This window comes from Pseudomonadota bacterium (assembly GCA_016195085.1).
Taxonomy (GTDB): Bacteria; Pseudomonadota; Alphaproteobacteria; order SHVZ01; family SHVZ01; genus JACQAG01.
This window is the reverse complement of record JACQAG010000048.1, coordinates 57038-146487: the sequence shown is the minus strand read 5'-3', so window position 1 is coordinate 146487 and position 89450 is coordinate 57038. Positions and strand designations below refer to the sequence as shown.

General features: G+C 65.9%; 84 protein-coding genes, 1 tRNA gene and 1 pseudogene (1 of these 86 cut by a window edge). 43 read left to right on the top strand and 43 right to left on the bottom strand.

The genetic code is table 11. From position 1 onward, the window contains the following. The 3 genes from HY058_15380 to HY058_15370 all read left to right on the top strand — a co-directional run. The coding region (locus HY058_15380; protein ID MBI3498678.1) for a flagellar motor switch protein FliG at nucleotides 1-747 on the top strand (747 nt) is incomplete at its 5' end. A gap of 155 nt (nucleotides 748-902) precedes the next feature. Further along, a complete protein-coding gene (locus HY058_15375; GenBank protein ID MBI3498677.1) occupies nucleotides 903-1256 on the top strand; it encodes a TfoX/Sxy family protein in 354 nt (117 codons plus the stop codon). 53 nt (nucleotides 1257-1309) lie between these two features. Further along, nucleotides 1310-2170: a phenylalanine 4-monooxygenase gene (locus tag HY058_15370; protein MBI3498676.1), complete on the top strand. Its 861-nt coding sequence runs from the start codon at nucleotides 1310-1312 to the stop codon at nucleotides 2168-2170. A gap of 28 nt (nucleotides 2171-2198) precedes the next feature. Here HY058_15370 and HY058_15365 read toward each other — a convergent pair whose 3' ends face one another. The 5 genes from HY058_15365 to HY058_15345 form a co-directional block, all read right to left on the bottom strand. Next, the gene (locus HY058_15365) at nucleotides 2199-2981 is read right to left on the bottom strand and encodes an ABC transporter permease (GenBank protein MBI3498675.1); all 783 of its coding nucleotides are present in this window, start codon (nucleotides 2979-2981) and stop codon (nucleotides 2199-2201) included. Next, a complete protein-coding gene (locus tag HY058_15360) occupies nucleotides 2981-3856 on the bottom strand; it encodes an ABC transporter permease (GenBank protein ID MBI3498674.1) in 876 nt (291 codons plus the stop codon). Before HY058_15360 ends, HY058_15365 begins: the two co-directional genes overlap by 1 nt. Next, entirely contained in the window at nucleotides 3853-4914 is a 1062-nt protein-coding gene (locus HY058_15355; GenBank protein ID MBI3498673.1) for an ABC transporter ATP-binding protein, read from the bottom strand. The genes HY058_15360 and HY058_15355 overlap by 4 nt, the downstream gene beginning before the upstream one ends. A gap of 37 nt (nucleotides 4915-4951) precedes the next feature. Then, complete coding sequence (locus HY058_15350) at nucleotides 4952-5995, bottom strand: ABC transporter substrate-binding protein (GenBank protein MBI3498672.1); 1044 nt, start codon at nucleotides 5993-5995, stop codon at nucleotides 4952-4954. A gap of 81 nt (nucleotides 5996-6076) precedes the next feature. Next, entirely contained in the window at nucleotides 6077-7018 is a 942-nt protein-coding gene (locus tag HY058_15345; GenBank protein MBI3498671.1) for an oxidoreductase, read from the bottom strand. Nucleotides 7019-7190: 172 nt separating this feature from the next. On the opposite strand from HY058_15345, the gene HY058_15340 reads away from it, so the two are divergent. From HY058_15340 to HY058_15295, 10 genes are all read left to right on the top strand, one after another. Further along, a complete protein-coding gene (locus HY058_15340; protein ID MBI3498670.1) occupies nucleotides 7191-8318 on the top strand; it encodes a winged helix-turn-helix transcriptional regulator in 1128 nt (375 codons plus the stop codon). Nucleotides 8319-8320: 2 nt separating this feature from the next. Beyond that, nucleotides 8321-9259: a pseudouridine-5'-phosphate glycosidase gene (locus HY058_15335; GenBank protein ID MBI3498669.1), complete on the top strand. Its 939-nt coding sequence runs from the start codon at nucleotides 8321-8323 to the stop codon at nucleotides 9257-9259. Between the two features lie 32 nt (nucleotides 9260-9291). Then, nucleotides 9292-10182 (top strand): TauD/TfdA family dioxygenase, encoded by an 891-nt coding sequence (locus tag HY058_15330; GenBank protein MBI3498668.1) that lies wholly within the window; start codon nucleotides 9292-9294, stop codon nucleotides 10180-10182. A 99-nt stretch (nucleotides 10183-10281) separates the two neighbouring features. Further along, nucleotides 10282-11016, top strand: a complete 735-nt coding sequence (locus HY058_15325) for a DUF2181 domain-containing protein (GenBank protein ID MBI3498667.1) — start codon at nucleotides 10282-10284, stop codon at nucleotides 11014-11016. A gap of 128 nt (nucleotides 11017-11144) precedes the next feature. Next, nucleotides 11145-12509 carry a sugar ABC transporter substrate-binding protein gene (locus HY058_15320; protein ID MBI3498666.1) on the top strand — a complete coding sequence of 455 codons (1365 nt, stop codon included), beginning with the start codon at nucleotides 11145-11147 and terminating at the stop codon, nucleotides 12507-12509. Nucleotides 12510-12628: 119 nt separating this feature from the next. Then, complete coding sequence (locus HY058_15315) at nucleotides 12629-13549, top strand: sugar ABC transporter permease (GenBank protein ID MBI3498665.1); 921 nt, start codon at nucleotides 12629-12631, stop codon at nucleotides 13547-13549. Next, the gene (locus HY058_15310; GenBank protein ID MBI3498664.1) at nucleotides 13546-14625 is read left to right on the top strand and encodes a carbohydrate ABC transporter permease; all 1080 of its coding nucleotides are present in this window, start codon (nucleotides 13546-13548) and stop codon (nucleotides 14623-14625) included. The genes HY058_15315 and HY058_15310 overlap by 4 nt, the downstream gene beginning before the upstream one ends. 2 nt (nucleotides 14626-14627) lie before the next feature. Continuing rightward, nucleotides 14628-15689 carry an ABC transporter ATP-binding protein gene (locus HY058_15305; protein MBI3498663.1) on the top strand — a complete coding sequence of 354 codons (1062 nt, stop codon included), beginning with the start codon at nucleotides 14628-14630 and terminating at the stop codon, nucleotides 15687-15689. A gap of 12 nt (nucleotides 15690-15701) precedes the next feature. Continuing rightward, the gene (locus HY058_15300; protein MBI3498662.1) at nucleotides 15702-16757 is read left to right on the top strand and encodes an endonuclease/exonuclease/phosphatase family protein; all 1056 of its coding nucleotides are present in this window, start codon (nucleotides 15702-15704) and stop codon (nucleotides 16755-16757) included. Between the two features lie 47 nt (nucleotides 16758-16804). Next, entirely contained in the window at nucleotides 16805-17446 is a 642-nt protein-coding gene (locus HY058_15295; protein ID MBI3498661.1) for a chloramphenicol phosphotransferase, read from the top strand. Nucleotides 17447-17492: 46 nt separating this feature from the next. Here HY058_15295 and HY058_15290 read toward each other — a convergent pair whose 3' ends face one another. Next, the gene (locus HY058_15290; protein MBI3498660.1) at nucleotides 17493-17795 is read right to left on the bottom strand and encodes a hypothetical protein; all 303 of its coding nucleotides are present in this window, start codon (nucleotides 17793-17795) and stop codon (nucleotides 17493-17495) included. 435 nt (nucleotides 17796-18230) lie between these two features. Between HY058_15290 and HY058_15285 the strand changes: the two genes are divergently transcribed. Next, entirely contained in the window at nucleotides 18231-18746 is a 516-nt protein-coding gene (locus HY058_15285; GenBank protein ID MBI3498659.1) for an adenine phosphoribosyltransferase, read from the top strand. 125 nt (nucleotides 18747-18871) lie between these two features. On the opposite strand, the gene HY058_15280 is transcribed toward HY058_15285, so the two are convergent. Beyond that, nucleotides 18872-20107 (bottom strand): amidase, encoded by a 1236-nt coding sequence (locus HY058_15280; GenBank protein ID MBI3498658.1) that lies wholly within the window; start codon nucleotides 20105-20107, stop codon nucleotides 18872-18874. Between the two features lie 186 nt (nucleotides 20108-20293). Here HY058_15280 and HY058_15275 point away from each other — a divergent pair, with 186 nt between their 5' ends. The 3 genes from HY058_15275 to HY058_15265 all read left to right on the top strand — a co-directional run bounded on the left by HY058_15275 (nucleotide 20294) and on the right by HY058_15265 (nucleotide 23085). Beyond that, nucleotides 20294-21292: an ABC transporter substrate-binding protein gene (locus tag HY058_15275; protein MBI3498657.1), complete on the top strand. Its 999-nt coding sequence runs from the start codon at nucleotides 20294-20296 to the stop codon at nucleotides 21290-21292. Nucleotides 21293-21430: 138 nt separating this feature from the next. Then, nucleotides 21431-22240, top strand: coding sequence for an ABC transporter ATP-binding protein (locus HY058_15270; GenBank protein ID MBI3498656.1), 810 nt, complete (start codon nucleotides 21431-21433; stop codon nucleotides 22238-22240). A gap of 8 nt (nucleotides 22241-22248) precedes the next feature. Continuing rightward, nucleotides 22249-23085 carry an ABC transporter permease gene (locus HY058_15265; protein MBI3498655.1) on the top strand — a complete coding sequence of 279 codons (837 nt, stop codon included), beginning with the start codon at nucleotides 22249-22251 and terminating at the stop codon, nucleotides 23083-23085. An 11-nt stretch (nucleotides 23086-23096) separates the two neighbouring features. On the opposite strand, the gene HY058_15260 is transcribed toward HY058_15265, so the two are convergent. The 5 genes from HY058_15260 to HY058_15240 all read right to left on the bottom strand — a co-directional run bounded on the left by HY058_15260 (nucleotide 23097) and on the right by HY058_15240 (nucleotide 28997). Continuing rightward, on the bottom strand, nucleotides 23097-24305 hold the full coding sequence (locus HY058_15260; protein ID MBI3498654.1) for a pentapeptide repeat-containing protein: 1209 nt from the start codon (nucleotides 24303-24305) through the stop codon (nucleotides 23097-23099). 433 nt (nucleotides 24306-24738) lie between these two features. Further along, the gene (locus tag HY058_15255) at nucleotides 24739-25731 is read right to left on the bottom strand and encodes an oxidoreductase (GenBank protein ID MBI3498653.1); all 993 of its coding nucleotides are present in this window, start codon (nucleotides 25729-25731) and stop codon (nucleotides 24739-24741) included. A gap of 26 nt (nucleotides 25732-25757) precedes the next feature. After that, the gene (locus tag HY058_15250) at nucleotides 25758-26927 is read right to left on the bottom strand and encodes an acetyl-CoA acetyltransferase (GenBank protein ID MBI3498652.1); all 1170 of its coding nucleotides are present in this window, start codon (nucleotides 26925-26927) and stop codon (nucleotides 25758-25760) included. A 143-nt stretch (nucleotides 26928-27070) separates the two neighbouring features. Further along, the gene (locus HY058_15245; GenBank protein ID MBI3498651.1) at nucleotides 27071-28408 is read right to left on the bottom strand and encodes a dihydroorotase; all 1338 of its coding nucleotides are present in this window, start codon (nucleotides 28406-28408) and stop codon (nucleotides 27071-27073) included. A gap of 34 nt (nucleotides 28409-28442) precedes the next feature. Further along, entirely contained in the window at nucleotides 28443-28997 is a 555-nt protein-coding gene (locus HY058_15240) for a tetratricopeptide repeat protein (GenBank protein ID MBI3498650.1), read from the bottom strand. A gap of 228 nt (nucleotides 28998-29225) precedes the next feature. On the opposite strand from HY058_15240, the gene HY058_15235 reads away from it, so the two are divergent. From HY058_15235 to HY058_15225, 3 genes are all read left to right on the top strand, one after another. Then, the gene (locus tag HY058_15235) at nucleotides 29226-29957 is read left to right on the top strand and encodes a glycosyltransferase family 2 protein (GenBank protein ID MBI3498649.1); all 732 of its coding nucleotides are present in this window, start codon (nucleotides 29226-29228) and stop codon (nucleotides 29955-29957) included. 18 nt (nucleotides 29958-29975) lie between these two features. Continuing rightward, nucleotides 29976-31463, top strand: a complete 1488-nt coding sequence (locus tag HY058_15230; protein MBI3498648.1) for a glycosyltransferase family 39 protein — start codon at nucleotides 29976-29978, stop codon at nucleotides 31461-31463. A 70-nt stretch (nucleotides 31464-31533) separates the two neighbouring features. Beyond that, nucleotides 31534-32187 carry a phosphatase PAP2 family protein gene (locus HY058_15225; GenBank protein MBI3498647.1) on the top strand — a complete coding sequence of 218 codons (654 nt, stop codon included), beginning with the start codon at nucleotides 31534-31536 and terminating at the stop codon, nucleotides 32185-32187. A 59-nt stretch (nucleotides 32188-32246) separates the two neighbouring features. On the opposite strand, the gene HY058_15220 is transcribed toward HY058_15225, so the two are convergent. Further along, a complete protein-coding gene (locus HY058_15220; GenBank protein MBI3498646.1) occupies nucleotides 32247-32822 on the bottom strand; it encodes a GNAT family N-acetyltransferase in 576 nt (191 codons plus the stop codon). Nucleotides 32823-32992: 170 nt separating this feature from the next. Between HY058_15220 and HY058_15215 the strand changes: the two genes are divergently transcribed. Then, on the top strand, nucleotides 32993-34570 hold the full coding sequence (locus tag HY058_15215; protein MBI3498645.1) for an ABC transporter substrate-binding protein: 1578 nt from the start codon (nucleotides 32993-32995) through the stop codon (nucleotides 34568-34570). 77 nt (nucleotides 34571-34647) lie between these two features. Here HY058_15215 and HY058_15210 read toward each other — a convergent pair whose 3' ends face one another. The 15 genes from HY058_15210 to HY058_15140 all read right to left on the bottom strand — a co-directional run bounded on the left by HY058_15210 (nucleotide 34648) and on the right by HY058_15140 (nucleotide 49954). Next, nucleotides 34648-35715, bottom strand: coding sequence for a hypothetical protein (locus HY058_15210; GenBank protein ID MBI3498644.1), 1068 nt, complete (start codon nucleotides 35713-35715; stop codon nucleotides 34648-34650). Between the two features lie 143 nt (nucleotides 35716-35858). Then, nucleotides 35859-37145, bottom strand: a complete 1287-nt coding sequence (glcF, locus tag HY058_15205; GenBank protein ID MBI3498643.1) for a glycolate oxidase subunit GlcF — start codon at nucleotides 37143-37145, stop codon at nucleotides 35859-35861. A gap of 11 nt (nucleotides 37146-37156) precedes the next feature. Further along, entirely contained in the window at nucleotides 37157-38383 is a 1227-nt protein-coding gene (glcE, locus tag HY058_15200) for a glycolate oxidase subunit GlcE (GenBank protein ID MBI3498642.1), read from the bottom strand. Between the two features lie 7 nt (nucleotides 38384-38390). Next, the gene (locus HY058_15195) at nucleotides 38391-39878 is read right to left on the bottom strand and encodes an FAD-binding protein (protein MBI3498641.1); all 1488 of its coding nucleotides are present in this window, start codon (nucleotides 39876-39878) and stop codon (nucleotides 38391-38393) included. Nucleotides 39879-39994: 116 nt separating this feature from the next. Next, nucleotides 39995-40120, bottom strand: a complete 126-nt coding sequence (gene rpmJ / locus HY058_15190; protein ID MBI3498640.1) for a 50S ribosomal protein L36 — start codon at nucleotides 40118-40120, stop codon at nucleotides 39995-39997. A 117-nt stretch (nucleotides 40121-40237) separates the two neighbouring features. Further along, the gene (locus HY058_15185) at nucleotides 40238-40654 is read right to left on the bottom strand and encodes a helix-turn-helix domain-containing protein (GenBank protein ID MBI3498639.1); all 417 of its coding nucleotides are present in this window, start codon (nucleotides 40652-40654) and stop codon (nucleotides 40238-40240) included. Beyond that, nucleotides 40626-40901: a BrnT family toxin gene (locus HY058_15180; GenBank protein ID MBI3498638.1), complete on the bottom strand. Its 276-nt coding sequence runs from the start codon at nucleotides 40899-40901 to the stop codon at nucleotides 40626-40628. The genes HY058_15185 and HY058_15180 overlap by 29 nt, the downstream gene beginning before the upstream one ends. A 178-nt stretch (nucleotides 40902-41079) precedes the next feature. Then, complete coding sequence (locus HY058_15175; protein MBI3498637.1) at nucleotides 41080-41910, bottom strand: ATP-dependent Clp protease proteolytic subunit; 831 nt, start codon at nucleotides 41908-41910, stop codon at nucleotides 41080-41082. 49 nt (nucleotides 41911-41959) lie between these two features. Beyond that, nucleotides 41960-42595, bottom strand: a complete 636-nt coding sequence (locus HY058_15170; GenBank protein MBI3498636.1) for a protein-L-isoaspartate(D-aspartate) O-methyltransferase — start codon at nucleotides 42593-42595, stop codon at nucleotides 41960-41962. Between the two features lie 106 nt (nucleotides 42596-42701). Continuing rightward, complete coding sequence (locus HY058_15165; GenBank protein ID MBI3498635.1) at nucleotides 42702-43499, bottom strand: NAD(P)-dependent oxidoreductase; 798 nt, start codon at nucleotides 43497-43499, stop codon at nucleotides 42702-42704. 345 nt (nucleotides 43500-43844) lie between these two features. Further along, nucleotides 43845-45437: an ABC transporter substrate-binding protein gene (locus HY058_15160; protein ID MBI3498634.1), complete on the bottom strand. Its 1593-nt coding sequence runs from the start codon at nucleotides 45435-45437 to the stop codon at nucleotides 43845-43847. An 88-nt stretch (nucleotides 45438-45525) separates the two neighbouring features. Further along, nucleotides 45526-46596, bottom strand: a complete 1071-nt coding sequence (locus HY058_15155; GenBank protein ID MBI3498633.1) for a DUF2252 family protein — start codon at nucleotides 46594-46596, stop codon at nucleotides 45526-45528. A gap of 27 nt (nucleotides 46597-46623) precedes the next feature. After that, the gene (locus HY058_15150; GenBank protein ID MBI3498632.1) at nucleotides 46624-47493 is read right to left on the bottom strand and encodes a carbohydrate ABC transporter permease; all 870 of its coding nucleotides are present in this window, start codon (nucleotides 47491-47493) and stop codon (nucleotides 46624-46626) included. Beyond that, nucleotides 47486-48493: a sugar ABC transporter permease gene (locus HY058_15145; GenBank protein MBI3498631.1), complete on the bottom strand. Its 1008-nt coding sequence runs from the start codon at nucleotides 48491-48493 to the stop codon at nucleotides 47486-47488. Before HY058_15145 ends, HY058_15150 begins: the two co-directional genes overlap by 8 nt. A gap of 117 nt (nucleotides 48494-48610) precedes the next feature. Further along, nucleotides 48611-49954 (bottom strand): extracellular solute-binding protein, encoded by a 1344-nt coding sequence (locus HY058_15140; protein ID MBI3498630.1) that lies wholly within the window; start codon nucleotides 49952-49954, stop codon nucleotides 48611-48613. A gap of 265 nt (nucleotides 49955-50219) precedes the next feature. Here HY058_15140 and lepB point away from each other — a divergent pair, with 265 nt between their 5' ends. Further along, nucleotides 50220-50978 carry a signal peptidase I gene (lepB, locus tag HY058_15135; GenBank protein ID MBI3498629.1) on the top strand — a complete coding sequence of 253 codons (759 nt, stop codon included), beginning with the start codon at nucleotides 50220-50222 and terminating at the stop codon, nucleotides 50976-50978. Nucleotides 50979-51005: 27 nt separating this feature from the next. Here the strand turns inward: lepB and HY058_15130 are convergent. After that, nucleotides 51006-51080 (bottom strand) — tRNA-Val (locus HY058_15130). Nucleotides 51081-51254: 174 nt separating this feature from the next. On the opposite strand from HY058_15130, the gene HY058_15125 reads away from it, so the two are divergent. Continuing rightward, the gene (locus HY058_15125) at nucleotides 51255-52160 is read left to right on the top strand and encodes an N-formylglutamate amidohydrolase (protein ID MBI3498628.1); all 906 of its coding nucleotides are present in this window, start codon (nucleotides 51255-51257) and stop codon (nucleotides 52158-52160) included. A 293-nt stretch (nucleotides 52161-52453) separates the two neighbouring features. Here the strand turns inward: HY058_15125 and HY058_15120 are convergent, their stop codons facing one another. The 6 genes from HY058_15120 to HY058_15095 all read right to left on the bottom strand — a co-directional run bounded on the left by HY058_15120 (nucleotide 52454) and on the right by HY058_15095 (nucleotide 59502). Beyond that, nucleotides 52454-53257, bottom strand: coding sequence for a hypothetical protein (locus HY058_15120; GenBank protein MBI3498627.1), 804 nt, complete (start codon nucleotides 53255-53257; stop codon nucleotides 52454-52456). Nucleotides 53258-53470: 213 nt separating this feature from the next. After that, the gene (locus HY058_15115) at nucleotides 53471-54331 is read right to left on the bottom strand and encodes a MaoC family dehydratase N-terminal domain-containing protein (protein MBI3498626.1); all 861 of its coding nucleotides are present in this window, start codon (nucleotides 54329-54331) and stop codon (nucleotides 53471-53473) included. Between the two features lie 208 nt (nucleotides 54332-54539). Further along, nucleotides 54540-55016: a (2Fe-2S)-binding protein gene (locus tag HY058_15110; protein ID MBI3498625.1), complete on the bottom strand. Its 477-nt coding sequence runs from the start codon at nucleotides 55014-55016 to the stop codon at nucleotides 54540-54542. Nucleotides 55017-55019: 3 nt separating this feature from the next. Beyond that, nucleotides 55020-57251, bottom strand: coding sequence for a xanthine dehydrogenase family protein molybdopterin-binding subunit (locus HY058_15105; GenBank protein ID MBI3498624.1), 2232 nt, complete (start codon nucleotides 57249-57251; stop codon nucleotides 55020-55022). A 93-nt stretch (nucleotides 57252-57344) separates the two neighbouring features. Next, nucleotides 57345-57962, bottom strand: a complete 618-nt coding sequence (locus HY058_15100) for a LysE family translocator (protein MBI3498623.1) — start codon at nucleotides 57960-57962, stop codon at nucleotides 57345-57347. A 259-nt stretch (nucleotides 57963-58221) separates the two neighbouring features. Then, entirely contained in the window at nucleotides 58222-59502 is a 1281-nt protein-coding gene (locus HY058_15095) for an MFS transporter (GenBank protein MBI3498622.1), read from the bottom strand. Nucleotides 59503-59709: 207 nt separating this feature from the next. Between HY058_15095 and HY058_15090 the strand changes: the two genes are divergently transcribed. Next, nucleotides 59710-61101 (top strand): beta-lactamase family protein, encoded by a 1392-nt coding sequence (locus HY058_15090; protein ID MBI3498621.1) that lies wholly within the window; start codon nucleotides 59710-59712, stop codon nucleotides 61099-61101. A gap of 6 nt (nucleotides 61102-61107) precedes the next feature. Here the strand turns inward: HY058_15090 and HY058_15085 are convergent, their stop codons facing one another. Continuing rightward, the gene (locus HY058_15085) at nucleotides 61108-62256 is read right to left on the bottom strand and encodes an alanine racemase (protein ID MBI3498620.1); all 1149 of its coding nucleotides are present in this window, start codon (nucleotides 62254-62256) and stop codon (nucleotides 61108-61110) included. Nucleotides 62257-62411: 155 nt separating this feature from the next. Here HY058_15085 and HY058_15080 point away from each other — a divergent pair, with 155 nt between their 5' ends. Next, a complete protein-coding gene (locus tag HY058_15080; protein MBI3498619.1) occupies nucleotides 62412-63710 on the top strand; it encodes an extracellular solute-binding protein in 1299 nt (432 codons plus the stop codon). A 143-nt stretch (nucleotides 63711-63853) separates the two neighbouring features. Here HY058_15080 and HY058_15075 read toward each other — a convergent pair whose 3' ends face one another. Next, complete coding sequence (locus tag HY058_15075; GenBank protein ID MBI3498618.1) at nucleotides 63854-64759, bottom strand: LysR family transcriptional regulator; 906 nt, start codon at nucleotides 64757-64759, stop codon at nucleotides 63854-63856. Nucleotides 64760-64862: 103 nt separating this feature from the next. Here HY058_15075 and HY058_15070 point away from each other — a divergent pair. The 11 genes and pseudogenes from HY058_15070 to HY058_15020 all read left to right on the top strand — a co-directional run bounded on the left by HY058_15070 (nucleotide 64863) and on the right by HY058_15020 (nucleotide 75913). Next, a pseudogene (locus HY058_15070) lies at nucleotides 64863-65813 on the top strand (sugar ABC transporter permease). Between the two features lie 116 nt (nucleotides 65814-65929). Beyond that, nucleotides 65930-66661 (top strand): carbohydrate ABC transporter permease, encoded by a 732-nt coding sequence (locus tag HY058_15065; protein MBI3498617.1) that lies wholly within the window; start codon nucleotides 65930-65932, stop codon nucleotides 66659-66661. Continuing rightward, nucleotides 66662-67792: a sn-glycerol-3-phosphate ABC transporter ATP-binding protein UgpC gene (ugpC, locus tag HY058_15060; protein ID MBI3498616.1), complete on the top strand. Its 1131-nt coding sequence runs from the start codon at nucleotides 66662-66664 to the stop codon at nucleotides 67790-67792. Continuing rightward, nucleotides 67789-68622, top strand: coding sequence for an amidohydrolase family protein (locus tag HY058_15055; protein MBI3498615.1), 834 nt, complete (start codon nucleotides 67789-67791; stop codon nucleotides 68620-68622). Before ugpC ends, HY058_15055 begins: the two co-directional genes overlap by 4 nt. 3 nt (nucleotides 68623-68625) lie before the next feature. Next, nucleotides 68626-69669, top strand: a complete 1044-nt coding sequence (locus tag HY058_15050; protein MBI3498614.1) for a Gfo/Idh/MocA family oxidoreductase — start codon at nucleotides 68626-68628, stop codon at nucleotides 69667-69669. Nucleotides 69670-69896: 227 nt separating this feature from the next. Continuing rightward, a complete protein-coding gene (gene oxlT / locus HY058_15045; protein ID MBI3498613.1) occupies nucleotides 69897-71204 on the top strand; it encodes an oxalate/formate MFS antiporter in 1308 nt (435 codons plus the stop codon). A 413-nt stretch (nucleotides 71205-71617) separates the two neighbouring features. Continuing rightward, the gene (gene chrA, locus HY058_15040; GenBank protein ID MBI3498612.1) at nucleotides 71618-72790 is read left to right on the top strand and encodes a chromate efflux transporter; all 1173 of its coding nucleotides are present in this window, start codon (nucleotides 71618-71620) and stop codon (nucleotides 72788-72790) included. A gap of 13 nt (nucleotides 72791-72803) precedes the next feature. Further along, nucleotides 72804-73223 (top strand): hypothetical protein, encoded by a 420-nt coding sequence (locus HY058_15035; protein ID MBI3498611.1) that lies wholly within the window; start codon nucleotides 72804-72806, stop codon nucleotides 73221-73223. A 52-nt stretch (nucleotides 73224-73275) separates the two neighbouring features. Continuing rightward, entirely contained in the window at nucleotides 73276-74487 is a 1212-nt protein-coding gene (chrA, locus tag HY058_15030) for a chromate efflux transporter (GenBank protein ID MBI3498610.1), read from the top strand. 145 nt (nucleotides 74488-74632) lie between these two features. Then, a complete protein-coding gene (locus tag HY058_15025) occupies nucleotides 74633-75229 on the top strand; it encodes a Fe-Mn family superoxide dismutase (protein MBI3498609.1) in 597 nt (198 codons plus the stop codon). Between the two features lie 42 nt (nucleotides 75230-75271). After that, entirely contained in the window at nucleotides 75272-75913 is a 642-nt protein-coding gene (locus HY058_15020) for a DUF1080 domain-containing protein (protein MBI3498608.1), read from the top strand. 21 nt (nucleotides 75914-75934) lie between these two features. Here the strand turns inward: HY058_15020 and HY058_15015 are convergent, their stop codons facing one another. Beyond that, nucleotides 75935-76849, bottom strand: coding sequence for a transcriptional regulator GcvA (locus tag HY058_15015; GenBank protein ID MBI3498607.1), 915 nt, complete (start codon nucleotides 76847-76849; stop codon nucleotides 75935-75937). A gap of 131 nt (nucleotides 76850-76980) precedes the next feature. On the opposite strand from HY058_15015, the gene HY058_15010 reads away from it, so the two are divergent. Both HY058_15010 and HY058_15005 read left to right on the top strand, forming a co-directional pair. Beyond that, entirely contained in the window at nucleotides 76981-78021 is a 1041-nt protein-coding gene (locus HY058_15010; GenBank protein MBI3498606.1) for a superoxide dismutase, read from the top strand. A gap of 168 nt (nucleotides 78022-78189) precedes the next feature. After that, a complete protein-coding gene (locus HY058_15005) occupies nucleotides 78190-78342 on the top strand; it encodes a DUF1127 domain-containing protein (GenBank protein ID MBI3498605.1) in 153 nt (50 codons plus the stop codon). Between the two features lie 28 nt (nucleotides 78343-78370). Here HY058_15005 and HY058_15000 read toward each other — a convergent pair whose 3' ends face one another. Beyond that, entirely contained in the window at nucleotides 78371-79423 is a 1053-nt protein-coding gene (locus tag HY058_15000; GenBank protein ID MBI3498604.1) for an extracellular solute-binding protein, read from the bottom strand. A gap of 155 nt (nucleotides 79424-79578) precedes the next feature. On the opposite strand from HY058_15000, the gene HY058_14995 reads away from it, so the two are divergent. Genes HY058_14995 through HY058_14980 form a run of 4 tightly spaced genes read left to right on the top strand, consistent with a single transcriptional unit; the run spans nucleotide 79579 to nucleotide 84877 of the window. Beyond that, complete coding sequence (locus tag HY058_14995) at nucleotides 79579-81318, top strand: iron ABC transporter permease (protein ID MBI3498603.1); 1740 nt, start codon at nucleotides 79579-79581, stop codon at nucleotides 81316-81318. Nucleotides 81319-81337: 19 nt separating this feature from the next. Continuing rightward, nucleotides 81338-82465 carry an ABC transporter ATP-binding protein gene (locus HY058_14990; protein ID MBI3498602.1) on the top strand — a complete coding sequence of 376 codons (1128 nt, stop codon included), beginning with the start codon at nucleotides 81338-81340 and terminating at the stop codon, nucleotides 82463-82465. Between the two features lie 34 nt (nucleotides 82466-82499). Further along, nucleotides 82500-83843, top strand: coding sequence for a Rieske 2Fe-2S domain-containing protein (locus HY058_14985; protein ID MBI3498601.1), 1344 nt, complete (start codon nucleotides 82500-82502; stop codon nucleotides 83841-83843). A 14-nt stretch (nucleotides 83844-83857) separates the two neighbouring features. Further along, entirely contained in the window at nucleotides 83858-84877 is a 1020-nt protein-coding gene (locus HY058_14980; protein MBI3498600.1) for an aldo/keto reductase, read from the top strand. Between the two features lie 17 nt (nucleotides 84878-84894). Here the strand turns inward: HY058_14980 and HY058_14975 are convergent, their stop codons facing one another. The 3 genes from HY058_14975 to HY058_14965 all read right to left on the bottom strand — a co-directional run bounded on the left by HY058_14975 (nucleotide 84895) and on the right by HY058_14965 (nucleotide 88233). Continuing rightward, the gene (locus HY058_14975) at nucleotides 84895-86070 is read right to left on the bottom strand and encodes a dicarboxylate/amino acid:cation symporter (protein ID MBI3498599.1); all 1176 of its coding nucleotides are present in this window, start codon (nucleotides 86068-86070) and stop codon (nucleotides 84895-84897) included. A gap of 163 nt (nucleotides 86071-86233) precedes the next feature. Then, on the bottom strand, nucleotides 86234-87238 hold the full coding sequence (locus HY058_14970) for a dipeptide epimerase (GenBank protein ID MBI3498598.1): 1005 nt from the start codon (nucleotides 87236-87238) through the stop codon (nucleotides 86234-86236). After that, nucleotides 87235-88233 carry a DUF1611 domain-containing protein gene (locus tag HY058_14965; protein MBI3498597.1) on the bottom strand — a complete coding sequence of 333 codons (999 nt, stop codon included), beginning with the start codon at nucleotides 88231-88233 and terminating at the stop codon, nucleotides 87235-87237. The genes HY058_14970 and HY058_14965 overlap by 4 nt, the downstream gene beginning before the upstream one ends. A gap of 129 nt (nucleotides 88234-88362) precedes the next feature. Here HY058_14965 and HY058_14960 point away from each other — a divergent pair, with 129 nt between their 5' ends. Next, on the top strand, nucleotides 88363-88941 hold the full coding sequence (locus tag HY058_14960; GenBank protein ID MBI3498596.1) for a DUF924 domain-containing protein: 579 nt from the start codon (nucleotides 88363-88365) through the stop codon (nucleotides 88939-88941). Nucleotides 88942-89157: 216 nt separating this feature from the next. Here the strand turns inward: HY058_14960 and HY058_14955 are convergent, their stop codons facing one another. Further along, on the bottom strand, nucleotides 89158-89450 hold the final stretch of the coding sequence (locus tag HY058_14955) for a hypothetical protein (GenBank protein MBI3498595.1). Its footprint extends 466 nt past the window's final position; 293 of the gene's 759 nt are visible here — the last part of the coding sequence; its start codon lies beyond the right edge, outside the window; its stop codon occupies nucleotides 89158-89160.

Here is an 89450-nt window from a genome sequence, read left to right as displayed (position 1 = left end):
GGCGGCGACCGCGGCAAAGACATCATGGAGGAGATCCGCGGTCCGGCCGGCCGGACCATGTGGGACAAGCTCGGCAACGTGAACGAGATCGTCCTCGCCAACTTCCTCAAGAACGAGTACCCGCAGACCGTTGCCGTGATCCTCGCCAAGATCAAGGGCGAGCACGCGGCCAAGGTCATTGGCCTATTGCCGGAAAACTACGCCATGGAAGTGGTGATGCGCATGCTGCGCATGGAGGCGGTGCAGAAGGACGTGCTCTCCGACGTCGAGCGCACGCTCAGGACCGAGTTCATGAGCAACCTCGCGCGCACCAGCCGGCGCGACACCCACGAGATGATGGCCGAGATCTTCAACAGCCTCGACCGCTCCACCGAAGCGCGCTTCATCGAGGCGCTGGGCGAGCGCAACAAGGATTCCGCCGAGAAGATCAAGGCGCTCATGTTCACCTTCGAGGATCTGTCCCGTTTGGACCCGAGCGGGGCGCAGACGCTGCTCCGCACGATGGACAAGGGCAAGCTGGCGATCGCGCTCAAGGGCGCCTCGGAGACGCTCCGCGACCTGTTCTTCTCCAACATGTCCGAGCGCGCCGGCAAGCTCCTGCGCGAGGATATGGCTTCCATGGGGCCGATCCGCTTGAAGGAGGTGGACGAGGCCCAGATGAATATGGTGCAGCTTGCCAAGGACCTTGCCTCGCGCGGCGACATCACCTTCTCCGACGGCCAGGACGGCAACGAGCTCGTGTACTAATTGGCCCGGAAACGCGCCGGCATGTACGTGCGTGCGCGTCGGCGCTAAATATGAGCGATGCTTGGCCCCCTGCAGATTGTCGCGGCCTCCGGCCTTCATCGTGGTCGACGACACGGGCAACGACGTCTTCGCCGACACTCGACGGTGGCGGGCCCATGAGCGAGGGCTTTCTGGCACTCATCGGCGAGCTGATGGCGCCCCTCGGGCATGTCTCGATGCGGCGCATGTTCGGCGGCCACGGCGTCTATCTCGACGGTGCCTTCGTCGCAATCGTCTGGAAGGATCAGCTCTATCTCAAGACCGATCCTGAGACCCGGCCCCGCTTCGAGGAGCGCTCCCTGGCAGCGTTTCGTCCCAGCCAAAAGAGCGACTACTCCCTGGGCTTCCATATGCCGCCCGAGGAGGCTCTGGACGACGCCGAAGCCTTCAGGCCCTGGGCCGAGCTGGCGTTGGCCGCCGCCCTCCGGGTGCGGCGATCGAAGCGGCCGAATCGCCGCCGAGGCACTTGAAAACCGCCGGCATTCGGCCTCACATGGGTCTATCGACCAAGGGGTAGAGTCCCATGGCGCTCGCCCAGAAGCAGAATCCCCAGCGGCCAGCATCGACCCGCGCCGACTACACGATCGAGCAGGACCACGGCGCCTACACCACCCAGGAGCATGGCATCTGGCGCACGCTGTTCGAGCGCCAGCAGCGGCTCCTGGTCGGCCGCGCCGCGGTTGAATTCCTGGACGGCATCTCGGCCTTGGGCGTGGCCGCCGACGGCATCCCGGATTTCCGCCGGCTCAACGAGGTGCTGCAGAAGCGCACGGGCTGGCGCATCGTCGCCGTGCCCGGGCTGGTGCCCGATGCGATCTTCTTCGAGCATCTGGCGAACCGCCGCTTTCCCTCGACTTGCTTCATCCGCCGGCCGGACCAGCTCGACTACATCGAGGAACCGGACATCTTCCACGACGTCTTCGGCCATGTGCCCTTGCTGGTGCACCCGGTGTTCGGCGATTACATGCAGGCCTATGGCGAGGGCGGCATCAAGGCCTTGCGGCTCGGCGGCCTGCACAATCTGGCGCGGCTCTATTGGTACACGGTCGAGTTCGGCCTGATGCGGACCGATGCGGGCATGCGCATCTATGGCTCGGGCATCGTCTCGAGCAAGGGCGAGTCGGTCTACGCCCTCGACGATCCGGGCCCCAATCGTCTCCGCTTCGATCTGTTGCGGATCATGCGCACCAATTATCGGATCGATGATTTCCAAGAGACCTACTTCGTCATCGACGATTTCGAGGAGCTGTTCGACGCGACGCGTCCCGACTTCACCCCTTATTATCGCGAGCTCGCCCGGCGCTCGAACCTGGAGCCGGGCGATGTGCTGTCGACGGACGAGGTGCTGCATCGCGGCAGCGGCCGGCGACACCGCCCAGTCTAGCTGGACGCGCCGCCGCCCGAGCGGTCGCTCAGAACCGCTGGATCCTGAGCTTGAGCACGGTCTCCGCCACGACCACAACGGCGATGGTCAAGGCGATGCTCAGGGTCGAGACCGCGGCCGCTTCAGGCGTGAAATTCATGCGCAGATAGTCGAATAGCTGAATGGGCAGGGTGCTGCCGCCGATGCCCTTCAGCAGGAACGAGATCGAGAACGTGTCGAACGACACGATGAAGGCGAACATGCAGCCGGCGATTACTCCAGGCTTGATCAGCGGCAGCACGATGCGGCGGAACCGCAGCAGCGGCCCCGCGCCGAGGCTGCGCGCAGCCAGCTCGTAGGTCTCATCGAGGCCGTCCAGAGAGGCCGAGACGTTCAAGAAGACGAATGGTAGCGTGATCAGCACATGGCCGACCACCATGCCGGCGAGCCCGCGCCCGCCGAAACCGATGGTGTAGAAGAAGAACAAGAGCGCAATCGCCGTCAGCACGTCGGGCAGGAGCAGCGGCGAGAGCAACGCCAAGCGCACCCAATCGCGCTGGCGGCCGGCGTAGCGGACATAGAAAATAGTCGCCGCCGTGCCGATCGTGCCCGAAATCACGGTCGTAATCGCGGCCACCAGCACCGACGTGCGGATCGCACGCAGGAATACCTCATTGTGGAAGAAGGTGTCGTACCAGCGCAGCGACACGCCTTGCGGCGGAAATGTGAGGAAGGCGCCGGCGTTGAACGAGGCTCCCGCCACGACAACGATTGGCGCCAACAGAAACAAGTAGACGAGCCCACAAGCCGTCGCCAAGCCGAGCCGAGCCATTAGAGGACGGCCCAGCGCATCCGGGTCGCCCGGGCGAATATCGCGACGCAAGCGGCTCCCGCAAACGTCAGGATGAGCGCCAGCGCCGCGCCGAACGGCCATTGGAAGGCGTCGATGAGAGTGTCCACCACGGTCACCGCCAGCGTCTTCACCCGCATGCCCCCGATCAGCACGGGCGTCACATAGCTGCTGATCGCCAGCACGAAGACAAGGATGCAGCCGGATTGGATGCCGGGCATGGCGAGCGGAAAGACGATCCGCCTGAAGATTCGCATCCTCGCGGCGCCGAGCGAGCGAGCGGCCGTCTCCAATGCCGGATCGATGCCCTGGATCGCGCCCATGATCGGCAGAATCATGAATGGCAGAAACACGTGCGTGAGCGCGATCACGATGCCAAGGCCGTTGTACATGAGCGCCAGCGGCGCCTCGATCACGCCGAGACGGACGAGCCCCCGATTGATGAGGCCGTTGTTGCCGAGGAGGATCGTCCACCCGAAGCTGCGGATGACGATGCCGACGAGAAGCGGCGACAGTACGATGCCGTAGCAGAGGCCGCGCCATCGCCCGGCGCCGCGGGCGAGCTGCCAGGCGACCGGGAATCCAAGGACGAGGCAGGCGACGGTCGTGGCGGCACCGACCCAGAGGGTGCCGAAGAGGTTGCCGAGGTAGTAGGGATCGGTGAGCGCCTTTGCGTAGTTGGCGAGCGTGAAGCCGGCGCCGTAAGGCGCGCCTTGGGCCGGCGGACGGAGGCTCATGAGGACGATGTTGAGGTAAGGCAGGAGGAGGAAGGCGACCAAAAGCACGGCGGCCGGGGCGATGAGCGAAAGGCGCCGCACCTGGTTCAGGTGGATGGGGCTCTGGCGGGTCGGGTTCATGCCGCCGCAATCGCCCAGATTCGGTCGTCGGGTACCGTGACGCGCACGGGGTCGCCTTCGGAGAAGCCCATGCCCGACCCTGCTTGCGCGTGCAGCTCCGTGCCGCAGTCGAGCATGACGCGATAGTCGACGACGCTGCCGGAGTAGTACCGGGCGGCGATACGCCCGGACCATCCGGCCCCTCCGGCCTCAGGCCGCGCCATGGCGATCGATTCTGGCCGCACCACGACCATCGCCCGCTGACCCTCGGCCAGTTGCCGGTCGCCGGGGAGCGTCATCAGCCCGAGCGGTGTCGCCAACGTCCAGCCGCCGTTGGCGCGCGAGATGACGCGCGCCTCGATCAGGTTCGCTTGCCCGACGAACCGCGCAACCTCGAGCGAGGCCGGCCGCTCGTAGATCTCCGCGGGCGGCCCCGCTTGCGAGATCCGGCCATGGAGCATGACCACCACGAGGTCGGACATGGTCATCGCCTCGGCCTGATCGTGGGTGACATAGACCGTGGTGATGCCCACCCGCCGCTGCAGATCGCGGATGAACACCCGCATCTCCTCGCGCAGCTTCGCGTCGAGATTGGCGAGCGGCTCGTCCAGCAGCAAGATGCGCGGCTCGATCACCAGGGCGCGAGCCAGCGCTACGCGTTGCTGCTGGCCGCCGCTCAGCTGACGCGGATAGCGTTCGGCATGTTCGGCGAGCTGCACCGTCTCGAGCACGCTGCGGACGCGCTTGGCGATCTCCGGCTTTGCGACGCGACGGACCTCCAGTCCGAAGGCGAGGTTGCCCGCCACCGTCATGTGGGGAAAGAGCGCATAGTTCTGGAAGACCATGCCGATGTTTCGACGCTCGGCCGGAACACGGGAGACGTCCCCGCCGTCGAAGCAGATCGAGCCTTGGTCGGCGGCCTCGAAGCCAGCGATGAGCTTGAGCGTCGTGGTCTTGCCGCAGCCCGAGGGTCCCAGCAGCGAGACGAAGGCGCCGTCCACGATTTCGAGCGAGATTCCGTCGAGCGCGCGGACGGGACCGTAGCGCTTGACGAGCCCGTCGAGTGAGACTCGGGTCATGGGAGAGTCGGCCCAGCCGTCGCCCTGGGCAAGCGGCCTAACGCAGCGTCTTCGCCCACCGCTCGGAGAACTCCGTCGCGTGCTCGTTCACGAAGTCCCAGTCCCAGGACAGGATTTGCGACATGCCGTCGCCGTTGATCGGAACGTCCTCTTTGAGCTGCGCCGTCATTTCCACCTTGGCATTGACCGGCGAGGTGTAGAACTGGCCGGCAAGCAACGTCTGTATCTCCGGCGACAGCATGAAATTGATGTAGTCGTACGCGAGCGCCTTGGCCGGGCCGTTTCGGCAAACATTGAAGGTCTGGTCGAAAGCCAGCATGCCCTCTTCCGGCACGGCGCAAGCGACCGGCAGCCCCTGCTTGCGCAAGCGAACGATCTCGCCCACGTCGAAGGGCGCCACGATGATCTCCCCCGAGGCCATCATCGTGGACAGGTTGAAGTCGACCTGTATGACGCGGTCAAGCTTGCCCAGGGCGGCAAAGCCCGCGTCGACGTTGCGCTGATCGCCGCCGAAGATCCGCGACGCCAGCAGCAGCGTCATCTTGCCGGCGCTGTTGGCGAAGTTGTAGAGGCCGATCTTGCCGCGGAACTCCGGGTTCTCCCAGAGGTCCCGCCAGCGCTTGGGCGGCGTCTTCACCAAATCGGTCCGATAGCCGATGCCGATCGGCGAGATGGTGCAGGTCGCCGCCCAATCGCCTGCGATCTTGCACACGGGATAGAGGTCTCGGTAGTTCGGGATTAGCGACAGGTCGAGCTTCTCGAAATAGCCTTCCTTGCGCAGGGCGGAGCCGAAGACTTCGTTGGTCATCACGAAGGAATAGGGCGGCTTGTCGCCGGCGGTGCGCAAATTGGCGGTGAAGACCCGGCCATTGCCGACGTCGAAGATGATCTCGGCATTGCGGTGCTTGAGATAGGCGGGCGCCACGCTTTGCCGCCAGAATTGCTCCCAGACGCCGCCCAGCGTGGTGATCACCAGCGTGTCGTCCGCGGCCGCCCGGGCGCAGCGGCCGAACAATCCCAGTCCCGCGAGCCCGCCCAGAGCTGCCATCACCTGCCGTCGTGTAGCCTGCATGATTGCCATCCCTCGTCTCGTTGCTATCGGTGATTGCCAGGCGGACAGAGCCTCGCTCGACCGCCGCGGCGCGCGGGCTGCCTCAGCACCCTAAGCACCGAAGGCCTGCCGCGTCTTCAGCTGGATGTAGTCGCGATAGGTCACGGGCTCGTACCCGGCGCCACGCCCGGCAAAGAGCTCGAGGCATCGAATCACCGTGTCCTCGTTGGGGTTGAGGAAGAATGGGATCGATACGCGCCGACTGCTGATTCCGGTCTTCGGCGGGTTGGCGACCCGATGCAGGGTCGAGACCCATCCATCGTTGGTCCAGCGCATGAGCGCATCGCCGATATTGACGACGAACGCGCCGGGAACGACCGGCGCGTCGATCCACTCGCCCGCCCGCGTGCGCACTTGCAGGCCACCGCGAGCCGCGTCCGACCAGAGAATGGTGAGAAAGCCGTAATCGCTGTGGGCGCCGGCCCGGAGCTGACCCGGGCGGGGAGCCGTCGCCTGCTCGGGATAGTGGATGACCCTGAGGGCGGAAAGATGATCGGTGAAGGATGGCTCGAAATACGTCTCGGCGAGGCCGAGCGCCCGGCAGAAGATCCGGCGCAGGCAGTGGGCCAGGCGCTCCATTTCGAGGAAGTACGCCTCAAAGGCTTGGCGGAGTCCGGCGGGATCATCGGGCCAGGGGGCACCCATCAGGCGGGGTCCGTAGTTGAGGCTCTCCTTGAAGTCTCCGGGCGTGGCCACGCCGCGGGTGGCCGCCAGCGCCTCGTCCTCGACGGGCGCGAACATGGCCCCGCCCTGCTGCGCGGCGCCCTGCGGGAGCCCGCGCTTCACCGCATCCGGCCGCCCGAAGAAGGCGAGCGCCCGATCATGCAGCCTGCGGATCTTGGGCTCCGGCACGCCATGGCCGGTCACCAGGAAGAAGCCGATCCGCCCGCAGGCCTCTCTGACCGCATCGACCGCCCGCTCGGCCGCGCCGCCGGCGACCGCGGGTGCGATGTCGATCAGCGGGATCGCCGGTGATCGCCGGGACGAATGCATGGCCTACCGCGGCTCCATGGTCTCGCGCACTGCCTCCACGCGTCAGGGTCTCGATGCCCCGCGCGCGCAGGCGGCACCCAGGGCGACGACGGTATCTCGACAAACAGTCGTTGACAAGCTCGTCTGTTGTTGGCCATCTAGGGCAACTGCCCCAGCAGCCCACCCAGAGGCCATGGACGACTTAGGCGATCAGGAGCGTGCCGTGCTCGCGGCGGTTGCCCGCAATCCCTTCTCCGGCCAGCAAGAAATTGCAAATGCCGTCGGTCTCGCCCGCTCGACCGTGGCCGCGCACATCACGCAGCTCGCGCGCAAGGGCTACATTCTCGGCCGCGCCTATGTGCTGCCCGAGGCGAATCGGATCGCCTGCCTCGGCGGCGCCACCATCGATCGCAAATACCTGACGCACGGGCCGCTGCGCTTTGGCACCTCCAACCCGGTCGAAGGGCGGCGCAGCTTCGGCGGCGTGGCGAGAAACGTCGCCGAGAACCTGGCTCGGCTCGGCGTCAGCGTCAGCCTCGCAACCATGGTCGGCGACGACGAGAACGGCCGCGCGTTGATCCGCCATCTTCAGCACCAAGGTGTCGACACGGCAGGCGTCATCGTCGCGGCCGGCCGTTCCACGGGCGAGTACGCAGCGCTGCTCGGGCCTGACCATGAGCTCTTCCTCGGCATCGCCGATATGGACATCTTCGATGCGATCACGATCGCCGATCTCGAGCGGCTGTGGCCGCATTTGGCGTCCGCCGCCTGGGTGTTTGCCGACTGCAACCTGCCGGCCCCGGTACTGGCGGCGCTGGTCGCGCGCCGTCGAGGTGCGCGGTTTCGCCTTGCCGTCGACCCCGTTTCGGCGCCGAAGGCCGAGCGCCTGCCGCGGGAGCTGGATGGGATTGATCTCTTGTTCCTGAACACGGACGAGGCGGAAGCCTATTTCAACGCGGTCCATGGACGCGCTGCGGCGACCGCGGAAGCGGCGGCGGCGGCGCTCCGCGATGCAGGTGCCGCAACGGTGATCCTGACCCAAGGCGCAAGCGGGCTTCTGGTCGACTCCGCCGGCTGCCGGACCGCGATCCCGGCAGTGCCGGCCACCGCCATGGATGTGACGGGCGCCGGCGACGCGCTCATCGCCGGCACTCTCTATCGCATGCTCAGCGGCGACGATCATGTTGCCGCGGCCAGGATCGGCGCGCTGTTGGCAGCACTCACCACCGAGACCGAGGCCACAGTGCACCCGCAGCTCTCGACGCATTATCTCGCCGACAGCATGCGTCGCATCGCCCAAATGGCTCCGGCGGAGATCTAAGGATGCAGGGGTTGGTCGCGAGCCCGAGCGACATCGAGATCCACGAGCCGGTGCGGGCGGCGCTGGCGGCGGGCAGGCCGGTGGTGGCGCTGGAATCGACCATCATCACCCATGGCATGCCTTATCCGGACAATTTCGCGACCGCCCAGCTTGTCGAGGCAGCCGTCAGACGCGCGGGGGCGGTTCCGGCAACGATCGCGGTGGTGGATGGGCATATACGTGTCGGCCTCGACGAGGCGACCCTCGCGCGCTTGGCGCGGGGCGGCGGCACCGTGATCAAGGCCTCCACCCGCGACCTCGCCACGGCGATCGTCTGCTGCGCTTCGGCGGGAACGACGGTTGCCGCGACGATGCGGATCGCCGCCAAGGTCGGCATCCCCGTCTTTGCGACCGGCGGCGTGGGCGGCGTCCACCGCGGCGCCGAATCGAGCTTCGACATCTCGGCCGATTTGGCCGAGCTCGGCCGAACGCCGGTCGCGGTCGTTTGCGCCGGGGTCAAATCGATCCTCGATATCCCGAAGACGCTTGAGTACCTGGAAACCGAAGGCGTGCCGGTCCTGGGTTATCGCAGCGACGAGTTCCCGGCGTTCTTCGTCCGCTCCAGCGGTCGGCGCATCGGCGCCCGCTTCGAGACGGCGGCCGAGATTGCCCGCGTGATCGGAGTGCATTTCCGGCTCGGTCTACCGAGCGGCCTTCTCGTCGCCAACCCGCTGCCCGAAGCCGAAGCGCTCCCGGCAGAGCTGGTGGAGGCCTGCATCGCCGAGGCCTGCCTGGAGGCGGAGACGTCGGGCGTCGTCGGCAAGGAGCTGACGCCATTCCTTTTGGCGCGCGTCAACACTCTGACCCAGGGCCGCAGCCTTGCCGCCAATATCGCGCTCATACGCAGCAACGCCGCGCTCGCGGCCGAGATCGCCGCTTGCCTGGCGGCCTCGGGCAATTGAGGCGCCATTTCCATCGAGAGGAGGCTCCGTCCATGATCACCCTTCCGGAAGGAGCCGTCGTGCGGCCGCTCACCGCCCATCTGGCGACGGAGATCCGCGGCTTCGACGTCAAGCGCATCGGCAACGAAACCGGTGCGAAAGCCGTGCGCTCGCTGTTGTTCGACCGCGGCGTCCTCGTCTTCAAGGACCAGGACTTGTCCCCCGACGACCTTCTCGCCTTCACAAGGCTGTTCGGCGAGCCAGAGACGCCCGTTCTTGGGAAGTTCACCCTGCCGGGTTTCCGGAACATTTATGTGCTTTCCAACATCGTGGAGAACGGGCGGCCGCTCGGTAGCCGCTTCGACGGCTATGGATGGCACACCGATTTGAGCTACAAGGAGCGCCCTTCGGCGTACACCGCGCTCTACGGCGTCAAGGTTCCGCCGGAGGGCGGCGACACGCTCTTCGCCAGCGTCCAGCAGGCCTTCCTGTCGTTCTCCGAAGACGAGCGGGACCGGATCCGACCGCTCACGGCGAACTACAGCTACGTGGCCCTGTACGAGACACGGCGCGAGCCGAACAAACCGCCGCTATCGGCGGAGCAACGCGCTCAGAACCCGGATTGCGCGCATCCCGTGGTGCGGATTCACCCTGAGACCGGCCGAGAAGGCATCTATATCGGCCTCGACGACTGCACCGGCGTCAACGGCATGACGCCGTCGGAGGGCCGCGCGCTTATCAAGCGTCTCTATGACCTCATCGCCGAGCCGCGCTTTCTCTATCGGCACGGATGGTCGGTCAACGATCTCGTGATCTGGGACAATCGCATGGTCATGCATACGGCCACGCCCTATGACATGGACCGGTGGCAGCGGCTGCTCTATCGCACGACAGTGATCGGCGAACGTCCGATCGGCTGGAGCAACCGCGCGTCGATCAAATGAGAAGCGGAGCCCGCCCGGAGCTCAGCGCACCCGCAATCGGCCTCGCTCGCCGGCAGCGGCGTCGACTCTCGCCGAGGCAGCGCATGAGCGCACGCGCTTATGCTGTCTGACATCCCCGCCTTCTTCGGCCTTGGCACACCCGGCGAGATGAACTGGGCCCATGGCGTCAATTCCAGCACCGCCCTGGATGCCTATCTCAGCGACGCCGACACACATGTGATCGAGGCCGACATCTCCTGGCTGCCGGAAGCCGGCGGCGTCATGATGGCGCACCCGCCGGCCAGCACCAGCGATCTTACTTTCGAAGCCTGGATCGAAGCGGTCGCCGGCGGGGGCAAAGGCGCCAAGCTGGATTTCAAGCACCCCGCAGTCGTCGATCCCTGTCTCGCCAAGCTCACTTCCATGCGCGCGGCGGGGCGGCTCGCCATCCCGATCATGCTCAATGCCGATGTTCTGCCGGGTCCCGGCGGAGACCCGTCCTTGTTCCAGGCCGCCGGCTTCATTGCCCGGTGTGGGGCGTTCAGGGAGGCGGTCCTGTCGCTCGGCTGGACCACCGGCCCTGTCGCCGGCGGGTCCTACAGCGAGGCCATGGCCCTCGACATGCTGCGTCTGGCGGCCCCGGTCGACGGAAGGGTGACGGTTTGCCTCCGCGCCGCCCCGATCGCGGCCTCTTCCGGCGCCGTGGCTCGGCTACAGGCCGCCCCTGGCGCATGGATTACCGTGTGGAACGGCCGCGCCGATCCCCTCGTCACCCCCGCCGAAGCCCGCCGCCTCACCGACCCCAGGCGCAGCTTCTACGATCTCATCGATGCGCAAGGGCATCCGCTTCGCTAGACGCCACTTATGACAGTTTGTTGACAGGCCCGCGCCGCGGTTCATTATCCTGTCATCGCTCGCCGATACAACGGCGTAGCCCCGCCCGCCGCAATGGTGGGCCGGAAGTGGGAGGATTGGACATGGCAATGCTGAGAATTCTGGCCGCGGCGCTGGTCGCCGGCGGCGTGGCGCTGGCGCAGGCTCCTTGTGCCCAGGCCGAAGAGGTCGTCGTCAAGCTGTGGTCGCGCGCCGACAAATCCGGGCCGCTGCGCACCGCCAACATCGTCGCCGCCGCCGGCCCGCTCAACGCCGCCCTCAAGGCGGCTGGAAGCGACAAGACGGTCAAGGTGGACGTCTTCGAAGGACCGGCCACCGGTTATGACGACGATGCGCTCCAGATCCTGAAGGCGTTCTCGGTCAATCAGGGGCCGGACGTCTACGTCACCGCCCATGAATGGGTCGGCGAGTTCGCCAAGTCCGGCTATGCCATGAATCTGGAAGAATTCGTGAAGGCCAACCCGTGGGCCTTCGCCGACATCATTCCGGCCTTGTGGAATTCGACCAAGTACCAGGGGAAGATCCACGCCATTCCGCAGGATTCCGAGATCCGCATGTTCTTCTACAACAAGGACATGCTGCGGAAGATCGGCAAGCCCGAGAGCTTCGTCGACGGTCTCCCGGCGATGGTCGAAAAGGGCGAGTTCACCATGGAGGACTTGTCCAAGCTCTCCAAGGAAGTGGTCGACAAGGGTGCGGCCCAGATCGGCATCATCCACCGGCCGAATTCCGGTCCGGACTACCTGATGACCTTCGCTGCTTTCGGCGCCAAGTTCCTGGACGACGCTTCGGGCAAGCTCCTGTTCCCGAAGGCCGAGATCAAGAAGGGCCTGGAGTGGTTCGCCTGGAACGCCGCCAATGGCGTCACGCCGAAGAACAACACGGCGATGAACTGGGATGAGATCCAGGGCGGCTTCAAGACCGAGAAGACCTTCATCTATCACCAGGGCGTGTGGGCGGTGGGCGAATGGCAACTCGGCGACGCCAAGGGCGCCAACTGGCCCAACGACAAGGATGCGTACTTCAAGAAGATCGGCTGGATTCACGCGCCGGCCGCGGTCAAAGGCGGCGAGCCGAAGAATCTCTCGCACCCGATCGTCTACGTTGTGAACCCGAAGTCGGCGAAGGCGCAACTCGCTGCCCAGCTCGTCGCCTATGCGAGCTTGCCCTTCTACAACGTGCAGCATGCCTCGAGCTCGGCCCACACCGCGATCATGAATGGCGCGGCGGGCATGCCCGACTATGTCAAGGCCTGGTATTTGCAAGCGGCGATGCCGATGCTGGCGCGCGCCACCTTCATGCCGAACCATCCCGAGTTCGGCCGCTACAACGGCATCCTGTTCAAGGCCCTCCAGGGGGTGGAGACCGGCCGGCTCACCCCGGCGCAGGCGGTCGACTTCATGGAAGACGAGATCAACAACCAGCTCAAGAACGACGTCAAGATCGTGGGCTGAGCGGATCTAGCGCGTAGCATCAAGGATAAGACCCTCACCCCGTCCCTCTCCCGCAATGCGGGAGAGGGTGCCGAGCGATAGCGAGGCGGGTGAGGGTCTTTGGCCTCACTAGCGAACACATGGCACTGAAACCCAACAGAATCGGCGCTGTGTCGCGCCAGCGCATCGACCGGCTGCTGTTTCTCGGGCCGGCGACCTTGCTGCTGGCGCTGTTTTATCTCGGGCCGGTCATCGTCGACCTCGGCTTGGCGTTCACCGATATGGGACGCAATCTCAAGGTTACGGGCTTCACCACCGAGAACGTCCTGCGCGTGACCGGCGATCGCCGGCTCCTCAGCGTCATGGGAACGACGCTGACCTACGTGATTTGCACGCTGGCGATCTTCAACGTGACCTACGGCCTGATCCTAGCGCTGCTCACCGCCGCCTTGCCCGAGCGCGCCGGCGGCTTCTTCCGCGCCGTGTGGCTGCTGCCGCGCATGAGTCCCTCGGTCGTCTACGCGCTGTTGTGGACCTGGGTGGTGGCGCCGACGGATTACGGGCTGCTCAATCAGATCTTGGTCGGGCTCGGCATGCCGCGCCTCGACCTCAAGAGCGACGCGCCGATGCTGGTGGTCATTCTCGCCAACGGCTTCGTCGGCGCGTCCTTCGGCATGATCATCTTCACCAGCGCCATCCGTTCGATCCCCGAGCACCTGTTCCACGCCGCACGGGTCGACGGCGCCGGCGGTCTCGCCATCGTCCGCCACGTGACCCTGCCGGCGATCCGCTGGCAGCTCAGCTTCGTCACCCTCTACCAGGCCTTGGCGCTCCTGGTCAGCTTCGAATACATCTGGCTCATCACCGATGGCGGCCCGTTCTACGACACCACGGTCTACGCCCTCTACGTCTACAACCGCGCCTTCGGCAACGGGCAATACGCCTATGGTGCCGCCTTGGCGCTGGGCCTGGTGGCCGCCGGGATCGTCGTGGCCCTCGTGCTGTGGCGCTTCTTCGACATGCGCGCGCTCCTGCAGAAGCCGCGCATCGAGGTGTCATGACCAGCGCGGCTGCCGCCATCCCCGCACCCGTGCCGGCCCGCGAGTGGGAGCGGCTGGCCGAGCGCGGCCGCCTGCGTCGGCGGGCGACCGTCGTGCTGCTCTATTGTGTGCTGGTCCTGGGCTCTCTGCCGATCGTCATCCCCTATCTCTGGCTGGTGACGGTGTCGCTGTCGGGCCGCGCCGGAGCCGATACCATCGTGCTCTGGCGCACGCTTGCGGTGGTGTTCCCCGCGCTCCTCCTCTGGTCGATGCTGCGCGCCGGCATCGACGACGAGAAACGGCGGTTTCGGCTGGAGATGGCACTCGGCCTGGCGACCTTGGCGGCGCTGGGCTGGGTCACCGTCCCTCACCTCAACCTCAACAACTGGCGCTTCCTGTGGAGCGCCAACATCGCCGACCGGGTCACCGGCACCGCCGGCGTCGGCGCCAAGTTCCCCAGCGTGTGGACGGCGTTCTTCAATTCGCTGGCGCTCGCCCTCATTCAGATGACGCTGGTCGTCGTCTCCAGCACGCTCGCCGGCTACTATCTCTCTCGCTACGACTTCCGGCACCGTGCGGCCTATCTGAAGGGCCTGCTGATCCTGCAAGCCTTCCCGCTCCTCACCCTCACGATCCCGATCTTCCTGCTGCTCTATTGGGTGGGCTTGCTCGACACCATTACCGGCGTCGTTCTGGTCGTGGCCGCGCTCGAGCTGCCCTTCGCCATCTTCGTCATGAAGGGTTTCTTCGATGCCGTGCCCTGGGACATCGAGATGAGCGCCATGACCGACGGCGCCTCGCGGCGTCAAGCGTTCTGGATGGTCGTCCTGCCGCAGGTGAAGGTCGGAATGCTCGCGGTGGGAGTGTTCGCCTTCCTGCGCGGCTGGGAAGAATACGTGTTCGTGCGCACGCTGCTCATCGAGAAGGCCAATTGGACGATGAGCCTCTACCTCTTCTGGATGCAGGACGACATGATGGGGGTCGACTACGCGATGGTCTCCGCCGTCGGCGTCTTCTACGTGCTGCCCAGCGTCGTCCTCTACGCCTTCACCCAGCGCTACCTCACGCAAATGAACATCGGCGGAATCAAAGGCTGACCATGGCGCGGATCGAGCTCAAAGGCGTGGCCAAGCGTTGGGGCGAGGTGGCGGCGATCGAGCCCCTCGACCTCGACATCGCCAACGGCGAGTTCGTGGCGATCCTCGGCCCCTCGGGCTGCGGCAAGTCGACCACCTTGAACCTGCTGGCGGGCATCTATGCCCCCAGCGCCGGCGACATTCTCTTCGACGGTGCCCGCATCAACGAGGTGGAAGCGCGGGACCGCAATGTCGGCATCGTCTTCCAATCCTACGCGCTCTACCCGCACATGACCGCCCGCGACAACATCCTCTTTCCGCTCCGCTTCAAGAAGGTGGAGAAGGACGAGGCGCAGCGGCGCGTCCTGGCGGCCGCCCGCCTGGTGCATGTGGAGGAGCTGCTCGACCGACGCCCGGGGCAGATGTCCGGCGGGCAGCAGCAGCGCGTGGCCCTAGCCCGCGCTCTGGTCAAGGAACCGCAATTGCTGCTGCTGGACGAGCCTTTGTCGAATCTCGATGCGACGCTCCGCTTGACCATGCGCAGCGAGATCCGCCGCCTGCATCGCAGCGTCGGCGTCACCACGATCCTCGTCACCCACGACCAGGTCGAGGCGACGACGATGGCCGACCGCATCATCTGCATGAGCAAGGGCCGCATCGAGCAGATCGGCACCGCCGATGCGCTCTACCACACCCCCGACAGCCTGTTCGTCGCGAGCTTCATCGGCTCGCCCACGATCAATCTGCTCGAGGGCGAGGCCGACCGCGGCGCCCTGCGCCTGGGCGAGGCGACGTTGGCGGGTGTCGACGGGGCGTCCGGCAAGGTCGTGCTCGGCATCCGCCCGGAGGCGGTCAGGCTCGGCGACGGCAGCCTCCGGGCGCGGGTCAGCGACCTCGAACCCCATGGCCGCGAGACCATCTACCATCTGGCAACACCGCTCGGAACCTTGCGGGCGCTGGAGCCGGGCGCCACCGCTCGGTTCCGCGTCGAGGAAGAGCTCAGCTTCGCCATCGCCCAGAGCCTGCTGTTCGACGCGGCAAGCGGCAAGCGGATCAAGAACGCCACCATCGATCTCGCCGCCTGAACCGACGCTTCGATGCTGATCACCCGCACGGTCGATGGGCTCGAAAGCCCAAGCCTCGGCGAACGCCAGGCGATCCTCGACGGACCGGTGAGCGAAGCGGCCTTTACCGCCGCCTTCGGCCGGCTGCCGGCGCTGACGGCGATCGAGCATCGGGCTCCGCCGACCGCGGCCGCGCCGGTCGACCGCGCGCGCATCGTCTTCTGGAACGCCGAGCGGCTGAAATACTTCGAGGCGTCGGTCGGCTTCCTCGGCGGGCTTCAGGCCGATGCCTTGCTGCTGTGCGAGGTCGATGTCGGCATGGCCCGCTCGGACAACCGGCATACCATCGCCGAGCTGGCGGCCCGGCTCGGCAGCGGCTACCTGTTCGCCGCGGAGTTCGTCGAGCTGGATCTCGGCGATCAGCGCGAGCGCAGCTGGCACCTGGGCCAGATGAACGCGGCCGGCCTGCATGGTGGCGGCATCGTCTCGCGGCATCGCCTGGCGCGCCCGGGGCTGATCCGCCTGGAAACCTCCGGGCGCTGGTTCAACGGCGCCTTCGGCGAGCGCCGGGTCGGCGGCCGCATCGCGGTCGCGGCCGAGATCCCGCTCGCGGGAACGACGGCGCTCCTGGTTTCGGCGCACTATGAGAGCCACACCGATCCGGAGGATCGGCTGCTCTCCACGCGGGTCATGCTGGATGCCGTCGATGCCCATGCGCCGGGGCGACCGGTCCTGATCGGCGGCGACTTCAACACCAGCACCTTCAGCCTGCCGGAGAAGCGCGACGCGGAAATCCAGCGAGCGGCGCTCTTGCGCGATCCGATGCGCCTCGTCGATCCCGTCGCCTACGAGCCGATGTTCGCCGAGCTAAGCCGGCGCGGCTACGACTGGGCCCGATGCAACTTCGCTCACGCCGCAACCCAGCGCACGCGCCCGGACGGCACGCCGGCGCCGCCCTTCGGCAAAATCGACTGGCTGTTCAGCCGCGGGCTTCGCTGCGAGGCGCCGGCGATCCTCGCCGCCGTGGACGCAAAGGGCGTGACCATCTCCGACCATGAAGCGCTGGCGGTCACGATCGCACTTGAGTAAGGACTGAGGGTGGGATCTGGGCTCGAGCCGAGGGGGTAGCGCGCGCGATGGAGCCTGGGCGGATCGTGATCCTGAACGGCGTGCCGCGATCGGGCAAATCGAGCATTGCGGCGGCGATCCAGGAGACCTTCGAAGGCCCATGGATGAACCTGGGCGTGGACGTCTATGTGCGACACATGACGCCGGCGCGATACCGGCCGGGCCTCGGTCTGCGGCCCGGGGGGGAGCGGCCGGACATCGAGCCCCTGGTTCCGGTCTTCTACGCCGCCCTCTACGACTCCATCGCCGCCCACAGCCGGTTGGGGTTGAACGTGGTGGCGGACGTCGGGCACCACGGCGCCGATCGAGCGGGGCGAGAGCTCCTGGCCGACTGCGCGCGCCGCCTGCAAGGCCTGCCCGCGCTGTTCGTGGGCGTCCGCTGCCCCATCGAGGTCATCATGGAACGGCGCAACGCGGGCGAAGCCGGGCGAGAGGACCAATATTTGATCGGCACGGCCGAGGACCCCAAGCCCGCCCCGGTCCTCCGGTGGCAGCGCGCCGTACACGGTCCCGGGATCTACGACCTCGAAGTCGACACCTCGCTGCTGAGCTCGGCCGAGTGCGCGGAGGTGATCGGACGACATCTGGAGGCGGACGGCGAGGCGCCGACGGCGTTCCATCGGCTCGCGGCGAAGGCCCGCCGCGGCTAATCCGGCGCCGCCATCGGCCAAAAGCCCAGCACGAAGGCGGGCTCGGCTAGTTCTGCGGAGGCTTCGGCTCGTACCGGCCGGAGGCGATATTGACCTTCGGCAAGGCCGATTGGCCAGGGGCGAGCGCGCCCGATTCGGCCGGTATGGCCGGAAGCGGGGCGATTCTGGGGGGCGGCAGCGGCTCCAGCGGCTTCACGTCCTCCATGGCGGTGGACGCGAACCAGACGCCAAACAGGATCGGGCCAATGAGAATACTGAGGCCCAAGAAACGAGAAAGCGCCTGGTACAGCCGCTCTGCTTGCCGCCCGTGATGGAGGAGGTCTTGATCCTCCCGCGCGAGCCCGGTCATCCGCCCTCCGCTCGATTCTTCTAGGTCTAAGCCTTACGCCTACTGCGGCTTTACTGGGAGCACAGGCGCCGTAGACCCGCTCACCATGGGGCGCATTTTGCGCTGATCTCGGTAAAATAATCGATTTATTGGATTTTGTCAGCAGCAAAATTAGCGGGGCCCGCCTGAGTACCCCGGACAGATCCTCGGCTAGGCGAACGATCCTGAAGCTTGATCTAGTTTTAGATAATTACTCGGAATGACTGAGGGCCCGCCCCCTAGGAGCCCTTTCTACCAGAGGAGAACCATGGCCGGCTCTTTCGGTCCGTGGCCCGGACCTTGAGGTTTGCCGCCGAGGCAGCGGCATCAACCCTCTCGGCCTTTTCGATCCCGAGCATCCAGTGTATGTGAGGCCGCTGGAGACTCACCGGGACGGCGTCGAGGCCGCGAGGGTTCATGGACATCAAGGCGCATATCCGCGGCATTCCCGATTTCCCGAAACCTGGCATTCTTTTCTACGACATCTCGACCTTGCTCGCGCACCCGGCGGCCTGGCAGGCGACGGTCGACCAGCTCGACGAGGCGATTCGTCCGCACCGGCCCGACCTTCTCGCCGGCATCGAGTCCCGTGGCTTCCTGCTGACGGCACCGCTGGCACTCAAGCTCGGCTGCGGCTTCATCATGGTGCGCAAGAAGGGCAAGCTGCCCGGCCCAACGCATCGCCACACCTATGACCTCGAATACGGAACCGACACCGTCGAGATCCAAGCCGACGCCGTAAAAAAGGGGCAGCGCGTCGTCGTGCTGGACGATCTGCTGGCCACCGGCGGAACCTTGCAAGCGGCGATCAACCTCATCCGTCAAGTGGGCGGCGTGGTGCCGGCGGCGGCGGCAATCATTGAACTCAGCTTCCTCAATGGCCGCTCGCGGCTCGACGTGCCGTTCACCGCGCTGGTCGCCTATGATTCCTAGTGTCGTGAATCTGAAATTCGTGGCCACGAATTTCCGATTCAGGTCGACACTCGCTTATTGAATATAAAGTGTGCCGACCGTTCCGAAGTTCGCCGGCGATGCCGGCGAACTTCGGAACCGGCACACTAGGCGCCTCTAGCCGCGACGTTCGGCCCGAAGCGCCGCGCCAGATCCAGGAGCGCGCGATCGGCGCCGCCCACACCCACCAAAGAGAGCCCGACCGGAACCGAGCGCGCCCGTCCCAAGGGCAGGCTTATCTGCGGCAAACCGCAGAGCCCGGCGGTCGAGGTGAGACTGAGGGTGCGGGTGCGAAACCGCTCCAGAGTCTCGCCTGAGGACCCTTTCAGGGGCGCGATATCGGCCGCCGAAGGCAGACACAGCACGTCGCCCGGCTCCATGATCTGGGCGAGCCTGGCTCGCACCCGCTCTCTGCCGGCCAGCGCCGGGGCGAGATCCGCCTCGGTGAGCCGCGAGCCCGCCAGGAAGCGCTCCCGCACCCCCAGACCGAGATCGGGCTTGGCGCGCTCGATCCAGTGGCCATGGCTCGCCCAGGCCTCGGCCGTCTGTAGCTTGCGGAAGCAATCGAGCCAGGCCTCCAGCCCTTCATGCGCAAGCCTGAGATGGTGGACAGGCCCAAGCGCCGGCGCGATCTCTTTGAGCGCGGCCATCAGCGAAGCGCGCACATCCGGTTCCGCCAAAGCGAAGGCGTCATCGGCGACAAGGAGCCGCCGCGCCGGTATCGGTTTCGCCGGCGGCAGCAGCACCTCGCCCACGCGCGCCATCAGCTCGGGCTCGCGGGCGAACCAGCCGACGACATCAAAGCTCGGAGCCAGGGGCACGATGCCGGCGAGCGAGATCGCGCCATGGCTGGTGCGAATGCCGTAGATGCCCTGGTGGCTGGCGGGGACGCGCACCGAGCCGCCGGTGTCGGTGCCGAGCGCGAAGTCGACGAGCCCGCCCGCCACGGCCGAGGCAGAACCGCTGGACGAGCCGCCCGGGACCCGCAAGGGGGCGGCGGGATTGATGGGCGTGCCGTAATGATGATTCTCGCCGTTCAAGCTGAAGGCCAGCTCGTCGGTCTGGGTCTTGCCGATGAGGGTGGCGCCGGCATCCAAGAGCGCCGCCACCGCCGGGGCATGCCTTGTGGCGGGGGCGTGGGTCGCCAGATACTCCGGCGAGCCGGCGCCGGTGGTGACGCCGGCTACGTCGTAGAGATCCTTGGCGGCGAAGGTGAGGCCGGCGAGCGGGCCTCCGGGGTGCCCTCGGAGATGGATTCGCGCGCGCTCGACGAAGGCGCCCAGCCTCTCCGGCGTGGCCCCGCTGTCATTGTCTTGCGCGCTGGCCGCCCCACCTTGCTGCATCCCGCCCCACCTGCCGATTCTTCGTTCAATTTGCCCATAAATCGCCCAGGAAACCCTTGCCGATCGCCTGGTTTTGCCGCCGGCGGCACTGTATCAGAGCGGTATGAGAGTTGCTGCGCCCGGCGCTTGATCCGTGCCACCCTGATCCAGCTATAAGTCTGGCCTGCTTAGCCCCGAGGAGGATGCATGATCCGGATTAACCCAAGCCGCGCTGGCCGCCTGCAATGGCTCGCCGCCGCCATGCTGGTGACGGCACTGCCGGCGGCCGCCCAGGACAAGGTGACCAAGGGAACCAACTGGAAGGCCGAGGCTGAGCATGGCGGCTATTATCAGGCAGTCGCCGCCGGTATCTACGCCAAGTTCAACCTCGACGTGACCATCCGCCAGGGCGGACCCAATGTCGACAACACGCTCCTGCTGGCGGCCGGGCGCATCGACTTCACCATGGGCGGCAACAACGACGAGGCCTTCGCCTTCGCCGAGAAGAGCCTGCCGTTCCTCGCGGTCGCGTCCATATTCCAGAAGGACCCGCAGGTGATCATCTCCCACCCGGGCCAAGGCAACGACACGCTGCCGGCGCTCAAGGGTAAGAAGATCCTCGTCGGCAAGTCCGGCTTGCAGACCTACTACCCCTATCTCAAGAAGCGCTTCGGCTTCACCGACGACATGGTGCTGCCCTACAATTTCAACCCGCAGCCCTTCCTCGCCGACAAGAGCCTCAGCATGCAGGGCTACGCCACCAGCGAGCCCTTCGCGGTGATGAAGGCGGGCGTGCAGCCGGTGGTCCACCTGCTCGCCGACTATGGCTATGCCACCTACTCGACCACGATCGAGACCAGCCTCAAGCTGGTCACCGAGAAGCCGGACCTGGTGCAGCGCTTCGTCGATGCCAGCATCCTCGGCTGGAAGGACTACCTCTTCGGCAATCCCAAGCCCGGAAACGACCTCATCAAGAAGGACAACCCGGAGATGGCTGACGATCAGCTCGAGTTCTCGCGACAGGCGATGATCAAGTACGGCATCGTCGATTCCGGCGACTCCAAGACATTGGGCATCGGCGCCATGACCGCGCAGCGGTGGAAACAGAGCTTCGAGGATGCGGTGGCGTTCGGGGTCTACCCCGCCACCATGGATTGGCAGAAGGCATTCACTCTGCAGTTCGTCAACAAGAAAGTCGGCCTGTAGTCGCCGACGAGATCGCGCGACGACCGTGAAGCGCCGCCGCGCCGCCCATGAGCCTTCGCCCGCCGCGCAACCCGCGAGCGGGTGAGGGTCCGCTTCCGCCTGCCACCCCCAAGCGACGGCGAGGATGGATCCCCCGGCATGACCGCATACGAGGAGGCGAGCCGGGGCCTTGCCGGCCAAGCGGAGCTGGTTCGCCTCGAGCGGATCGGGAAGGTGTTTTCCGAGGGAACCGTTGCGGTCCGCGACTTCTCGCTGGCCATCGGCCGCAACGAATTTCTCTCCGTGCTGGGACCGTCCGGCTGCGGCAAGAGCACGGTGCTGAGGATGATCGCCGGCCTGGGCGAGCCTACCAGCGGCACCATCGTCTGGCCGGGGGCGGGTACCTCGGGGGCCGCCGGTCCTAGCCATGGGCTCAGCTTCGTCTTCCAGGAGCCGACGCTCATGCCTTGGGCGACGGTCGCGGGAAACGTGCTGCTGCCGCTCAAGATCGCCCGCCTCTCCCGTGCGGAAGCCGAGGATCGCGTCGCCGAAGCGCTCGCCATGGTGGGGCTGGAGGGCTTCGCCGACCGCTATCCCCGCCAGCTCTCGGGCGGAATGAAGATGCGCGTTTCCATCGCCCGTGCCGTGGTGACGCGGCCCCGTGTCCTGTTGATGGACGAGCCTTTCGCCGCGCTCGACGAGATCACCCGCTTCCGTCTCAACGACGATCTCTTGGCGCTTTGGCAACGCCAGGGCTGGACCGTCGTTTTCGTTACCCACAGCGTCTATGAATCCGTCTACCTGTCGAGCCGCATCGCCGTCATGACCAAGCGCCCGGGGCGGATCATCGCCGACCTCGACATCGAGATTCCCTATCCGCGTGCGGAAGGCCTCCGCACGTCCGGCACCTACAACGATTATTGCCGGCTGGTGTCGCAGCATCTGCACGACGCCATGACCGCCGACTGAGGGGAGGAATGGCTTCGGAACGTGCCAATGGCGATCGCCAGCGCCTTGTGCCCGGCCTTGCCTCCGGATCGATGGCGCGGGTGCTGGCGCCGATCGCCATCGGGGTGCTCATGGTCGCCGGCTGGGAGGCGATGTGCCGGATCTGGGAGATTCCCTGGTACATCCTGCCGGCGCCGAGCGACATCGCCCGCTCCATGGTGAAGGATTGGCACATCCTTTTCCCGGCGCTGGTGAACACGCTGAGGGTAACCTTCCTGGCGCTGACGGTGGCGGTCGTGGGTGGGGTGAGCTTGGCGGTGTTGTTCGCCAGCTCCCGCTGGGTCGAGCTCAGCCTCTTTCCTTATGCGGTGATCCTGCAGGTGACGCCGATCGTGGCGATCGCGCCCTTGATCATCATCTATGTGCCCAACCTGACCGTGGCCCTCCTCATCTGCGCCTGGATCGTCGCCTTCTTCCCGATCCTTTCCAACACCACCATCGGCCTCAATTCCGCCGACCACAATCTCTTGAACCTGATGCAGCTCTACGGCGCATCGCGGCTGCAGGTGCTGTGGCACCTCCGGCTGCCGACGGCCTTGCCGTATTTCCTGGGCGGGCTGCGCATCTCCGGCGGCTTGGCGCTGATCGGCGCCATCGTCGCCGAGTTCGTGGCCGGCAGCGCCGGCGAGGGCTCGGGCCTCGCCTTCCGCATCCTGGAGGCGGGCTACCGGCTCGAGATCCCCCGCATGTTCGCCTCGCTGGTGCTGATCTCCGCGTCGGGCATCGTCATCTTCCTCGTCTTCACCCTCATCACGCACCTGGCGCTCCGCTCCTGGCACGAAAGCGCGGTGAAGCGGGAGAACTAAGCCCGATCTCGCTAATCCATCCAGAGGTCGATCACGCCTTGGAGGTTGGCGCCCTCGAACTTGGCTCCGGCGATTTCGGCATTGGTGAAGACCGCATCATGAAGGTCGGCCCGCCTGATGTCGGCGTCGGTCAGAATGGCGCCGGTGAAGCTGGCGGAGGCGAGCTGGGCACCGGCCAGGACCGCGCCGATGAGATTGGCTCGGTCGAACTTGGCGCTCTCGGCCTTGGTCGGAAATTGTTGCGTGCCCTTCGAGGAGACAATGAGCACATCCAGGCGCGCCTTCACCAGCTGGGCACCGGAAAAGTTGGCGCGCGACAGAGTGGCGCCGCGCAGGTCGGCGAAGCTCAGATCGGCGTTGCGCAGATCGCAGAAGCTGAAGTTGGCCATGACCAAGGTGCAGCTGGCGAGCTTGGCGTCGGTCAAGGTAGCGTAGCTCAGATCGCACGCCGACAGGTCGAACTGGGCGAGATCCTGGGCGCGAAGATCCATCCGGGAGAGGTCAAGCCGCTTACCCCGGGCGCCGCCGCTCTTGAGCCATTCGGAATGGTCGCGCAACAGCTCGTGCAGCGGCGCGCCCAGGGACGCGATGGTGCGCGGCACCTTGGCTCCAGCCTGCAAAACCCTCGACAGGTCGGCGGCATCGATGACAGCGCCGCCGAGATCGGCACCCTTGAGGTTGGCGCCGTTCAAGAGGCAGGCGCTGAGGATGGCGCCGTGGAGCACCGCGCCCGACAGGTTGGCATCGCGGAGGTCGGCGCCCTCCAGATTGCTCCCCGTGAAATTCGCATTGCTGAGATTGGCGCGGACCAGCTTCACGTTCTTGAGAACGGCATCGGTGAAGTCCGTTTGGTTGACGAAGGAGCTCGACAGCTTCGACTGGGTGAGGTTGGCGTTCTTGACCACCGCGGTGCCCCTCTCGGTTGCCGCCGCCTCGTTGTTCATGACGGTGAAGCCGCCGTCGCGGGCAGCGCGGTACAAGATGCCGTCGCGGAGATCCGCATCGATGATCACCGCATTCGTCAGATCGGCGCCGCGCATGATGGAGCCCCTAAGGTCGGCGCGCGACAGGTCGGCGCCGACGAGTTGCGCCTTGCTGAAGTCGGCGCCGAAGAGGATGGCGGCCACAAGCTTGGCGCTGCTCAGATCGGAGCCGGCGAGCCTGGCACCGGTGAGCTCCGCTTGCGAGAGGTCGACCGTCGCCAGCATTTGCTGGCTCAAGTCGCACATCTTGAGATCGGCGCGTGCGCCGCCGGCCCGGCTCTGCCGCCACAGCTGATGCTTCTTTATGACCTTGGAGAGCTCGGCCGGAGAAATCTCCTTCAGCTGCGATGTCGGCTTGTCATCGCTCTTGGGAGTGTCTGACAGTGGCTACCTCCGTCACGAAAACGCCGGCGCAACGGCACTCGGCAGCGATACCGAGCACATCTCCCTAACGCAGACGGACCCGCGCCCTGAATTCGGCGATTGAACTCCAGGGACCAAGACCCGTGCAACAGCAAACAGGGAGCGATACCGCCGTGGCGCCGGCAATCAGTGCCGAAAAAAGTTAATGCGTGGCTTGCTGATAAAATCTTGATGATTGCGGCTGGCGGCGGGTCATTGTGCTTTCAATGCCCGCATCAAATCCGGGCATGGCGACGCACCAACAGAGTCACTCGATCTCAACCACCATGCGGCCGCGGATATGGCCCGCGAGGATGTCGTCGGCAAGGCGCGGCAAGTCCTCGAGCTTGGCGGTGTCGGTGATGGCATCGAGCGTGTCCTTCGGCAGATCGCGGGCGAGGCGCTGCCAGACGCGCTGCCGCTCCTCCATGGGACAGAGCACGGAATCGATTCCGATGAGGCTGACGCCGCGCAGCAGGAACGGGATGACCGTGGTGTTGAGCTCGGCGCCGCCGGCGAGCCCGCAGGAAGCCGCCGCGGCGCGGGTCTTCATCTCGGCCAGAATGTGGGCAAGGGTGCTGCCGCCGACGGAATCGACGGCGCCGGCCCAGCGCTCGGAGAGGAGCGGGCGCCCGGGTGATGCTGCGAGGCTGGCCCGATCGATGATCTGGGAGGCGCCGAGATCCTTGAGATAGGCGCTGGTTTCGGGGCGGCCGGTGGAGGCGGCGACCCGGTAGCCGCCCCTTGCCAGGAGTGCCACCGCAACCGAGCCCACGCCGCCGGCGGCACCGGTCACCAGCACCTCGCCCTTCTCCGGCGTAAGGCCATGGGCTTCCAGAGCCGCCACCGCCATGCCGGAGGTGAAGCCTGCCGTGCCGATCGCCATCGCCTGCTTCAGGGACAGGCCGGAAGGCAGCTTGACCAGCCACTCGCCCTTGACCCGGGCCAGGCCTGCATAACCGCCCCAGCGCTGCTCGCCCACCCGCCAGCCGGTGAGCACCACCTCTTCGCCGGGCTCGAAGCCGGGGTGGCTTGAGTCTTCCACCGTGCCGGAGAAATCCACGCCGGGCACATGCGGGTAGCTGCGCACCAGGCGCCCCAGCCCCTTCAGGATCATTCCATCCTTGTAGTTGAGGGTGGAGTAGCGGACGCGCACGGTGACGTCGCCGTCGGGCAGGTCGGAAGCCTTGAGGGTCTCGAGCGCAGCCGAGACCTTGCCGCCGGCTTCGCGCAGGAGGAGGGCGCGAAAGCTGTCGGTCACCGGCCGGCCTTCCCGCGGGGCCCGTCTCAGCTGCGCAAGGGCTCGAGGATGCTCACATAGTTCGCGACCGCCGCGCCCCCCATGTTGAAAATGCCGGCAAGCTTCGCATCCTTCACCTGGATCGCCCCGGCGCTGCCGGTCAGCTGCATCGCCGAGATCACGTGCATGGAGACGCCGGTGGCGCCGATGGGATGGCCCTTGGACTTGAGCCCACCCGAGGGATTGATCGGCAGCTTGCCGTCCTTTTCGGTCCAGCCCTCGGCGATCGCCCGCGCCCCCTGGCCCCTTGGTGTCAGCCCCATCGCCTCGTATTCCAACAGCTCGGCCACGGTGAAGCAGTCATGGGTCTCGACCAGGCTGAGATCCTCGAGCTTGAGGCCGGCCGCTGCCAGCGCCCTTTTCCAGGCGAGCTCGCAGCCCTCGAACAGGGTGATGTCGCGCTTGCTCAAGGGCAGGAAGTCGTTGACGTGCTCGGCGGCGCGGAAGATCACCGCCTTCTTCAAGGCGAGCGCGGTGTCGACATCGGCCAGCACCAGTGCCGCCGCGCCGTCGGAGACGAGCGAGCAATCGGTGCGCTTCAACGGCCCGGCGACGATCGGGTTCTTCTCCGAGATCTCGCGGCAGAAGGCGTAGCCCAAATCCTTGCGCATATGCGCCAATGGATTGACCGCGCCGTTCTTGTGGTTCTTGGCGGCGATGCGGGCCAGCGCATCGGATTGGTCGCCATGCTTCTGGAAGTATTGCTGGGCGATACGGCCGAAGACGCCGGCGAAGCCGCCTTCGATCTGCCCTTCCTCCTTGAGGTAGCTCGCCTTGATGAGGATGTCGCCCACCTCCTGGCCGGTCACCTCCGTCATCTTCTCGACGCCGACCACCAGCACGCGCCTGGCCTTCTTGGCGGCGATCGCATTCAGGCCCTGATGGATTGCGGCGGAGCCGGTGGCGCATGCGTTCTCGACCCGGGTCGCCGGCTTGAATCGCCACACCGGATCGGCTTGCAGGACCAGGGATGAAGGGAACTCCTGGCGCACGAAGCCGGCATTCAGATGGCCGATGAAGATCTCGTCGATGTCCTTGGGCGCCAGGCCCGCATCGGCGACCGCGTCCACCGCGACTTTGACGATGAGGCTCTCGAGGTCCTCCTTGTCATGTTTGCCGAAGGGCGTGTGCGCCCAGCCGACGATGCATGCGGTCATGGCGGAAAGCTCCCGGAAGATCGGACGAGACGTCTGGACTAGATATAGCAACTCGAACGGCGTGGGCCAAATCCGGCCGGATCTCTGCCCCCACCCCGTCCCTCCCCCAGGTTAACGCGTGGGGGAGGGACGGGGTGGGGGCGTTATGCCGGTAGGTACTCCTGGAAGCGCACCGGCTGGCCCAGGGCCGCGCCGAGGACCTGGCCGTCGCGCATGACGAGATGGCCGCGGATGATGGTGGCGATCGGCCAGCCGGTCACGGTCATGCCGTCAAAGGGCGTCCAGCCGGATTTGGTCGCCATCAGCTTATGTTCGATGCGTTGCCGGCGCTTGAGATCGACCAGGGTCAGATCGCCGTCATAGCCGACGGTCAGCCGGCCTTTGCCGGCGATCTGGTAGATCCGCTGCGGTCCGTGGCAGAGGAGATCGACCAGGCGCTCGAGGCTGAGCTTGCCGCGGTGGACCGCATCCAAGAGCAACGGCACCGTCGTCTGCACGCCCGGCACGCCCGACGGGCTGCCGGGATAGGGCTTGTCCTTCTCCTGGCGCGTGTGGGGTGCGTGATCGCTGCCGACAACATCGACCACCCCCTCGGCGATCGCCCGCCACAGCGCATCCTGGTGGCGCTGCTCGCGCACCGGGGGATTCATCTGCGCATAGGTGCCGAGCCGCTCGTAGCATTCGGGCGCGGTCAGGATGAGATGGCTCGGGGTGACCTCGACGGTGGCGAAAGCCTTGTGGCGGGCGAGCAGCGCCATCTCTTCGGCGGTGGTCACATGCAGGACATGCACGCGCCGCCTCGCCTTGGCGGCGAGCCCCAGGAGCCGCCGCGTCGCCTTGAGGCAGACCTCCTCGTCGCGCCACACCGGGTGCGCGCGGGCGTGGGCCGCCTTTTCGGCGATGCCGCGCCGCTCCTTTAGGCGCGGCTCGTCTTCGGCATGGACGGCCATGCGTCGCATGCCATGGGCGATGATGCGGGCCAGCGTGGCGTCGTCCTCGACCAGGAGATCGCCGGTCGAGGATCCCATGAACACCTTGACGCCGGAGCATCCCGGAAGACGTTCCAGCTCGGCCAACTGATCGGCGTTCTCCGCCGCCCCGCCGATGAAGAAGGCATGCTCGCACCAGGCCCGGCCCTTGGCGCGCCCGAGCTTGTCGGCCAGCGCTGCCGGGGTCAGCGTGAGCGGCTTGGTGTTCGGCATTTCGAAGACGGCGGTGACGCCGCCCAGCACGGCGGCTCGGGTGCCGGATTCGAGATCCTCCTTGTGCTCCGCCCCGGGCTCGCGGAAATGTACCTGGGTGTCGATCATCCCAGGCAGCACGTGCAGGCCGGAGGCATCGAAGATCTCCGCCGCGCCGGCCCGGGCGAGATCGCCGATGGCAGCGATGCGCCCATCGGCAATGGCGATGTCGGCGGCGGCAATGCCCGAGGGCGTGGCCGCGGTGCCGCCTCTAACGATGAGATCGTAGGAAGGAGCCATCACGTCTCAAAGAGAGCGGGCCGCGGAGTTCCGCTCAGGTCGGCGCGCCTTTGATCTTCTTACGCAAGGCTTCGATCTGCTGCTTGGCGCCGGGCAGGAACGGGTTGACCTGGAGGGCCGCCTCGAACGCCTTCATGGCCAACTCCTTGCGATCGAGCTCGACATTGATCATACCGAGGCCGGAAAGCGCGCCGAAATGCCTGGGCTCGAGTTCGAGCACGCGCTCGATGTCGGCGACCGATTCCGGATATTGGCCCATCATGTAATAGACAGTGGCCCGCTTGTTCCAACCTTCGGCGAACTCCGGCGCGTATTTCACCATCTGGTCGAAGCGGTCGAGTGCCGCCTCCAGGTCTTGGCGCTGCATGGCGATCAGGCCTTGGCGCATCAGCTCGTTGACGTTCGAATCGTCCGACGTCGTCCACAACGCCCAAATCGTCCGCGTGATGGCGGACGCCTCGCCCTCCGATTGGGTCTTGTGCAAGCGCTCGAAGAGCACGTCCAGCTGCGCCGAGGATTGCGCCGCAGCCGAGCCCATGCCGATGACCGGGACGGCGCAGGCGATCAGCCAGACCAAGCTTGCGACCAAGCGTAGACTTCGCATCTCCCAAGTATGGAACTCGCCCGGCCTGCCCTCAAGCCGATTCGTGGATCGGACCGATTAAGGACTGGGGCTGAGATCGCGCTTCTGCTATAAACCGCGCCGCAATCAGCGTGGCCCCGAGCCGATCACAATCGCGCGCGCAAAAGCCCGCTTTTCACCCTCGGCGCCGATCGGTCCGCCGCCCATCGAGGGGGCCCTCTCGCGAAGATCCCGATGCCGCTTCCCGCTGGCCCCATCGAACTCTCCGTGGTCATTCCCGTGCGCAACGAGGCGGGCAACATCCTGCCGCTGCTGGCGGAGATCGACCGAGTGGCGCAGGACTTCGCGCACGAGGTCTTGGTGGTCGATGACGGCTCGACCGATGCCACCCCCGCCCGCCTCGGCCAGGCGTTGGCATGCTATCCCAGGCTCCGCGTGCTGAGGGGGAAGGTGACCCGCGGCCAAAGTGCGGCCGTGTGGACCGGCGTGCGCCAAGCGCGCGGCACCTGGATCTTCACCCTCGACGGCGACGGGCAGAACGATCCGGCCGACCTCCCCCGTCTCTGGCAGGCGCGGGAGGGAATCGACATGGTGGTGGGCCACCGCGTCCAGCGCCGCGACAGCTGGGCCAAGCGCACCGGCTCCAGGCTCGCCAATGGGCTGCGCGCTTGGCTGCTGGGCGACGCCACGCCCGATTCTGCCACCGGCATCAAGCTGTTCCGGCGCGCCTTGTTTCTGGAGCTGCCCTATTTCGACCATATGCACCGGTTCCTGCCCGCCTTGGCGCTCCGCCATGGCGGCCGTGTCGTCTCGGTCCCGGTCAATCATCGCCCGCGCTTGACCGGCCGCTCCAACTACGGCCAGCTCGGCCGGCTCGCCGTCGGCATCATCGATCTCCTGGGTGTTCGCTGGTTGCAACGCCGCGCCCGGTTCCCGATCGATTTCGAGGAGCTCCGGCGTCGATGAGCCCGATGCGAGGCACCCTTGGCTGACCGCGCGGCCGGTACCGCCGCCGCCGACGGCCGCTTTTGGGGGTGGGCTGCGCTCGGCATCGTGCTGGCGCTGACGTTGCTCCGGCTCGCCTATCTCGGCCTCGGGCGCTTCGATCTCTACGGCGACGAGGCGCAGTACTGGACCTGGGCCGAGGCGCCGGCTTGGGGCTATTTCTCCAAGCCGCCGATGGTGGCTTGGGTCATTTGGCTCACCACGCGCCTCTTCGGCGAGGACGGGCTGGCCGTGCGCATGGGCTCGCCGCTTGCCCATCTCGGCACCAGCCTCGTCCTCTATGCGATCGGCGCCCGGCTCTATGGACGGCGCATCGCATTCTTGGCGGCGATCACCTTCGCCACTCTGCCTGCGATCTTCCTCTCCTCGCTGCTGATCTCGACCGATCCGTTCCTGCTGTTCTTCTGGGCCTTGGCGCTTTACGCGGTGGTGCGCGCCATGGATGCCGCGGGATCGTCGTGGTGGCTGGCGGCCGGCATCGCCGTCGGCCTCGGCACGCTTTCCAAATACGCCATGGCGATGTTTCCGCTGTCGATCGCGCTCTATCTCATCGCCACACCGGAAGCGCGGCGGGTGGCGGGTCTCAAGCGCCCGCTGCTGGCGCTCGCTCTTGCCCTCCTCCTCTATGCCCCCAATCTCCGCTGGAATCTCGAAAACGGCCTCATCAGCTATCAGCACACGGCTGCCAATGCCGATATGCACGGGCTCCAGCTCCATCCCGGCGCGTTTGCGGAATTCGTCCTCTCGCAGTTCCTCGTTTTCGGTCCGATCCTCTTTGCCACGCTGCTCCTCGCCATGCTTCGGCCGCGACAGCTTCTGCGGGAGCCGGCCGCACGCTTGCTGCTGGCGCTCATCCTGCCGATGGCGCTCATGATGCTGACGGTGAGCATGCTGTCGCGGGCCAACGCCAACTGGGCGGCGGTCGTCTATGTGCCGGGCACGCTCTTGGTGGTGAACTGGCTCGCCGAGCGCGGCCGCGAAGGCGTGCTCAGGACCTCGCTCCTCCTGCATCTCGCCATCGGCGGGGTGATGCTGGAGTTTCACGACATCGCCCGGCTCGCCGGCATCGAGCTCACCGCCCGGACCGATCCTTTCCGCCGCCTCATGGGCTGGCAGACCATCGGCGATGAGGTCGCGGTGGCACTCGCCGGCTCGGCCAACGCCGTCCTCCTCGTCGAAGATCGGATGCTGCTGGCGAATCTCATCTATTCGGTGCGGCCGCACCCGCTGGATGCGGTGAAATGGAATCCGAGCCGCCTCATCCGCGACCACTATGATCTCTCGACCGACATCGCCCGCGTTCGCAACCGCCCCTTCCTCTTCGTCAGCCCCGAGCCCGATCCGCAGAAGGTGCTGAGCCGCTTCGAGCGGGTCGAGCCCTTGGGCCTCATCACCGCACCGATCTATCCCGACCTGGAACGCCGCTACTGGCTGTTTCTCCTCGACGGCTTCAAGGGCTATGGCTGAGCCGGCCCCGCCAGAACCTCGGCTCTCCGGACCGAGGGCGATTGCGCTCGCCCATGGAGCCGTCTTCGCGTTGTTGGCCTTGATCTTCACCGTCTTTCCCGAGCTCGACCTCAAGGCATCCTCGATCTTTCTCGATCCCGGGACCGGTCGATGGCTCGCCTCGGAGCAGCCCTGGGCGGAGGCCTTTCGCCAGGCCCTCAGCCTGGCGGCAGCACTGGTGCCCGCTGCCGCGATCGCGTTGTTCTTCTATGCAAGAAGGACGCGCCGGCGGCTCCCGGGCGGCGACGGGCGCATCGCCCTCTACCTCATCCTGTGTCTGGCGCTGGGGCCCGGACTCCTTGTCAATGTCGTGCTCAAAGAGCATTGGGGTCGCGCCCGCCCCTCGCAGATCGCCGAGTTCGGCCATGATCGGCGCTTCACTCCCGCGCTCCTGCCGGCAAACGAGTGCAGCCACAACTGCTCCTTCGTCTCCGGCGAGGTCTCGCTCGGCTTCAGCTTCATGGCGCTGGGTTGGATCGCCGTCGGCCGGTTGCGGCCGCTGCTGCTTGCCGCCGCCGCGACCCTCGGGCTCGCCATGGGGGCCTTGCGCATGGCTCAGGGTGGCCATTTCCTCTCCGACGTGCTGTTCGCCGGCCTCTTCACCTCGTTTCTGTGCTGGTGGCTCCACCACTGGATGTTCGTGAGCGGCGGCCCGGCCCGCCTCGCTCGCCTGTTAGGTCGTTGACGCTGTAGGCGCAAGACGACATAAACGCTGCTCAGCCGAACGGCCGATGGAGATGCGGGTCATGCATCTGCCGTCTCGCGCAAGAAGATGTGCTCGAGGCCATCGACCTCGTCGACATGCTCGCCGATCCGCCGAAAGCCGAACCGGGCGATGAGCGCCAGCGAAGGAGCGTTCTCCGGCGACACCGAGGCGACGAAGCGGCGCACTCCATGGGTCGCTCCGGCCCAGCTCATCATCGTCTCCACCGCTTCGCTCGCATAGCCGCGCCGGCGATCGGCGCCGAAGATAGTATAGCCGAGCTCCACCGCATCGCGCACATAGGGGTGTAGATAGGGCGGATCAGGCCGGCTGTGGAAGCGTACATGCCCGACCATCCTGCCAACTCCCGCAAGCACGAGCGCGCGCGCCGACCACGGCTCGTAGCCAGGATCAGCCGCTAGCTGTTCTAGAGCAAATCTCAGGACCGCCGGCCGCTCGACGAGGTCCGGCGGAATGGCTGCTCCCAAAAGCTGCTCGGCGCGCTGAAGATCGCCCGCAAGCCCGGCGGTCATCAGCTCCGGCAGCATGCGTCGCAAGATCAGCCGCGTCGTGCGGATATCATCGAAGCGAGCCGGCTCGTCCGTTTGCATCACCATCCGAGTGAGCATCGATCGGGCCTCGCGCCGGATCAAGTAGGTTCGCGCGCCTGCTGCACTTTTTCTGAGCAAATGCACGGTTCTGAGCCAGTTTTGCACATCGTCGGATTCCGACTTAGTCTCCGCGCAATGGCGCAACGTCGCTTAATTGAACAGGAACAGAGGTGCTCATGATCCCCACGACCAGATCACTGGCGCTCGCCGGAGCGTTGTTGGTTGCGCTCTCGCCCACGACCGCATCTGCGCAAAAGACCGTGCGCTTCGTCGCCCAGGCGGATTTGCGCGTGCTCGATCCCATTTGGACCACGGCCTACATCACCCGCAATCACGGCTACATGGTTCATGACACCTTGTTCGCCCTCGACAAGGATCTGAAACCGCAGCCGCAGATGGTGGACGCCTTCACCGTCGCCCCCGACAAGCTCACCTACCGGTTTACGCTCCGCGCCGGCCTCAAATGGCATGACGGGCAGCCGGTGACCGCCGCCGATTGCGTCGCGTCCATCCAGCGCTGGGGCAAGCGCGATCCCCTGGGCCAGAAGCTGCTGGAGGCGGTGGCCAACATGACCGCCACCGACGAGCGCTCCTTCACCATTGCGCTCAAGGAGCCCTTCCCGCTCCTGATCGAGGGGCTGGCGAAGCTCTCCAGCAATACCCCCTTCATGTTTCCCGAGCGTCTCGCCAAGACCGACGCGATGACGCAGATCACCGAGTCGATCGGATCCGGGCCCTTCAAGTTCGTCAAGGACGAATGGGTCCCCGGCAACAAGGTCGTCTATGTAAAGAATGTCGACTATGTGCCGCGGTCCGAGCCCCCGAGCTTCGCCGCCGGCGGCAAGGCGGTGAAGGTCGACCGGGTCGACTGGCTCTACATCCCCGACGGCGCCACCCAGGCCGCCGCCCTGCAATCGGGCGAGGTCGACTGGATCGAGCAGCCGCCGGTCGATCTTCTGCCCACGCTCGCCAAGAACCCGGAGATCGTCATCGACAACATCGATCCCCTGGGCAATCAGGGCGTGCTCCGGTTCAACCACATCCAGCCGCCCTTCAACAACGTGAAGCTGCGGCAAGCCTTGCTCTATCTCATCGACCAGACCGACACTATGCGCGCCATCGCCGGGGCGGAGAAGAACTGGAAGGCGTGCGCGGCGATGTTCGGCTGCGACACGCCTCTGGCCAGCAATGTCGGCGCCGAGGCGTTGTTGGGCCCGCGCAGCCTCGAGAAGGCGAAGGCCCTCATCAAGGAGTCCGGCTACAACAACGAACGCATCGTCATCATCTCGGCGACCGACCAGCCGGTGGTGCATGGCCAGGCGACGGTGACGACGGAAACGCTCAAGCGCGCCGGCCTCAATATCGATCTGCAGGCCATGGATTGGGGCACGCTCATCTCCAGGCGCACCAGCAAGGAGCCGGTGGACAAGGGCGGCTGGAGCATCTTCCACACCTGGGTCGTCGCTCCCGACGTGCTGACGCCGGCGCTCAACAACGCGGTCCGCGCCAGCGGCGACGGTGCCTGGTTCGGCTGGCCCAGCGATGCCAAACTAGAAGAGCTCCGCGCCGCCTGGCTCAAGGCGCCGGATCTGGAGGCGCAGAAGAAGCTCGCCGCCGCCATCCAGGAACGGGCCTATGAGATCGTGAGCTACATCCCGACGGGCCAGTTCCTGATCCCAACGGCCTATCGCAAGACGCTGAAAGGCTTGATCGTGGCGCCCGTCGTCTTCCTGTGGAACGTGGAGAAGGAGTAGCCGAGGGCGCCGGTCGGAGGGTTCGAGCGATACCGCAGGCCTAATTCGGGCTCTAACGCGGGTTCTGGCCCCGCCGGTCACGCCTTCTTGCGGTTCGCCGCGAGCCAGCCGTCGACCAGCGACACCGCCCTGTCGACCTCGTCGTTCTTCATGCCCCGCGACGCGGCGATGGTCTGCACCAGAAGATCGACGCGCTCGATCGCCTTGGCGCCGTTCGCGAGCGCGCGGGCGGCGGAGGACGGCCGGATCAGGCTCATCGCCGCCGACGCATATTTCTCGAAAGGCACGAGATCGTCGGCGGCGGCGCCAAACGAGCGGCAGAGTGCCGTCACCCACGCGTAGACCCCGCGCGAGGCCGCGAGGTCGGTATGCACGGCCTCTTTGATCGGCCGCATGCCGTCCTTCTGGACGCAGCGGTAGTTGCCGGTCAGCAGCATGCACCACTTGGCCAGCGGCACGAAGACCGATTCATGGACCTTGAGCTTGACCGGCAGCTCGACCTTGCCGTCGCCGGCCTCGAAGCGCGCCGCCTCGATGCCGTCCTGCATCCGGCGGAGGATCTGGGTGTGGGCGTCCGACTCGAAGCGGGCGGCCTTGAAGTTCGTCGGCAGGGCGACCTGCAGCACGTTGACCTTGTCGTCGGGCGGGCGGAACGCCTGGGGATCCGGACTGCAGAGCGTCATGAACTTCGGATCGAAGTTCTGCCAGACGGTCGCATCGGTGTAGCAGGGCTTGAGCGCGTCGAGCGAAAGTCCGGGAATCCGCGCGAGATAGGGTAAGGGCGGCATGTTCATGATCGACATGCAGGGCACGCGGGAGCGCGCGACGGCATCGAGCAGCTCGCGCACGCCAGGCGAGCGGTATTGCGGCTCCTGCATGGCGAGGGCGACGAGGTCGTATTTCGACGGATCGACGCCGGCGGTACCGCCGGCCGTGACCTTGCCCTTGAGCTTACGCGAGTCGATTTCGACCAGCCCGCTCCGGCCCTTGACCGGCAGGCGGATGCGCGCACCCTCCGCATTGATGAGGTCGGCCTCCGCCGGCAGGCAGATGAGCATGGTGTCGTGGCCGGCAAGCGCGAGCTTGGTCGCGAGCAGCGACCCATAGGATGCGCCCAGGATGAGCGTGTTGTATTTTTCAGGCATCGGTTGTCCCCCCTATCCCCATAAGCACGGCCAGCTTAGTTCCCGAAACCACGCCGCACAAACCCAAGACCCGCGGGCGGCCGGGATATTTTGAACCGAGCGCCCCACGCCGCCTTGGTCCTTGTGGTCACTGAGAGGTCGGGCTATCCGAGCCGTGCCGGCATCGGACCGCCGGTCGCCCAGTCCAGAAGCTCGACCGTGTGCAAGACCGGGAGCGCCGTCGCCTCGGCGATCTGGGTGATGCAGCCGATATTGCCGGCGGCCACCACGTCGGCGCCGGTTTTGGCGATGTTCGCGGCCTTGCGCCGCCCCAGGCTCCGGGCCAGCTCCGGCTGCAGGAGATTATAGGTCCCGGCCGAGCCGCAGCAGATGTGCCCCTCCGGCACCTCGACAACGTGGCAGCCGGCAGCCTCTAAGAGCGCCCGGGGCTCCTTGTGAATCTTCTGGCCGTGCTGCAGCGAGCAGGCCGCGTGATAGGCAACGCGCAATCCAATCGGCCTTCTCGGTGCCTCCAAGCCGAGCTCGGTCATGAGCTCGCTCACGTCCCGGGCGAGCGCCGAGACGAATTTGGCCCTGTCCGCCCATGCGGCATCGGTGCGGAGCATGTAGCCGTAGTCCTTGACCACGGTGCCGCAGCCCGACGCATTGATGACGATTGCATCGAGCCCGCCCTGCTCGTGCACCCGCCACCAGGCGGCGATGTTGGCCTTGGCGGCAGCGAGCGCTGCTTCTTCGCGGCCCATGTGGTGAACCAAGGCCCCGCAGCATCCGGCCCCCTGGGCCACGACCACCTCGCAGCCATGGCGGGTCAATAGCCGGATCGTCGCCTCGTTGATCTCCGGGGCCAGCACCTGCTGGGCGCAGCCGGTCAACAGCGCCACGCGCTTCTTGCGGACCCCGCCAGCCGGAAAGATCTGGGGCCGGTCGACGCTCGAGGGCCCGGGAAGGCGTGACGGAGCTAGAGTGAACATGGCGCCGAGCCTGCCGGGCAGGTGGCGCCCGATGGGCTTGAGGAGGCCGGCGCCGACGAGCGCCAGGCGGAAGCGCATGGGATGCGGCAGCAGGAACGCCAGGAGGCTGCGCAGCCAGCGATCGAGCGGTGGCCGCCGAAAGGTCTCCTCGATGCGCCGGCGCGCCTGATCGACGAGGTGCATGTAGTTGACGCTGGATGGACAAGTGGTCATGCAGGCCAGGCAGGAGAGGCAGCGGTCGATGTGCCTGACCAGGCGCGGGCTCGCCGGCTTGTCGCCCTCCAGCATGTCCTTGATGAGATAGATGCGTCCGCGCGGGCTATCGAGCTCGTCGCCGAGCAAGAGATAGGTCGGGCAGGTGGCGGTGCAGAAGCCGCAATGCACGCAAGCCCGGAGGATCTTGTTGGCCTCGGCGATATCCGGATCGGCGAGCTGCGCCAGGGTGAAATCGGTTTGCATGCCGTCCTTGCTCAGACGCCCGCATACATGCGGCCGGGATTGAGGATGCGCTTGGGATCGAAGCTCGCCTTCACACGCTGGGTCAACCGCGCCAAGGGGTCGGGCTGCGGCTGGAACACCGGTACGACGGCCCGCACTTCTCTCGGCGCACGGATGAGTGTCGCATGGCCGCCGGAAGCGGCCAGGGCACGGCGGACCACGGCGGCGCCGGCATGCTCCATCGTCAAACCCAGCTCCAACCAGATAAGCCCGCCGCCCCAATCGTAGTAGGCCCGGGCATCGCCTTGGCGGGCGATCTCGGCGACCACGGCAGCACCGGTGCTGGGGGCGACCGAAATCCGCCAGACCGGCCGCTCGCTATGGCCGATGAAGGCCTCGACGTCGCGGATCTCCCGCCAGAACCGAGCCGAGTTCTGACCATGCAACTCCTCGACCGGCCCGTAGCGGGACAGCATCTCCTTGAGCTCGCGGCAGCGATGCACCGCCGACGGCGCCGGGCCCTCGATGCGCAGCCCGGTTGCCGCCGCACCGGCACCAGCCACATAGGAGACGGCCGAGCCCGCGGCCAGAGCGGCGGGCAGATGGGCGGCGGCAGCGACCTCGTGCGGGCTCGCGAGCGCGGCGGCCATCGCCTCGAGGGCGCGGGCATCCTCCAGGCCGAAGACCAGCACGGTGCGGGTCTTCTCCGGCCGCGGCACCACCTTGAAGGTGATCTCGGTCAAGGCCGTCAGCGTGCCGAAGGAGCCGGTGATGAGCTTGCTCAGATCGTAGCCGGTGACGTTCTTCACCACCTTGCCGCCGGCCTTGTAGGCCTCGCCGCGGCCGCTCACCCCCCTGAAGCCGAGGAGGTGGTCGCGGGCGGCCCCGGCCTTGATGCGCCTGGGGCCGGCGAGGTTGGCCGCGAAGGCGCCGCCGATGCTGCCCATGGCGGCACTCCCACCCAGGAGCGGACCCAGATCCATGGGCTCGAAGGCGAGCATCTGGTTCTTCGCCGCCACGGCTGCTTCGATCTCGGCGATGGGCGTGCCCGGCAGCGCCGTCATCACCAGCTCCTCGGGCTCGTAGGTGGCGATGCCGGACAATCCCGAGAGGTCGAGAGCGCGCGCCGCCTGAAAGGGCCGGCCGAGGCTGCGCTTGCTGCCGCGGCCCAGGAGCTCGAGCGGGCTCTCGCTGGCGACCGCGTCAGCGACCGCGTCCAGCACCTCCTGCGCATCGGCTGGCTTGATCCAATCCACCATGTCGGCTTCAGAACCGCGGCAGCTCGGGGAACGGCATCTGGCCTTTATGCACGCGCATGCGACCGAGCTCGGCGCAGCGGTGCAGCACCGGAAACACCTTGCCGGGGTTCAGCAGCGAGTTCGGGTCGAAGGCGCATTTGACCCGCTGCTGCTGATCGAGATCCACCTCCTCGAACATGGTGCCCATGAGATCGCGCTTCTCGACGCCGACCCCGTGCTCGCCGGTCAGAACCCCACCCACCTCGACGCAAAGCCTGAGGATGTCGGCGCCGAACTTCTCCGCGGTCTCGAGCTCGCCCGGCTTGTTGGCATCGAAGAGAATGAGCGGGTGCAGGTTGCCGTCGCCGGCGTGGAAGACATTGGCGACCCGGAGCCCGTAGGCCTGCGACATTTCGGTGATGCGGGCGAGCACCTGGGGCAGGCAGCGGCGCGGGATGGTGCCGTCCATGCAGTAATAGTCGGGCGAGATGCGCCCGGCGGCGGGGAAGGCCGCCTTGCGGCCGGCCCAGAAGGCGAGCCGCTCCTCTTCGCTGTTGCTGACCCGGATCGAGCTCGCCCCATGCGCCCCGGCAATCGCTTCGACCGCCTGGATCAGGTGATCCACCTCCACCTCAGGCCCATCGAGCTCGACGATGAGCAAGGCTTCGACGTCGAGCGGATAACCCACTTGCACGAAGGCTTCCGAGGCGTGGATGGCCGGCCGGTCCATCATCTCCATGCCGCCTGGAATGATGCCGGCAGCGATGATCTTGGCGACGCAATCGCCGGCACCTTCGGAGGTGGGAAAGCCGATGAGGAGTGCGCGCGCGGTCGCCGGCTTCTTCAGGATGCGCACGGTCACCTCGGTCACCACGCCCAGGAGCCCCTCCGAGCCGGTCATCAGGCCCATGAGGTCATAGCCCTCGCTATCGAGATGCTTGCCGCCCAAGCGAACGATCTCGCCGTCGATCAGCACCACCTCCAGGCCGAGCAGGTTGTTGGTGGTGAGCCCGTATTTGAGGCAATGCACGCCGCCGGAGTTCTCGGCGACGTTGCCGCCGATGGTGCAGGCGATCTGCGAGGACGGGTCGGGGGCATAGTAGAAGCCGGCATGGGCGACGGCATCGGTGATGCCGAGATTGGTCACCCCCGGCTGCGCCACCACGGCGCGGTTCGCGAAATCGATGTCGAGGATCTTGTTGAACTTGCCCAGGCCCAGGACGATGCCGTCGGCCAAAGGCAAGGCGCCGCCGGACAGCGAGGTGCCGGCACCCCGGGGCACCACCTTGACGCCGCTGCGATGGCAGTAGGCGAGGATCCGGCTCACCTGGCCGGTGGTCTCGGGGAGTACGACGATCATCGGCAGCTGGCGGTAGACCGAGAGCCCGTCGCTCTCATAGGCGCGCATCGCGACCTCGTCGGCGATCACCCCCTCGCCCGGCACGATCTCCCGAAGGGCGGCGGCGATCTCGCGCCGGCGGGCGATGATGGCCTCGTCCGGCTTCGGCATGAGCATGGCTGTGCGGCTCCCGGGCTACCCCTTGGGGCTAGCTTACAGGCCACAGATGGCGGCAAGCGATGCGAAAGTTAAGGAGTCGACGGCCCGATGGAACCCGGGCGGCGAGGGTAGGCTCAGCCCTGGCGGGCCTTGAAGCGCGGGTTCGTCTTGTTGATGACGTAGACCCGGCCCTTGCGCCTGACCACGCGGCAATCCTTGTGCCGCGCCTTCATCGACTTCAGCGAGTTGACGACCTTCATGGCTTCTCGTCCGAGCTGGGCTTTCCCGGGGGTGGACTTTGGGAGGGGCTGGGGACCACCCCCGCCCAAAGTCCACCCCCGAGGGAGCGCGGAACATAAGGAGGCCGGAGGCCCCTGTCAACGGGGTTGGCGGGGGTGGCGGCCGGGCGCGCGCCTCGCTCCAGATCCGCGACCAAGAGCACGGGTGACCGCATCCGGTTCACTGGCCACAACCCGCAGCAGCACGCGCGCCGGCCCCGCCGGCCGGCGATGACCTTGCTCGTAGTTGCGCACGGTCTGGACCGTAAACCCGAACCGCGCCGCAAACGCCGCCTGGCTCAGGCCAAGACGCCGGCGGATACCCCGCACGTCGTCGGCGTCAACGGACGGCACGATCCGACGTGCTCGTGCCAGCTCTCGCTCGGTGAAGATCGGCGCCGTGTCTGGATCGGCGGCAATCTGGGCATCAATCTCGGCATCAGTCGTCGCCTCGAGACGTGCCCAATCGACCTTCGAGAGATCCACATCAGCTCGGGTACGCCGCACGGTAGGCATGACGCTCCTTTCTGTTGGCGACGCGCAGGCTGATGATCCGCCGCGCGCCGGGCCGATCCGTATAAATTGCCGCCAACACGATCCCTCTCACGATCCCGGTCGCCTTTACTCTGAGCTCCCCATATTGCTGCCGCCTGTCTGGAACCTCCAAGGTCGGCGCATCGAACATCGCCACCGCGATCTCGAATGGCAGGCCGCGCGCCTTGGCATTCACACGACTCTTCGCCGCATCCCACTCGAAGATCATTGCAATAACTACGTCACTGACGTAGATCCGTCAATGACGTAGTAAAGCGGCATGAACCTCTCCGCGATCGTACTGCCGACCGCGTCAAGTCCCGTCACCGTGCCAGCGCGTGCCCGGACAGGTAATTCCGTCGGCACCAACGGACCCCGTACGAGATCAATTTCGCCTTGGTTGTCCCTCACCGCCCTTGCCGGTACGGGGCCGGCGGCGGCGTCGGCAAGTACTCCACCGACGGCACCGCCCGGACCGGCTGGGGATAGAGCGCCATCATGTCCAGGACCTCCTGGGGCATGTCGATGGAGATCTTGAGCCCGAGGCCCTGCGCCTCGACTGCGGTGATCGGGTAGTCGTGGGTCCAGATCCCGCTCGACAGGCGCTCGGCCAGGCTTTTCGCCTGGTCGGGGGTCATGTGCTTGCTCAACAGGTCGGCGGCGGCGGTGCAAACCTGGTCGGTCGCCTTGCGGGCGACGTCGGCCAGGATGACGGTGCGGTCGTCGATCTCGGCGATCGGCTTGTCGCGCAAGACCTTCGCCAGCGAGGCGGCGGGGTACTCGCCGATCTGCGGATCGATCGGACCCAGCATGGCGTGGGAGGCCATGACGATCTCGTCGGCCGCGAGCGCGATCAAGGTGCCGCCGGACATCGCCATATGCGGCACGAAGACCGTCACCTTGGAGGGATGCTCGCGGAGCGCGCGGGCGATCTGGAGCGAGGCCAGCACCAAGCCGCCCGGCGTATGCATGATCAGATCCAAGGGCGTGCCGCGATCGGTCGAGCGTACGGCCCGGATGATCGCCTCGGAATCGTCGATGTCGATGTAGCGCATCACCGGGAAGCCGAGGAGGCGCATGGTCTCCTGGCGATGGACGAGCGCGATCACCCGGCTGCCCCGGCGCTCCTGCAGCCGGGCGATGGCGCGCCGGCGCATATAGACGAGCATGCGCTGACGGATCATCGGCTGCAGCGCGGTGACGATGAAGAACAGCCAAAACAGGTTGCCGATATCCATGTTTGACATTCCTATGGAGGGATTGCCGCTGGGTGCGCCGCCGCCGGCCTTAAGCGGACGCGCTGACGAAAGGCACGAAGGCGACCGGTAGCACGTCTTCCATTCGGTGCTTGCCGGTCGCCTCCTTGACGAGGCGGGTCAGCATTTGCGGCCCGCGCCTGGGTCCGATCGGAACGACCAGGCGCCCGCGGGGTTTGAGCTGGTCGACCAATGTCTCCGGCAGCCTGGCTGCCGCCGCGGTGACGATGATCGCATCGAAGGGTGCGCGTTCCGGCCAGCCCTGCCAGGCGTCGCCGGCCTTGACCTCGACATTGCCGTGGCCGAGACGCTTCAGGCGCTCCGCCGCCGCTGCCGCCAAATCCGGCACCAGTTCCACCGAATAGACGAAGCGCGCCAGCTCGGAGAGCACTGCTGCTTGATAGCCGGAGCCGGTGCCCGCTTCCAACACCACGTCCTCCGGCGCGAGGTCGAGGAGATCGGTCATCAAGGCGACGATGAAGGGCTGGGAGATGGTTTGACCATGGCCGATCGGCAAGGGGTGATTGAGCCAAGCGAACTCCGCCGCCCCCTCGGGCACGAAGGCCTGGCGCGGCACCTTGGCGATCACGTTCCGCACCCGTTCGGACAGGCGGGCACGACCGGTCGTCTCGGCCGTCCACGCCATCTCGGCATCGATCTCCTCCATGAGCGCCCGCATCCCCGTCATGGCCGGTTTCCGGGCACGACGACGGGTGTGCGCGAGCGATCGCCAGACGGTGCTGAGCCTTGCCAGGGCCGAAGGTTTCGCCACCTCACCAAGGCTCGCTCGGATAGGTGCCGCCATGCTCGGGCCACTCCCACGGGCCGTCGATATCGATGCCCTTCGCCTTCAGCGCGTCGCGATGGCGTTCGGCATCGTCGAGCGGACGGTAGCCCAAGGTGTCCCAATTCGGATCGTAGGTCTTGATCCGGGTATTGGCGGAATAGCCGTTGATCACCAGGCAGCCGGGATTGGGATGGATCAGCGACTTGTCGGCGAGCTGCACCATGTCGGCGGGGCTGAGCCAGGTTGCCAGCGAGCGCTGATCGATCGGCTCCGGCCGGAAGGTGCCGATGCGCAAGGACACCGAGGAGATGCGGTGCTTGTCGTAGTAGTAGCGCAGCAAGGTCTCGCCCAGCAACTTGAAGGCGCCGTAGAGGCTGTCGGGCCTCGGCGGATGCGCCGGCGTCACCCGCTCGGTGATCGGATACATGCCGAAGGCGTGATTGCTGCTGGCGAACACGATCCGCCTGACACCTGCCGCACGCGCCGCATCAAAGATGCGGACGAGTCCGATGAGGTTCACATGCACCAGCGAATCCAAGTTCTCCGGCTGGCCCGAGCCGGCGAGATGCACGAGACCGGCTACCCCCTCCAGCGCCCGCTCGAGGCTGGCGGCATCGGCGACGTCGGCTTGGATCCACGCCTCGTTGTCGGCGAGGTCGGGAATGAGGCGGATGTCCATCAGCCGGAGGTGCTTGTAGCGCTCGCGAAAGCCCCGGCGGAGCGTGGTGCCGATCGCGCCGGCAGCACCGGTGATGAGCACGCGGTCGCTGGCTGGGTCGATCATGGCAACGCCTCCGAGACGCCTTACGCCATCAACAATACGCCGGACGGGCGGCGCGTTTCCACCAACGATGCCAATCTCGACCCGGCGACGAGCCGACGGCCGTCGATGCCGACTGCCGCCTCATCGATGCGGCGGTCGTGCCGACCCTGGTGCCACGCCAACACGCATCTGACCGCCGCCATGATCGGCGCGCATGTGGCCCAGCGCATGCGGAAGGGGAGGCTTTGACGATGCCCCCACCCTACCCTCCCCCGCCTAAAGGCGAGGGAGGGAAAGGAGCTCGGCTGCATGTTCCCTCCCTCGCCTTTAGGCGGGGGAGGGTTAGGGTGGGGGCGCTACGCGCGGCTATTTCTCCACGTTCCAGAACACCGGGATCATGTTCTCCTGCATGCCCTTGATATTGGCGCGCATGGCCAAGGGCTGGAAGAACTGGCCGACCGGAACGTATTGCACGAAGGTCATCGCCTGGATTTGGATCTTCTCGCCGATGGCCTTGCGCTTGGCGAGATCGCCCTCCTTGGCCCACTCCCCCAACAGCCTCTGCATCTCCGGGTCGCAGGACCAGCCGCGATAGCCGCTGCCGTCGCAGGGCGAGTCGATCTGCACGTTGTTGATGGCGCTGCCCATGATCTGGCCCACCGACCAGCTGGAGAATATGTGCCAGCCGCCTTGGCCGGGCGGATCCTTCTTGTTGCCCCGCTGCAGCACCGACGCCCAATCGACCGCGACCGCCTCGACGTTGACGCCGATATCGGTCAGGCGCTGGATCGTCACCTGCGCCATGTCGCGGATGATCTGCTGGTCGACGGGCTGCAGGACGACGATCTTCTCGCCCTTGTAGCCGGCCTCGGCCATGAGCGCCTTGGCCTTGGCGAGGTCGGGCTTGCGGTAGGGCTCGCTGCCGGCCTCGCTCGCGGTCGGCGTGCCGCACACCATGACCGCCCAGCAGACCCGCCAATTGTCCGGGTCGCTGCCGACGGCGGCGCGCATGTAGTCCTCCTGGTTGACGATGAGCTGGAGAGCATGGCGCGCGCGTACGTCGTTGAAGGGCGGAAAGAGGAAATTCGGCCGGAAATAGCCGAGAGCACCTTGGCGGTTGATGACCTTGATCTGGATGTCCTTGTTGCGCTTCAAGACCGGCAGCAGATCCAGGGGCGGCGTTTCGTAGATGTCGATCTCGCCCTGGTTCAAGGCCGCCACCGCGGTGGTGGCGTCCGGCAGGATCACCCATTCGATGCGGTCGACCTTGGCGACCTTGCCGCCGGCGACGGAATTGGCCGGTTCCGCACGCGGCACGTAGTCGGCAAATTTCTGGTAGACGAGCTTGCTGCCGGGCTGCCACTCGTCCTTGACGAAGCGAAACGGTCCGGAGCCGACATACTCGGTGACCGGTGTGCTGGGATCGCTCGTGGCCTCCTTCTCGCGCATGATGAAGAGCGCCGTGGCGCCCTGGGCCAGCACCGTCGTGGTCGAGCCCCAAGGCTCCTTGAGGGTCAGCGTGAAGCTGCGCTCATCAGCCGGCTTCAGCTCCATGCCGAGACCGACGAGACGTCTGCCGCCGGGATCCTTCGCCGCCCAGCGCTTGATGGAGGCAATGACGTCGGCCACGCGCACCGGCGTGCCGTCGTGGAACTTGAGGCCGGGCCGCAAGGTGAGGCTGTAGTCCCGGCCATCGGGGCTGAGCTTGAAGCTCTCGACCATCTGCGGCTGTGGCGATCCGGTGCCGTCGAGGCCGAAGAGATTGTCGTAGATGAGCCAGCTATGCTGGTGGGTGACCGAGCTCAAATTGTTGACCGGGTCCATGGTGCCGACATTGGCCTGGGGCGTGTATTTCAGCACCTTCGGCTGGGCTGAGGCCGTGCCCGGCGCCAGCAGGCTTGCGGCAAGCAGCAGCGCCGGCGCGCTCTGCAAGGCGGACCAGCAAAGAGGGTGGGTCATGGCCGTGCTCCCCTGGCGTTGTGTCGGATCGGAAACAGGCTAGCACCGGCCGGTGCCGGCGGTCCATCGGCGGCAAGGCTGCCGCTGCCTAGCGCCGGCGCCACTCCTGCCAGTCCGCCGTTGTCGCCTTTGCCATGCGCTTGGCTGCCTCGAAGAGCCAGAATTTCGGGCGCCGCTCCAGATCGGCCGCCGCCAGGGCGGCAGCCTTGGGGCTGCCGAGGTGCAGATTTGCGGTCTCCCAACCCATGGCCTCGAGGAGATGCCGCTCGTCGCGCCGCTCGGGCAGCATCGCAAGCTCGATGCGCGAGCAGTGCGGCCCCAGGCGGCGCAGCTGCCAGCGGTCGCCGATCGTCAGGAACGGATCGGGACACCGCACGGCGCGGGCGAGAATCTCGGCGCCGCGGATCCTCGCCGTCGGGCGGTCGAGTGCCCAGTCATAGGCCGAGGGCAGCATCGCCTTCGCTTCGTGCGCCACATAGGCACCATGCCAGAGGCCGATCCCGACATAGCGCGGCCGGCCGAGACTGCCGATGCCGGCGACGCGACGGACGGTCCTGAACAGGGCGAGCGGACCCGGAAGCTGCGCGGCAATGAGGTCGCGCACCGTCGCCGGGGCCGCCACCGGGCGGAGGCTCGCCAGGTGTTGCCAATACCGGTCCGGCTCGCGCTCGGCCGAGAGGGCGATGGCGCGAAGCGCTGGTTGGCCCTCCTCGAGCACGAAGGCGCGGCCGCCGCTCGCGAGCGACGTCCGGTAGCCCTTGAGAATGGCCTTGCACAGGGCCTTCGCCGACATGGTCAAATGCCGATCCTTGGCGGCAAGCACCGCGCTCGTCGCCAGACGCACGAGATCGATGGTGTAGGGCATGGACGCGGCCTCATCCACGTCGTTGATGCCCCAGACGAGCCGCCCCTCGGCGTCGCGCCAGGTGCCGAAATTCTCGATATGGAGATCGCCGACGGCGAGCACGCTGGGTGCGTCAGTGAGCTCGGGGCAGCGCTCATGCCAAAGCGAGACCCAGCGGTAGAACGTGCCGCGGAGGAACGGCAGCACCCCCGATGCCATCAAGCGATGCTTGAGCGCGAGATCGGCTTCGCGCACCTTGAGCTCGCGGCGGAGCCAGGCTTCGTAGGAACGCGTTGCGGCGCCGATGCTCGTCATGCCGGCTCCCTTGCCGGACATGCGCGCCTAGCCCTTGAGGCCGGAGAGAGCCACGCTCTCGATGATGCGCCGGCGGAGGACGAGGAAGGCGATCAGCATCGGTAGGGTGGAGATGACCGAACCCGCCATCAGCTTGCCGTAGTCGGCGCTGAAGCGGAATTGGAAGATCTGCAGGCCAAGCTCCATGTTGAACAAATCCTGATCGTTCGCCACGATCAGCGGCCAAAAGAACGCGCCCCAGGCCTGGATGAAAGCGAAGATGCCGATGGCGCTCAAGGCCGGCGCCGACAAGGGCGTGATCACCCTCCGCAAGATCCACCATTCCGAAGCCCCGTCGACGCGGCCGGCTTCCAGGAGCTCGGTCGGTATGGCCGAAGAGACGTGCTGGCGCAGGAGAAACACCCCGAAGCTGAGGAACAGGGTCGGGAGCACGATGCCCTGGGGCGTATTGACCCAATCCAGATCGATGATCTGGATGTAGAGCGGGATGATGTAGGCCTCGAATGGCACGATCGCGGTCGCGATGATCACCATGAAGAGGAAGACGCGACCGGGAAAGTTGTACTTGCCGAAGATGGCACCGGCGAGCAGCGAGGTCACCATCACGCTGATCGTCGCCACGAGCGAGTAGCCGACACTGTTCAGAAAATACACATGGAACGGCGCATCGTCGAAGATGCCGGTGTAGTTGTCCCAGGTGGGCTGGCTAGGAATGAGCTCCGGCGGCCAGAGCGACACCTCGGTCGGCGGCTTGAACGAGGTCGACACCATCCACAGGATCGGCAGCACCATGAAGATGGCACCGACGGCCAAGATGATGTGACCGATCCCATTCAGCAAGCGCCCGAGCGACGTTGGCCGCGTGACCGGCCCGGAATCATCTTCTGGTCTAACCATCCAACCCCTCCTTTTGGCTGCGGGCGAGGCGGAACTGGATGATGGTGAACGCCAGGACCATGATGAACAGCAGCACCGACTCCGCCGAGGCGTAGCCCATGTGCAGGTATTGGAAGGCGTTGTAGTAGATGTCGAGCGCGATCACCCGCACCGCCTGCCCGGGTGCCGCCTGCGATCCGAGCGTCATCACATAGACCTGGGTGAAGACTGTGAAGGCATTGATGGTCGAGGTCACCACCACGAAGAGCAGGATCGGCCGCAACAAGGGCAGCGTTATGTAGCGGAACTGCTGCCAGGCATCGGCGCCGTCGATCATCGCCGCCTCGAGATAGACCGAGGGGATGTTGCGGATGCCGACGAGGAAGAACACGAGATTTTGGCCGAGGTGCTTCCAGACGCTCATGATGACGAGGGCCCAGAGGGCGATGTCCGCGTCGGTGAGCCAGGCGACCGCCGGCAGCCCCACCAGCGACAGCCCGTAGTTGAGGAGGCCGTAGTTGTAATCGTAGATCCATTTCCAGGCGATCGAGACCGGCACAAGGGGCGTGATCACGGGGAGGAAGTAGATCGTCTGGTAGACGACCGAGAGCTTGCCCTTGCGCGCCAGGAAAAGTGCCAGCGGCAGCGACAGCAACGTGCTGGCGACCACCACCGAAGGCGAGAAGATCAAGGTGTTCTTGAGGGCGAGCAGGAAGTTCTCGTCCTCCAGCAATCCCCAATAGTTGTCGAGGCCGACGAACGGCCGGATCGGGTCGATCAGCTCCCATTTGTAGACGCTGAGGATGAAGGCGTTGATGGTCGGCAGCACGCGCACATAGCCGAACAGCACCAGCACCGGCAGCAGCGCCAGATAGCAGAACGTCATCACCCGCCATTGGCCGCGGGACACATACATGTCCACCCAAGCCAGATAGGCCCGGCGCAAGCGCGCGTGCAGGTCGCGCTGGCGGCCTTCGGCGATGGCTATGCTGTTGGGAGCGTCTTGCATCGGTGCGGACACCGACCCTCACCCACCCGCGAAGACGCGGGTCCCCCCTCTCCCGCATTGCGGGAGAGGGTGCCGAGCGTCAGCGAGGCGGGTGAGGGTCAGCGTGGGACGATGATCAGGTCCGCTGTCTCAACTCGTGCCGTAGATGCCGGCCGTCTTGAGGATGCTGTCCGTCTGCGCCGCCAGCGCCTTGATCGCCTCGGCGACCTTTGCCGGATTGCCGTTGAGGCTCGAATCGACGTAGAGCCCGGGGAGCTTGTCGGCGGCCCGGCTCTCGAGCTCGTCGAAGACGGCAATGACCGGATCGGAGAAGGTCTGGACGTCCTTCGGCGGCTGCACGAAGACCTCGAACTGCGGGGTCTTCTTCAGCAAGGGCGTCCAATCCACACCCTGGCGGTTGCAGCCCCATCCGGTCATCTCGGTGATCAGCCGCGCATTGTTCGGCTGCGAGAGGAATTTGAGGAAGTCCCAGGATGCCGCCTCGTTCTTGCTCTTGCCGCTGACATAGACGGCCCAGGGCTGCACCAGCATCTTGTACGGGCTCTTCGCGTCCCAGCGCGGGATCGGCGCCACGCCGAAGTCGAGAGTGGGGCTCTTCTTCTGGATCTCGCCGATGACCCAGGCCTCGCGGAACAGCATGGCCGTTGTGCCGTTGGCGAAGGCGTCGGCATCGTGCGGGACCTTCGGGTCGTCGACCTTGAGCTTCTGCACGATGTCGACATAGAGCTGGAGGGCGTTGCGGCCGGCCTCGTTGTCGTAGCCGTTATGCCACTTGCCGCTCTTGGTCTCCTCGATGAACTTGCCGCCGGCGGGCTCGAGCACGAAGCGGAACTTCTCGGTGATGCCGCTGCCCTGACCGGACAGCCGCATGCTGATGCCGCTCCGGGTCATCTTGCCGGTGGAGTCGATCTTGACGATCTTCTGCGCCGCCTCGATGAGCTCGCCGAAGGTGGTCGGCGGACCGTTGACGCCTGCCTCCTTGAACATCGCCTTGTTCCAGTACATGGCGGCGCGGCCCTCGAGCAGCGGGATGCCGTAGGTCTTGCCCTTGAACGACAGGAAGTCGATCGTATACTTGCTCCAGTTCGCCTTCATGTACTGGTCGATCTCGGCCGAGTTCGGCTTCAGCAGGTTGGCGCCGGCGAACTTGATCGAGATGTTGGCGCCGACGTCGAAGATGTCGGGGCCGGTGCCGGTCGGCATCGCCGCCGACAATTTCTGCTCATGCTCGCGCAAGGAGGTGGAGAGCAGGTTGATCTTGAAGCCGGCATGGGTCTTTGCGTACTCGTCGGCGACCGCCTTGTAGTAGGGCACCAGCTCGGGATATCCCGTCCACACATTGAGGGTGACGTCGGCGGCCTTGGCCGGACGCGCAAAGCCGAACCCGCCAGCACTCGCCAACCCGGCGCCGGCGGCGAGCTTCAAGGCGGTTCGACGGTCGACTCCCTTGCCAGATCTGGGCTTGCTGGTCATGACGCTACCTCCTCAAATTGGTTTTGCCGGGAGGCCCCGCGCACCTGCTCGCAGAGCCGCAAGGACGCCCGTGCACGATCGGAAATCGCCGAATACGCTAGCCCAGAAGAAGCGGGCGGGCCAACCCCTATCGCTGGCATGGCGGGGCGGGACCGATGGCGGGGGATTGGTTGCAAGAGAGTGGGCCCGGGCGGTAGCGTCATGCGTGCTTGCGGCGGGTCGGCGGCGAGCGAGAGGTGAGGCTTGAGACAAAGGAGCCTGGCATATGCGGCGTTTCTTCGGTTGGTTTCGCGTGAGGGCGAGAGCCGAGATCATTCCGATCCTGTTGAGCCTGGCGGTTGCGCTCTTGGTGCGCACGGCAGTGGCGGAGACCTATTTCGTGCCCACGCCGTCCATGGTACCGACCCTGCTCGTAGGCGATCAGCTCATGGTCTCCAAAGTCGCCTATGGCTATAGCCGCTTCTCCTTGCCGGTGGACCTCGATCTCTTTCGCGGCCGGATCCTGGCTCGGCCGCCCGAGCGGGGCGACGTGGTGGTCTTTCGCCTGCCGCGGGACACCGCCCAAGTTTACGTGAAGCGGCTGATCGGCCTACCCGGCGACCGGATCGAGGTGGCCGGGGACGGCAGCCTCTCGATCAATGGCGAGCCGGCGCAATTGGAGCCGATCCGCGATCTCGCATTGGCGGGCCCCGGCGCTCCGCTCCATGGGCGCGAATATTGGGAGACGCTGCCGCAAGGCCCGCGCCACCGCATCCTCCGCATTTTGGAGCGCGCCCATGGAAGCGCCAGCGGCCGCTTCGTGGTGCCCGACGGGCAGTATTTCATGATGGGCGACAACCGCGACGACTCCCTCGACAGCCGCTATGCCGAGGACGCGGGCGGGGTCGGCTATGTGCCGGCGGAGAACCTCATCGGCCCGGTCATGATCGTCTATGCCTCGATCGACGAGCGTGCATCCTTCTGGCGCCCCTGGGAATGGCCGGCGATGATCCGCTTCGGGCGGATGATGCAGCGGATCGAATAAGGCTTCCGCGTGCCAGAGGTAGGGAAATGGTGGGCGCGACAGGGATTGAACCTGTGACCCCTACGATGTCAACGTAGTGCTCTCCCGCTGAGCTACGCGCCCGTACCACAAGGGGTCTTGCCGCGAACGGCGGCGACCCTTAGCACCAAAGACGCGTCCTTGGCAATTGGCGGTTGGGTCCGAAGCACACCCTCCTAGGCCCGGAATCCCTCGGGAATCCAGGCCTAGGCCAAGACGCAGGTGACAGATTCGGCCGATTCATCTAAATCCGAATCGATGGATTCGATCCCGCCAGGCCCCGGCAACGCCTTCCCGCCCTTCGTGCTTTCGGCGCCGCTGGAGCAAACCCTGCCGCTCGTTTGCGCCTCGCCCCATAGCGGGCGCGAGTATCCGCCGGGCTTTCTCTCCCATTGCGCGCTTGACCGCCAGGCGCTCCGACGCTCGGAAGACAGCTTCGTCGACGAGATCTTCGCCGCTGCCCCGGGCTTGGGCGCGCCCCTGCTCTGCGCCCTCTTCCCCCGGGTCTATGTCGATGCCAACCGGGAGCCCTATGAGCTGGATCCGCTCATGTTCGAGGACGAACTCCCGGCCTATGCCAACACCCGGTCTCCCCGTGTCGCCGCCGGGCTCGGCACCATCGCCCGCGTGGTGGCGGGCGGCGACGACATCTATGCCCGCAAGCTCCGGGTGGGCGATGCCTTGGCCCGCATCGAAGCATGCTACCGGCCCTATCACGCGGCCCTGAGCGGTCTCGTCGAGGCGACCACGATGCGCTTCGGCTGCTCGATCCTCTTGGATTGCCATTCCATGCCGTCCGCCACCGGCCCCTCGGCCGGCGGACCCGCGGATACCGATGGCGGTCGCGCCACCGCCGACTTCGTCTTGGGCGATTGCTTCGGCTCGGCCTGCGCGCCCGTGGTGGTCGAGACGGTGGAGACGCGGCTCCGCGCCAAGGGCTACCGCGTGGTCCGCAACGCGCCCTATGCCGGCGGCTACACCACCCGGCACTACGGACGCCCGCAGGACGGGTTGCACGCTCTCCAGATCGAGATCAACCGCGCGCTTTATATGGACGAGCGCGCGCTCGAGCGGACAGCCTATCTGCCGACGCTCGCCCGCGACATGCGCGAGGTTCTGAAAGAGTTGGGCCGGCTCACCATCCGCCAGCTCGCCGATCGCTGAGCCCCTGCACACCCAAAAAAGGCGGCCCCCACGAAAAAAAACGGGCCGTGGCGAACCACGGCCCGAGTTTAGGGAGGAAACGCCCAAGAAGGGCCACGGCAACCGGACCCCGAAGGGCACCCGCTTGCCGCAAGATCAGAGATAATACCGCGGCGCAGCAAAGTCAAACATCGAATATTTTGCCTTTGATTCAATGCCGCTAGGCTATTCGAGGGGCCTTTCGGTCGGCCCAGTGTTGCTGCGTCGCAACACGGATTGGTTAATTTCGGCCCGGGGTCAATATCGGCCAAGCATCAGCCGATGGGCAGAGTTCCGGTGATCGGCCGCGACAGATCGAACTGATCGGCGGCCCTGACATCGATGTCGGCGACCGAGGCGGCGAGGAAGCTGCAATCCTCGAACACCTGATCGATCGCGAGCTCGAGCGGCTGGCCCAGCTTGTAGAGCTGGTTGGGCAGGCGATTGAGGAAGCGCCTGGTGACGCAGCCCCGGTGATGCACGATCAGGCGACGGGTCTCGGTCAGCCTGATCGCGCGGTCGAGCTCGCCATCGGCGAGAAACAGCTGAAAGCCGAAGCGGTCGGCGAGATAGCGTTCGAGCGCGTCCACCCCCTGCCGCCCGAGCTCGCCCACCCGCTCCTGGGCCAAGTCCTCCACCAGCTCCTCGATGGTGTCGTGCTCGAGCACGGTGGCGAGCGTGACCTGCTCGGCCGCCGCCAGCGCCTGGGGGCTGTTGACGAACAAGGCCGACATGAGCTCGGCCAGGTAGACGAGATAGTTATCGACCGCGCGCGCCAGCACCATGTGCAGGAACACGTGGCGCTGCGCTCGGAGCCCCCGCGCCATGGCGCCTTCAGGCGCCGAATTAGCGCCGCCCGCCGGCCGGCCGGAAACGCCGGGGGGCAAGGCGTCGGCGGCGATGCGGGCCATGTCGTCGACCCTGAGCGCCAAATCGGAGACGAAGCCGATGAAGCGCCAGAGCTCCACGTGGCTGCGAAAGAATCGGGCGCAAGCATCCGACATCGGATCGGGCGGAATGAGACCGCTCTTCGCTCCGCGCGATTCCCCGTGGCTGGCGTCGATCATGTCGGCCGGCATCTAGGCACGCCCGCCTGCATCGTTCAAGCGGCCGCGGCCATGTGCTGAAACGAATCCACAGGCACGTATTGCGGACCCAGTGAGGCCCCCACCCCGGCCCTCCCCCGCCTCCAGCGGGGGAGGGAGCAACCGAAGCGCCCTTGAGCTCCCTCCCCCGCGAACGCGGGGGAGGGCCGGGGTGGGGGCGTCGGCGTGTATTTGCGCTGGTTTGTTCTAGAACCTGGCCTCCGCCGTCATCGCTTGGCGGCCATCTTCCCCGGCCACCCAAAGCGCTGCCGAAGCGCCGTCTTCGGCCGGTTTTCCCTGGAGTGTCAGGGTCTCGCCGGCGAACACCGGGGCCAGAGCACGAAAGGCAAAATTTCTGACCGGCCGAGGCGCCAGCCGCCGACAGAGATCGAGCAGCAGAATCGCCTGCAGCGGCCCGTGCACGACGAGGCCGGGATAACCTTCCACCTGGGTCACATAGGGATGGTCGTAGTGGATGCGGTGAGCGTTGAAGGTGAGCGAAGAGAAGCGGAAGAGCATGACCGCATCCGGCACGACCCGGCGCTGCCAGGCCGCCTCGGGCGGCGCCGGCTCCGATCGCTTCGCCCGCTCGGCCGTGCCGGGCGCCCCGCGATAGACGATGTCGTGCTCCTCCTCGACCGCGAGCGCGCCCTCGGAGGTGACGACATGGCGAACGGTGACGAACACCAGCTTGCCGCTCCGCCCTTCTTTCTCTTCGATGGCGAGGATCTCGGACTCTTGCCGGATCGCCTCGCCCACGCAGAGCGGCCGGTGAAAGATGAGCCGTCCCCCGGCCCACATGCGCCGCGGCAGCTCCACCGGCGGCAAGAAGCCGCCGCGCTCGGCATGGCCATCCTCGCCAAGCCGGCTCGACCGCACCGCTTCCAGGAAATAGAGCCAATGCCAGCCCGGCGGCAGCGCCTCACCCGTCGCGGGCGGGGCATCCTCGCGGTCGAGCGTGGCCGAGAGGGCGGCGGCCGGCCATGCCGCGGCGATGTCCTCGACCTCAGCGCGCCGGCCGATCCAGCTCTTCAGATCGGCCGCCCCAGGAGCGGAGGAAACCGACATTATCCTCGTGTCCTGATCGAGACGTCCGTCAGATAAATCCGCACCTGCATGTCGATCGTGCGTCCTTCGACAGGCTCAGGATGAGGGGAATTGTGCGTGGCAGAAAGACCGGCGTGGAAGAAAGAATAGCCTCATCCTGAGCTCGTCGAAGGACGCAGGGCGGCAGTCCAAAACTTCATCATGCACTGACGAACTCTCAATCAGGATACTAGCCGCGTTGGATCCGCTCGGCGGCGAGCTTGATCGCTGCCAGCACGCGGATATGGGTCCCGCAGCGGCAGAGATTGTCGGCAAGCGCCTGGCGGATCTCGCCGTCGCTCGGGCGCTTGTTGCGGTCGAGGAACGCCTTCGCCTGCATGATCATGCCGTTCGAGCAATAGCCGCATTGCGCCGCCTGGTGCTCGATGAAAGCGGCTTGGATCGGATGCGGGCGCTCCGGGCTGCCGAGCCCTTCCAAGGTGGTGACCTTGCGGCCCGCCGCCGCTTCGAGCGTGGTCACGCAGGATCGCACCGCCTCGCCGTCGATGATGACGGTGCAGGCCCCGCATTGGCCGAGGCCGCAGCCGAAGCGCGGGCCCTTCAAGGCGAGGTCGTTGCGCAAGGCATACAACAGCGGCATCGCCGGATCGTCGACTGCGATCTCGACGGCAGCACCGTTGACCTCGAGCGAAATCTTGCTCGCCATGGCTCAGGCTCCTTTCGCTTGCAGAGCCGCCTTGACGCGCTCTGGAGTGAACGGCACCTCCCGCAGGCGCACGCCGACGGCATCGAAGACGGCATTGGCGACGGCGGCGGGCACCGGCGTCGCCGGCGCCTCGCCGACTCCCATGGGTTTTTCCTGGAGGCGCTGGATCAGCTCGCACTCGATGACCGGCACTTCCGGGAAGGTGAGGATCGGGTATGTCGCCCAATCGATGCTGGTAACCCGCGAGCGATCGAAGGTGACCTCCTCCTTGAGCGTGCGGCTCAAGGTCTGGATGATGCCGCCCTCGACCCGCGCGCGGACGGTGTCGGGGTTGATCATGAGTCCGCAATCCTGGGCGCAGACCGCGCGGGTGACCTTGATCGCGCCGGTCGAGGGCTCGACCGCCACCTCGACGGCCAGCGCCACATAGGTCTCATTCAGCTTGTAATGCACATAAGCGATGCCCCAGCCGAGCGTAGGGGCGCCGATCGCCGGCCCGCCCGCGGATGGCGCGCGCCCGGATTTGGGCCGCCAGCCGAAGCGATTGGCGGCCAGCTCCAGCACCTCGCGGCCGCGCTTGTCTTCGAGCTGGGCCAGGCGAAAGGCGAGCGGGTCGGCGCCGGCGGCGGTCGCGAGCTCGTCATAGAGCGATTCCACCGCGAAGCTATTGGCGATCTTGCCGGGTGCCCGGATGTTGGACGGCCTGAGCGGCGTCGTCTTCAGCCAGTGCACGCGCACCGCCTGATGGGCAACCGCATAAGGCGGATTGATGTTCTGCCCGATCATTCCAGTGGAAAGGCCGACGGGCTGCTCGCGCCCCGCGGCAATCGGCCCGATGAGAGGCACATTCGGCAAGCCGCGGGTGGCCGCCGGCAGCCAGGCATCGGCCTGCCAGGCCACCACCCGTCCCCTCTTGTCGATCCCGGCCTTGAGCTCGAGCAGATGCGGCGGGCCCTTCGGATCCCAGCCATGCTCGTCCTCGCGCATCCACTGCACCCGAACCGGGCGCTTCAAGGCCTGGGAGATGAGGGCTGCATCGGCCGCGGCATCGTCATGGCCGTTGGTGCCGTAGGAGCCGGCGCCATCGAGAAAAATCAGACGCACCCGCTCTTGCGGCAATCCCAGAAACCGCGCGAAGGCGGCGCGATAGCGGTGGGTGCTTTGCGAGGCGCTCCAGACCGTCGCCCCGTCGTCCCTGACGTCGGCCACGCCGCAGGACGGTCCCATCGAGGCGTGGCTCTGGATCGGCCAGCGGTAGCTGGCGGCGATCACCCGCTCCGCCGATGCGAGCGCGGCCGCGACGTCGCCCTGCTTCGCCACGTCATCGACGCGCTCGATCTCGGAGCCGCGCACATGGGCGTAGAGATCGCGCTGCTCGGGTAGTCCCTGCCAATCTGACCAGCGCGCTTTCAGCTCGCGGAGCGCCCTGACCGAGGCCCATTCCGTTTCCGCGACCACGGCGAGGAAGTCCTTGATGCGCAGAACCGTGACCATACCCGCGATGTGCTTGACCGAGTCCGGATCGAAGTCGATGAGGCTGGCACCGATCGCGGGCGGCCGGAGGACGCGCGCATGCAGCATCCCCGGAAGCTTGAGATCTTGCAGATAGGTATGGCGCCCGGTCAGCTTCGCCGGCAGATCGGGCCGGCGCATCGGCGTGCCGACGGTCTTGTATAGGCGCGGATCCTTGAGCGGCGCCTTGGGATCGACCTTGAGCTCCAAACTGCGGCCTTCGAGGAGCGCCCCGTAAGATAAGGTCTCGCCGCCGTCACGAGCGCCGACCTTGCCGTCGACGACCACCAGGCTCTCCACCGGCGTCTTGAGGCGCTCTGCAGCGAGGGCCAGCAGTGCCGCCCGCGCCGTCGCTGCGGCCTGCCGAAGCTGGACGCCGCCCTGGGATATGCCGGTGCTACCGCCGGTCCCGCCCTGGTCAGGAGTGAGTGCCGTGTCGCCATCGATGAGCTCGATCGGCTCGGGTGCGACGTCCAGCTCCTCGGCCACCATCTGGCGGTAGGCCGCCCTGGAGCCGGTGCCGAGATCGACTTTGCCGCTGTAGATGGTGATTGATCCGTCCCGGCCGATGGCAAGGAAGCCGTCGACCCTGGCCGGATCCAGCGTCTTGCCGATGGCGTCCGCCGGCGCATTCGCCGCCTCGACATGTCGGGCGAAAGCGAGGGTCACGACGAGCGAGCCGCTGCCGGCCAAGAGATCGCGCCTTGAGATCTGCATCAGCATTCTCCCGCCGCCGAAGGACGTTCAGAGACGATCAGGGCCGCCGGCCCGCCTTCAAGCTTAGCAAGAAGGCAGGCTCCGACCCAAACGCTCAAATCAGGATCGGCGCGCCAAAGCCAAGCCGATGCCGGCGCCGATCAGAAGCCCGCCGGAGATGCGGTTCCTGAGCCGCCCGCTTCTGGCCAACAGGTGCCGCACCCGCCCTGCCAGCGCCGCCCAGCCGAAATCCCAGAACACCGCCAGGAAGAGAAAGGTGGCCGAGAGGAGGACGATCTGGGCTGCCATGGTGTCGTTCACCACCACGAATTGCGGGAAGAAGGCACCGTAGAACAGCAAGGTCTTCGGGTTGGTGAGCGAGACCAGGAGCCCGCGGGCATAGATCGCGCGGAAGGATTTCGGCTGCGGCCGCGTCTGGGTGAGATCGGTCGCCGGCGCCCGCCACTGCTGCAGGCCGACATAGACGAGGTAAAGGACGCCGAGCCAGCGGATCCACTCGAACCAATCGGCGAGCGTGCCCAGCGCCGCCGACATGCCGAGCGCGGTCAGGCCAAGCTGCACGACCATGGCCGAGCTGGTGCCGGCCACGGTCAAGAAGCCGTAGCGCGCGCCGTAAGCGACGCTGTTGGCGATGATGAGGGCCACGTTCGGGCCGGGAATGAGCATGAGGATGCTGGTAGCGAGCACGAAGGCAAGATAGAGCTCGATGTCGATCATTTCTGTCCCCTTGCGTTGAACGATGCGAGCGGCAAAAACGAAAGGCCCCGCCGAGGGTGATCGGCGGGGCCTTTCGTTGCCAGGTGGGTCGAGGCCTCGAGCTAGACGAGCGCTCTCAAAGGGCTCGTCTTTGCGCCGAAGCCCCTCGCCGTTCCGCACGCGCCGGGGCCGCCGCCGTTTGCACGACGTTGCGATTGGGCCCGAGCGATGCGGAAGAATCGATTCATGGAGATGAAAGTATGCGAGGCCCGGAACCTCGTCAATCGGCCGGGGTCGCCCCCATCAACGCAGGTGAGGATTTCACTCTGCCATCGGCCTCGGCATCCGGCTGTCGCGCCAGGCGGAGGACGGGCGAGGTTAGGATCACCACCGCCTGGAGCAAGAAGCCGGCGGTGGCAACGATGAGGCAGGTCTCCATGCCGTAGAGGCTGCCGACGAGCGCGCCGATGGCGGCACCCAAGGGCCGGGCGCCGGTTGCCATCATGAAGATGGCGGAGACGCGGCCCAAGAGACCCGGCGGTGTCACACTCTGGCGGAGCGTGGTCGTGCTGATGACCCAGATGATCGGACCGATGCCGATGAGGAAGAAGCTGATCGCCGCCAAGACGGCCGAAGGGAACCAGATGGTGAGCGCCATTACGATCGAGGCAGCGAGTCCGACCACGGGACCGATGACGATTACCAGTCCGAAGGGCAGTGCGGCGTTGATCCTGGGCGCCATTAGCGCGCCCGCGACCATGCCGATTCCGTAGACGGAGAGTGTCGCGCCGACGGCGGCGGCGGACAAGCCGAGGCGATGAACGGCATAGGGGACGTAGACGGCTTGCAGCACGAAAAATGCCGTGTTGAAGACGAGCTGAGTCAGGAAGATCGGCAGCAGCAAGGAATGGCCGAGAACGAAGCCGCCGCCCTCCTTGATCTCATCCAGCACGTGCCGCGGCGCCGGTGCCGGCCGGGGCGGCTCGGGCAGGCTCACGAACAGCAGCCCGGCGGCAAGCGATAGCCCTGCGGCAAAGGCGAAGGAAGGTGCCGCCCCGGTCCAGGCGACCAGCGTGCCGGCGAGCGCCGGCCCGGCCGCGAACGCCGCCGTGCGGGCGAGCTCGATCCGGCCATTGGCACGGACCAGTGCGGCGCGGGGTACCAGCGCCGGCACGAGAGAGGGTGCGGCCACGCTATAAGCGACCGTCCCCGTGGCACCAACGAAGCCCAAAAGCGCCAGGAGCGGCAGGCTCAAGAGGCCGAGGGCCGCTAGGGCAAGGATCGCGAGCAGCGACAAGGCACGCAGGATTTCGGCCGCCGCCATCAACCGCCGGCGCGAGCTGCGGTCGGCGAGCATGCCAGCCGGCAGGGATAGAAGCAGAAACGGCAGCGTCTGCGCCGCCTGCAGGAGACCGGTCTCGCCGGCGCCCGCACCCAGCGCCAGCACGGCCACGAGGGGTGCGGCGGCAAGGCCGATCTGTTCGGCCGATTGCGCGGCAAGATTGGACCATGCGAGGCGAATGAAGGCGGGCGGCAGGGGTGGCGAAGTGGGGGCATGCACGGGATCTGACCCTTTCGAGAGAAGCAACCGGCTCAGATCTAGAGACCGCGGCCGAAGGCTGCGCTCCGATTGTTGCGTCCATATTCGCTCTGCGGGGTCCGGGCCCCTCGAATTTGTCCTCCTGGCCGGGCTGCCGCTATGCTCGTCCGAACGAAGACACCCAGCCGATCCACCCCCCTCACCCGCAGCCGACCAGGAGCACGTCCCATGGACCGATGGCTCGCCGCCGCCCTCGACTACATTCCCGATTGGATCGAGTTCCAGATGCGTCTCTCGGAGCAGCCGGGCTGCGTCATCGCCGTCGCGTATCGGGGCCGGATCGTTCTGGAACAAGCCTATGGCCACGCCGACCAGGCGCGCGACATCGCGCTGACGCCGCGCCACCGCTACCGCGTCGCCTCGCATTCCAAGAGCTTCACCGCGACCGGCATCATGAAGCTGCGCGAGCAGGGCAAGCTCAAGCTCGACGATCCGGCAGGCCTCCATGTCCGCAATCTGCATCCCGCGGTGGCCAAGGCCACCGTGGCGCAGCTCCTCTCCCACAGCGCCGGCATCATCCGCGACGGCACCGATGCGGGCCAGTGGACCGACCGGCGGCCGTTTCGGAACGCCACCGAGCTCCGCGCCGATCTCGCCGTGGCGCCGATCCTGGAGCCGAACACGCGCTTCAAATATTCGAACCACGCCTATGGGCTGGCCGGCTTCGTCATCGAGGCGGTCACCGGCGAGTCCTATAATTCCTGGATCAAGCGCGAGATCGTCGATGCGGTCGGCCTCCAGGAGACCCAGCCGGACGTGCCCATTGCCCGGGGTACGCCGTTCGCCCGCGGCCATTCGACCAAACTGCCCCTCGGCCGCCGCGTTACCATCCCCGGCACCAACTCGACCCATGCGCTGGCGGCGGCGACCGGCTTCATCAGCACGGCTTCCGATCTCGCCCGCTTCTTCAACCAGCTCTCGCCCCGGGCCAAGGCGAGCGTGCTCTCGCCCGCGAGCCGGCGCGAGATGATCCGCCGGCAATGGCGCCTGCCGCATTCGGCCCTCGAGCGCTATTACGGGCTCGGCATCATCAGCGGCACCACCGGCGAATGGGATTGGTTCGGCCATGCCGGCGGCTTCCAAGGCTACATCACCCGCACCAGCACGATCCCCGAGCAGGATCTGACGGTCTCGGTCTTGACCAATGCCGCCGATGGCCGCGCGCATCCCTGGCAGGACGGCATCGTCCACATCCTCAGGCATTTCGCCAAGCACGGCGCGCCCGCGAGGCGGCTCGTAGGCTGGACCGGCCGCTGGTGGAGCCTGTGGGGCACCTTCGATCTGCTACCGGTCGGCGAGCGCGTGGTGGTGGTCAATCCCGGACTGCCTGAGGGTTTCCCCGATGCCTTCAAGGATGCGAGCGAGATCGAGGTCACCGGGCGCGATCGCGGCCGCGTGGCACTCGCCAGCGGCACGGGAAGCCATGGCGAGGCGGTCCGGCGTGTCAGGAGCCAGAGCGGCCGCCAGCGCGAGCTCTGGCTCGCCGGCACCAAGCTCCTGCCGGAAGCGAAGGCAGCCAGCGAGCTGGAGACGCGCTACGGCAAGAGAGCGAAGCGCTAACCGGTCTCAGTCGGGTCCGATGTAGCGCCTGGGAATACTCGGCCTGACCGCCATGGCAAGATCGGCAACGCGGGCGTGCTGCTGAAAGGCGACGGCGACTTCGGGGGTGATCGCCTCGCCGTTCTGCTCGCCGATCAGCACCACCTCGTCGCCCAGCGCCGCATTGCTGACGGCGCTGAGATCGAGGCGGGTGTGCTCGAGCGAGGCGCCGATCACCGGCACGCGCTTGCCGCGCACCAGCGCCTCGCCCGCATGCAGCTCAGCGGCACCATCGGCCGAACCGATGGGAATGACCCCGATGCGCATGCCGCTTTTGATCGGGAACGGCGCTTCCTTAAGGTACTGGCTGCGCTCGATGGCGCGCACATGGATGAGGCGGCTGGATAGCGACCGGAAGGCTTGGCGCTGGGTCGGCCAAGGCACGTCGCCCGCTTGCTTGAACGGCCCGAACAGCATCTGCCCGGGATCGACGCCGCTCAAATGCAGGCGCGGCGCCATGGCGAGGATCTTCGAGCTGGCGATCATGCGGATCGGCACCGTGATGCCGCGCTTGTCCAGCTGGCGCATGATCGCTTCAAAGCGGCCGAGCTGCCATTCGAGATAGTCCATCGAGGGCGGCGTCGGCACGTTCGGATGCGCGTTCACGATGTGGACCTGGAGCCGCTGCATGCGGCCGATGGCGGCAATCGCCTCCGCTGCCGCTTCGGCCGGGAATCCCAGCCGCTCCTGGCCGATATCGACCTTGACCGCGACCTTGAGCGGGCGCGTGGCGAAGCGGGAATAGATCGCCGCGGATTCGAGATCAACCAAGGTCGGGATGAGATCATGGGCTTCCACGGCAGCGACCGCCTCGGCGGTGGCGATGGAGCCGGGATAGACGAGGATCGGCTGGACAACGCCGGCTTGGCGGAGCTCGATCGCATTGGCGCGGTCGACCATGGCGAGCGCATCGAGGCCGGCGCTCAAGACCGTGCGCGCGACCGGCAGCAGGCCGAAGCCATAGGCATTGCACTTCAGCGTGGCGAAGATCGTGGTGTCGGGACCCACGAGCTTTCTGATGTTGCGGCTGAACCCGGCGATGGCACCCAAATCGATCTCGAACCGGTTCGGCCGCGCATGCTGATCCTGAACCGTTTGCTGATTATCCAATGTCATGGGCGAACTATCGGCGATGGGCGGAAGCTTGGCAATCGGAGCGCGGATCGGCGCGCCAATAGGAAACTCCTATCAATGCGCTCGCATGTTTCCAATTAGTGCCCGCCAAGACCGGGACCTAGTCTGTGAACCCTCGGCAGAACAGGGAGCAAACCATGGCAACCGACCTCATGCGGAGCTGCATCGCCGGTGCGGTGCTGACGGCGGCGGCGGGTCTCGGCATCTCGCCCAAAATTGCCTTGGCCGAAGACGTGACATTGACGGTGTGGAGCCACGAGGCCGACGAGGATGCGAAGGTCGCCTTCCGCGAATTGGCCGCGAAGAACCTGGAGAAGTCGCATCCCGGCGCGCATGTGAAGATCACCTGGTACGAGAAGAACCCGCTCCTGGCGGCGCTCAAGACCGCGCTGCCGGCAGGGCAAGGACCGGACGTGCTCTATGTCGAGCCGGATTGGGTCGAATACGTGCAAGCCGGCTATCTCGCCCCCCTCGACGATCTCGTCGATTGGACCCGGATCCAAGACTGGGCGCGCCAAGTCTGGACCCATAACGGCAAGACCTATGGCTTGCCGCAGGAGGCCTATACCAACGAGATCTATTACAACAAGGATCTCTTGAAGAAGCTCGGCGTGAGCCTGCCGGCGAATGGCCAGCTGACCCAGGCGCAGTTCCTCGATCTGGTGAAGAAGGCGAAGGCCGAGGGCATGACCCCGATCGCCCAGGGTGTGGGCGACCGCCCCTTCCCCGGCGCCTACGTCATCGGCGAGGCGCTCTTGCGGAAGCTCGGCAAGGACGACTATCGCAAGCTGTGGACCGGCAAGCTTTCCTTCGAGGATCCGCGGGTGGTCGAGGTCTTCAAATGGACCAAGGAGCGGGTGGATGCCGGCGCCTACCCCAAGAACTTCATGACGCTCAAGCTCGGCGAGTCGCACTACTATTTCTATACGAAGCCGGGCGCCCTCATGCTGCCGATGGGAAGCTGGTACACCGGCCGCGCCTTCGTGCCCGAGGACAAGGGCGGCCAGGCCAAGGACTTCCCCTTGGGCGTCATGCAGTATCCGGCCATGGACAACGCCGCCTGCAACCAGTGCAAGACCTCGGCGATCGGCGCCAGCTTCGCCATCAACGCCGCCAGCAAAAATAAGCCGCTCGCCGCCGCGTTCTTGAATGCGATGTCGACGCCGGAGATGGGCAAGCGCTGGATCGAAACGGTCTATCTGCAGACCGCGATCAAGGCCGAGGTCAAAGAGTTCAGCGGTCCCTGGGCTGCCTACTTCACCGAACTCATGGACCGGCAAAAGGGCGTCGACTATTTCGTCGGCGGCCCGCGCGACTTGGTCCAAGGCCAGTGCAAGGACGGCTTCGCGCAGGTGACGAACAGCGCCTTCCCGGGCGGCCTCTTGCCCGTCGATCAGGCGGTCAAGATGATGAACACCGCCTGCTTCAAGGGCTGAACGGGCAAGACCCTCACCCGCCTCGCTCGCGCTCGGCACCCTCTCCCGCATTGCGGGAGAGGGGCTTGGAGTCGCGTTGGCTTAAGCCTCTCTCCCGCACCGCGGGAGAGGGAGGGACCCGCGTCGTCGCGGGAGGGCGAGGGTCAGCCGGAGGCAAGCAGGGTCGAGCGCGAGAGCACGCGGCGCGCGATGGCGATGAGCGTGCTCATCCGGGGCCCGATCTTGTCGGCCTGATATGCCAGATAGAGATGCGGGCGGGCGATCTCCGGCCGCGCTTTCATGGTGACCAACGCGCCCGAGGCCAGCTCGGCCGCGATGATCGCCGTCGGCAGCAGGCTCACACCTTCGCCGGCGGCGGTCAGCCGGATGATGACCGAGAGATCGTTGCAGGTGCTCAAATGCTCGGGCTCGAGACCGGCCGAGGCGAACCAGTTCAGCACCAGCACGGTCAGGTTCGAGGGCTCCGGGTGCGTCAGCACCTGGCAATGCACAAGATCCCCGGGCTCGACCACATCGGCCGGCAGAGCCAGCACCGGGCTTCTGACCCAGGCATGGGTCATGACGCCGAGCGGCTCCAGGCGCACATAGGGCTCGACCTTGGGTTCGACGACGAAGGCGACGTCGAGCTCGCGGTTGTTGAGCCGCTCGCGCAAGACCACGCTGTTGTCGATGGTGAGCGCCACCGTCAGCTCCGGGTATTGCTGCTTCAACGCGCCCAAGAGATCGGCCATGCAGCTCAAGGCGAAGCTCGCGGGGGCGCCAAGGCGGAGCTGGCCGCGGAGCGGATCGCGGTTGGCATGCTTGGCCGACACCTGGTCGGCCAAATCCACCATGCGCCGCGCCACCGGCAGCATCGCCGCGCCGTCGGCGGTAATCCGGACCTGGCGCCCGGCCCGCTCAAACAGGCGTATGTCGAGGGCGTGCTCCAGGCTGCGGATGCGCAGGCTCACGGTCGGCTGGGTCAGATTGAGGTGTGCCGCGGCGGCGCGATAGCTGCCGAGCTGCGCGATCCAATAGAACGCCTCGATCTGGCTGAGGGTCGCTTTCATCAATAGGATTATCCTATCGATTCGGCCCCGATAAATCAATTTGCTCCAATGAATTCTGCGACTTAGGCTGACCGTTCCCCGTCCCCCGACACCGAAGGCGACGATGACGGTCAGGACTTGGCTATCCCAGCGCCTCGGTGCCGGCTCGAGGCTGTCGCGCGTCGACGCCCGCCGCGCCCAGCCGGGGACGCTGTTCGTCTTTCTCGCACCCGCCCTGCTGCTCTACGGCGCCTTCATGCTCTATCCGGTCGTCAGGACCTTCTACAACAGCCTGCATACGATCAAGCCCCAGGGTGTCGAGGTCTATGTCGGGCTCGCCAACTTCATCGAGCTCGTCAGCCTCGACCCGGTCTTTTGGAAGGCAGTCGGCAACACCGCGCTCTTTGCCATCGTCGCCACCATCGCCGATGTGGCGGGCGGTCTCTTGCTGGCGCTCTGCCTCTATGCAAGGCCGCCCTTCCGGAGGCTGCTGAGGGTCGTCTGGTTCACCCCGGTGCTCATGTCCTATGTCGTCGTCGGCATCATCTGGGTATGGATCTACGACTACGACTGGGGGCTCGCCAATCAGCTCCTGCACTGGCTCGGGCTCGGCGCCTAGGAGCAGTCCTGGCTCGGCCATCCTTCGACCGCGCTGTGGTCGGTGATGGCGACGCATATCTGGAAGTGGCTCGGCTTCAACATGATCGTCTTCCTGGCGGCCTTATCGGCGCTGCCGGGCGAGGTGCTGGGTGCGGCCGAGCTCGACAATTGCGGCTGGTTCGCCAAGCTCGTCTACATCATCGTGCCGATGCTGAGGCCGACGATCCTCAATCTCCTGGTGCTGTCATTCATCGGCAAGATGATGATCTTCGATCTCGTTTGGATCATGACCGGCGGCGGACCCCTCTGGTCGACCGAGACGGTGTCGACCTATGTGTACAAGCGCGCCTTCGACTGGAACACCTTCGATCTGGGCTATCCCTCGGCGATCGCCGTCCTGTGGTTCCTCATCATTCTCGCCTTCGTCGCGCTCATGACCCAGCTCTTGCGCCAACGCGACAAGCTGGAGTTCTAGGGATCCATGAGCCCGATCGCCGCATCCTGGCTCATCCATCTCCGGCGCTCGCCTCTCGTCCTGTTCCTCTCCTCTACACGGCCCTGACCGGCGGCCCGTTCCTCTGGGTGGCCGCGATGTCGGTCCGCACCACGCCGGAGATCTTCGCCTCGCCCTATGCCTGGCCCGGCCGTTGGCATTGGGAGAAATTCGCCGTGGCATGGACCAAATCGAACTACAGCACCTATTTCTGGAACAGCACGGTGGTGGTGGTGACGGCGGTGGTGCTGCTGACGGTGATCGCCGCCATGGTGGCGCATGCGCTGGCGCGCTACCGCTTCCGCGGCAGCCGGCTGGTCCGCTTCGTCATCCTGTCGGGCATGATCCTGCCGCCGCAGCTGATGATCCTGTCGCTCTTCCAGATCCTCCTGGAATACCGGCTTTACAACACGCTGACCGGGCTCGTCATCGTCTACGTCGCCGGCCATCTCGCGATGACCGTCTACATCCTCGAAGGCTTCTTCCAGCAGATCCCGCAAGACCTCTTCGATGCGGCAAGGATGGACGGCTATTCGGATTTCGAGATCTTCTGGCGCATCACCCTGCCGATCGGCGTTCCGGCGCTGTTCACCACGGTCACGCTCAACTTCATCATCCTGTGGAACGAGTTCCTTTACGCGGTCGTGCTCCTGACCGAGGACGACAAGCGCACGCTCCCCCTCGGCCTCATGCACTTCATGGGCAGCCATCAGCTCGATGTCGGCATGGTCGCGACCGGCCTCATGATCGCGATCGCGCCGATCATCGTCTTCTACGCCTTGTTCTCCGAGACCATGATCAAAGGCATGACCGCCGGAGCGGTGCGCTGAATGGCCGTGGTCGCCATCGATGGCTTGAGCAAGCGCTACGACGGCAGCGCCGAGGCGGCGGTCAGCGCGGTGAGCCTTGCCGTCGGCGACGGGGAGTTCATGGTGCTGCTCGGACCCTCGGGCTGCGGTAAGTCGTCGGTCTTGCGCATGATCGCCGGGCTGGAGCCGATCACCGCCGGCACGGTTGCGATCGACGGCAAGGTGGTGAACGAGGTGCCGGCGAAGGACCGCGACATCGCCATGGTGTTCCAGTCCTACGCGCTCTATCCGCATATGGACGTCTACAACAACCTCGCCTTCGGGCTGCGCCGGCGCCGGGTCGCCAAGGATGAGATCGACAAGCGGGTCCGCGCCGCCGCCGGCAAGCTCGGCCTCGAGCCGTACCTTGCGCGCAAGCCGCACGCGCTCTCCGGCGGCCAGCGACAGCGCGTCGCTCTCGGCCGCGCCATCGTGCGCGAGCCCAAGGTCTTCCTCTTCGACGAGCCCCTCTCCAATCTCGATGCGGCCTTGCGCGTCAGCACCCGCAACGAGCTCATCCGCCAGCAGCACGAGCTCGGCATCACCACGATCTACGTGACCCACGACCAGGTCGAGGCGATGACCATGGGCCATCGCATCTGCATCATGGACAAAGGTCAGGTCGTGCAGATCGGCCCGCCGCTCCAGGTCTATCGCAATCCGGTCAACACCTTCGTCGCCCGCTTCCTCGGCAACCCGCCGATGAACCTCATCGAGGCCACGCTCGAGGCCGGCGGCGGCGAGACGCGGCTCCGGCTCGGAACTGCAACCCTGCCTCTTTCCGGCGCGACGGCCGCCGCGATCGGCCGCCAGGCTCGGGCAAGACTGGTGCTCGGAATCCGGCCCGAGGACCTCTACGAGGCCGCACCCGGCCTGGCGGAGGCGCGGATGGCGCCCCTTGCCATGCGCGTGGTGGCGATCGAACCCTTAGGCGCGGAGACGCTCCTGCTGCTGACGCTCGAAGGCCCAGGGGTCGAAGTCATCGCCCGCACCGGACGCGAGACCAGGCTGAAACCGGGAGAGAAGGCGCGAATGCTCATCGACACCGGCGCCCTGCATCTCTTCGATCCGGTGACGACGCGGGTGATCGGCCGAGGCGAGGCAAGCGCTTGACCATGCCCGTATCCGGCATCATCGATACCCACGCGCACATCATCGATCCCCGGCGCTTTCCCTTCACCGACGGCCCCGGCTACAAGCCCAGTGCCGATGAAGCCGGAACCGCCGAAGAGTTCATCGGCGTCTTGGATGCGCATCATGTCGCCCATGGGCTCCTGGTGCAGCCCAGCGGCTATGGCACCGACAACCGCGCCATGCTGGATGCGATGGCGCGCTTTCCCGGCCGCTTCAAGGCCATCGCCGTCATCGACCCGGAGACGCCGGAGGCCGAGCTTGGGCGCCTTGGCGATCGCGGGGTCGTCGGCGTGCGCTTCAATCTGCAGAGCTATCGCGCCGATGCGCTCGCCGGTGCCGCGGCGGCGCGCAGTCTGGCGCGACTCGAGGCGATGGGCTGGTTCGCGCAAGTCTTCGCCGACGACGCTCAATGGGCGGAGATCGCGGGCGTGCTGGCCAGGAGCCGCGTCAAGGTGCTGGTCGACCATTTCGGCATCCGCAATGCCGCCAACGGGGTGAAGCAGCCGGGCTTCCAGGCGGTTCTCGGCCTCGGGCGCGCCGGCAAGGCCTGGGTCAAGCTCTCGGCACCGTTTCGCATCGCCGACCGGAAGAACGGCTTCGCCGATCTCGACCCGGTTGCGGCGGCACTCCTCGAAGCCTTCGGCATCGAGGGCTGCATCTGGGGCTCGGACTGGCCCTTCATCAATCTTCCCGGCGGCTTCCGCTACGATCGGGCGCTCTGGGCCCTCGAGCGTTTCCTGCCCGAGCCGGCCCAGCGCCGGCAGGTGCTGTGGCAGAATCCCATGGGGCTGTTCGGCTTTGGAGCTTAAGCAATGACCGGTGGCGCAAAGAAACTCGGCCCGTTCAAGATGGCGCTGGCCGGCGCCGGCATGATCAGCGCCTTCCATCTCAAGGGCTGGCAGAAGCTGGGCAACCGGGTCGAGCTCGTCGCCCTCTGCGATCCCGACCCGGAGCGTGGGCAAGCGCGCGCCAAGGAGTTCGGCATCGCCAAGGTCTATCAGGACCGCGACCGCATGCTGGAGGCCGAGGCGATCGATGTGCTCGACATCGCCTCGCCCCGAGAGACGCACGCGGCCTGGGTCGAAGCCGCCGCCCGGCGCGGCATCGACGTGCTCTGCCAGAAGCCGATGACGCCCACCTTGGCGGAATCGGAAGCGCTGGTTCGCCGCGTGGGCGACCGCATCCGCCTCATGGTGCACGAGAACTGGCGCTTTCGGCCGTGGTACCGGGTGCTCAAGGCATGGATCGAGGAGGGTGCCCTCGGCCGCATCCTCCATGCCGACATGGCGATGATCAACTCGGGCTTCCTCCCGGACGCAGAAGGGCTGCGCTTCTCCTTGAACCGCCAGCCCTTCATGCAGCATGAGAAGCGGCTGATGATCGCCGAGGTGCTGATCCACCACCTCGATGTGATGCGCTATCTCCTGGGCGAGCTTCGGGTCGGCGCGGCACGGGCGACGCGCACGGTGCCGGACATCGTCGGCGAGACCATGGCATCCATCTTTCTCGAAACCGCCGAAGGCGCCTCGGCGGTGGTCACCGGCACCATGGCGGCGGCGGGCTATCAGCCGCGCGTGCCCGATCGCCTGGAGATTCTCGGCAGCACGGCCAGCGTGCTTTTCGAGAACGACGAGCTCCGCCTCCTCGGGCCGAAGCCGCGGAGCCAGCGCTATGACCGCGACCAGGGCTACCAGGCGAGCTTCGACGGCGTGATCCGGCATTTCATCGAATGCCTGGAGACCGGCCAGCCCTTCGAAACCGATCCCGCGGACAATCTCCAGACCCTGCGCCTGGTCGAGCACGCCTATTGGGCGGCGGGATTGCATGAGACCGGGAAGAGGCCGGCGCGCGCATAGCGCCATCGGAGTCCCGAACCCGTCCTCGCGCAGGATAAGCCCAAAAATCAGGCAGTTTGTTGCCCCATCGGCTCGCGACCAAATGCATGCGCCGAATCCTGAACCGATGGGCAGCAATCGCAATCCGTTGATTGCGCACGTCCCGCCGCGGGCTCTCGCGGTGGCATAATCCTTGCGGCTCTACCCTGCGCGATGCATCTGCACGGCGAATAAGCAGGGAAGGCAAGATGGCACACATCCAAACAATCGAAACCGCTTCTCGGGGCGACGCGACCGCCGCCAGGTCTGCGGCGTGGATGCAGCTCGCGTTCGGCTTCATCGTCATGATGACGATCTCGAGCCCGCAATATGTCTGGACGCTGTTCGTGCCATCGTTCCAGAAGACCACGGGTGCCATTCTCTCCGAGGTGCAATGGACGATCACGTTTCTCATCGTGCTGCAGACATGGCTCTCGCCGCTGCAAGGCTTTCTCGTGGAGAAGCTGGGGCCGAAGATCCTGATCGGCCTGGGCGCGCTGATGAGCGGTGCGGGCTGGATCGCGTCCTCGACCATCGCCACGCTCTGGGGGCTGTACGCGACCTACGGACTCCTCTGCGGTGTGGGAACGGGCATCGTCTACATCGGCATCATCGGTTTGATGGTCAGATGGTTCCCGCATCGGCGCGGCTTCGCCACCGGCGTGGTCGCGGCAGGCTATGGCTTCGGCGCCATTCTCACGACATTCCCGATCGACGACATGCTGAAAGCCTCGGGCTACCAACGGACGCTGGTCGTCTTCGGCGCGATCTTTGCCGCTATCGGCTTGGTGGGTGCGCTCATGCTGCGCTCTCCCAAGGAAGGCGAAGTCGCCGCACCGCCGGCGCGCCCCGGCGCCGTGGCGACAGAGGGCGCCACGCCCCGCGAGATGCTGAAAACGCCGACCTTCTGGCTGTTGTTCATCATGATGTCGATGATGTCCACCGGCGGTCTCATGGTGATCACGCAGTTCACCAGCTTTGCCCGATCGTTCGGGATCGATGCCAAGACGACCGTCGTCATCCTCGGCATGACCTTGGCCGCAATCCCGGCGGCGCTGACCTTCGACCGCATCACCAACGGGCTGACGCGGCCGTTCTTCGGCTGGGTTTCCGACCACATCGGCCGCGAGAACACCATGGGGATCGCCTTCATCCTCGAGGGTGCGGCGATCTTCCTGATGCTCCAGTACCGCACCGATCCGTTTCTGCTGATCGTGCTGTCCGGTCTGGTGTTTTTCGGCTGGGGCGAGATCTTCTCGCTGTTCCCCTCGACCTTGACCGATACCTTCGGCTCCACCTACGCGACCACCAATTACGGCTTTCTCTATATGGCGCAGGGTGTGGGCTCGATCCTCGGCGCCCCGGTTGCCGCCATGATCTATGAGGGGACCGGCAGCTGGATGCCGGTGTTCGGTCTGGTGATCGCCATGGACATCCTGACCGGCCTCTTGGCGCTGTTCGTACTGAAACCGATGCGTGGTCGATTGATGGCGCGCGCGGCCGCATCGGGCGGGTAGGCTTGGATCCAGTCCATGGCTGTCCCGCCCCGCGCGTGCCCGGGACTGGGACAGCGGGACATCGGCAAGTCGCTGATCCGACTGGATAAGCGATTGATCATCGGGAGCCGTTTTGTCCCGGTTGGGGCGGCCGGGCTTGATCTCCATGGGAGCCCGGCTTAATCTATAAAAAGTCGGGGTTGGCAGGCTCCCGGCGTCCCAAGACGGTGCTCCGTCCAAGCGCTGCCCATCACTCGCGAAGATCGAGGGCTGGGCGCATGGGCATCGTGATCCACAGATCACCGCTATCGACGACAGGCCGAACCGGTGCCGGAGACGCAGCCGCGCTCGCCGCAGCATGCGCGTGCTTGCCGGCGTCCAGCGGCCCCGCATCATTACGATTTCCAGGTGTTTTCGAACGGGGGGCATGACCCATGGCCGAGCGCGGACGCATTTCTGAACTTGTCGGCTACTTCCTGAAGCTGGGGACGCTTGGCTTCGGCGGGCCGGTGGCACTGGTCGGCCAGATGGAGCGGGAGCTGGTGACCGAGCGCCAATGGCTAACCCGCGAAGAAATGCGCGATGCCATCGCCGTCTGCCAGTCGATGCCGGGGCCGCTGGCGATCCAGGTCGGGATCTACATCTCCTATCTTCGCTGCGGCTTCTGGGGCGCCTGGGCCGACGGCTGGTGCTTCATCCTGCCGAATTTCGTCATCGTCGCCGGGCTCGGCGCGCTCTATGTCTATTTCGGCGGCCTCTCCTGGGTGACGGCGATCTTCTATGGCGTGAGCCCGGCGGTGATCGCGCTCATCCTGCATTCCTGCTGGCGGCTCTCCAAGCTCGGCATGGAGGATTGGCCGCAATGGGCCATCGCGGCGATCTGCTTCGTGGTGACCGTGGTCCTGGAGGCGGAAATTGCGATCCTGTTCATCGCGGCCGGGATCGCCGGCATGCTCTATTACGGCACGCTGTTTCGCGGCGGGAAGGTTCCGCCGGAAGCGGCATTGGCCGCGCTCCCGCTCAGCATCGGCGTGACCGGGACCCCGGCCAGCGCTTCTACCATCGCTCAGCTCGGCTGGTTCTTCCTCAAGGCGGGCTCGCTCACCTTCGGCAGCGGGCTGGTGATCGTTCCCTTCCTCGAGAAGGGGCTGGTGCAGCAGGCCGCATGGCTCGACGAGCGCCAGTTCCTGGTTGCAGTCGCCATCGGCATGATCAGTCCGGGGCCGGTGGTGATCACCGCGACCTTCGTCGGCTTTCTCGTCGCCGGGTTCTGGGGCTCGCTCGTTGCCACCGTCGGCATCTTCCTGCCGTCCTTCCTCCTGGTGCTGATCGTGGCACCGATCCTGATCCGACACCGCGGCAATCCGAACGTTCAAGGCTTCGTCAAAGGCGCCTATGCCGCAGCCATCGGCACCATCGCCGGCGCCTCGATCCTCCTGGGCAAGATCGCGATCGGCGACTGGCTGACAGTCGCCATCGGGCTCGCCTCCCTGGCGGCCCTGTTCTATTGGAAGAAGCTATCCAACCCGCTTCTGATGGCGGTCACCGCCGCTATCGGTCTCATCGCCTTCCCGATCCTGAACCCGACCTGGGTCATGGTGCAGTAGCGAAAGGAAATACATGCGTGCTCCCCACGCCATCGCTTTTGTCTGCCTGCATGGGGCGGCAAAGAGCCTGATTGCCGCCGAATATTGCAACCGATTGGCCCTGCAGGGCGGCATTCCGCTCGCGGCCACGACGTCGGGCCCGGAACCCGACGCGGAGATCCCGCAACAAGTCATCGACGGATTGCTCGGCGAGGGCATCGACGTCCGCGGCAAGCGGCCCCAGCGCCTCAGCAAGGACGCGCTGGCGCGGGCCACGCACATCGTCTCCTTCGGCTGCGATCTGACGGCGCTGGCCCCGCCCGGAGTCGCCATCGAGCGCTGGGACGACTGTCCGGCCGTCAGCGACGACTATGCGGTCGCGCGCAGGTTCATCGTCGGCCGGGTCGAGGCGCTGCTGCGCCGTCTTCATACTGAAACCGTTCCTATGTCGTAATCGTTTTCGGAGGATCGTTTCCGGACGCGATGCCATCGTCAGGAGCATGCCCATGAGCGAACGGCGGGCCGGTCTGGCGGAGATTGCCCGTGTCTTTCTGAAGATCGGCGCCATGAGCTATGGTGGGCCGGCCATCATGGGCATCATGCAAACGGAAATTCAGGAAAAGCGGCAGTGGCTCTCGAAGCTGCAATTCGTCGAAGGCCTCGCGCTCGTCAACATGCTGCCCGGGCCTGGCGCGACCCAACTCGGCATACTCATCGGCCACGCTAAGGCGGGCCTGCCCGGCGGTATCCTCGCCGGCGTTTGTTTCATTCTGCCGGCCTTTCTGATCATGCTCCTGCTCACGGCCGCTTACGTTGCTTTCGGGGCGCTACCGGCCTCGCAAAGCGCGTTCTACGGGATCGGACCGGTCGTTGTCGGCATCTTTGCTGCCTCGATCTACCGTCTAGGAAGAGCCACGATCAAAGAGCGCTCGCAAATCGCGATCCTCATCGCTGCGGCTTCCGTTCTGCAGTTTACGTCGGTCGGCCTCGTGACAGCGCTCTTTGCCGCCGGCTGTATCGGAATGGCTCTGTTCCACGCGCGGCGCCGGGGCGCGATGTCGCTTCTCCTTCTGATCGCTGCCGCTGCCGCCTACGTCGCGGTCGACCTCCTGGTCGTCCCATCGACCATGCCGATCGCCGGCCTTGCACGGCAATCCAATCCGGACCTGCCCCGATTGTGGGAGCTGGGAACGTTCTTCCTCAAGGTTGGCGCGTTCAGCTTCGGCGGTGGGCTGTCCATGCTCGCCTTCATTCAGGACCAGGTCGTCAATCAGTCGGGTTGGTTGACGCAGCAGGAATTCATCGACGGCCTCGCCCTCGGTCAACTCACGCCGGGACCGATCCTGATGCTCGCGGCCTTCGTTGGGTTCAAGCTCGCCGGCGCGCAGGGGGCTGCGGTCGCCGCGGCGGCGATTTTTCTGCCGTCTTTCTTGATGATGCTCTCGATCCTCCCATTGCTTCGGAAGATGAAAGACCTGCAGTGGCTGAAGGCATTCATGCGTGGGGTCGGACCGGCCGTGATCGGTGCGCTTGCCGTCTCGATCGTTCAGATGGCTCCGCATGCAGCTCCCGATCCATTCGCTTGGTGTCTTCTTGCGCTCACCGTCGGATTCATGCTGCTGCGGAACGTCGGACCGCTTCCATTGATGTTAGGCGGTGCTGTGATCGGATTTATGAAGAGCAGCACGTGGGACCGTATCGAACGATTGGCCCGATGACGGAAGGAGGACTGACATGACCCATGGATTGGAACGACGCGATCTCATACGGGCCAGCGCCCTCATTGCCGGCGCAGCGATGGTGGCTGCGCTCACCGAGCGGACCGCTCTCGCCCAAACCGCATCCAACACAGGATTCAAGCCCATGACCTACGACATCAAGCCGCTATCCTTCGATCCCAAAGCGATCAAAGGCCTGTCGGAGAAGCTGCTGACGAGCCACTACGAGAACAACTATAGCGGCGCGGTGAAGCGTCTGAATGCCATTAGCGCACAGCTCACCGGCCTCGATTGGGCCGGCGCCCCGGTCTTCACCGTCAACGGCTTGAAGCGCGAGGAGCTGGTGGCCGCGAATTCGATGATCCTGCATGAGGTCTATTTCGACGGCCTCGAGGGTGGGGGCAGACCATCGGGCGCGCTGGCCGAGGCGATCGACCGGGATTTCGGCGGCTATGATCGCTGGCAGGCGGAGTTTGCGGCCATGGGCAAGGCCCAGGGCGGAGGCTCCGGCTGGGGACTCCTATGCTGGTCGCCGCGTGACAAGCGACTGATCAACACCTGGGCCGCCGACCACACCATGAACCTCGCGAATGGCCGCCCGATCCTGGCCCTCGACATGTACGAGCATGCCTATCACATGGACTACGGCGCACGGGCCGCAGCCTATGTCGATGCCTTCATGCAGGTCATCCGCTGGGAGAACGTGACAAGGCTGCACGCCAAGTACAGCGCAGAAAGCTGAAAGAGACCTTCGACGGTCAACGCAAGACCTGGAGACTGGCAAATGAAGCGTCCTCGCATGACCCGCCGCGGCGCCCTCGCCGCGACGCTCTCCGGCGCCGCCATCGGCCTCGGATATTCACGCACTGGCATCCGCTCGGCGATGGCGGCGTCGCCAACACGCTACGACTTCCAGAGCCGCAGCATCGCCGATTGGGCGGTCGTCGCCGGCCAATGGGCGGTCGAGGATCTGCCGGGCGATCCGGGTCCGGCGCTGGTACAGCGCGCCACCAAGAACGAGTTCAACGTCATCGCCGCTCCGGCGGGGCCCTTCGCCGATCTCGAGGTTTCCATGCGCTTCAAGCCGATCTCGGGCCGGGAGGATGCCTCGGGGGGCGTGGTGTTCCGCTTTGCCGAGGGGCGTTACTATGTCGTCCGCGCCAATGCGCTCGAGGGCAATTTCCGGCTTTACACCTACGATCGCGGGCGCCGCGAGATCGCCTCTGCCAACGTCGCCGCACCCGCTCTCGGCCAATGGCATACCGTGCGCATCGCTGCGACCGGCGAGCGCATCCAGGGATGGCTCGACGACAAGCCTCTCATCGACCACCGCGACCGGCGCTTCGCCGCCGGCAAGGTCGGGCTCTGGACCAAGGCGGATTCGGTGACAGCGTTCCGCGATGTGGTCATCACCCCGGCGGCATGACCGCCGGCGAAACGCTCGGGTTCAAGGACCGAGCGCCTTCAAGCGCCGCACATCCTCGGCAGCTTCCGCCAAGAGCCAGGCGCGGAAGGTCGCGATCTTCGGCAGCATGGAGGTCGCCTTGGGACAGACGATCCAAAAGAACCTCGACAGCCGCAAGGCCGTGGCGAACGGCCGGACGAGGCGACCGTTGATGAGATCCCAAGCCGCCAGCGAGGTGCGGGCGAGCGCCACACCTTGGCCATCGATGGCCGCATCGATCAGCATGCTCGCCCGGTTGAAGACCGGACCATGCGTGACTTCGGCATCGGCCACGCCGGCGGCATCCAGCCATCGCGGCCACTCCGTGCGATCGTCGAGGTGCAGCACGGGAAACCTCAGCACGTCCGCGGGCTCGCTCAACCGATGACGCCCGGTCAGGAGCTTGGGGCTGCAAACCGGGAAGAGCTGATCGGTGCAGAGGCGCTCGACGTGGAGCCCCGCCCAATTGCCGTCGCCGTGGCGGACGGCTAGGTCGACGTCCTCGCGTGCGAAGTCGACGTGATGCATGGCGGCCGAGATCCTGAGGTCGATCCCCGGATGGGCCTCCGAGAAGCCGCCGAGACGATTGACCAGCCACTTTGCGGCAAAGTCAGGCGAGGTGCTGACCGTCAGCACGCCCGATGTCTGCCGCTCCAAGAGGCGTTCCGTCCCCAGCGCGATCCGGTCGAGCGCATCGCGGACGACGCCGAGATATTGCCTTCCTGCCTCGGTGATCACCAGGCGCTGGCGCTCGCGATTGAACAGCTTTACCCCGAGCTCCGTCTCCAACGCCTTGACCTGATGGCTGACCGCACCCTGGGTGACGAACAGCTCCTCGGCCGCCCGGGTGAAGCTCTCATGCCGGGCGGCAGCCTCGAAAGACCTCAGCGCGTTCAAGGGCGGCAGGCGGCGGAGCATGCGGGCGACTTCATGAGAAATTCTCAGGCAGGCTAGAGAAAGCATGCTTTGTCGGCAAGGCTTTCCGGTCCTATTTCCCTGTCTCCTTGGCGCCGCCCCAGGCGCGCCATCGCAAGTTCAAGGAGACCTCCATGCGCCAGCCCATCCTCCCCATCGCCTGCCGGCCCTGGATGCTGAACGGATTGTCCGAACGGCTGATCGTGAGCCATTACGAGAACAACTACGGGGGTGCCGTCAGGTCCCTGAATTCGATCCGGGACGAGCTGGATCGCCTCGACCTCGCCAAGACGCAGGGCTACCTGCTCCGGGCCCTCAAGCGCGAGGAGCTCGTCGCCATGGGCTCGGTGGCGCTGCACGAGCTCTACTTCGGCAATCTGGGCGGCGACGGCAAGCTGACCCAGTCCATAGCACCTTTGCTCGAGGAGCATTTCGGCGCGGTCGACGCTTGGCGGCAGGAATTCGTGGCTGCCGCCCAGGCGATGCGCGGCGGCTCCGGCTGGGTGCTGCTGAGCTACGCGCGGCGCGACCGCCGGCTTCATATCCAGGTCGGCTTCGACCACACCCAGGCCCTGGTCGACGCGTTGCCAATTCTGGCGCTCGACATGTACGAGCACGCCTATCACATGGACTTCGGCGCGAACGCCACCGCCTATATCGATGCCTTCATGCGCAACATCGACTGGAAGGTGGTCGAAGACCGGCTCATGGACGCGAGCGGCACGGCGCCGCCAAGGCCGGATCCGGCCGCCGAGGCGGCACCCCCGATCTTCGTCAAGGGGCTCTCGGCCGGCTCCGATGCCGCGGCGATCGCGCGGCTCAACCTGCCCTCGATCTCCATCGAGGAGCTATCGGCCGAGCTCGCCAAAGGGGAGCGGCGGGTACAGGTGCTCGATGCCCGCCCCAAACACTACTTCTCGCGCAACGTCGACATGATGCAGGGAGCGTGCTGGCGCGATCCGAACCGCGTCGAGGAGTGGTCGAAGGAGCTCTCAGCCGATACCCCCGTCTTCGTCTACTGCGCCTATGGCTTCCATGTCGGTTGCAGCGTCACCGCCGCACTCCGCGAGCGGGGCTTCGATGCGAAATACGTCCGCGGCGGCTTGTCCGCCTGGTACGCGGCGGGCGGCGAGCGGGTGTTGAAGGCGCCCGAGCAGAGCGCGATCGAGACCTGATCGTCGCCATAGGCGGCGATTTCATCACAACTCAAGAAAGCGAGTCATAGGATGTGCACCCAACAGCAGTTTATCGACCATCCGCTCTTACCCGGCACGCTCGGTGTGGACCGCACCCAGGTCCGGTCCTGGGATCCGGCGGCGGCCTTGTTCCGGCCAAGCCTATGGATGCGTCGTCTGTGGAAGACGATGCTGACATGGCAGGAGCGCGCCAGCAGCCGGCACCATCTGGCGACGCGGGGCGACCGCGAGCTTGCCGACATCGGCCTGTCGCGCCTGAATGCGGAAAGGGAAATCTACAAGTCGTTCTGGCGCACGTGAGCGCGCCCGGCGGCCACCGCCAGACCCTTCACTTCGGGCGGCTTCTGAGAATGATCTGCTGATACAGCGGCTCCCATTTTGCGGCATTGTCGAGCTTGTCCGCCGGATCGGCGATCACGACGCCGATATTCGCCAATGGGGATTGGGCTTTTTTCGAGGTGGGAACATAGTTGAGCGAAACCAGGATCGACTGCGCCTCGCTCAGCATGTAGTCCTCGAACAGGGCCGCTGCATTGGGGCTCTTCGCGTTCTTGACGACGGCGACGCCGTTCGCTCGGGCGACCACCGGCTCGAGCGCAAACCAGTCGATCGGCGCACCCTGGCTCTTCGCCTGGGCCGGCATGTAGTTGTACAGCGTGAGGGCCAGCGGCACTTCGCCGGCGATGACGAGGGTGTTCAGCAAGGAATGGCCCTTGCGAATCGACAAGCCGTTTTCGGCGACAAGCTGCCGGAAGAACCTGAGGCCCCTCTCCTCGCCCATCGACCTGACGACGGTGGAGAACCAATCGATATTCTCCACCTCGTAGCCGAGCTTGCCCTTCCATTTTGGCTCGAGGAGATCCTCGTAGGTCTTCGGCAGATCTGCCTTCTTTACGAGGTTGGTGTTGTAGGCCTGGACCCAGACCGACAACAGCGTGCTCGCCCAATTGCGATGGCTGGGCACGGAGCCCGGCAGCAGATTGGCAAACTCCGGGGAGGTCACCGGTTGCAGCACGCCCTCGCGCGACAGGGCTTCGAGCTCCGGCGCGCTGGTATGGATCGCATCGACGGTGGCGCGGCCGGCCTTCTGCTCTTGCATCACCCGCTGCAAGACGCTGTCGCCGCTGGCGCGCCAGACCGTGACGCGGATCCCGTATTTCTGCTCGAACGGGCGAATGATTTGCTGAAGATCGTTCTGCGCGATCGAGGTGTAGAGCGTCATCGTACGTTCGGCCTTGGCCGCTTCCTCCAGCCGCTGATGACGATTGGGTGCGGTCGAGGTCAAGAGCGCGCTGTTCGTCTGGCAGGCACCGTTGGCGATGCCGGCGAGCCACAAGAAGGCGGCGGCGACCACGGGCGTGGCGATGCGCGACGATTTCATCCCTGCTCCTCCCCGGCCGCCCTGATCTGCAGCTCACCGACATTCTAGCGGGACGGACGCGCCGATTTACTGCAAAATCTCCGACGCAACCGGCCTTCAACGGCCGGAGATCGCATCGTTTGGTCCGGAATGTTCGGTCGGACGAAGGGAACGCCATGCTGCGCTCGGATGCGCTGCACCGGGAAAATGACGGCGGTTCCATCCCACGAACCGATCCGAAATGGCTCCTCATCGGCATCGCGGTCGCGATCGTCGCCTGGCTGGCCCTGATCCCTCTCGGCTTCCTCATTTGGCAAAGCTTTCTCACCGCAGACACGCTCCAGGCGCATGCCGCGTTCACGCTGCAGCACTACCTCGCCGCTTATTTCAGCTCGGAGTCCTTCGAGCTGCTGGCGACCTCGCTCACCTTCGCATTCGGCACGGCGGCCTTTTCGCTGTGCATCGGCACGTTCTTCGCCTGGGTCAATGAGCGAACCAACACGCCGCTGAAACCGCTGTTTTTCGCGATGTCGATCATTCCGCTGGTCATCCCCGGCATCCTGTTCACGGTCGCCTGGATCATGCTCGCCAGTCCCCGGATCGGAATCCTAAACCTCATTGCAAAGAGCTGGTTCGGCGCCGAAGCGCCGCTCTTTAACATCTATTCGATGACCGGAATGATCTGGGTCGACGGTTTGCACTATGCGCCCGTCGCTTTTCTGCTCGCCACCGCCGCTTTTCGATCGATGGATCCCTCGCTCGAAGAATCCGCGATGATGAGCGGCGCCTCGACCTTCCAGATCGCGCGCCGGATCACCTTGAAGCTGGCATGGCCTGCCATCCTCGGCGCCTTTCTGATCCTCTTCGTCCGCGCCATCGAATCCTTTGAGGTTCCGGCCTTGCTCGGGCTTCCGATCGGCCTGCGCGTCTTCACCTCGGCCATCTACGAAGCGGTCAACAGATACCCGAGCGATATCGGCCTTGCCTCGGCCTATTCGGTGACGCTCCTCCTGATCACGGCTGGCGGCATCTACTATCAGTCCCGTTTCCTCAGGCAGGGCGACAAGTATTCCACCGTCACCGGTAAGGGCTTCCGCCCACGGACCATCGATATCGGACGATGGCGCTATGCGTCCGCGAGCCTGTTTCTCGCCTATGTGGCGGTCGTCGTCGTTTTGCCGTTTCTCGTCCTCTTGTGGTCCTCGCTGCAGCGCTACTACACGGTGCCGTCCTGGGCCGCGATGCGGAACGTCTCGCTCGGCGCCTATGAGCGGGTGCTGGAGCATCCCGGGTTCTTCCGGTCGGTCTGGAACAGCGCGCTGCTGGCGGTCGGCGCCGCCACCTTGGTCATGCTGCTGACGTCGGCGATCGCTTGGATCACGATCAAGACCAAGATCCCGGGAAGGTGGGTCTTGGACGTGCTCGCATCCCTGCCGCTCGCCTTTCCGGGCATCGTGCTCGGCTTGTCGCTGATGATCTTCTACCTGAACTTCGACATCGGCATTTACGGCACGCTGTGGATCATGCTCATCGCCTATGCGACGAAGTTCCTGCCGCATGGAATGCGGTACAACAGCACCTCGATGCTGCAGATCCACAAGGAGCTGGAGGAGTCCGCGGCGATGAGCGGCGCTTCCTGGCTCGTCGTCTTCCGGCGGATCGTCCTGCCGTTGCTCAAGCCCGGCCTGGTGGCGGGCTGGATCTATATCGTGATCGTCTCGATTCGGGAGTTTTCCAGCTCGATCCTCCTCTACAGCCCCGGGAACGAAGTCGTGTCGATCATGATCTGGGAGTTCTGGCAGAATGGGCAATATGTCGAGCTGTCGGCGTTCGGCGTGATGCTGATTGTCGTTCTATTCAGCTTTCTCATGTTCGTTCAGCTCGCATCGAAGCGATTTGGCGTCAGCGAGAGCTGAAGCCGCCTCCGGGGAGAGCATGCTTACGGTCGAAGGCCTCAGCACGGTCTACCAGAGCAGCATCGGCAATCCGGTCCGGGCCGCCGACGGCGTCACGTTTTCGGTCCCCGAAGGGCGGCTGTTTACCCTTCTCGGCCCGAGCGGCTGCGGCAAGACGACCACCCTTCGCTCGATCGCCGGGCTCGAACGACCGATCGAGGGCGAAATACGGGCGAACGGCCAGATCGTCTTTTCGGTGCGGCAGAACATCTTTGTGGCCCCGAACCGGCGGAACTTCGGGATGGTCTTCCAGTCCTACGCCATCTGGCCGCACATGAACGTGTTCGAAAACGCCGCCTTTCCGCTACAGGTGCGCGGGCAGCACCTCTCCAGCCTCGACATTCGCGACAAGGTCATGAAGGTCTTGGGCGCGGTCTCGCTCGACCATCTTGCGGATCGCGAAGCAACCCGTCTGTCCGGCGGCCAGCAGCAACGCCTGGCGCTGGCCCGCGCTTTGGTGATGGAGCCGAAGCTTCTGCTGCTGGATGAGCCCCTGTCGAACCTGGATGCCAAGCTGCGCGAGAAGATGCGCTTCGAGCTGAAGACCATTCAGCGCGAGCTTGGCCTGACGACCGTCTACGTGACGCACGACCAAAGCGAGGCGCTTGCCTTGTCGCATGAGATCGCGGTGATGGACCAGGGCCGGATTGTCCAAATCGGTCCGCCCCGCGATATCTATGAGCGCCCGGCCACCGCCTTTGTCGCCGACTTCATCGGCAATACGAACTTTCTCGCGGGCGCCGTTCGCGGCCGTCAGGGCGAGCGGTATCTCTTGGAAACGCCGATCGGGCTCATCAGCGTCGCCGCTGCGGGCGAGCTTTCGGGCGGTGCCATGGTCTCGCTGTCGATCCGGCCGGAGGATCTCCGGCTTTCGGATGCTTCCGGCGCGCAATCCGGTTCGGAGAATGCGCTCACCGGCATCGTCGAGGCCAAGATCTTCCTCGGCGAGTGCGTGGACTTCAAGCTCAAGATCGACGGGGTCCAGCTCCTGGCGCGGGCGCATCCTTCGCTGCGCACGCCGGTCGGGGGATCGGTCCATATCGACATCGATCCGGAGAAATGCATCATTCTGCACGACCGGATCGATCGGGCAGGCAAAGCTCTATGATCTCGGCAAATGCCGCTCCTTTGGGAGGTACAGCATGCTGACCAAAGAACAGAACGAGCGTCTGACCCGCATTGGCCCTGGAACGCCTTGCGGGGAATTGATGCGTCGCTATTGGATCCCGATCGCTCCCTATGCTCAGCTATTGGAAAACCCCGTCAGGAGAGTCCGGATCCTCTCAGAGGATCTGACCCTCTACAAGGACAAGGCGGGAAAGCTCGGGCTGATCGGCGATCGGTGCCTGCATCGCGGCGTCGATCTGCAATACGGCATCCCCGATGAGTGCGGCTTGCGCTGCCCGTATCACGGTTGGCTCTATGACGAGACCGGCGCCTGCCGCGAGCGGCCGATGGAGCGCACCCCGAAGGCCGAGCTCAAACAGAAGCTCAAGGGCTATCCGGTGCGCCAGCTGGGAGGCTTGGTCTTCGCCTATATGGGCCCGCATCCCGCACCCGATTTGCCGCGCTGGGATCTGTTCGTCTGGCCGAATGCGATCCGTCAAATCGCCGTCATGGTGATCGACTGCAATTGGCTCCAGTGCCAGGAGAATACCGGCGATCCGACCCACAGCGCCTATGCCCATGGCCACGCATTCGAGTACACCCTGGAACGGCAGGGAAGGCTCGATGAGCGGGCGTCGAGCCAGCTCCACACGCTTCATACCCGCAAGAAGACAGGGATCGGCATCAAGGAGCTCTACGCGCACCAGACAAAATACGGATTCGCCAAGGGCATTCGCTATTCGAAGGAGCTCGGCGCGGAATCCGATCACGAAAAACAGCATTCGACCGTCGTCTTCCCCTTCTACACCCAGACGGGAAAGACCGGCGCCCCACGCAGCGAATATCAGATCCGCGTGCCCATGGACGACACCCACACCTACCATATCTGCTATCAGGTCTATGCGGCCCCGCCTGGCGTCGGTGCGCCCAGCCAGGATGTCGTGCCCTATTACGTGCCGCCGACCCACAACGAGAAGGGCGAACCCATTCTCGACTATGTCCTGGCGCAGGATGCGATCGTCTGGGTCGCGCAAGGACCGATCGCCGATCGCACCCAGGAACTGCTCGGCCGCACCGATATCGCCATCGTGCTCTTGCGCCGCCAGCTTGATGAGCAGATTCGACGGGTGGAGGAAGGCCAGGAGCCGATGAACACCTTCCACACCAGCCCGGACATCATCTACGGCAACGAGGCGCCGCCGGACTTCTCCAAGCCCGAGACCCTGCTGCGCCACAATTTCAGAAAGTACTATCACAAGGGCTTCGTGAACGATGACGTGGACCGCTATGGCCCGATCATCGAAGAGGTCAAAGAGCTGCATCGGGCTATCGAGGCGCACGAGGTGAAAACCCGCGCTGCCGTCGATGCCAGGCGCTAACCCGCGCACTTGCCATGAGATACCGGCATGTCGGCTCGATCGACTTCTCGTTTTCCGAGGTCGGCTTCGGTTGCGGCGGCAATGCCGGCCTGATGGTCAAGGGAAGCTTCGAAGAGCAGCGTCATGCCGTCGCCCGCGCCTGGGAACTGGGCGTCAACTATTTCGACATCGCGCCGGACTACGGTGCGGGTGCGGCCGAGCGCAATCTCGGCCGCGTGCTCAAGGAGCTGAAGTTCCGTCCGTTCGTGACGTCCAAGGTGGAAATCCGCGCCGAGGATCTGGGCGACATTGCCGGACGCATCGTTCGTTCGACCGAGGACAGCCTACAGAGGCTAGGGATCGATGCGCTGGATGCCATTGAGATCCACAACGGCCCCGTCGCCGTGCGTCCCCTTATGGAAGGACGCTCCTACGCCACGCTTTGGCTCGAGGACTTCATGCGGCCGGGTGGCGCCTTGGACGGCATTCGGCGGATCGTCAAATCCGGAAAGGCGCGCCATGCCGGGTTCGTCTGTCGCGGCAATGACGGCGAGGAGGTCCGCCAGCTGCTCGCGACCGAACTGTTCCAGCTCATCAACCTGCCCTATACGCTTCTCAATCCCACCGCCGGCCGGCCGAAGCCGCACGGGCTCGAGCTCGACCGCGATTTCGGCGATGTCATAGCGGCGGCTCAGGCTGTCGATGTTGGCGTGGCCGTCTACAGTCCGCTCGCCGGTGGCGCGTTGTCGGATGCGGGTCTAGCAGGCCAGCAAACTCATCCCCTCGCCCGCCCAAAGGAAACGGGATCGCCGGCGTGGGAGGCTCTGATCCGCAAGGCCGGGACATTTCAGTTCCTGGCGCAGCGAACGGAGATGAGTCTCGCCCAGGCGGCCTATCGCTTCGTGTTGACCCATCCCGGCGTGACGACGGTGCTCGGCGGCTTTTCTTCGATCGACCAGATTGACGAAATCGCGGCCGCGTCAGCTTCCGGCGGTCTCGACAGCGACGTCATGACCGAGATCGAGCGGGTCTGGCAAAGCAATTTCGCCAATTGACGGATGGATGGTCTCGGTCAAGCCGTCTCATGTGCGGCGCTGCCGCCGAAGCGGGTCACCAGCTTGGTCGCGACCGTGTTGCCCAGCACGTTGACGGCGGTGCGGCCCATATCCATGAACGCATCGACGCCGGCGACCAGCGCGATCGCCTCGACCGGCAGCCCGATCGCGGTCAGGACAGTCGCCAGGATCACCAGCGAGCCCGAGGGGATATTGGCCCCACCCTTGCTCGCAATCAGCACCGTGATCAGGATCGTCAGCAACGCCGGCCAATCGAGCGCGACGTTGTAGGCCTCGGCCATGAAAGTGACGGCGAGCGCCTGGTACAGGATCGAGCCGTCCTGGTTGAAGCTGTAGCCGAGCGGCAACACGACCGACACGATCTTGTTCGGGATGCCCATCTCCTGCAGGATCTTCATGTGGACCGGCAGCGTCACCTCCGAGGAGCGCGTCGTGAAGGCGAGCAGCAGCGGCTCGAGGATCCGGCGGAAGACGTAGAGCGGGCGGTCCCCCATCGCGGTCAGCATGACGCAGAAGATCGCGATCTCGATGGCGAGCCCGACATACATGAGGCCGATCAGCTTGGCGAGGCCGAGCACCGCGCCCAGGCCCTGTGTCGCGAACAGAAACCCCATGAGCGCGAAGATCGCCAGCGGCGACAGCGCGATGATCCACTGCGTCAGGCGGAACATCGCCGCCATGATCGCTTCCAAAAGGTCGACGACCGGCCGCGCGCGCGCGCCGATGCCGGCAAGTGCCACCCCGAACAGGACCGCAAACACCAGCGTCGGCAGCAGCCTCCCCGCCGCCATGACGGCGACGATGTTGGACGGGATCAGATCCAGCAGAAATTTTATCCAGTCGATCGACACCGCGAGATTGGGCGGGATCTTGCCGGTCGGGACGAGCCCGGCGCCGATCCCGGGATGAACGATGCCGTCGAGCACCAGCGCGATGACGATCGCGCAGAACGTCGCGAAATAGAAATAGCTGAAGCTGACGACGGCGACCCGGCCGAGCTGGCGGATATTGGCTCCCATCTTGTAGGTGCCCAAGCTGACCGAGGAGACGATCAGCGGGATGATGATCATCCTGATCGCCTCGATGAAGGCCGTGCCGATCGGCTGCAGCGAGGCCGCAGCGGATGGCCAGGTCAAGGCCAGCAGCAGCCCGGCCACCAGCCCGAAAAACATTTGCAACGGCAAGGCGACGCTGACCCGCCCGCCGCCGGCACTTTCAGTCGTCATGCTCTGCCCCCTTCTCGTCTTCGCCTTCATCGGGCGTTTCGGCGGCGATAGTAGATCCGAGGCCGCTAGCCGTGTCGAGCCGGTTGCGGGGGCGTTGGCAGTTACGTCGCTACCCCCAGAGCGCCGGCTCCGGCGGGTGGACGATGCTGCCCTCGAATTTGAGGCCGGGCTCGCGGTCGCGGGCGAGGATCAGGGGACCGTCGAGGTCGACCCAGCGTGCCCCTTGCGCCACCAGCACGCCCGGGGCCATGGCGAGCGAAGTGCCGACCATGCAGCCGACCATGATCTCGAAGCCGGCGGCGCGCGCCGCGTCCAACAGCGCCAAGGCCTCGGTCAAGCCGCCGGTCTTGTCGAGCTTGAGGTTGATCGCCTCGTAGCGGCCCTTGAGCTGGGATAGGCTGGCGCGGTCGTGGCAGCTCTCATCGGCGCAGACCGGCACCGGGTGCGGCACCCGGGCGAGATCGCCGTCCTTGCCGGCCGGCAAGGGTTGCTCGATGAGCTCGACCCCGAGCTTCGCCAGCTCCGGGGCGTAGCCTTGATACTGCTCGATGGTCCAAGCCTCGTTCGCATCGACCACCAGCCTCGCGCCGGGAGCGCCGACGCGGATCGCCCTGACGCGCTCGAGATCGCCCTCGCCGGTGAGCTTGAGTTTGAGGAGCGGCCGGGTGGCGCTGGCGCGCGCCGCCTCGCCCATCTTCGCCGCCGTGTCGACGCTCAAGGTATAGCAGGTCACCACCGACTTCGGCTCCGGCAACCCTGCCAGAGCCCAGGCGCGCTTGCCCGCACGCTTGGCTTCCAGATCCCAATAGGCGCAGTCGACAGCGTTCCGGGCGGCACCATGGGGCAAGGCAGCTTGCAGCTTGGCGCGGCCGCCGCCGGATTCGACCAGCGCGCGCACGCTTTCGATCTGCGTCACGACGCTGTCCATGCTCTCGCCATAGCGCTTGTAGGGCACGCATTCGCCGCGGCCGGTGAAACCGCCCTCGGATATCTCCGCCGTCACCACCTCGGCCTCGGTGCGGGGCTTGGCGGCGGCGGCCTCGCGGCTGGTGGAGAAGCCGCCGGCACGGATCGGAAAGACCTCGCGCCGGACGGTGAGCGTGGCTTGGCTCACATCAGCCTGTCGACGATCGGACCCACACCGGTGCGCAACGGATCGACGCAGGGCAGGCCCAGCTTGTCCTCGGTGCGCTTCAGGATGGCGAGCGCCTTCTTCTCCGGCAGCGACTGGGTGTTGACGGAGATGCCGACGCATCTGGCGTGCTTGTTGGTGAGCTTGGCCGCTTGGATGTTGGCGGCGATGCAGGTGGCGAGGTCCGGCAGCTTGTAGCCCGGCAACCCGCGCATATGCGGACGGCCGAACTCGTGGCAGAGCACCAGGGCATCCGGCTGCGAGCCATGGATGAGGCCCAAGGTGACGCCGGCATAGGAGGCGTGGAACAGCGAGCCCTGGCCCTCGATGAAATCCCAGTGATCGGGCTTGTTGGCCGGGGCCAGAAATTCGACCGCGCCGGAGACGAAATCGGAGATGACCGCGTCGATCGACACGCCCGAGCCGGCGATGAAGATGCCGGTCTGGCCGGTCGCGCGGAAATCGCAGTTGCCGCCGCGGGCCTGCATCTCCTTCTCCAGCGCCAGCGAGGTGAACATCTTGCCGATGGAGCAATCCGTGCCGACGGTGAGCAAGCGCTTGCCCGGACGCTTGATGCCGGTGCCGACGTGGAAGTCGCGGTCGGGGTGGCGGACATCGAACAGGGTGCGGCCATTGGCCTTGGCGGCGGCCGCCAGCCGCGGCAGATCGCTCAAGCGCTTGTGCAGGCCGCTCGCGACGTCCATGCCGCGCTCGACCGCCTTCACCAGATGCGCCTCCCAGGCCGGCGGAATGACGCCGCCGCGATTGGCGACGCCGACCAGCACGCTCTTGACCCCGGCCTTGGCCGCGGCATCGATGGACATGTCCGGCAGTCCGAGATCGACCTTGCAGCCCTCCAAGCGGAACTGACCGAGGCACCATTTCGGACGCCAGACCTTGACGCCGTTGGCCGTCTTGGCGGCAAGCTGGTCCGGCGCATCGCCGATGAACAACAGATAAGGATGCCTGATCTTCATGCCCCACCTCTCCGGGCCGGAACCGTCCCGGCCCCCAAACGGCCGGCAATATTATCGGAAAAAGTCGGATTGCAAAGCGGAAGCCGAAGCCTCGCCAATGCCGCACGCCCAACCTCGGAAACCGGCGCCATGACCCTGGTGCGCAGTCTGCTCGATTTCTGGTTCGGGGCGCCGGGCTCGCCCGAGTTCGGCGCAACCCGCGAGGTTTGGTTTCGCAAGGACCCGGCTTTCGATGCGGCCATCCGCCGGCATTTCGAAGACGAGCTCGCCCGCGCCCGCGAGGGTGCCCATGACCGGCTGATCGCCGATCCGGAAGGGGCTTTGGCGCTGACCATCCTCTTGGACCAGTTCTCCCGCAACCTCTATCGCGGCCAAGCCAAGGCCTTTGCCGCCGACACGAAGGCGCGCTGGGTGGCCGAGCAGGCCTTGGCCCGCGGCTTCGATGAGCGCCTTCTCCCGGTGCAGCGACAGTTCTTCTATCTGCCGTTCCAGCATTCGGAGATGCCGGCCGACCAGGACCGCTCGGTCGCGCTCTACCGCAAGCTGGCCGAGGCGGATCCGCGCCTCGCCTCCACCGTCGACTACGCGATCCGGCACCGTGGCATCATCGAACGCTTCGGCCGCTTCCCCCATCGCAACGCCGCCTTGGGCCGCGAGACCACCGAGGCCGAAGCCAACTTCCTCGCCGAGCCCGGATCGTCTTTCTGATGAGAAAGGGTCGCGTCAGGCTCTGCTTGAACGCGGGCGGGAGGCCGCCGATCGAATAGAAGGCGCCGGAGAGGAAGGTCAGAGAGGCGATAACGAAGTTCGTCACCGCTTTGCGAACACCACGATTGGCCACACCTCAGCACAAGGTGGTGTTGCCGGCACATTGGAGGGTGAATGAGATCCGCGCTTGCGTCGGTGTTAAGAAACGCGCTGAGACTACACCGGACTGGTTGCCGGGCTCAGAACGGGGCCGAAGATCGCCCGGCCCACCTCAAATGCCTCATCGAGCGCCAACCGGCAGCCGATGCGGGCCGGCACCTGCCGCGTCAGCCATACTTGTAGATGCGCGTCGCTGCAGAAGAAGGCGATCATCGGGCAGCACGAAGCCGCGGCCGTCTGCTCGTAAGCATGGTCGTACCACACGACGGAACCGGCCGGAGAGCGGCTCGCGAGCGCCGTCCCGCGCTGCGCGGTGGTAATACGGATCTCCGTTCCGCAGCATCTGCAGG

Excerpts from the sequence above, each read along its gene's own strand:
- HY058_15015 (MBI3498607.1), bottom strand. The coding sequence starts at position 76,849 with ATGCTCCGCCGCCTGCCGCCCTTGAACGCGCTGAGGTCTTTCGAGGCT.
- HY058_15090 (MBI3498621.1), top strand. The coding sequence starts at position 59,710 with ATGGACCGATGGCTCGCCGCCGCCCTCGACTACATTCCCGATTGGATC.
- glcF (MBI3498643.1), bottom strand. The coding sequence starts at position 37,145 with ATGCAAACCGATTTCACCCTGGCGCAGCTCGCCGATCCGGATATCGCC.
- HY058_15320 (MBI3498666.1), top strand. The coding sequence starts at position 11,145 with ATGCTGAGAATTCTGGCCGCGGCGCTGGTCGCCGGCGGCGTGGCGCTG.
- HY058_15340 (MBI3498670.1), top strand. The coding sequence starts at position 7,191 with ATGGACGACTTAGGCGATCAGGAGCGTGCCGTGCTCGCGGCGGTTGCC.
- HY058_15100 (MBI3498623.1), bottom strand. The coding sequence starts at position 57,962 with ATGATCGACATCGAGCTCTATCTTGCCTTCGTGCTCGCTACCAGCATC.
- HY058_15265 (MBI3498655.1), top strand. The coding sequence starts at position 22,249 with ATGGCTTCGGAACGTGCCAATGGCGATCGCCAGCGCCTTGTGCCCGGC.
- oxlT (MBI3498613.1), top strand. The coding sequence starts at position 69,897 with ATGGCACACATCCAAACAATCGAAACCGCTTCTCGGGGCGACGCGACC.
- chrA (MBI3498610.1), top strand. The coding sequence starts at position 73,276 with ATGAGCGAACGGCGGGCCGGTCTGGCGGAGATTGCCCGTGTCTTTCTG.
- HY058_15215 (MBI3498645.1), top strand. The coding sequence starts at position 32,993 with ATGATCCCCACGACCAGATCACTGGCGCTCGCCGGAGCGTTGTTGGTT.
- HY058_15335 (MBI3498669.1), top strand. The coding sequence starts at position 8,321 with ATGCAGGGGTTGGTCGCGAGCCCGAGCGACATCGAGATCCACGAGCCG.
- HY058_15300 (MBI3498662.1), top strand. The coding sequence starts at position 15,702 with ATGCTGATCACCCGCACGGTCGATGGGCTCGAAAGCCCAAGCCTCGGC.
- HY058_15025 (MBI3498609.1), top strand. The coding sequence starts at position 74,633 with ATGACCTACGACATCAAGCCGCTATCCTTCGATCCCAAAGCGATCAAA.
- HY058_15065 (MBI3498617.1), top strand. The coding sequence starts at position 65,930 with ATGTCGGTCCGCACCACGCCGGAGATCTTCGCCTCGCCCTATGCCTGG.
- HY058_15245 (MBI3498651.1), bottom strand. The coding sequence starts at position 28,408 with ATGGCTCCTTCCTACGATCTCATCGTTAGAGGCGGCACCGCGGCCACG.
- HY058_15160 (MBI3498634.1), bottom strand. The coding sequence starts at position 45,437 with ATGACCCACCCTCTTTGCTGGTCCGCCTTGCAGAGCGCGCCGGCGCTG.
- HY058_15170 (MBI3498636.1), bottom strand. The coding sequence starts at position 42,595 with ATGGAGGAGATCGATGCCGAGATGGCGTGGACGGCCGAGACGACCGGT.
- HY058_15050 (MBI3498614.1), top strand. The coding sequence starts at position 68,626 with ATGACCGGTGGCGCAAAGAAACTCGGCCCGTTCAAGATGGCGCTGGCC.
- rpmJ (MBI3498640.1), bottom strand. The coding sequence starts at position 40,120 with ATGAAGGTCGTCAACTCGCTGAAGTCGATGAAGGCGCGGCACAAGGAT.
- HY058_15165 (MBI3498635.1), bottom strand. The coding sequence starts at position 43,499 with ATGATCGACCCAGCCAGCGACCGCGTGCTCATCACCGGTGCTGCCGGC.
- HY058_15150 (MBI3498632.1), bottom strand. The coding sequence starts at position 47,493 with ATGGTTAGACCAGAAGATGATTCCGGGCCGGTCACGCGGCCAACGTCG.
- HY058_15035 (MBI3498611.1), top strand. The coding sequence starts at position 72,804 with ATGCGTGCTCCCCACGCCATCGCTTTTGTCTGCCTGCATGGGGCGGCA.
- HY058_15375 (MBI3498677.1), top strand. The coding sequence starts at position 903 with ATGAGCGAGGGCTTTCTGGCACTCATCGGCGAGCTGATGGCGCCCCTC.
- HY058_15180 (MBI3498638.1), bottom strand. The coding sequence starts at position 40,901 with ATGATCTTCGAGTGGGATGCGGCGAAGAGTCGTGTGAATGCCAAGGCG.
- HY058_15325 (MBI3498667.1), top strand. The coding sequence starts at position 10,282 with ATGCTGTCTGACATCCCCGCCTTCTTCGGCCTTGGCACACCCGGCGAG.
- HY058_15110 (MBI3498625.1), bottom strand. The coding sequence starts at position 55,016 with ATGGCGAGCAAGATTTCGCTCGAGGTCAACGGTGCTGCCGTCGAGATC.
- HY058_15080 (MBI3498619.1), top strand. The coding sequence starts at position 62,412 with ATGGCAACCGACCTCATGCGGAGCTGCATCGCCGGTGCGGTGCTGACG.
- HY058_15285 (MBI3498659.1), top strand. The coding sequence starts at position 18,231 with ATGGACATCAAGGCGCATATCCGCGGCATTCCCGATTTCCCGAAACCT.
- HY058_15220 (MBI3498646.1), bottom strand. The coding sequence starts at position 32,822 with ATGGTGATGCAAACGGACGAGCCGGCTCGCTTCGATGATATCCGCACG.
- HY058_15075 (MBI3498618.1), bottom strand. The coding sequence starts at position 64,759 with ATGAAAGCGACCCTCAGCCAGATCGAGGCGTTCTATTGGATCGCGCAG.
- HY058_14965 (MBI3498597.1), bottom strand. The coding sequence starts at position 88,233 with ATGAAGATCAGGCATCCTTATCTGTTGTTCATCGGCGATGCGCCGGAC.
- HY058_15185 (MBI3498639.1), bottom strand. The coding sequence starts at position 40,654 with ATGCCTACCGTGCGGCGTACCCGAGCTGATGTGGATCTCTCGAAGGTC.
- lepB (MBI3498629.1), top strand. The coding sequence starts at position 50,220 with ATGCGGCGTTTCTTCGGTTGGTTTCGCGTGAGGGCGAGAGCCGAGATC.
- HY058_14980 (MBI3498600.1), top strand. The coding sequence starts at position 83,858 with ATGAGATACCGGCATGTCGGCTCGATCGACTTCTCGTTTTCCGAGGTC.
- HY058_15270 (MBI3498656.1), top strand. The coding sequence starts at position 21,431 with ATGACCGCATACGAGGAGGCGAGCCGGGGCCTTGCCGGCCAAGCGGAG.
- HY058_15345 (MBI3498671.1), bottom strand. The coding sequence starts at position 7,018 with ATGCATTCGTCCCGGCGATCACCGGCGATCCCGCTGATCGACATCGCA.
- HY058_15290 (MBI3498660.1), bottom strand. The coding sequence starts at position 17,795 with ATGACCGGGCTCGCGCGGGAGGATCAAGACCTCCTCCATCACGGGCGG.
- HY058_15350 (MBI3498672.1), bottom strand. The coding sequence starts at position 5,995 with ATGGCAATCATGCAGGCTACACGACGGCAGGTGATGGCAGCTCTGGGC.
- chrA (MBI3498612.1), top strand. The coding sequence starts at position 71,618 with ATGGCCGAGCGCGGACGCATTTCTGAACTTGTCGGCTACTTCCTGAAG.
- HY058_14985 (MBI3498601.1), top strand. The coding sequence starts at position 82,500 with ATGCTGACCAAAGAACAGAACGAGCGTCTGACCCGCATTGGCCCTGGA.
- HY058_15250 (MBI3498652.1), bottom strand. The coding sequence starts at position 26,927 with ATGACCGCATGCATCGTCGGCTGGGCGCACACGCCCTTCGGCAAACAT.
- HY058_15195 (MBI3498641.1), bottom strand. The coding sequence starts at position 39,878 with ATGCTCATGCCGAAGCCGGACGAGGCCATCATCGCCCGCCGGCGCGAG.
- HY058_15280 (MBI3498658.1), bottom strand. The coding sequence starts at position 20,107 with ATGCAGCAAGGTGGGGCGGCCAGCGCGCAAGACAATGACAGCGGGGCC.
- HY058_15140 (MBI3498630.1), bottom strand. The coding sequence starts at position 49,954 with ATGACCAGCAAGCCCAGATCTGGCAAGGGAGTCGACCGTCGAACCGCC.
- HY058_15000 (MBI3498604.1), bottom strand. The coding sequence starts at position 79,423 with ATGAAATCGTCGCGCATCGCCACGCCCGTGGTCGCCGCCGCCTTCTTG.
- HY058_14990 (MBI3498602.1), top strand. The coding sequence starts at position 81,338 with ATGCTTACGGTCGAAGGCCTCAGCACGGTCTACCAGAGCAGCATCGGC.
- HY058_15210 (MBI3498644.1), bottom strand. The coding sequence starts at position 35,715 with ATGCCTGAAAAATACAACACGCTCATCCTGGGCGCATCCTATGGGTCG.
- HY058_14975 (MBI3498599.1), bottom strand. The coding sequence starts at position 86,070 with ATGTTTTTCGGGCTGGTGGCCGGGCTGCTGCTGGCCTTGACCTGGCCA.
- ugpC (MBI3498616.1), top strand. The coding sequence starts at position 66,662 with ATGGCCGTGGTCGCCATCGATGGCTTGAGCAAGCGCTACGACGGCAGC.
- HY058_15175 (MBI3498637.1), bottom strand. The coding sequence starts at position 41,910 with ATGGATATCGGCAACCTGTTTTGGCTGTTCTTCATCGTCACCGCGCTG.
- HY058_15115 (MBI3498626.1), bottom strand. The coding sequence starts at position 54,331 with ATGTCGGTTTCCTCCGCTCCTGGGGCGGCCGATCTGAAGAGCTGGATC.
- HY058_15155 (MBI3498633.1), bottom strand. The coding sequence starts at position 46,596 with ATGACGAGCATCGGCGCCGCAACGCGTTCCTACGAAGCCTGGCTCCGC.
- HY058_15360 (MBI3498674.1), bottom strand. The coding sequence starts at position 3,856 with ATGAACCCGACCCGCCAGAGCCCCATCCACCTGAACCAGGTGCGGCGC.
- HY058_15085 (MBI3498620.1), bottom strand. The coding sequence starts at position 62,256 with ATGACATTGGATAATCAGCAAACGGTTCAGGATCAGCATGCGCGGCCG.
- HY058_15365 (MBI3498675.1), bottom strand. The coding sequence starts at position 2,981 with ATGGCTCGGCTCGGCTTGGCGACGGCTTGTGGGCTCGTCTACTTGTTT.
- HY058_15020 (MBI3498608.1), top strand. The coding sequence starts at position 75,272 with ATGAAGCGTCCTCGCATGACCCGCCGCGGCGCCCTCGCCGCGACGCTC.
- HY058_15310 (MBI3498664.1), top strand. The coding sequence starts at position 13,546 with ATGACCAGCGCGGCTGCCGCCATCCCCGCACCCGTGCCGGCCCGCGAG.
- HY058_15295 (MBI3498661.1), top strand. The coding sequence starts at position 16,805 with ATGGAGCCTGGGCGGATCGTGATCCTGAACGGCGTGCCGCGATCGGGC.
- HY058_15125 (MBI3498628.1), top strand. The coding sequence starts at position 51,255 with ATGGATTCGATCCCGCCAGGCCCCGGCAACGCCTTCCCGCCCTTCGTG.
- HY058_15370 (MBI3498676.1), top strand. The coding sequence starts at position 1,310 with ATGGCGCTCGCCCAGAAGCAGAATCCCCAGCGGCCAGCATCGACCCGC.
- glcE (MBI3498642.1), bottom strand. The coding sequence starts at position 38,383 with ATGGTGGATTGGATCAAGCCAGCCGATGCGCAGGAGGTGCTGGACGCG.
- HY058_15330 (MBI3498668.1), top strand. The coding sequence starts at position 9,292 with ATGATCACCCTTCCGGAAGGAGCCGTCGTGCGGCCGCTCACCGCCCAT.
- HY058_14995 (MBI3498603.1), top strand. The coding sequence starts at position 79,579 with ATGCTGCGCTCGGATGCGCTGCACCGGGAAAATGACGGCGGTTCCATC.
- HY058_15005 (MBI3498605.1), top strand. The coding sequence starts at position 78,190 with ATGCGTCGTCTGTGGAAGACGATGCTGACATGGCAGGAGCGCGCCAGC.
- HY058_15120 (MBI3498627.1), bottom strand. The coding sequence starts at position 53,257 with ATGCCGGCCGACATGATCGACGCCAGCCACGGGGAATCGCGCGGAGCG.
- HY058_15275 (MBI3498657.1), top strand. The coding sequence starts at position 20,294 with ATGATCCGGATTAACCCAAGCCGCGCTGGCCGCCTGCAATGGCTCGCC.
- HY058_15315 (MBI3498665.1), top strand. The coding sequence starts at position 12,629 with ATGGCACTGAAACCCAACAGAATCGGCGCTGTGTCGCGCCAGCGCATC.
- HY058_15305 (MBI3498663.1), top strand. The coding sequence starts at position 14,628 with ATGGCGCGGATCGAGCTCAAAGGCGTGGCCAAGCGTTGGGGCGAGGTG.
- HY058_14960 (MBI3498596.1), top strand. The coding sequence starts at position 88,363 with ATGACCCTGGTGCGCAGTCTGCTCGATTTCTGGTTCGGGGCGCCGGGC.
- HY058_15105 (MBI3498624.1), bottom strand. The coding sequence starts at position 57,251 with ATGCTGATGCAGATCTCAAGGCGCGATCTCTTGGCCGGCAGCGGCTCG.
- HY058_15010 (MBI3498606.1), top strand. The coding sequence starts at position 76,981 with ATGCGCCAGCCCATCCTCCCCATCGCCTGCCGGCCCTGGATGCTGAAC.
- HY058_15355 (MBI3498673.1), bottom strand. The coding sequence starts at position 4,914 with ATGACCCGAGTCTCACTCGACGGGCTCGTCAAGCGCTACGGTCCCGTC.
- HY058_15235 (MBI3498649.1), top strand. The coding sequence starts at position 29,226 with ATGCCGCTTCCCGCTGGCCCCATCGAACTCTCCGTGGTCATTCCCGTG.